This window comes from Herbaspirillum sp. CAH-3 (assembly GCF_009668275.1).
GTDB lineage: Bacteria > Pseudomonadota > Gammaproteobacteria > Burkholderiales > Burkholderiaceae_D > Herbaspirillum > Herbaspirillum aquaticum.
This window is the reverse complement of record NZ_VSWE01000006.1, coordinates 114,848-230,190: the sequence shown is the minus strand read 5'-3', so window position 1 is coordinate 230,190 and position 115,343 is coordinate 114,848. Positions and strand designations below refer to the sequence as shown.

General features: G+C 63.7%; 99 protein-coding genes and 1 pseudogene (2 of these 100 running past the window's edge). 52 read left to right on the top strand and 48 right to left on the bottom strand.

All coding sequences use genetic code 11. From position 1 onward, the window contains the following. Positions 1–70, bottom strand: the 5' portion of a protein-coding gene (locus tag FYB76_RS09850) for a DUF4148 domain-containing protein (protein ID WP_088753825.1). Its footprint begins 209 nt before the window's first position; 70 of the gene's 279 nt are visible here — the first part of the coding sequence; its start codon is at positions 68–70; its stop codon lies off the left edge, out of view. A gap of 249 nt (positions 71–319) precedes the next feature. Here FYB76_RS09850 and FYB76_RS09845 point away from each other — a divergent pair, with 249 nt between their 5' ends. Beyond that, positions 320–1,231 carry a LysR family transcriptional regulator gene (locus FYB76_RS09845; protein ID WP_088753826.1) on the top strand — a complete coding sequence of 304 codons (912 nt, stop codon included), beginning with the start codon at positions 320–322 and terminating at the stop codon, positions 1,229–1,231. A 36-nt stretch (positions 1,232–1,267) separates the two neighbouring features. Here FYB76_RS09845 and FYB76_RS09840 read toward each other — a convergent pair whose 3' ends face one another. Then, entirely contained in the window at positions 1,268–1,696 is a 429-nt protein-coding gene (locus tag FYB76_RS09840) for a thioredoxin family protein (protein ID WP_088753827.1), read from the bottom strand. Positions 1,697–1,807: 111 nt separating this feature from the next. Between FYB76_RS09840 and tsaB the strand changes: the two genes are divergently transcribed. Genes tsaB through FYB76_RS09820 form a run of 4 tightly spaced genes read left to right on the top strand, consistent with a single transcriptional unit; the run spans position 1,808 to position 5,064 of the window. Beyond that, positions 1,808–2,527: a tRNA (adenosine(37)-N6)-threonylcarbamoyltransferase complex dimerization subunit type 1 TsaB gene (gene tsaB / locus FYB76_RS09835; protein WP_154133534.1), complete on the top strand. Its 720-nt coding sequence runs from the start codon at positions 1,808–1,810 to the stop codon at positions 2,525–2,527. 2 nt (positions 2,528–2,529) lie between these two features. Continuing rightward, on the top strand, positions 2,530–3,024 hold the full coding sequence (gene rimI, locus FYB76_RS09830; RefSeq protein WP_154133580.1) for a ribosomal protein S18-alanine N-acetyltransferase: 495 nt from the start codon (positions 2,530–2,532) through the stop codon (positions 3,022–3,024). After that, a complete protein-coding gene (locus tag FYB76_RS09825) occupies positions 3,021–4,040 on the top strand; it encodes a uracil-DNA glycosylase family protein (protein WP_154133533.1) in 1,020 nt (339 codons plus the stop codon). Before rimI ends, FYB76_RS09825 begins: the two co-directional genes overlap by 4 nt. 13 nt (positions 4,041–4,053) lie before the next feature. Then, positions 4,054–5,064 (top strand): DUF1853 family protein, encoded by a 1,011-nt coding sequence (locus tag FYB76_RS09820; protein ID WP_154133579.1) that lies wholly within the window; start codon positions 4,054–4,056, stop codon positions 5,062–5,064. Positions 5,065–5,097: 33 nt separating this feature from the next. On the opposite strand, the gene lplT is transcribed toward FYB76_RS09820, so the two are convergent. Beyond that, complete coding sequence (gene lplT / locus FYB76_RS09815; RefSeq protein ID WP_088753831.1) at positions 5,098–6,369, bottom strand: lysophospholipid transporter LplT; 1,272 nt, start codon at positions 6,367–6,369, stop codon at positions 5,098–5,100. Between the two features lie 266 nt (positions 6,370–6,635). On the opposite strand from lplT, the gene alr reads away from it, so the two are divergent. Further along, on the top strand, positions 6,636–7,715 hold the full coding sequence (gene alr / locus FYB76_RS09810) for an alanine racemase (RefSeq protein WP_154133532.1): 1,080 nt from the start codon (positions 6,636–6,638) through the stop codon (positions 7,713–7,715). Positions 7,716–7,803: 88 nt separating this feature from the next. Next, a complete protein-coding gene (gene radA, locus FYB76_RS09805) occupies positions 7,804–9,189 on the top strand; it encodes a DNA repair protein RadA (protein WP_154133531.1) in 1,386 nt (461 codons plus the stop codon). A gap of 30 nt (positions 9,190–9,219) precedes the next feature. Here the strand turns inward: radA and FYB76_RS09800 are convergent, their stop codons facing one another. The 3 genes from FYB76_RS09800 to ompR are packed head-to-tail and all read right to left on the bottom strand — an operon-like array spanning position 9,220 to position 11,942. Then, positions 9,220–9,789, bottom strand: coding sequence for a flagellar protein FlhE (locus FYB76_RS09800; RefSeq protein ID WP_154133530.1), 570 nt, complete (start codon positions 9,787–9,789; stop codon positions 9,220–9,222). Beyond that, entirely contained in the window at positions 9,782–11,143 is a 1,362-nt protein-coding gene (locus FYB76_RS09795) for a sensor histidine kinase (RefSeq protein WP_195724610.1), read from the bottom strand. The genes FYB76_RS09800 and FYB76_RS09795 overlap by 8 nt, the downstream gene beginning before the upstream one ends. A 37-nt stretch (positions 11,144–11,180) precedes the next feature. Further along, positions 11,181–11,942 (bottom strand): two-component system response regulator OmpR, encoded by a 762-nt coding sequence (ompR, locus tag FYB76_RS09790; RefSeq protein ID WP_088753836.1) that lies wholly within the window; start codon positions 11,940–11,942, stop codon positions 11,181–11,183. Between the two features lie 189 nt (positions 11,943–12,131). Here ompR and FYB76_RS09785 point away from each other — a divergent pair, with 189 nt between their 5' ends. Further along, positions 12,132–12,413, top strand: a complete 282-nt coding sequence (locus FYB76_RS09785) for a hypothetical protein (protein ID WP_088753837.1) — start codon at positions 12,132–12,134, stop codon at positions 12,411–12,413. Between the two features lie 111 nt (positions 12,414–12,524). Here the strand turns inward: FYB76_RS09785 and FYB76_RS09780 are convergent, their stop codons facing one another. The 8 genes from FYB76_RS09780 to dapC form a co-directional block, all read right to left on the bottom strand. After that, positions 12,525–13,184: an amino acid ABC transporter permease gene (locus tag FYB76_RS09780; RefSeq protein ID WP_195724609.1), complete on the bottom strand. Its 660-nt coding sequence runs from the start codon at positions 13,182–13,184 to the stop codon at positions 12,525–12,527. A gap of 95 nt (positions 13,185–13,279) precedes the next feature. Then, positions 13,280–14,083, bottom strand: a complete 804-nt coding sequence (locus tag FYB76_RS09775; protein ID WP_034338781.1) for a cystine ABC transporter substrate-binding protein — start codon at positions 14,081–14,083, stop codon at positions 13,280–13,282. A 137-nt stretch (positions 14,084–14,220) separates the two neighbouring features. After that, positions 14,221–16,203 carry an ATP-binding cassette domain-containing protein gene (locus FYB76_RS09770; RefSeq protein WP_088753839.1) on the bottom strand — a complete coding sequence of 661 codons (1,983 nt, stop codon included), beginning with the start codon at positions 16,201–16,203 and terminating at the stop codon, positions 14,221–14,223. 51 nt (positions 16,204–16,254) lie between these two features. Then, positions 16,255–17,145, bottom strand: a complete 891-nt coding sequence (gene prmB / locus FYB76_RS09765; RefSeq protein ID WP_088753840.1) for a 50S ribosomal protein L3 N(5)-glutamine methyltransferase — start codon at positions 17,143–17,145, stop codon at positions 16,255–16,257. Positions 17,146–17,174: 29 nt separating this feature from the next. Then, positions 17,175–18,302, bottom strand: coding sequence for a succinyl-diaminopimelate desuccinylase (gene dapE / locus FYB76_RS09760; protein WP_154133527.1), 1,128 nt, complete (start codon positions 18,300–18,302; stop codon positions 17,175–17,177). A gap of 2 nt (positions 18,303–18,304) precedes the next feature. After that, complete coding sequence (locus FYB76_RS09755) at positions 18,305–18,664, bottom strand: ArsC family reductase (protein WP_044531779.1); 360 nt, start codon at positions 18,662–18,664, stop codon at positions 18,305–18,307. A 106-nt stretch (positions 18,665–18,770) separates the two neighbouring features. After that, positions 18,771–19,604 carry a 2,3,4,5-tetrahydropyridine-2,6-dicarboxylate N-succinyltransferase gene (gene dapD, locus FYB76_RS09750; protein WP_154133526.1) on the bottom strand — a complete coding sequence of 278 codons (834 nt, stop codon included), beginning with the start codon at positions 19,602–19,604 and terminating at the stop codon, positions 18,771–18,773. A gap of 58 nt (positions 19,605–19,662) precedes the next feature. Then, positions 19,663–20,874, bottom strand: coding sequence for a succinyldiaminopimelate transaminase (gene dapC, locus FYB76_RS09745; RefSeq protein ID WP_088753842.1), 1,212 nt, complete (start codon positions 20,872–20,874; stop codon positions 19,663–19,665). Positions 20,875–21,239: 365 nt separating this feature from the next. On the opposite strand from dapC, the gene FYB76_RS09740 reads away from it, so the two are divergent. The 6 genes from FYB76_RS09740 to def all read left to right on the top strand — a co-directional run bounded on the left by FYB76_RS09740 (position 21,240) and on the right by def (position 32,229). Beyond that, the gene (locus tag FYB76_RS09740) at positions 21,240–23,018 is read left to right on the top strand and encodes a methyl-accepting chemotaxis protein (protein WP_154133524.1); all 1,779 of its coding nucleotides are present in this window, start codon (positions 21,240–21,242) and stop codon (positions 23,016–23,018) included. Positions 23,019–23,225: 207 nt separating this feature from the next. Further along, positions 23,226–26,756: a chromosome segregation protein SMC gene (gene smc / locus FYB76_RS09735; RefSeq protein WP_370516336.1), complete on the top strand. Its 3,531-nt coding sequence runs from the start codon at positions 23,226–23,228 to the stop codon at positions 26,754–26,756. 401 nt (positions 26,757–27,157) lie between these two features. Next, a complete protein-coding gene (locus FYB76_RS09730; RefSeq protein ID WP_154133522.1) occupies positions 27,158–28,486 on the top strand; it encodes a cell division protein ZipA C-terminal FtsZ-binding domain-containing protein in 1,329 nt (442 codons plus the stop codon). 24 nt (positions 28,487–28,510) lie between these two features. After that, complete coding sequence (gene ligA, locus FYB76_RS09725; RefSeq protein ID WP_088753846.1) at positions 28,511–30,583, top strand: NAD-dependent DNA ligase LigA; 2,073 nt, start codon at positions 28,511–28,513, stop codon at positions 30,581–30,583. A gap of 125 nt (positions 30,584–30,708) precedes the next feature. Then, positions 30,709–31,599 (top strand): UTP--glucose-1-phosphate uridylyltransferase GalU, encoded by an 891-nt coding sequence (gene galU / locus FYB76_RS09720; RefSeq protein WP_088754030.1) that lies wholly within the window; start codon positions 30,709–30,711, stop codon positions 31,597–31,599. Positions 31,600–31,692: 93 nt separating this feature from the next. Beyond that, a complete protein-coding gene (gene def / locus FYB76_RS09715; RefSeq protein WP_154133521.1) occupies positions 31,693–32,229 on the top strand; it encodes a peptide deformylase in 537 nt (178 codons plus the stop codon). 79 nt (positions 32,230–32,308) lie between these two features. On the opposite strand, the gene cphA (FYB76_RS09710) is transcribed toward def, so the two are convergent. Both cphA (FYB76_RS09710) and cphA (FYB76_RS09705) read right to left on the bottom strand, forming a co-directional pair. Then, entirely contained in the window at positions 32,309–34,882 is a 2,574-nt protein-coding gene (gene cphA / locus FYB76_RS09710; protein WP_154133520.1) for a cyanophycin synthetase, read from the bottom strand. A gap of 64 nt (positions 34,883–34,946) precedes the next feature. Next, entirely contained in the window at positions 34,947–37,145 is a 2,199-nt protein-coding gene (cphA, locus tag FYB76_RS09705) for a cyanophycin synthetase (RefSeq protein ID WP_154133519.1), read from the bottom strand. 643 nt (positions 37,146–37,788) lie between these two features. Here cphA (FYB76_RS09705) and FYB76_RS09700 point away from each other — a divergent pair. Together FYB76_RS09700 and FYB76_RS09695 are read left to right on the top strand one after the other, a co-directional pair. Then, the gene (locus tag FYB76_RS09700) at positions 37,789–40,065 is read left to right on the top strand and encodes an ABC transporter ATP-binding protein (RefSeq protein ID WP_088753850.1); all 2,277 of its coding nucleotides are present in this window, start codon (positions 37,789–37,791) and stop codon (positions 40,063–40,065) included. A 3-nt stretch (positions 40,066–40,068) separates the two neighbouring features. Then, positions 40,069–40,554, top strand: a complete 486-nt coding sequence (locus FYB76_RS09695; protein WP_088753851.1) for a DUF1854 domain-containing protein — start codon at positions 40,069–40,071, stop codon at positions 40,552–40,554. An 80-nt stretch (positions 40,555–40,634) separates the two neighbouring features. On the opposite strand, the gene FYB76_RS09690 is transcribed toward FYB76_RS09695, so the two are convergent. The 3 genes from FYB76_RS09690 to map all read right to left on the bottom strand — a co-directional run bounded on the left by FYB76_RS09690 (position 40,635) and on the right by map (position 45,015). Continuing rightward, a complete protein-coding gene (locus FYB76_RS09690; RefSeq protein WP_154133518.1) occupies positions 40,635–41,381 on the bottom strand; it encodes a pseudouridine synthase in 747 nt (248 codons plus the stop codon). Positions 41,382–41,492: 111 nt separating this feature from the next. Next, the gene (locus tag FYB76_RS09685) at positions 41,493–44,045 is read right to left on the bottom strand and encodes a [protein-PII] uridylyltransferase (RefSeq protein ID WP_088753852.1); all 2,553 of its coding nucleotides are present in this window, start codon (positions 44,043–44,045) and stop codon (positions 41,493–41,495) included. Positions 44,046–44,190: 145 nt separating this feature from the next. After that, positions 44,191–45,015 (bottom strand): type I methionyl aminopeptidase, encoded by an 825-nt coding sequence (map, locus tag FYB76_RS09680; protein WP_088753853.1) that lies wholly within the window; start codon positions 45,013–45,015, stop codon positions 44,191–44,193. Positions 45,016–45,356: 341 nt separating this feature from the next. Between map and rpsB the strand changes: the two genes are divergently transcribed. From rpsB to FYB76_RS09595, 17 genes are all read left to right on the top strand, one after another. Continuing rightward, a complete protein-coding gene (gene rpsB, locus FYB76_RS09675; RefSeq protein ID WP_088753854.1) occupies positions 45,357–46,097 on the top strand; it encodes a 30S ribosomal protein S2 in 741 nt (246 codons plus the stop codon). A gap of 136 nt (positions 46,098–46,233) precedes the next feature. Continuing rightward, entirely contained in the window at positions 46,234–47,121 is an 888-nt protein-coding gene (gene tsf / locus FYB76_RS09670; RefSeq protein ID WP_088753855.1) for a translation elongation factor Ts, read from the top strand. 315 nt (positions 47,122–47,436) lie between these two features. Beyond that, a complete protein-coding gene (gene pyrH / locus FYB76_RS09665) occupies positions 47,437–48,153 on the top strand; it encodes a UMP kinase (protein ID WP_088753856.1) in 717 nt (238 codons plus the stop codon). Between the two features lie 127 nt (positions 48,154–48,280). After that, positions 48,281–48,841 carry a ribosome recycling factor gene (gene frr, locus FYB76_RS09660; RefSeq protein ID WP_088753857.1) on the top strand — a complete coding sequence of 187 codons (561 nt, stop codon included), beginning with the start codon at positions 48,281–48,283 and terminating at the stop codon, positions 48,839–48,841. A 191-nt stretch (positions 48,842–49,032) separates the two neighbouring features. Next, positions 49,033–49,791 carry a polyprenyl diphosphate synthase gene (gene uppS / locus FYB76_RS09655; RefSeq protein ID WP_154133517.1) on the top strand — a complete coding sequence of 253 codons (759 nt, stop codon included), beginning with the start codon at positions 49,033–49,035 and terminating at the stop codon, positions 49,789–49,791. Then, the gene (locus tag FYB76_RS09650; RefSeq protein ID WP_088753859.1) at positions 49,791–50,618 is read left to right on the top strand and encodes a phosphatidate cytidylyltransferase; all 828 of its coding nucleotides are present in this window, start codon (positions 49,791–49,793) and stop codon (positions 50,616–50,618) included. The genes uppS and FYB76_RS09650 overlap by 1 nt, the downstream gene beginning before the upstream one ends. Before the next feature lie 26 nt (positions 50,619–50,644). Then, entirely contained in the window at positions 50,645–51,817 is a 1,173-nt protein-coding gene (gene ispC, locus FYB76_RS09645; protein ID WP_088753860.1) for a 1-deoxy-D-xylulose-5-phosphate reductoisomerase, read from the top strand. Continuing rightward, positions 51,814–53,187, top strand: coding sequence for an RIP metalloprotease RseP (rseP, locus tag FYB76_RS09640; protein WP_154133516.1), 1,374 nt, complete (start codon positions 51,814–51,816; stop codon positions 53,185–53,187). The genes ispC and rseP overlap by 4 nt, the downstream gene beginning before the upstream one ends. A gap of 195 nt (positions 53,188–53,382) precedes the next feature. Then, positions 53,383–55,764 (top strand): outer membrane protein assembly factor BamA, encoded by a 2,382-nt coding sequence (gene bamA, locus FYB76_RS09635; protein ID WP_154133515.1) that lies wholly within the window; start codon positions 53,383–53,385, stop codon positions 55,762–55,764. 45 nt (positions 55,765–55,809) lie between these two features. Next, a complete protein-coding gene (locus FYB76_RS09630; RefSeq protein WP_229296936.1) occupies positions 55,810–56,319 on the top strand; it encodes an OmpH family outer membrane protein in 510 nt (169 codons plus the stop codon). Between the two features lie 129 nt (positions 56,320–56,448). Further along, positions 56,449–57,537 carry a UDP-3-O-(3-hydroxymyristoyl)glucosamine N-acyltransferase gene (lpxD, locus tag FYB76_RS09625; protein WP_154133514.1) on the top strand — a complete coding sequence of 363 codons (1,089 nt, stop codon included), beginning with the start codon at positions 56,449–56,451 and terminating at the stop codon, positions 57,535–57,537. Beyond that, positions 57,530–57,994, top strand: a complete 465-nt coding sequence (gene fabZ / locus FYB76_RS09620; RefSeq protein ID WP_006462531.1) for a 3-hydroxyacyl-ACP dehydratase FabZ — start codon at positions 57,530–57,532, stop codon at positions 57,992–57,994. The genes lpxD and fabZ overlap by 8 nt, the downstream gene beginning before the upstream one ends. A 135-nt stretch (positions 57,995–58,129) precedes the next feature. Next, a complete protein-coding gene (lpxA, locus tag FYB76_RS09615) occupies positions 58,130–58,918 on the top strand; it encodes an acyl-ACP--UDP-N-acetylglucosamine O-acyltransferase (RefSeq protein ID WP_154133513.1) in 789 nt (262 codons plus the stop codon). After that, positions 58,902–60,077 (top strand): lipid-A-disaccharide synthase, encoded by a 1,176-nt coding sequence (gene lpxB / locus FYB76_RS09610; protein WP_370516335.1) that lies wholly within the window; start codon positions 58,902–58,904, stop codon positions 60,075–60,077. Before lpxA ends, lpxB begins: the two co-directional genes overlap by 17 nt. 59 nt (positions 60,078–60,136) lie before the next feature. Further along, positions 60,137–60,769: a ribonuclease HII gene (gene rnhB / locus FYB76_RS09605; protein WP_034332593.1), complete on the top strand. Its 633-nt coding sequence runs from the start codon at positions 60,137–60,139 to the stop codon at positions 60,767–60,769. An 11-nt stretch (positions 60,770–60,780) separates the two neighbouring features. Then, entirely contained in the window at positions 60,781–61,572 is a 792-nt protein-coding gene (locus FYB76_RS09600) for an RNA methyltransferase (RefSeq protein WP_154133511.1), read from the top strand. A gap of 14 nt (positions 61,573–61,586) precedes the next feature. Beyond that, entirely contained in the window at positions 61,587–62,081 is a 495-nt protein-coding gene (locus tag FYB76_RS09595; RefSeq protein ID WP_154133510.1) for a DUF6314 family protein, read from the top strand. Here FYB76_RS09595 and FYB76_RS09590 read toward each other — a convergent pair. Beyond that, on the bottom strand, positions 62,062–62,916 hold the full coding sequence (locus FYB76_RS09590) for a pyruvate, water dikinase regulatory protein (RefSeq protein WP_039788257.1): 855 nt from the start codon (positions 62,914–62,916) through the stop codon (positions 62,062–62,064). The two genes, FYB76_RS09595 and FYB76_RS09590, sit on opposite strands and share 20 nt — an antisense overlap. A gap of 49 nt (positions 62,917–62,965) precedes the next feature. Here FYB76_RS09590 and FYB76_RS09585 point away from each other — a divergent pair, with 49 nt between their 5' ends. The 5 genes from FYB76_RS09585 to FYB76_RS09565 all read left to right on the top strand — a co-directional run bounded on the left by FYB76_RS09585 (position 62,966) and on the right by FYB76_RS09565 (position 68,460). Then, positions 62,966–63,271 (top strand): hypothetical protein, encoded by a 306-nt coding sequence (locus FYB76_RS09585; RefSeq protein WP_088753870.1) that lies wholly within the window; start codon positions 62,966–62,968, stop codon positions 63,269–63,271. 10 nt (positions 63,272–63,281) lie between these two features. Beyond that, complete coding sequence (gene ppsA, locus FYB76_RS09580; RefSeq protein ID WP_229296935.1) at positions 63,282–65,636, top strand: phosphoenolpyruvate synthase; 2,355 nt, start codon at positions 63,282–63,284, stop codon at positions 65,634–65,636. A gap of 142 nt (positions 65,637–65,778) precedes the next feature. Beyond that, a complete protein-coding gene (locus tag FYB76_RS09575) occupies positions 65,779–66,213 on the top strand; it encodes an NfeD family protein (protein WP_154133509.1) in 435 nt (144 codons plus the stop codon). 45 nt (positions 66,214–66,258) lie between these two features. Further along, positions 66,259–67,170, top strand: a complete 912-nt coding sequence (locus tag FYB76_RS09570) for an SPFH domain-containing protein (protein ID WP_034336986.1) — start codon at positions 66,259–66,261, stop codon at positions 67,168–67,170. 3 nt (positions 67,171–67,173) lie between these two features. After that, positions 67,174–68,460, top strand: a complete 1,287-nt coding sequence (locus FYB76_RS09565; protein ID WP_154133508.1) for a serine hydrolase — start codon at positions 67,174–67,176, stop codon at positions 68,458–68,460. Between the two features lie 131 nt (positions 68,461–68,591). Here the strand turns inward: FYB76_RS09565 and FYB76_RS09560 are convergent, their stop codons facing one another. Then, positions 68,592–70,016 (bottom strand): ATP-binding protein, encoded by a 1,425-nt coding sequence (locus tag FYB76_RS09560; protein ID WP_088753873.1) that lies wholly within the window; start codon positions 70,014–70,016, stop codon positions 68,592–68,594. Between the two features lies 1 nt (position 70,017). Continuing rightward, positions 70,018–70,707 (bottom strand): response regulator transcription factor, encoded by a 690-nt coding sequence (locus tag FYB76_RS09555; protein ID WP_039788247.1) that lies wholly within the window; start codon positions 70,705–70,707, stop codon positions 70,018–70,020. 371 nt (positions 70,708–71,078) lie between these two features. Here FYB76_RS09555 and FYB76_RS09550 point away from each other — a divergent pair, with 371 nt between their 5' ends. After that, positions 71,079–71,813, top strand: coding sequence for a hypothetical protein (locus FYB76_RS09550; protein ID WP_154133507.1), 735 nt, complete (start codon positions 71,079–71,081; stop codon positions 71,811–71,813). Positions 71,814–71,859: 46 nt separating this feature from the next. Then, positions 71,860–73,422 (top strand): tetratricopeptide repeat protein, encoded by a 1,563-nt coding sequence (locus FYB76_RS09545; RefSeq protein WP_154133506.1) that lies wholly within the window; start codon positions 71,860–71,862, stop codon positions 73,420–73,422. Positions 73,423–73,494: 72 nt separating this feature from the next. Here the strand turns inward: FYB76_RS09545 and smpB are convergent, their stop codons facing one another. Continuing rightward, a complete protein-coding gene (gene smpB / locus FYB76_RS09540) occupies positions 73,495–73,944 on the bottom strand; it encodes an SsrA-binding protein SmpB (RefSeq protein ID WP_088753876.1) in 450 nt (149 codons plus the stop codon). 67 nt (positions 73,945–74,011) lie between these two features. Here smpB and FYB76_RS09535 point away from each other — a divergent pair, with 67 nt between their 5' ends. The 4 genes from FYB76_RS09535 to guaA all read left to right on the top strand — a co-directional run bounded on the left by FYB76_RS09535 (position 74,012) and on the right by guaA (position 78,041). Beyond that, positions 74,012–74,443: a type II toxin-antitoxin system RatA family toxin gene (locus FYB76_RS09535; protein ID WP_013234181.1), complete on the top strand. Its 432-nt coding sequence runs from the start codon at positions 74,012–74,014 to the stop codon at positions 74,441–74,443. Next, on the top strand, positions 74,436–74,741 hold the full coding sequence (locus FYB76_RS09530) for an RnfH family protein (protein WP_154133505.1): 306 nt from the start codon (positions 74,436–74,438) through the stop codon (positions 74,739–74,741). Before FYB76_RS09535 ends, FYB76_RS09530 begins: the two co-directional genes overlap by 8 nt. A gap of 132 nt (positions 74,742–74,873) precedes the next feature. After that, positions 74,874–76,343 carry an IMP dehydrogenase gene (guaB, locus tag FYB76_RS09525; protein WP_088753878.1) on the top strand — a complete coding sequence of 490 codons (1,470 nt, stop codon included), beginning with the start codon at positions 74,874–74,876 and terminating at the stop codon, positions 76,341–76,343. Between the two features lie 105 nt (positions 76,344–76,448). Then, positions 76,449–78,041 (top strand): glutamine-hydrolyzing GMP synthase, encoded by a 1,593-nt coding sequence (gene guaA, locus FYB76_RS09520; RefSeq protein WP_154133504.1) that lies wholly within the window; start codon positions 76,449–76,451, stop codon positions 78,039–78,041. 351 nt (positions 78,042–78,392) lie between these two features. On the opposite strand, the gene nadB is transcribed toward guaA, so the two are convergent. Both nadB and purT read right to left on the bottom strand, forming a co-directional pair. Continuing rightward, on the bottom strand, positions 78,393–79,997 hold the full coding sequence (gene nadB, locus FYB76_RS09515) for an L-aspartate oxidase (RefSeq protein WP_088753881.1): 1,605 nt from the start codon (positions 79,995–79,997) through the stop codon (positions 78,393–78,395). Between the two features lie 170 nt (positions 79,998–80,167). Beyond that, positions 80,168–81,379, bottom strand: a complete 1,212-nt coding sequence (gene purT / locus FYB76_RS09510) for a formate-dependent phosphoribosylglycinamide formyltransferase (RefSeq protein WP_088753882.1) — start codon at positions 81,377–81,379, stop codon at positions 80,168–80,170. A 369-nt stretch (positions 81,380–81,748) separates the two neighbouring features. Between purT and FYB76_RS09505 the strand changes: the two genes are divergently transcribed. After that, positions 81,749–82,003, top strand: coding sequence for an Arc family DNA-binding protein (locus FYB76_RS09505; protein ID WP_088754032.1), 255 nt, complete (start codon positions 81,749–81,751; stop codon positions 82,001–82,003). After that, positions 82,000–82,167: pseudogene (locus FYB76_RS26780) on the top strand (PIN domain-containing protein); the annotation flags it as partial. The gene FYB76_RS09505 and the pseudogene FYB76_RS26780, both read left to right, overlap by 4 nt. Here the strand turns inward: FYB76_RS26780 and FYB76_RS09500 are convergent. Genes FYB76_RS09500 through FYB76_RS09490 form a run of 3 tightly spaced genes read right to left on the bottom strand, consistent with a single transcriptional unit; the run spans position 82,164 to position 85,171 of the window. Next, positions 82,164–82,469: a hypothetical protein gene (locus FYB76_RS09500; RefSeq protein WP_088753883.1), complete on the bottom strand. Its 306-nt coding sequence runs from the start codon at positions 82,467–82,469 to the stop codon at positions 82,164–82,166. The pseudogene FYB76_RS26780 and the gene FYB76_RS09500 sit on opposite strands and share 4 nt — an antisense overlap. A 1-nt stretch (position 82,470) precedes the next feature. Then, the gene (locus FYB76_RS09495) at positions 82,471–83,826 is read right to left on the bottom strand and encodes an acyclic terpene utilization AtuA family protein (protein WP_154133503.1); all 1,356 of its coding nucleotides are present in this window, start codon (positions 83,824–83,826) and stop codon (positions 82,471–82,473) included. Between the two features lie 43 nt (positions 83,827–83,869). After that, positions 83,870–85,171, bottom strand: coding sequence for a CitMHS family transporter (locus FYB76_RS09490; RefSeq protein ID WP_154133502.1), 1,302 nt, complete (start codon positions 85,169–85,171; stop codon positions 83,870–83,872). 214 nt (positions 85,172–85,385) lie between these two features. Here FYB76_RS09490 and FYB76_RS09485 point away from each other — a divergent pair, with 214 nt between their 5' ends. Beyond that, a complete protein-coding gene (locus tag FYB76_RS09485; protein WP_154133501.1) occupies positions 85,386–86,324 on the top strand; it encodes a LysR family transcriptional regulator in 939 nt (312 codons plus the stop codon). Here FYB76_RS09485 and FYB76_RS09480 read toward each other — a convergent pair. From FYB76_RS09480 to FYB76_RS09430, 11 genes are all read right to left on the bottom strand, one after another. Continuing rightward, positions 86,321–87,310, bottom strand: a complete 990-nt coding sequence (locus FYB76_RS09480; RefSeq protein ID WP_195724608.1) for a methyl-accepting chemotaxis protein — start codon at positions 87,308–87,310, stop codon at positions 86,321–86,323. The genes FYB76_RS09485 and FYB76_RS09480 overlap by 4 nt on opposite strands. A gap of 1 nt (position 87,311) precedes the next feature. Then, positions 87,312–87,686 (bottom strand): response regulator, encoded by a 375-nt coding sequence (locus tag FYB76_RS09475; protein ID WP_088753887.1) that lies wholly within the window; start codon positions 87,684–87,686, stop codon positions 87,312–87,314. 94 nt (positions 87,687–87,780) lie between these two features. Continuing rightward, positions 87,781–88,020, bottom strand: a complete 240-nt coding sequence (locus FYB76_RS09470; RefSeq protein ID WP_088753888.1) for a hypothetical protein — start codon at positions 88,018–88,020, stop codon at positions 87,781–87,783. Then, positions 88,017–90,431 carry a chemotaxis protein CheA gene (locus FYB76_RS09465; RefSeq protein ID WP_154133499.1) on the bottom strand — a complete coding sequence of 805 codons (2,415 nt, stop codon included), beginning with the start codon at positions 90,429–90,431 and terminating at the stop codon, positions 88,017–88,019. Before FYB76_RS09465 ends, FYB76_RS09470 begins: the two co-directional genes overlap by 4 nt. Continuing rightward, entirely contained in the window at positions 90,428–90,814 is a 387-nt protein-coding gene (locus tag FYB76_RS09460) for a response regulator (RefSeq protein WP_088753890.1), read from the bottom strand. Before FYB76_RS09460 ends, FYB76_RS09465 begins: the two co-directional genes overlap by 4 nt. Beyond that, positions 90,811–91,671: a protein-glutamate O-methyltransferase CheR gene (locus FYB76_RS09455; protein ID WP_154133498.1), complete on the bottom strand. Its 861-nt coding sequence runs from the start codon at positions 91,669–91,671 to the stop codon at positions 90,811–90,813. Before FYB76_RS09455 ends, FYB76_RS09460 begins: the two co-directional genes overlap by 4 nt. Then, positions 91,671–92,285 (bottom strand): HEAT repeat domain-containing protein, encoded by a 615-nt coding sequence (locus FYB76_RS09450; RefSeq protein WP_154133497.1) that lies wholly within the window; start codon positions 92,283–92,285, stop codon positions 91,671–91,673. Before FYB76_RS09450 ends, FYB76_RS09455 begins: the two co-directional genes overlap by 1 nt. A 28-nt stretch (positions 92,286–92,313) precedes the next feature. Then, on the bottom strand, positions 92,314–93,405 hold the full coding sequence (gene cheB / locus FYB76_RS09445) for a chemotaxis-specific protein-glutamate methyltransferase CheB (RefSeq protein ID WP_154133496.1): 1,092 nt from the start codon (positions 93,403–93,405) through the stop codon (positions 92,314–92,316). A 33-nt stretch (positions 93,406–93,438) separates the two neighbouring features. Further along, a complete protein-coding gene (locus FYB76_RS09440; protein ID WP_154133495.1) occupies positions 93,439–95,052 on the bottom strand; it encodes a chemotaxis protein CheW in 1,614 nt (537 codons plus the stop codon). A gap of 46 nt (positions 95,053–95,098) precedes the next feature. Beyond that, on the bottom strand, positions 95,099–97,015 hold the full coding sequence (locus tag FYB76_RS09435; protein WP_154133494.1) for a methyl-accepting chemotaxis protein: 1,917 nt from the start codon (positions 97,013–97,015) through the stop codon (positions 95,099–95,101). 366 nt (positions 97,016–97,381) lie between these two features. Continuing rightward, positions 97,382–98,026, bottom strand: coding sequence for a response regulator transcription factor (locus tag FYB76_RS09430; protein ID WP_154133493.1), 645 nt, complete (start codon positions 98,024–98,026; stop codon positions 97,382–97,384). A 74-nt stretch (positions 98,027–98,100) separates the two neighbouring features. Here FYB76_RS09430 and FYB76_RS09425 point away from each other — a divergent pair, with 74 nt between their 5' ends. Next, the gene (locus FYB76_RS09425) at positions 98,101–98,274 is read left to right on the top strand and encodes a hypothetical protein (RefSeq protein WP_154133492.1); all 174 of its coding nucleotides are present in this window, start codon (positions 98,101–98,103) and stop codon (positions 98,272–98,274) included. Positions 98,275–98,372: 98 nt separating this feature from the next. On the opposite strand, the gene FYB76_RS09420 is transcribed toward FYB76_RS09425, so the two are convergent. The 5 genes from FYB76_RS09420 to FYB76_RS09400 form a co-directional block, all read right to left on the bottom strand. Then, on the bottom strand, positions 98,373–100,034 hold the full coding sequence (locus tag FYB76_RS09420; protein WP_088753897.1) for an MFS transporter: 1,662 nt from the start codon (positions 100,032–100,034) through the stop codon (positions 98,373–98,375). Between the two features lie 559 nt (positions 100,035–100,593). Beyond that, a complete protein-coding gene (locus tag FYB76_RS09415) occupies positions 100,594–101,796 on the bottom strand; it encodes a TIGR03364 family FAD-dependent oxidoreductase (protein WP_154133491.1) in 1,203 nt (400 codons plus the stop codon). A gap of 155 nt (positions 101,797–101,951) precedes the next feature. Further along, positions 101,952–102,932, bottom strand: coding sequence for a putative 2-aminoethylphosphonate ABC transporter substrate-binding protein (locus FYB76_RS09410; protein ID WP_088754034.1), 981 nt, complete (start codon positions 102,930–102,932; stop codon positions 101,952–101,954). 132 nt (positions 102,933–103,064) lie between these two features. Further along, complete coding sequence (locus FYB76_RS09405; protein ID WP_154133490.1) at positions 103,065–104,822, bottom strand: putative 2-aminoethylphosphonate ABC transporter permease subunit; 1,758 nt, start codon at positions 104,820–104,822, stop codon at positions 103,065–103,067. A 12-nt stretch (positions 104,823–104,834) separates the two neighbouring features. Further along, the gene (locus FYB76_RS09400; RefSeq protein ID WP_088753900.1) at positions 104,835–105,923 is read right to left on the bottom strand and encodes a putative 2-aminoethylphosphonate ABC transporter ATP-binding protein; all 1,089 of its coding nucleotides are present in this window, start codon (positions 105,921–105,923) and stop codon (positions 104,835–104,837) included. A gap of 338 nt (positions 105,924–106,261) precedes the next feature. Between FYB76_RS09400 and FYB76_RS09395 the strand changes: the two genes are divergently transcribed. The 3 genes from FYB76_RS09395 (at position 106,262) to FYB76_RS09385 (ending at position 110,102) form a co-directional block, all read left to right on the top strand. Then, the gene (locus FYB76_RS09395; RefSeq protein WP_088753901.1) at positions 106,262–106,786 is read left to right on the top strand and encodes a TonB C-terminal domain-containing protein; all 525 of its coding nucleotides are present in this window, start codon (positions 106,262–106,264) and stop codon (positions 106,784–106,786) included. Positions 106,787–106,999: 213 nt separating this feature from the next. Beyond that, positions 107,000–108,919, top strand: coding sequence for a SurA N-terminal domain-containing protein (locus FYB76_RS09390; RefSeq protein WP_154133489.1), 1,920 nt, complete (start codon positions 107,000–107,002; stop codon positions 108,917–108,919). Positions 108,920–109,382: 463 nt separating this feature from the next. Then, a complete protein-coding gene (locus FYB76_RS09385) occupies positions 109,383–110,102 on the top strand; it encodes a glutamine amidotransferase (protein ID WP_154133488.1) in 720 nt (239 codons plus the stop codon). 80 nt (positions 110,103–110,182) lie between these two features. Here the strand turns inward: FYB76_RS09385 and FYB76_RS09380 are convergent, their stop codons facing one another. Next, complete coding sequence (locus FYB76_RS09380; RefSeq protein WP_195724607.1) at positions 110,183–110,860, bottom strand: arylesterase; 678 nt, start codon at positions 110,858–110,860, stop codon at positions 110,183–110,185. On the opposite strand from FYB76_RS09380, the gene FYB76_RS09375 reads away from it, so the two are divergent. Further along, entirely contained in the window at positions 110,859–111,563 is a 705-nt protein-coding gene (locus FYB76_RS09375) for an ABC transporter ATP-binding protein (RefSeq protein ID WP_154133487.1), read from the top strand. The genes FYB76_RS09380 and FYB76_RS09375 overlap by 2 nt on opposite strands. 6 nt (positions 111,564–111,569) lie before the next feature. Here FYB76_RS09375 and FYB76_RS09370 read toward each other — a convergent pair whose 3' ends face one another. The 3 genes from FYB76_RS09370 to FYB76_RS09360 all read right to left on the bottom strand — a co-directional run. Next, positions 111,570–112,514, bottom strand: coding sequence for a DMT family transporter (locus FYB76_RS09370; protein WP_154133486.1), 945 nt, complete (start codon positions 112,512–112,514; stop codon positions 111,570–111,572). Next, complete coding sequence (locus FYB76_RS09365; RefSeq protein ID WP_154133485.1) at positions 112,468–114,036, bottom strand: NAD(P)H-hydrate dehydratase; 1,569 nt, start codon at positions 114,034–114,036, stop codon at positions 112,468–112,470. The genes FYB76_RS09370 and FYB76_RS09365 overlap by 47 nt, the downstream gene beginning before the upstream one ends. A gap of 221 nt (positions 114,037–114,257) precedes the next feature. Then, on the bottom strand, positions 114,258–115,343 hold the 3' portion of the coding sequence (locus tag FYB76_RS09360; RefSeq protein ID WP_370516334.1) for an FAD-dependent oxidoreductase. It continues 186 nt past the right edge of the window; 1,086 of the gene's 1,272 nt are visible here — the last part of the coding sequence; its start codon lies off the right edge, out of view; it ends in the stop codon at positions 114,258–114,260.

The window sequence follows — 115,343 nt, the reverse complement described above, 5'->3', positions numbered from 1 at the left end:
GGGCTTCAGCCATGGCGGCACCGGCAGCGGCGAGCAGGGAGGCGGCAACGATGATGTTCTTGATGTTCATGATAATGTCCTTCGTTTGGGTTGATGGGGTCTTCTTCTCCAGGGGCCGGCGAGTCGTGGGACTGATCCATGCTCTCCTTGTGGGAAAGCCCACTCGTGGGCGCCCTGGCGAAGCCGGTGGGTGCATTGCTTGTTGCTTTGTTGCATTGCGCCAACCGATGACTGAAGTGTAAATATTGCGAAGACAAAGAAAAATAGGTTTAATCGGAATTGACTATTTCTCTTTCTGGAACAATCGAGGGCTTGAAAAATGGATCGGCTGCAATCAATGCGGGTGTTTGCCAAGGTGGTGGAGCAGGGCAGTTTCGTGCGCGCCGCCGAGTTGCTCGACATTTCCAACGCCGTGGCGACCCGGTTCATTGCCGACCTGGAGGCCCATCTCGGTACGCGCCTGCTCAATCGCTCGACCCGGCGTCTTTCGCTCACCGAGGCCGGGCAGGCTTATCTGGAGCGGGTCCACATGATCCTGGCCGAGGTCGACGATGCCGAAGCCCTGGTGTCGCTGGAGACCAAGCGCCCGGCGGGAACGCTGGCGATCTATTCGAACGCCGGATTTGGCCAGTCGCAACTGGGCGAGATGCTGGCTGCCTATACCCAGGCTTATCCCGAAGTGGGGCTGGACATCCACCTCTCGGACCGTTCCATCGACCTGGTGGAAGAGGGCATCGATATCGGATTCTTCAGCAGCATGCAAAAGTTCGATGCCAGCATGATCGTGCGGCAGCTGGGGGTGGCCCGGGTGATCCTTTGTGCTTCACCTGCCTACCTGGAGCGTGCCGGTGCGCCCGAACAGCCCGAGGACCTGTCGCGCCACAGCTGCCTTAACTTCTCGCATGAATATTTGCGCCATCACTGGCATGTCAATACCGAGTCCGGCGTGATGGATGTGCCCATCGTCAGCAAGGTGGTCTCCAACAGCGGCGTGCTGCTGCGCGACCTGGCCCTGGCCGGCATGGGCATCGTGCTGCGGCCTTCCTATTCGCTCGGGGACGATCTGCGATGCGGCAAGCTGGTGCAGGTCCTGCCGGGCTTTGACATGGGCCAGGTGGTCATTTCAATGGTGTATCCGAGCCGTCGGCTCTTGTCGGCCAAGGTGCGCAGCTTTGCCGATTTCATCAGTGCGCGCTTCCCGCACCCGGAAACCGATCCCTGGCTGACCTGACGCCGCAACCTGTAGCCCCGCGCGTTGAGGGAAGCCTCAGCCGATCACATCGGCCAGCTTGTCCAGCAGGCTGCATTCTTCCTGCCAGGTGCGGCGTTCGGCGGAACTGGCGGCTTCGCGCTGCAGGTCGGCGTCACTTTTCTCAACCTGGGCCAGCAGGATGCGCTCAGCCAGGCGGGTGTCCGGTTCCATGGGGCCGAAGAAGGCCACGGTGGCGCCCCGTTCGATCAGCAGGGTGGGGAAGTTGTCGATGTCGAGATCGCCGACCAGGTCAGCCTGGTCTTCGATATCGATCCACACGAAGTGATGCTGAGGATAGCGGGCCGCCCAGGCCTGGAAGGCAGCTTCATATTCGCGGCAGCTGCCGCACCAGTTCGCACACAGGCAAGCCACGACCCAGGTGTCGTTGCGAAGCGCCTCGGCGAGCGTGCGGCGGTTGGTTTGGTCTAATTTCTGGTAGGACATGGCGGGTGTATTTTACCCCCTTCGGCGCGAAGGGTTTTGCGCTGCCGCACAAAGGATCACGATAGACGCGAACGCACCGAACAATTGCGCGCCGCACGGTAAAATAGCGGGATGTCCACGATTCTTGCCATTGAAACCTCCACCGAGCTGGCCTCGGCGGCCTTGCTCCACCGGGGCGAACTGATTGCGCGCCAGTCTGCAGGCGCCCAGACCCACTCCGACGCCATTCTCCCCATGATCCAGCAATTGCTGGCCGATGCCGGCCTGGCGCTGTCGCAGTGCGATGCGCTGGCCTTTGGCGTGGGCCCGGGCTCCTTCACCGGCGTGCGCACCGCCTGCGGCGTGGTGCAGGGACTGGCCTTTGGCTGCGACCGTCCGGTAGTTCCTGTGGTGACGCTGGAAGCGGCAGCCCAGGCCTGCCGCGATGACAATGCCCAGGCCAGCGATGTGCTGGCCGTCCTCGATGCCCGCATGGGTGAAGTCTATTGGGCGCGCTACCGCGCCCGCACCGGTGGTGGTTGGGAGGTGCTGGCCGAGCCGGCCTTGTCGTCGGCCGCCCAGGTGCCGGTCGAAGGCAGGCCGCATGCCTGTGGCAACGGCTTGTCGGTGTATGCCGAGCATTTCAATGCAGACTTCTGCACCGCTGCCTTCGCCAGCGTGCATCCGCAGGCCATGCCCCACGCGCGCCAGGTGGCGGCGTTGGGCCAGGTTCATTTCGGCGCAGGCCTGGCGCTGCCGGCACAGCAGGCGCAGCCGCTTTACCTGCGCAACAAGGTAGCACTGACCACGGCCGAGCGCGAAGTGCGTGATGCCGCCAAGGGTGCGGCATGAGCATGGACGAACTGGCGCTGCCCTTGCCAGCCGTGCATCCGCGCTATGGACGGCTGCACTTTGCTGCCATGGGTGCGGCCGACCTGGATGCGGTGCTCAGCATCGAAGAGGCCGTCTATTCCCATCCCTGGACCCGCGGCAACTTCCAGGACTCGCTCTACAGTGGTTACCAGGCGCAGACCCTGCGTGACGCCCACGGCGAATTGCTGGGCTATTTCCTGGTGATGCTGGCCGTGGATGAAGCCCACCTGCTCAATATCAGCGTGGCCGCCCTGCATCAGCACCAGGGGCTGGGCCGCATGCTGCTGGACCGTGCGACCTCGCTGGCGCGCCAGCACCGCATGCACACCATGCTGCTGGAAGTGCGTGAATCCAACGTGCATGCGGCGAAGGTGTACCGCCAGTATGGTTTTGCCGAAATCGGGCGGCGCAAGAATTACTATCCCGCCGCCAACCAGGCCCGAGAAGGGGCTATCGTCATGAGCCTGCCCTTATGAGTGAAGAATTGAAACAAGATCCGGGCTTCGGCTCCTCCCTGGCCCTGCTGGATGCGCTGGGCATCGGCCCGGTCTGGGTGCGGCGTGAACTGGCGGTGGAGGAAGTCCAGGCCGCACATGCGCAAGTGCCTGCCCAGGACTCGGTTGCGGCCGTGCCCGCTGCAGCCGTCGAAGCGCCCCAAGTCATCGCCCCCGAGCCCCTCGTGGCCGAAGCCAAGCTGCCCGTCGCTGCGCCGGTCGCACGACCGTCCATTCCTGCTGCACGCCCGGCTCCCGCCGCGCCCGCCCGTACGCGAGCACCGTCCGAGGAAGAGGGCGGCCCGCCGTCCTGGCTGGATGAGATGGACTTCGGTACCGCGCTCGAACCCATGCTGATTCCGGACGGCGATGACGAGGAAGACGCCCCCGCCGTCGACCCCCTGATCGCCCGCATCAAGAGCATGGACTGGCCGCAGCTCAAGCAGCAGGTTTCCGAGTGTCGCCGCTGCGGGCTGTGCGCAGGCCGCAAGAATACCGTCTTCGGCGTAGGTGACGAAAAGGCCAAATGGCTCTTCATCGGCGAAGGCCCCGGCCGCAATGAAGATCAACAGGGTGAACCTTTCGTCGGTCCTGCCGGCAAGCTGCTGGACAACATGCTGCTGTCCATGGGGGTCAAACGCGGTGAGAACGCCTACATCGCCAACATCGTCAAATGCCGACCTACCGATGACAACGGCCGCGACCGTCCGCCCTCGCCGCAGGAAGTGGCCTCCTGCCTGCCTTACCTGCAGCGCCAGATCGAACTGATCCAGCCAACCGTACTGGTGGCGCTGGGCAAGACGGCGGCCATTTCGCTCCTGGGCATGGAACCGGCCACGCCGGTTTCGCGCCTGCGCGGCACGGTGCATCGCTACCAGGACTTGCCGCTGGTGGTGACCTACCACCCGGCCTATCTGCTGCGCACGCTCACCGACAAGAGCAAGGCCTGGGCAGACCTGTGCCTGGCCATGAGCACTTACGCTTCGCAAGCCCGCTGACCCCATGCCCGGCATGGACCTGACCACGCATCAGGCGCGCTTCCACCAGCGCTGGCCCGACCTGCGCGACCCGCACGTGCGGGCATTGGCCTGGCTGCTGTATGCCCCCGATCTGCTGGCCCCGGAGGCTGCCTGCTGGGATGGACGGGTCGCCACGCTGGGCCAGCTGTCGCCCGAAGTGGCCGGCTGGCTGCATGACCTGCAATACGATCCGGCCATGAATGCGGCCTTGCACGCCCATCTGGCGCAACAGCCGTCAGGGCGCCTCGGTCGCTACGCTGAAAAGCTGCTCGGTTTCTACCTGCGCCAGCAGGACTGCCTGGTCGCTGCCAATTTGCAGGTGCGCAACCAGGGAGCGACCCGGGAGACGCTGGGCGAATTCGATTTCCTGGTCCGATCCCCCGAGGCGGAAAGCGATGCCGGCGTGGTGCATTGGGAGTTCGCCACCAAGTTCTATCTCTTGCAGGCGCGGCAGCTCGCCGCGACGGCGCAGGCGGATGCCTTCGTCGGACCCAATCTGGCCGACTCGCTGGGCCGCAAGATGCGCAAGATCATGGATCAGCAGTTGAAGCTTTCCGAACATCCGGCCGCGCAGGCGGTCCTGCCGGCGCCCGTGGTCGCGGCGCGCGCGCTGGTCAAGGGATGGCTGTTCTATCCGCTGGATGCGGCGCTGAGCCTGCCGCCGGCCATGGGCATCGCCGCCGAACATTGCCGGGGCTTCTGGTGCGATGCAGCCGCGCTGCCGGGCGTCGACGATGGCACCACAGGCTACGCCGTCTTGCCGCGCCTGTCCTGGTTGGCGCCGGCTCACCTGCCAGCAGGGCAGTGCATGTCGCTGGCGCAGCTGCTGGTCCGGTTGGAAGAAATGTTCACGGCTGACGACAGCCCCGTCATGGTGGCGCAATGCCGCTTGAAGGAAAGTTCAGAGCCGCATTGGCTGGAAGTCATGCGCGGTTTCGTGGTGCCGCCGCAGTGGCAAGCGCGTGCTGCGGCCACGGTGCAGCACGCCATCGTGCCGGTCTGAACCGCCTGTCCAGACCTTCGATCCATCGAAAAATCAGTGGTGGGGATGCTTGTCCTCGCCGATCAGCGCCAGCGAGTCATGCTCGCGCTGGTTGGCAGCATGGCGGCGCATGATGAGATACATGATGCCGGCCACGAAGGAGCCGAAGATGATGATGACGGTATTCACATCGAGATTCATGCGCACCATGAAGGCATACAGCACCAGCATGGTCAGCACCGAGAGGTTCTCATTGAAGTTCTGGACGGCAATCGAATGGCCCGCGCTCATGAGCACGTGGCCGCGGTGTTGCAGCAGGGCATTCATCGGTACCACGAAGTAACCGGAAAGCGCTCCCACGATCACCAGCAGCGGATAGGCCACCCACACCGAGGTGGTGGTGGTCATCAGCATCACCACAATCCCCATGATGATGCCCAGCGGCATCACCGTCAGCGATTTCTTCAGCGGCACGAAGCGGGCGGCGGCGACCGCGCCCAGGGCCACGCCCACGGCGACGATGCCCTGCAGGATGGCAGCCTTGTCCAGGGGCATGTGCAGTGACTTTTCCGCCCATTTGAGGACGATGAACTGCAGCGTCGCGCCCGCGCCCCAGAAGAGCGTGGTCACGGCCAGCGAGATCTGGCCCAGCTTGTCCTTCCACAGGGTGGTGAAGCAGCCGGCGAAATCGACGATGAGGCGGATGGGGTTGCGTTCCTGGTGCTCGTAGCGGGCACCGGTATCAGGAATGTAGAAATTGAAGAGGGCGGCGACGATGTAGATGCAGGAGATGATGCACAGCGCCGCTTCGGTAGGGGTATCGATGGGCAGGTCGATCATCGGGAAATCGAAGCTGAGGATCACCGCTGAAATCTTGGGATTGACCAGCGCTCCGCCCAGGACTGTACCCATGATGATGGAACCCACCGTGAGCCCCTCAATCCAGCCGTTGGCAGCCACCAGTTTTTCCGGCGGCAGGAGTTCGGTGAGGATCCCGTACTTGGCCGGCGAATAGGCGGCCGCACCGAAACCGACCACCGCATACGCCAGCAAGGGATGCACGGTAAAGAACATGAGAGAGCAGCCAACGATCTTGATCATGTTGGTGATCAACATGACCTTGCCCTTGGGGAAGGCGTCGGCGAAGGCGCCCACGAAGGCCGCCAGCAGCACATAGGAAAGCACGAAAAACAGCTTCAGCAGCGGGGTCATCCACGCTGGCGAATGCATTTCGGCAAGTAGGGCGATGGCGGCGATCAGCAGCGCGTTATCGGCGAGCGACGAAAAGAACTGCGCCGCCATGATGGTATAGAAACCGCGATTCATCCCTGTCCAAGATGTATAACAAATGATGTCCGGGTAGCTTTATACCATGAAACCATGCACGCTCCGTCATAAGTCAAACCATAAAGATGTTCGTCCGGTAAAATGCTTGCTTGTTCCCCGCTGGACAAAACTTCCGGGCGAACCGCGACAGGCAGGTCCATGGCGGCCTTGCCGCTCGCCGTGCGCATTGCCAGCCGAGATCGGCCGTTCGCCTGCCCGCGAACGCCCCCGTGAGCCATCTGCCCTCGTTACCGCCACTGCATATCATGCCAAGACCGATCGTCGCTTCCATCAGCATTTCCGCACTTCAACACAATCTTGCCGTCGCCCGCGCCCATGCGCCCAACGCCCGCGTCTGGGGCGTGCTCAAGGCCAACGGCTATGGCCACGGGCTGGAACGTGCCATGCGCGGCTTTGCCGCCGCCGACGGGTTGGCGCTGGTCGAGCCGGATTACGCGGTACGCCTGCGCGAGCTGGGGTGGACCAAGCCCATCCTGCTGCTGGAGGGTTTCTTTGATGCCGATGACCTGCCGGTGCTGGCCCGCCACGACATCCAGTTCGCCGTGCATTGCGATGAACAGATAGTGATGCTGGAACGATTCGTCACCGATGCCGGCTTTCATGTGCACTTGAAAATGAACAGCGGCATGAACCGCCTGGGTTTCAAGCCCGAGGCCTTTCACGCTGCCCATGCGCGCGTGAGCAAGATCGCCAGCGTACGCAGCATCACCATGATGACCCACTTCGCCAATGCCGACGATGCGCTCAACCCGTCCTTGCCGCTGTCCGAGCAGGTGCGCCGCTTCCAGGCCGGCACCGAAGGCCTGCCCGGTCCCCGCAGTCTTTGCAATTCCGCTGCCGACCTGATGCATGGCGAGCTGGCCCATGACTGGGTGCGTCCCGGCATCATGCTGTACGGCGGCACCCCGGGCGGTGGCAGTGCCGCCGATTTCGGCCTGCGCGCGGCGATGACGCTGGAAAGCCAGATCATCGGCGTGCAGGACATCCCCCCCGGCGAAGCCATCGGCTACGGCAGCCGCTTCGTGGCCGACAAGCCGATGCGTGTCGGAGTGGTCGCCTGCGGCTATGCCGACGGTTATCCGCGCCATGCACCGACCGGCACGCCCGTGCTGGTGGATGGCGTCAAGACCGGTACCGTGGGGCGGGTATCGATGGACATGCTGTGCGTGGACCTGACCGAGCTTGCCGGCGCCGGTGTGGGCAGCCGCGTCGAGCTGTGGGGCCAGCAGTTGCCCATCGATGAGGTCGCCTTTGCGGCGGGTACGATCGGATATGAATTGATGTGCGCGCTGGCCCCACGGGTGGCGGTGCGTGAAGTGGACTGAGCGAAAAAAGATGAACTTCCCGGCAGATTTCCGGGAAGTGTCAGCAGGCATACCCAGGTAGAGTAGAGCAGAGAGCGGCAAGGCGACGATGGCGAAGGTCAAGACCAATTACACCTGCACCGAATGCGGCGGGGTCAGCAACAAATGGGCCGGCCAGTGTCCGGCCTGCGGCCAGTGGAATACCCTGGTCGAGACGCTGGTGGAGACGGGTGGCGGCAATCGCTATTCGTCGACCCCGCAAAGCCTGGCGCAGACCGCACCGGTGTTGAGCCTGGCTGATATCGAAGCGATCGACGTGCCGCGCTTTGGCACCGGCATCGAGGAATTCGACCGCGTGCTGGGCGGTGGCCTGGTGCCGGGCGGCGTGGCGCTGATCGGGGGCGACCCTGGCATCGGCAAGTCCACGCTGCTGCTGCAGGCGCTGGCCAATATCTCCAAACTGAAGAAGGTGCTCTACGTGAGCGGGGAAGAGTCCGGCTCGCAGATCGCCTTGCGCGCCAAGCGCCTGGCGGTGGATGCCCGTGAACTGCAACTGCAGGCCGAGATCCAGCTGGAAAAGATCCTGGCCACCCTGGCCGAGCACAAACCTGAAGTGGCCGTGATCGACTCGATCCAGACCGTCTACTCGGATGCCCTGACTTCGGCTCCCGGGTCGGTGGCGCAGGTGCGCGAGTGCGCGGCGCAATTGACGCGGGTCGCCAAGACCTCCGGCATCACCATCATCATGGTCGGCCACGTGACCAAGGAAGGCGCGCTGGCCGGGCCACGCGTGCTGGAACACATCGTCGATACCGTGCTGTACTTCGAGGGCGACACCCATTCCAGCTTCCGCCTGGTCCGGGCCTTCAAGAACCGCTTCGGGGCAGTGAACGAACTGGGCGTGTTTGCGATGACCGAGAAGGGTCTCAAAGGGGTCTCCAACCCTTCGGCCCTGTTCCTTTCCCAGCACGAAAATCAGGTGCCCGGCTCCTGTGTCATGGTGACCCAGGAGGGCACGCGTCCGCTGCTGGTGGAAATCCAGGCGCTGGTGGACAGCTCGCACGTTCCCAACGCGCGCCGCCTGTCGGTGGGCCTGGAGCAGAATCGGTTGGCCATGCTGCTGGCGGTGCTGCACCGTCATGCGGGGGTCGCCGCTTTCGACCAGGATGTCTTCATCAACGCAGTCGGCGGTGTGAAGATTACTGAACCGGCCGCCGACCTGGCAGTGCTGCTGGCGATCAATTCTTCGATGCGCAACAAACCCCTGCCGCGTGGTTTGGTGGTCTTCGGGGAAGTCGGGCTGGCCGGCGAGATCCGTCCGGCACCGCGCGGCCAGGAGCGCTTGCGCGAGGCCGCCAAGCTGGGCTTCTCCATTGCCGTGATTCCCAAAGCGAATGCGCCCAAGCAGGCCATCGAAGGCTTGAAGGTGATTGCGGTGGAACGTATCGACGACGCCTTGCAGAAGGCGCGCGAGATCGACGAATACGCGGCCTGAACCCCAAGCTGAGCCTGTGCTGGCACCGGATCAGCCGGGCGTGTCGAAGGTGACGATGACCTGGTTGACCTCGCCCTTGATGGGCGGCTCGCCTGTGCGGGCCGTACCACGCACGCTGTAGTGCAGCTGGAAAGGCTGGCCTGCATCGCGGCCATTGAAGAATTCGGTACTGCCGGCATTGGCCTGGCTCACGTCCCAGCATACCCCCGCATCTTTCCAGCATAGCCTGGCCTCGAAGCCAGGCGGCTTGCTGGCCAGCGTATAGCGCCAGCTGACCCTGCGGATGATCGCGCCGGCCGGTATCTGTCCCACCACCTTGAATTGCGTGATGTAGTCGGCATTGCGGGCACGGATGTCCGGGCCGGGCTCGTCGGAAGCATAGGCGCCCGTCGGGCCGCCTTGTGGCGGCGCGATGCTGAGCGGCGAGGGGCTATTGGGAATGACCGGCGAAACGATCACGATGGGACGCTTGCTGCCGTCGCTTCCTGCTGCGGGGATGCTCAGGTTGCGGTCTGCGTGGGTCTGTGCGCACGCCAAAGCGGGTAGGGTGGCGCACAGCAGCCAGGGCAGCAGGCGCCAGCCGGATGCCCGCTCACGCATGGCGGCGATGGCCCTTCAAGGGCAGGGAAATCTGTACCAGCAATCCGCCGTGGGTTTCTTCATGGCCCTTCAGGAGCAGCTTGCCATTGTGCTTGAGTACGATGCGGTTGACGATGGCCAGGCCCAGGCCGGAGCCGTTGGCCTGGCCGCGCGCCGTGTCCAGACGGGTGAAGGGGCGCAGCAGGCGTTCGCATTCGCTCTCCGGCACGCCCGGGCCATGGTCAAAGACGTCCACCACCACCTGATGGCCCTCGATACGGCTGCGTACGTGGATTTCCGCGCAATCGGTGCCGGGCGTCTTGCCGTAGCGGCGTGCGTTCTCGATCAGGTTGCTGAAGACGCGCGCCAGCTCCGTGCCATTGCCCGCGACCTCGGTGGCGGGCGTAATTTCGGTAGTGAGCTTGACGTCCGACAGACGGGCAGACTTGGCCGCCACGTCTTCCAGTACCCCTGCCAGGTCGATGCTTTCCAGGCTGTTGGCATCGAAGGGTTTAGCATAGTCGAGGAACTGGCCGATGATGCTGTCCATCTGCGCCAGGTCCGAATGCATGCCATCACGCGATTCATCGGACAGGTTGGCCATCTCCACTTCCAGCTGCATGCGCGCCAGGGGGGTGCGCAGGTCGTGCGAGATGCCGGCCAGGATCAGGGCGCGGTCCGATTCGATACGATTGAGGTCGGCCACCATCTGGTTGAAGCTGCGGTTGGCTTCCTCGATCTCGGTCGGGCCGGATTCAGGCAGCGGTTCAGGCTGCCGTCCCTTGGCGATGGCCCGGGCCGCCGCTGTCAGGCGGGCCAGGGGCTGGTTGATGAGGGTGGAGATGAAGACAGCGCCGATCAGCGACAGGAACAGCGCAATCGAACCCCAGCCCAGCCATTGCAGGCCGGAGGTGCGGTCCAGTCTTCCCCGGTCCAGCATCAGCCAGTATTGGTCGTCGTCGATGTTGAAACTGATCCAGAAGCCTTCCACTTCATTCACGCTGGAGGCAAAGATGGTGTTCTCATCCAGCGACTGGCGCACGTAGTACTCCAATTCCGGGACGATGGGCGAATCCTCAGGCGGTACGATGCGGTCGCTCTTTTCCAGCGGGTAGATGCGGATGCCTTCATTGCTGGCCAGGTCGAACAGCAGCTCCCGGCGCATCTCAGGGGCCGAGTGCGTCAGCGCCGCGCGGGTAATGGTGACCACCGAGACGATCTGGGCGGCCAGCTGCTCCGCACGCGGTCCGCGTTCGACCATGCGAAAGCTGGCCACCCAGGCCACCATGCTGGCGGTGATCAGGAAGGTCAGGAGGAAGAAGGTGCGCCAGAACAGGCCGTTGCTGAACCATCCGGATTGAGGGCGGGTTTTCATCGGCAAACGGCCTGCAGGTCAGGGGTGAAGCGGGAGATCAGCGCGGTTTCCCTTCCGGGATGAAGACATAGCCCAGGCCCCACACGGTCTGGATGTACAGAGGGTTGGCCGGATCGGGTTCGATCAATTTGCGCAGGCGCGAAATCTGCACGTCCAGGCTGCGGTCGAAGACTTCATATTCGCGGCCGCGTGCCATTTCCATCAGCTTCTCACGCGACAGCGGCTGGCGGGCGTTGCGTGCAAATACCTTCAATACAGAAAATTCGCCCGTGGTCAGGGAAATGGTTTCGCCGTTCTTTTTCAGGGTACGGGTGCCCAGGTCAAGGATGAAATCGCCGAATTCAAAGGTCTCCGGGGTTTCCGAAGGCGCGCCCGGCAGTTCATCCGGACCCTTGCGGCGCAGCACCGCGTTGATGCGGGCCACCAGTTCACGCGGGTTGAAGGGCTTGGGGAGATAGTCATCGGCGCCCATTTCCAGGCCGATGATGCGGTCCACGTCCTCGCCCTTGGCGGTGAGCATGATGATGGGTGTCTGGTCGCCGGCACCGCGCAGGCGGCGGCAGATGGCCAGGCCGTCTTCGCCGGGCAGCATCAGGTCCAACACCAGCAGGTCGTAGCGCTCGCGGATCCAGAGCTTGTTCATGGCCTGGGCGTTTTCGGCCGTGACCACATTGAAACCTTGCTCGGTCAGGTAGCGGCGCAGCAGGTCGCGCAAGCGGATGTCGTCATCCACCACCAACACTTTGAATTGATTGGCGGATGTTGTCGTATTAGTATTGTTGCCGTGGGTCGTATTCATGGTGCCTATGGTAGCGTCTTGGCGATTTTGAGCAAGTCGGGGCTGTTGATCCATTACAAACTGTTACATACCTTACCTTAATCATCTTATACCATCGCGGCCTGCGGCCTAAACTGGAATCACGTCGGGAAAGCAACGTCGTCACCGCTTTCTCTTCCCTGATTCTCTGTCTCCGGAAAAAATCGCATTATGAAGATTGCAGTCGTCAACAAGCTATGTCTGGCAGCGATGCTGGCGCTCGGTGTGGGAGCGGCCGCGCTGGCTGGTCCCCCGCAGGGCGGCCGGCCGATGCCTGGGCAGCCGGGCGACTTCAGGCAGCATGCCGGTGATTTCAACCCGCAGGATCATCGCAACCAGATCGCCAGCGATCAGGAGCAGCGCCGCAACGGCAAGCTCAGTGCTGATGAGCGCCGCGAATTGCGCCGCCAGATCAACGAAGTCGGCCAGGATATCTATCGCGTCAAACGTTGAGTTCGCAGCGAGGGGAAAATTCCCGTTCAAGTGAACAAAAAGCTAAGGAAAAAGCCCGAGTGCAACGCATTCGGGCTTTTTCTTTGGCAAGGACTGGCGATGACGCAGCAGTCAGTGCTGATGCGCCTTGCCCAGCCGTTTCTCCAGCCGGTGCTGCAGGGCCTCGAAGCACAGGCTCAACATCCAGTAAATGGCTGCAGCAGCCAGGTAGAGCGGCAGCGGACGGAAGGTCACGGCGATGACTTCCTTGGTGGCCAGCATCAGTTCGGTCACGGTGATGACCGACACCAGCGAGGTATCCTTGATGAGGCTGATGAGCGTATTGCTCATCGACGGCACCGCGATGCGCACCGCCTGCGGCACGATGATGTAGCGCAGGGTCTGGAAGTAGGTCAGCCCGACGCTGTATGAAGCATTCCACTGTCCGTGCGTCACGCCCAGGATGGCACCGCGCAGGCTTTCCGAGAGGTAAGCCCCGGCGTTGAGACTCAAGGTCAGGACGCCTGCCGTCAGCGGCGAGAACTCGATGCCGATCCCCGGCAAGCCGTAATACACCACAAAGATCTGCACCAGCAGGGGCGTGCCACGCATCATGCTGACATAGACCGCGGCCGGCCAGTGGATAGGTCGCCAAGGAACGATGCGCGCCACCGCCAGCACGAAGCCCAGCAACAGTCCGCCGACCATCGAGGCCAGCGCAAAGAGCAGGGTGTAGCCCACGCCCTTGGCCAGGGTCGGGGCGGCTTGCTGCAGCAGTTCGAGGATTTCCATAAGCATTCGAATAAAAAAATTATCCCCGCGATGCGGGGATAAGTCGGTCCGCCCGGATCGTCCCGGGCGGGGTGCAGCGCGGGCTTGGGCGCGCCTTATTGTGCTTTCGGCGGCTGGCTCACGTCAATGCCGAACCACTTTTCGGAGGCGGCCTTGAAGCTGCCGTCGGCCTTGATGTCGGCCAAGGCCTTGTTCAGCGCGGCCTTGAACTCCGGGTTGCCCTTGCGGAAGGGGATGCCGATCTTGTCGACGGTGCCGATGGGGCTACCGGCCTTCAGCGGCAGGTTGGTCGATTTCAGGATATAGCCGACCAGCAGGCTGTCGTTGAGGGCCGCATCGATACGGCCGGCGGCCAGGTCAGCCAGGTACTCCGGCGAACCCGGATAGGTACGCACGTCGATGCCCGCCACGGCCTTGGCCTTCTGTTCGAAGTTGGTGCCCTGGCCCAGGCCCAGCTTCTTGCCCTTCAGGTCGTCCAGGCTCTTGAACTCGCGCTTTTCGTCCTTGCGCACGATCAGCTGGGCGCTGGAGAGGGTGTACGGCTCGGAGAAATCAAAAGCCTTCTGGCGCTCGTCGGTGATGCCGACCTGGTTGATGATGACGTCATACTTGCCGGCGCCCAGGCCGGCCAGGATGCCGCTCCACTCGGTGGTGGTGAACACCGGCTTGACGCCCAGCTTGGCTGCCAGCAGCTTGGCTACGTCGACTTCGAAGCCGGTCAGTTCGCCCGTCTTGGCATCCTTGAAGTTGAACGGGGGATAGTTGCCTTCCAGAGCCACCTTCAGGGTGCCGCTGCTCTTGACCGATTCCAGCAGGTCGGCCGCCGACACGCTCAGGCTGGACGCCAGCAGGGTCGCGCCGACACCGGCCAGCAGCCATTGCTTGATATTTTTCTTCATAATTTGATGTCCTTATAAAAACTTTCGCCACAAAACCTGCAGCCAGGCGGCAATGATGCCCTCGTTTTGCCGAACTGCAAGGGCTGGCTTAAGACTTTGATGTAGAAAGCTTATGCCCGACGCGGTTCCCGGTCGCCTCAGGCCTGCAATTGCTCCAGCGCCTCCTGCTGCTCCAGCCATTCATTTTCGAGCTGCTCCAGTTCCTTGCTGCAATAGGCTTGGTCGGTGATGAGGGTCTTCAGTTCTTCCTTGTTGGCGGCGTCGTAAATGTCGGGGCTGGCCAGGCGCGCGTCGATATCGCCCTTGCGTGCATTGAGCTTGGCGATCTGCTCATCGAGGCGCTTGATGCGGGCTTCAATGGGCTTCTTCAGGGCCGACATCTTCTGGCGCTGCTCAGCCTCCAGGCGCTTCTGTTCCTTGCGGTCCACCAGCGCTGCCGGGGCCTCAGCCACCGGCTGGCTGGCCGCGGGCAAAGGCGCGGCAGCGGCCGCATCGTTGCGGGCGGCCAGCTTGGTCTTGAAGAGCCAGTCCTTGTAGTCGTCCAGGTCGCCATCAAAGGGTTGCAGCTTGCCCTCGGCCACGATAAGGAACTGGTCGGTCGTCGCGCGCAGCAGGTGGCGATCGTGCGAGACCAGTACCAGCGTGCCTTCAAACTGTGCCAGCGCCATCGTCAGCGCTTCACGGGTTTCCAGATCCAGGTGGTTGGTCGGTTCATCCAGCAGCAGCAGGTTGGGGCGCTGCCAGACGATCAGGGCCAGCGCCAGGCGTGCCTTTTCACCGCCCGAGAAGGGAGCGATGGAGGAGGTTGCCATGGTGCCGTTGAAGTTGAAGCTGCCCAGGAAGTTGCGCAATTCCTGCTCGCGCACATCCGGGGCCAGCCGCGTGAGATGCCACAGGGGCGATTCGTCATGGCGCAGCATTTCCACCTGATGCTGGGCGAAGTAGCCGATCACCAGCCCCTTGCCCAGGCGGGCCGTGCCGGACAGGGGATCGATCTCGCCGGCCACGGTCTTGATGAGCGTGGACTTGCCCGCCCCGTTGACGCCCAAGAGACCAATGCGCTGGCCGTTCTGCAGCGAGAAATCGATGCCATGGACGATGATCTTGTCCTGGTCCGGCGCACCGTTCTTGCCTTCGATGTGATAGCCGGCGTTGACCTTTTCCATCACCAGCAAGGGATTCGGTGCCGACAAGGGCTCACGGAATTCGAAGGAGAATTCGGCCGCTGCCCGCAGCGGCGCCAGCTCTTCCATCTTGGACAGGGCTTTCATGCGGCTCTGCGCCTGCCTGGCCTTGGTCGCCTTGGCCTTGAAGCGGTCGATGAAGGATTGCAGGTGCGCGCGCTGGCGCTGCTGCTTCTCGATCATGCCCGCCATCAGCTCCAGCTGGGCCGAGCGCTGGCGCTCGAAGCTGCTGTAGTTGCCGGAATATCGCTTCAGTTTGCGATCGTCGATATGAACGATCACGTTCACCACGCCATCCAGGAAATCGCGGTCGTGGGAAATGATGAGCAGGGTGCCTTCGTAGCGCTTCAGCCAGTCTTCCAGCCAGATGATGGCATCCAGGTCCAGGTGGTTGGTCGGTTCGTCCAGCAGCAGCAGGTCGGACGGGCACATCAGCGCCTGTGCCAGGTTCAGGCGCATGCGCCAGCCACCGGAGAAGCTGGCCACCGGCCGTTCCATCTGTTCCAGCGAAAACCCCAGGCCCAGCAGCAACTGCTCGGCGCGCGAGCGCACGGTGTAGGCATCGGCATCGGCCAGGGCGGTATGCAGCTCGGCGATGTGGTTGCCGTCGTGCTTGTCGTCCGGTTGTGCCTCGGCGCGGGCCAGGTCGGCTTCCAGCTGGCGCAGGTGGGCATCGCCGTCGATGGCATATTCGATGGCCGGACGATCCAGCGCCGGGGTTTCCTGCGCCACGTAGGCCATGCGCCAGCGTGCCGGGAAATCGACATTGCCCTGGTCGGCATGCAGCTCGCCACGCAGCATCGCGAACAGGCTGGACTTGCCGGCGCCATTGGCGCCGATCAGGCCGATCTTGTCGCCCGGATTGAGCGTCAGGTCGACATTTTCCAGCAGCGGCTTGACGCCGCGCTGGAGGGAAACTTGCTGGAAACGGATCATCGGTGATTCACAATCGTTGGAGCGCGCTAACGCGGATGCTGACGCTCAGGTTCAGGCCAGTTGCAGTTGTTCGGCCGTGACCAGGAACACCATGTCGTCGCCGGCGCTGGTGGTCAGCCAGGTCAGTTCCAGTTCCGGGAAGGCGGCTTCGGCGAAGGCGCGTTCATTGCCGATCTCGACGACCAGTACACCCTCGGGCGTCAAGCGCTCGGCAGCACCGGCCACGATCTTGCGTACCAGGTCCATGCCGTCCTCGCCACCGGCCAGGGCCAGTTGCGGTTCGCGCAGGTATTCCTGGGGCAGCTTGCTCATGGAGCCGGAATTCACATAGGGCGGATTGCTGATGATCAGATCGTACTTGCGCAGCGGCAGTTGCGTGTACAGGTCGGACTCGACCAGGTTGATGCGTTCCTGCAGCTGGTAGTCGTCCACGTTCTTGCGGGCCACGGCCAGCGCATCGGCGGAGATGTCGACCGCATCGATCTGCGCGTTCGGGAAGGCATCGGCCAGCAGGATCGGCAGGCAGCCGGAACCGGTACACAGGTCCAGCGCGTTGACGATGGCTTCCGGATCCTGGATCCAGGGCGAGAAATGCTGCGGAATCAGTTCGGCGATGAAGGAACGTGGCACGATCACGCGTTCATCCACGTAGAAGCGATAGGCGCCCAGCCAGGCCTCATTGGTGATGTAGGCAGCCGGGACGCGGTCCTTGCTGCGGCGTTCGATCACGCGCATGACGGAGGCGATTTCCTCGGGCAGCAGACGCGCATCGAGGAAGGGGTCGAGCTGGTCCAGCGGCAGCTTCAGGGTATGCAGGATCAGGTAGGCCGCTTCATCCAGCGCATTGCTGCTGCCGTGGCCGAAGAACAGCTGCTCGGTGTTGAAGCGGGTCACGGCGTAGCGCAGCAGGTCGCGCACGGTGGAGAAATTGTTGGGAGTCATGATGTTCTCTTCAATGCAAGGCTGCCCGCTCAGGCGAGCAGGTTTTCCAGCGTCTTGCGGTAGATGTTCTTGAGCGGATCGATATAGCGCACTTCGATGTGCTCATCGATCTTGTGGATGCTGTCGTTGGGCGGGCCGAACTCGATCACCTGCGGGCAGATCTGGGCGATGAAGCGGCCATCCGACGTGCCACCGGTGGTCGACAGTTCAGTATCCAGGCCGGTCTCGTCCTTGATCGCCTTGGACAGCGCATCCGACAGGTCGCCGCGCGGGGTCAGGAAGGGCAGGCCGCCGACGGTCCATTTCAGGTCATATTCCAGGCCGTGCTTGTCGAGGATGGCATGCACGCGCTGCTGCAAACCTTCCACGGTGCTGGCGGTGGAGAAACGGAAGTTGAAGTCGATCACCACTTCGCCGGGGATCACGTTGGAGGCACCGGTACCGCCGTGGATATTGGAGATCTGCCAGGAGGTCGGCAGGTAGTATTCATTGCCCGCATCCCACTGTTCGGCCACCAGTTCGGCCAGCGCCGGTGCGGCCTGGTGGATGGGGTTGCGCGCCAGTTGCGGGTAGGCGATATGGCCCTGGATGCCCTTGACGGTCAGCTTGCCCGACATGGTGCCGCGGCGGCCGTTCTTGATCATGTCGCCCAGGGTCTTGGCCGAGGTTGGTTCACCGACGATGCAGTAATCGAGCTGTTCGCCACGTGCCTTCAGGGCATTGCAGACCACCACGGTACCGTCGATGGCCGGGCCTTCTTCATCGCTGGTGATGAGGAACCCGATCGAACCCTTGTGCTCCGGATGGGCCGCCGTGAACTCTTCGCACGCCACCACCATGGCGGCAATCGAAGTCTTCATGTCGGAGGCGCCACGGCCATACAGGCGGCCATCGCGCAGGGTCGGCTGGAAGGGATGCGACTGCCACTTCTCCAGCGGGCCGGTGGGCACCACGTCGGTGTGGCCGGCGAAGACCACCAGCGGCTGTGCCGTGCCCTTGCGCGCCCACAGGTTGGTGACATCGCCCGACTGGATGGTCTCGCAGACGAAGCCCAGCGGTGTGAGCAATTCCGCCAGCCTGGCCTGGCAGCCTTTGTCTTCGGGGGTGACGGAAGAAAGGGACATCAATTCCTGGGTCAGGGCCAGCGTCTTGCTCATGATCATTTCTCGAAAATGTGTTGATACTGATCGGCCTTGAAGCCGACGTGATACTGCTTGCCATCGAAGAGCACCGGGCGCTTCACCACCGAGGGGTTTTCCACCATCAGGGCCACGGCAGCGGCGTCATCGGTGATGGCGGCCTTGCGTTCGTCCGGCAGGGCGCGCCAGGTCGTTCCCTTGCGGTTGACCAGCACATCGCGCTCCACGTCCTTGAGCCAGGCTTGTGCCTGTTCGGCGGTGAGGCCGGCCTTCTTGAAATCGTGGAAGTCAAAGGCGATCCCTTGCTCATCGAGCCACACGCGGGCTTTCTTGACGGTGTCGCAGTTGGGGATGCCAAAAAGGGTGATCTTGTCGCTCATGCTCATTCTTACAAAACAGGCCGCTAGAATACGACGCCGCGCCGGACAGGACGACCGGCGCGGCGCATGGGTGCTTCAGGACTTCAGGCAAGCCGCCGGTGCGAAATTATTCGCCGCGCAGCAGTTCGTTGATGGAAGTCTTGGAGCGGGTCTGGGCATCGACCTTCTTGACGATGATGGCGGCATACAGGCTGTACTTGCCATCCTTGGAGGGCAGGTTGCCCGGCACCACCACCGAGCCCGCCGGCACGCGGCCGTAGTGCACTTCGCCGGTTTCGCGGTCATAGATCTTGGTCGATTGGCCGATGTAGACGCCCATGGACAGCACCGAGTTTTCTTCGATGATGACGCCTTCGACCACTTCAGAACGGGCACCGATGAAGCAGTTGTCTTCGATAATGACGGGGCCGGCCTGGACCGGTTCCAGCACGCCGCCGATGCCGACGCCGCCGGACAAGTGAACATTCTTGCCGATCTGGGCAGCCGAACCGACGGTGGCCCAGGTATCGACCATCGTGCCTTCATCGACATAGGCGCCGATGTTGACGTAGGAGGGCATCAGCACCACGTTGCGGCCGATGAAGGAACCATGGCGAGCCACGGCAGGCGGCACCACGCGGAAGCCACCCTTGGCGAAATCTTCAGCGGTGTAGTTGGCGAACTTGGTGGGGACCTTGTCGTAGAACTGCGGGTAGCCGGTACCAGCCGACATCGGCACGTTGTCTTCCAGGCGGAAGGACAGCAGGATGGCTTTCTTCACCCATTGGTTGACTTCCCACTGGCCGACGCCTTGACGGTTGGCGACGCGCAGGGTGCCATCGTTCAGGCCTGCGATCACTTCGGCCACCGCATTGCGGATGTCGGCCGGAGCGCTCTTGGGGGACAGGCTGGCGCGGTCTTCCCACGTCTGATCGATGATTTGCTGAATGGACTGTGTCATGTTGATATCTATGAACGGTTGGGTGAAAGGGGAGCGAATCTGGCTTGCTTGACCAGGCTTATGCCTGGCTGGCCAGTTTCTTGGTGAAGGCGACGATGCGTTGCGCCGCCTCCAGGCATTCTTCGACTTCGGCCACCAGCGCCATGCGGATGCGGCCGGCACCCGGATTGACGCCATGCGCCTCGCGCGCCAGGTAGCTGCCGGGCAGTACCGTGACATTATATTCGGCGTACAGGCGTTGGGCGAATTCGGTGTCGCTGATATTGACCAGCTTGTCGACCTTGGCCCACAGGTAGAACGCCGCATCGGGCAAAGCGACCTCCATCACTTCCTGCAGCAGCGGTGTGACCTGCGAGAACTTGGTGACGTACTTGGCGATGTTGTCCTGGACGTGGGTTTCGTCCTGCCAGGCCAGCACGGAGGCGGCCTGGATCACCGGGCTCATGGCCGCGCCATGGTAGGTGCGGTAGAGCAGGAATTTCTTGAGGATCGATGCATCGCCGGCCACGAAGCCCGAGCGCATGCCCGGCACGTTGGAGCGCTTGGACAGGCTGGAGAAGGACACCAGGTTGCGATAGTCGCGGCCCAGCAGGCGCGCAGCCTGCATGCCGCCCAGCGGCGGATCCTGCTTGAAGTAGATCTCGGAATAGCACTCGTCGGAGGCGATCACGAAGCCATAGCGGTCCGACAGGGCGAACAGTTCCTTCCAGTCCTCCAGCGTCAGCACGGCACCGGTGGGGTTGCCGGGCGAGCAGACGAACAGCAGCTGTACGCGCTCCCACACGTCTTGCGGCACCTGGCTGAAGTCCGGCGCGAAGTTGCGGGCCGGGTCCGAGTTGACGAAGTAGGGCTCGGCACCGGCCAGGTAGGCCGAGCCTTCATAGATCTGGTAGAACGGGTTGGGGCACATCACCAGCGCGCCCGGCCGGGTCGGATCGACCACGGTCTGGGTGAGCGAGAACAGCGCCTCGCGCGAACCGATCACCGGCAGGATCTCGGTGGCCGGGTCCGGGCGCGGGATGTCGTAACGCTTTTGCAGCCAGTCGGCGATTGCGCCGCGCAGGGCGTCGCTGCCCAGGGTGGCCGGATACGAGGCCAGGCCGGACAGGTTGTCCGTCAGTGCCTGCTGGATGAATGCGGGCGTCGGGTGCTTGGGCTCGCCGATGCCCAGGCTGATCGGGCGATAGGCCGGGTCGGGCGTGATGCCGGCGAAGAGCTTCTTGAGCTTTTCGAAGGGATAGGGCTGCAGTTTGTCGAGTAGGGGATTCACGTCGCTGGACTGGAGTAAAGCTTTCCGGGCCAGCGTCTCGCGAGGGCGTCAGCGAGATCGGGCGGCCACGGCAAAGGGCTGGGAAAGCTTGCGATTATACCGTCATTTGATGGCATTGCCGCGCTCCGGGTCGGCCTGATGTTGAGTCCGTGACATGCCTGGCTGACAAGAAAACGGCTGCGGCAATCCTGGCCGGGCGCGTGTTCACCTTCTTGCAGCCTGGCAAAGAAAAGGTGCAATCCGGAAAATCAGGGACACTTACGCGGTGTATTCAGCGGATTGTCAGGGAGAGTCAGGGAGTATTGTGGGCGCTCGCCAAAACGGGACCGTTCACAAGGCGGCCCACCCATTCCCGGAGAACAAGAATGAAAAGCCTCAGGGCGCAGCTATTGTCTGCGCTGGTCGTGATGTGGATCGGTTTGCTGGCGCTGGCCGCCTGGTCCGCCTTCAGCGCCCGTGAAAACATGATGGATGAACGCAAGGACGGCCTGCGCCGCGTAGTGGAAGCGGCCAATGGCGTGGTCAACAGCTATGTGGCCGATGTCGCGGCCGGCAGGATCTCCAAGGAAGAGGCCCAGAAGAACGCCCTGGAGCGCATCGCCGCCATGCGCTATGACGGCGACAACTACCTCTTCATCTTCGACTCCCGCCCGGTGGTGCTGATGCTGCCGTCCAACAAGGCGATGATCGGCAAGAACGTGGCCGACCGCAAGGACTCCGAGGGCAAGGCCTATTACGTCGAGATGATGAAGGTCGGCCAGGAAAAGGGGCATGGCTTCGTGCAATACATGGGTCGCCTGCCCGGCACCGACGACAGCAACCGCACCCCCAAGATGAGCTACGTGGTGCACAACAAGACCTGGGACTGGTTCATCGTCACGGGCGTGTTCCTCTCCGATGTGCAGGCCCAGTTCCGGTCTGACCTCGTCAAGCTGCTCGGCATCCTGGTCGCGGTCGGCGTGCTGGTCTCGGTGATGATGCTGGCCATCATCCGCCGCATCACCGGCAGCCTCGGTGGCGAGCCGGCCTATGCGGTGGCCATCGCTACGCGCATTGCCAACGGCGACCTCACGGTGCGGGTCGATACCCGTGCCGGTGACAATCGCAGCCTGCTCTTCGAGATGGCCACCATGCGCGAGCGGCTGGGCGGTGTCATCAAGGGCATCCGCCAGGGTACCGATGCCATCGATATCGGCGCGCGCGAGATTGCGGCGGGCAACCTGGACCTGTCTTCGCGCACCGAAGAGCAGGCCGGTTCGCTTGCTACTACAGCCTCCAACATGGATACCCTGACTGCCACCGTCAAGCAGAACGCCGACAACGCCCGCCAGGCCGGCCAGCTGGCCAACAACGCTTCGGAAATCGCCAAGCGCGGCGGCGAGGTGGTGGGGCAGGTGGTGCAGACGATGGAGGGCATCACGGAAAGCTCGCGCAAGATCTCCGACATCATCGGTGTGATCGATGGCATTGCCTTCCAGACCAATATCCTGGCCCTGAATGCGGCAGTGGAAGCCGCCCGCGCCGGCGAGCAGGGCCGCGGCTTTGCAGTGGTGGCCTCCGAGGTGCGTTCGCTGGCCCAGCGCAGCGCCCAGGCGGCCAAGGAAATCAAGGCCTTGATCGAGGATTCGGTGCAGCGTGTGGGCGATGGCTCGGACCAGGTGGCCCGCGCCGGCGAGACCATGGGCGAGGTGGTGTCGGCGGTGCAGCGCCTGACCGACATCGTCAGCGAGATCTCGGCTGCCTCCGAAGAGCAGCGTCGTGGCATCGAACAGGTCAACCTGGCCATTGGCGAGATGGATCAGGTCACCCAGCAGAACGCCGCCCTGGTCGAAGAGGCAGCGGCGGCGGCCGGTTCACTGGAAGAGCAGGCAAGGCGCCTGAAGGCGGCAGTGGCGACTTTCCGCGTCGACGGCGAGGAAGCCGCAGCCGCACCCGTCCCCGCACCGGTGACTGCTCCCAAGGCGGTGCCTGTCGCCGCCAAGGCGCCGGGCCCGGTCAAACCGCTGCCCAAGCCGGCGGCCAAGCCCCTGGGCAATGCAGCAGCGCCGCTGCCACCACCAGGCAAGCCTGCAGCCCCCGCCAAGCCGGCCTCTGCGGGCAGGTCATCGCCCGCAAACGATGACGGGGATTGGGAAACCTTCTGATTCGCTCTTGTCAGAATGAAGAAATGGACGCCGTACCGGGTGCGCTCGGTGCGGCGTTTTTCATGGCGCGGGTGCGTGGGCCAAAAGGGCGGAAGCAGGCATGCTGGCGCGCTTTTTGGTCTTTCCGGGGCCGTGCGATGTTATGATACCGGCCGTTCCGGAAGCAAAAATCCCGCTTCCTCTTAACTGATTCAATTTGTCGATAACGTGCGTCTAACTTCCATCAAATTATCTGGATTCAAGTCCTTCGTCGAGCCTACGCACTTCCAGGTTCCGGGGCAGCTGGTGGGTGTGGTCGGGCCCAATGGCTGCGGCAAATCCAATATCATCGACGCCGTGCGCTGGGTCCTGGGCGAATCCAAGGCCTCCGAGCTGCGCGGCGAGTCGATGCAGGACGTCATCTTCAACGGCTCCACCCATCGCAAGCCGGCCGGGCGCGCCTCGGTCGAACTGGTGTTCGACAACTCCGCCGGCAAAGCGGCCGGCCAGTGGGGCCAGTACGCTGAAATCGCCGTCAAGCGCACGCTCACGCGCGACGGCACGTCCTCCTACTACATCAACAACCAGTCGGTGCGCCGCCGCGACATCCAGGACATCTTCCTCGGTACCGGCCTGGGCCCGCGCGCCTACGCCATCATCGGCCAGGGCATGATCTCGCGCATCATCGAGGCGCGTCCTGAGGAGCTGCGCATCTTCCTGGAGGAAGCCGCGGGCGTATCGAAGTACAAGGAACGCCGCCGCGAGACCGAGAACCGCCTGCACGACACCACCGAGAACCTGACGCGCCTGGAAGACATCCTGCGCGAACTCAACGCCAACCTGGAAAAGCTGGAAGCCCAGGCCGCCGTGGCCAAGAAATTCCACGAGCTGCAGAACGACCAGGAAGAAAAGCAGAAGCTGCTCTGGCTGCTGCGCAAGAATGAAGCCAAGGCCGAGCAGGAGCGCTTCTTCAAGGAAATCGAGCGCGCCCAGATCGACCTGGAAGAGCAGACCGCCAAGCTGCGCCACGTCGAAACCGAACTGGAGCACATGCGCCAGGCGCACTACGCCGCCGGCGACCGGCTGCACCAGGCGCAGGGCCACCTGTACCAGACCAACTCCGAGATCGGCAGCCTGGAAGCGCAGATCAAGTTCGTCATCGAATCGCGCAATCGCCTGCAGGCCCAGCTCAATTCGCTGGGCGCGCAGCGTGACCAATGGCAGCGCCAGGGCACGCAGCAGCAGGAAGAACTGGCCGAAGCGGAAATCCAGCTGGAAGAATTCGGCATGCGTGTGGAGCAATCCCAGCACGCCGTGCAGGACGCCAGCGACCGCCTGCCCTCGCTGGAATCGGCCTGGCGCGAGTCCCAGGTCAAGACGACCGAGTCGCGCGGCAAGATCATGCAGGTGCAGCAGCAGATCGAACTGCAATCCACGCACCAGCGCAATGCCTCCAACATCCTCTCGGGCCTGGCCGCGCGCCGTGAACGCCTGATGCAGGAAAAGAACGGCATGGCCCTGCCCGACGAGACGCACCTGTCCAACCTGCGCATGCAGCTGGAAGAAAAACAGGCCTCGCTGGAAGAGGCCAACATGTATCTGGAAGAGGCCCAGGAGCAGTTGCCGCGCCTGGAGGAAGAGCGCCGCACCGCCCAGGAACTGGTCAGCAAGGAAACCTCGGCCAACGCCCAGCTGGAAGCCCGTCTCACCGCCCTGAAGCAATTGCAGGAAAGCGTGCAGGCCCAAGGCAAGGTGCAACCCTGGCTGGAAAAGCACGGCCTGGCCGAGCTGCCGCGCCTGTGGCAGAAATTGCACATCGAATCCGGCTGGGAAACCGCGCTGGAAGCGGTGCTGCGCGAGCGCATGTCGGCCCTGGAAATGTCCAACCTGGACTGGGCCAAGGCCTTCTTCAGCGACGCCCCGCCGGCCAAGCTGGCGCTGTACGCGCCCAACGCCGGCCTGGCCCAGCCTGAAGCCCAGCCGGTGGCTGGCCTGAAGCCCTTCGTGACCTTGCTGCAGCTCAACGATCCGGGCCTGCGTGCCCTGATGAACGACTGGCTCAACCACATCTACATCGCCGACGACACGGCCACCGCCTTTGCCGAGCGCTCCAAGCTGCCGCTGGGCGGCTTGTTCGTGACCCGCCAGGGCCATGTGGTGAGCAATGCCAGCGTACGGTTCTATGCCTCCGATTCGGAGCAGGATGGCATGCTGGCGCGCCAGCAGGAAATCGAGAACATCACCAAGCAGCAACGCGCCCAGGCTATGCTGGCCGAGGAAGCCAAGGGCCGCGCCGTGCGCGCCGAAGCCGCCCTGTCGGGGGCATCGCAGCGCCTGCAGGAATTGCGCCAGCGCGTCAATTCGCTCACGCAATCGGCCCACAGCCTGCAGATCGAGGTCATGAAGCTGGCCGAGGTGCAGGAGCGCTTCAACCAGCGCAGCACCCAGATCGCCACCGACCTGGAAGAAATCTCGATGCAGGAAGCCGAGCAGCAGCAAGTGCAGGCCGAATCCGAGGCCCGCTTCGAAGAGCTGGACATCGAACTGGCCGAGCTGCAGGAGCAGCACGAGAACGGCCAGACCGATTACCTGAACAAGGAACAGCAGCTCAACGATGCCCGTACCCGCCTGCGCGAGCTGGAGCGTGCTGCCCAGGAAACCGAATTCGCCGAGAAGTCGCATCGCAACAAGATCGAGGAATTGAAGCGCGGCATCGCCACCGCCCTGGAACAGGCAGCGCAACTGTTTGCCAGCATGCAGCAAGGCTCGCTGGAACTGGAAAGCCTGGATGACCAGGCTGCCCAGGCCGGCCTGCAGGAATTGCTGGACCGCCGCAGCGAGCAGGAACGTGCGCTGGCCGATGCGCGCCACGAGCTGGATCAGCTGTCGCAGCAACTTCGTTCGCATGAAGAATCGCGCATGCAGGCTGAGCGCAGCCTGCAGCCCCAGCGTGACCGCATCACCGAACTGCAACTGAAGGAACAGGCCGCGCGCCTGAACCAGGAGCAATTCTCCGAAGCGCTGGCGCAGACCCAGGCCGACGAGGCCGCGCTGTCGGAAAAGCTGACCAGCGACATGCGCCCGTCCTACCTGCAAGGCGAAGTGACGCGACTGACCAATGTCATCGCAGCGCTGGGCGCGGTCAACCTGGCCGCACTGGACGAACTGGCCACCGCCTCCGAGCGCAAGCACTTCCTCGATGCCCAGCACGCCGACCTGAACGAAGCCATCACCACGCTGCAGGATGCGATCCACAAGATCGACATGGAAACCCGGGATCTGCTGCAGGACACCTTCGACAAGGTGAACCACCACTTCTCGGAACTGTTCCCGGTGCTCTTCGGCGGTGGCCAGGCCAAGCTCATCATGACCGGCGACGAGATCCTCGATTCCGGCGTGCAGGTCATGGCCCAGCCGCCAGGCAAGAAGAACGCCACGATTCACCTGCTCTCCGGTGGCGAAAAGGCGCTCACTGCAACGGCGCTGGTGTTCTCGATGTTCCAGCTGAACCCGGCCCCGTTCTGTTTGCTCGACGAAGTGGATGCGCCGCTGGACGACGCCAACACCGAGCGCTTCGCCAACATGGTCAAGCGCATGTCGGAGTACACCCAGTTCCTCTTCATCTCCCACAACAAGATCGCCATGGAAATGGCGCAGCAGTTGATCGGGGTGACCATGCAGGAACAGGGCGTGTCGCGGATCGTGGCGGTGGACATGGAGTCGGCCGCCAACTTCTCCAGCGCCGAGCAGGCTGCCTGATGATTTGTGCTGCACGGGGCTGGAGCTTTGTCGGCTTGACAAGCAAGGGGTGTGACCGTACCCTGAAAGCCTTGCCGGCCAGCCCGCAGCGGGCGCAAGCCCCAGCTGGAACCGTTCTGATTTGGCCCCCACGGGCCATGGAAAAATAACAATATCTTGACCGCGCACTTGCCGTACCCGATCCGTTCGATTTCCCTGCATGGCTCCGTTGAGCCGGTGCAGGTGGCTGCCAGCGCTGCGGCAGCGTCGACGGAATCGCCGTGTGAGCGGCCCGCGCGGTCCAGGCCTTCTTGGATTGATAGGAATCGGATTTCTTCGATGAGCAGCTTTTCCCAGCCGACCATGCCACGCGGCGCCCATGATGGCGCCCTCCAGCCCGCCAGCCTGAAAGGTCGTGCAGCATGATGATGGATCTCCAGACCAGCCTGATCATCTTGGGCGGCGTCTTCGTCGCCGGGGTCATCACTTACAACAAGTGGCAGGAGCACAAGGCGCGCAAGACCGTGGAGCGCGCCTTTTCTTCGTCCCACGATGACGTATTGATGTCGCCGGACGAGCCCGCCGCCGAACCCGTCTTCGTGCCACCCACCGAACGCAGCGCGCCGGTGCCGCGCTCAGCCGAGCCCGTGCTCGACCCCGGTGCCGAGCGCGCCGAGCCGTCCCTGTACGAGCTGCCCGAGCGCAAGCCGGTACCGGCCCCGGTGAAGGCCTACCAGGAGCAGGCCGAGTTCGAACCGCGTGAACCCTTCCTGGGCGAGCCGCCGGTCTCCGCAGCCCCTGCCACTGCGGCAGCCGATGAGGCCGTGCTGGGCGAGGCCGTGGCACAAGCGCCGCAATCGACGGTGGCCCAGGTCATCGCCGGTGCGCAAGAGCAGGGCGATGCCGTCCCGGCCTTCACCCCGCCGCCCGAAATGCAGGCCCGCCTGGCGCCCAAGCGCGAACTGCCGGTCGATGAACTGATCGACTGCAATATTCCCATCGCTCTGGACAATCCGCTGCGCGGCGAAAAGCTGCTGCCCATGCTGCAAGGCCTGCGCCATGTCGGCAACAAGCCGGTGCACTTCATCGGCCGCACCACCGACGGCGCCTGGGAAGCCATCGCCCACGGCAGCATCTACGACGCCTTGCTGGCCGGTGCGCAGTTGGCCAACCGCAGCAATGCCATCAACGAGATCGAGTATTCGGAACTGGTCATGCGCCTGCGCGACCTGACCGATGCGCTCTCGGGCGAGCCCGAATTGCCGGACATGCCCGATGTCATCCGCACCGCCCAGGCGCTGCACCAGTTCATCATCGACCATGATGCGCAACTGTCGGTGAACGTGCGCTCGCAAGGCGCACCCTGGAGCCTGGCGACCCTGCTGGCGGCATTGACGCGCCAGGGCTTCGACCGCCGTACCGAAGGCTACCTGGTGATGCAGGATGGCGAAGGTGAAGTGCTCTTCGCGCTCTCCACCAATGCCACCCCGACCGATGAAACCACCGATCGCCTCACGCTCTTGCTGGACGTGCCGCGCGTGGCTCCTTCGCGTGATGGATATGGCGCTTTGGTGGCCTGCGCCAAGTCGCTGTCGGCGCGCCTGGGTGGCGTCATCGTCGATGACAGCGACCAGCCGCTGACCGATGAAGCCCTCTCCGATATCGCCGAACAGGTGGCCGCGTTCTACAGCGCCATGGAATCGGCCGAGATTCCTGCCGGCTCCACCCGTGCCTTGCGCTTGTTCAGCTAAGGCCGCGTTTTTACTCCCCCTACGATGCAAGACGACTTGTTTTCCGCCGGACGGCCCCCGCAAGGGGAGCCGGACTGGCTGTCGCGCGCCCGTGTGCTGCGCGACGAACTGAACCGCCACAACCACAGCTATTACGTCCTCGACCAGCCCAGCATCCCGGACGCCGAATACGACCGCCTGTTCCAGGAACTGCAGGCACTGGAAACCGCCCATCCCGAACTGCTCACGCCCGATTCGCCGACGCAACGCGTCGGGGCCGGTCCGCTGCCGCAGTTTGAGCCGGTGCGCCATGACATCCCCATGCTCTCGCTGGGCAACGGTTTCGCCGACGAAGACATCGAAGCCTTCGACAGGCGCGTACGCGATGGCCTGGAGACGCTGCAGGAAGTGCGCTACGCCACGGAGTTGAAGTTCGACGGCCTGGCCATCAGCCTGCGCTACGAGAAGGGCGTCCTGGTGCAGGCTGCCACGCGCGGCGACGGTACCACGGGCGAAAACGTCACGGCCAACATCCGCACCGTGCGCGCCATTCCCCTGCGCCTGCATGGGGAAAACCTGCCGCAGGTGATTGACGTGCGCGGTGAGGTGCTGATGTACAAGGATGATTTTGCGCGGCTGAACCAGCGTCAGCGTGACGCCGGCCAGAAGGAATTCGCCAATCCCCGCAACGCCGCCGCCGGCAGCTTGCGCCAGCTGGATTCGCGCATCACCGCGCAACGCACGCTGCGCTTCTTCGCCTATGGCATCGGCGTGCTGGAAGGTGCCGAGATGCCGGCTTCGCATTCGGCCCTGCTGGACTGGTACCAGCAACTCGGCCTGCCGGTGTGCAAGGAGCGCGCCGTGGTGACGGGGGCAGCCGGTCTGCTGGACTTCTTCCGCAGCATCGGTGCCAAGCGCGAAAGCCTGCCTTACGAGATCGATGGCGTGGTCTACAAGGTCGACCGCCTGGACCAGCAGAAGCACCTGGGCTTCGTCTCGCGCGCCCCGCGTTTCGCGCTGGCCCACAAGTTCCCGGCGCAGGAAGCCCTGACCGTGGTGCAGGACATCGAAGTGCAGGTCGGCCGCACCGGAGCCATCACCCCGGTGGCGCGCCTGAATCCCGTCTTCGTCGGCGGGGTCACGGTCACCAACGCCACCCTGCACAACGAAGATGAAGTCCGCCGCAAGGATATCCAGATCGGCGACACCGTCATCGTGCGCCGCGCCGGTGACGTGATTCCGGAGGTGGTGGCCTTCGTGCCCGAGAAGCGTCCGGCCGACGCCCGCGCCTTCGTCATGCCGGCCAACTGCCCCGTGTGCGGCTCGCCGATTGTGCGGGCGGAAGATGAAGCGGTGGCGCGCTGCTCGGGCGGCTGGCTGAAATGTTCAGCGCAGCGCAAGGGTGGCCTGCAGCATTTTGCGTCACGTCGCGCCATGGACATTGAAGGTCTGGGCGAGCAACTGGTCGAGCAACTGGTGGACCGCCAAGTGGTCAACACGCCGGCTGATCTTTATCGCCTCGGCTTGTCGGCCCTGGCCGAACTGGACCGCATGGCCGAGAAATCCGCACAGAACGTGCTGGATGCCCTGCAGAAGTCCAAGACCACCACGCTGGCACGGTTCATCTACGCGCTGGGCATCCGCCACGTGGGGGAGGCCACGGCCAAGGAGCTGGCACGTCATTTCGGCGGCATCGACAAGCTGCTCGCCGCCAGCGAAGAACAACTGCTGGAAGTGGCCGATATTGGTCCGGTGGTCGCCTCCTCGATCCGTGCCTTCTTCAATGATCCGATCAATGTCGAGCTGGTAGAGCAGTTGCGCGCGGTCGGCGTGCACTGGCCCGAGAGCGAAGGTGTCGATGCCGGTGCCAAGCATCTGGCCGGGAAGACTTTCGTGTTGACCGGCACCTTGCCCAACTTGTCGCGCGATGATGCCTCGCAGTTGATCGAAGCGGCCGGCGGGAAAGTCTCCGGTTCGGTCTCGAAGAAGACCAGTTACGTGGTCGCCGGGGCCGAAGCTGGCAGCAAGCTGGCCAAGGCAGAGGAGCTGGGCATCGCCATCCTCGATGAGGACGCCCTGAAGGCGCTTTGCGCGGGTCAGGATGCGTCAGAAACGTAATCACCTTGTCTTTTTATTCATATAGAATGCCGCGCATAAGCAGTTCCGTTCCCGGAACTGCGGTGCAGGACTCACCGCATAACGACGTAACCACATAACAAGACCATCCTTACCTCGGAGTCATGATGATCAAGAAGATCAAGAAAGCCGTTTTTCCTGTCGCCGGTCTCGGTAGCCGCTTCCTGCCTGCCACCAAGGCCCAGCCCAAGGAAATGCTGCCCATCGTCGACAAGCCGCTGATTCACTATGCAGTGGAAGAGGCGGTCGCCGCCGGCATCACGGAAATGGTGTTCATTACCGGCCGCAACAAGCGCGCCATCGAAGACCACTTCGACAAGGCCTACGAGCTGGAATCCGAACTGGAAGCTGCCGGCAAGAAGAAGCTGCTGGAGATCGTGCAGAACGTGGTGCCCAAGAACGTCAATTGCATCTTCATCCGCCAGTCCGAGCCGCTGGGCCTGGGCCACGCCGTGCTGTGCGCGCGTCCGGTGGTGGGTGAAGAACCCTTCGCCATCCTGCTGGCCGATGACTTCATGGATACCGACGAGGGCGTCAAGCCGGTGCTGGCACAGATGACCGACATCTATGCACGTGAAGGCATGAGCATGCTGGCCGTGCAGGAAGTACCGAAGAGCGATACCCGCCAATACGGCATCGTCAGCGCCACCCCGTACCAGCCGGACCTCGAACGCATCAACGCCATCGTCGAAAAGCCGGCCCCGGAAGAAGCGCCGTCCACGCTGGCCGTGGTGGGGCGCTACGTGTTGAACAGCCGCATCTTCCACTACCTGGAAAACATCCCGCGCGGCGCCGGTGGCGAGATCCAGCTCACCGACGGCATCGCCAAGCTGATGCAGGCCGAATCCGTGCTGGCTTACCGTTACCAGGGCCAGCGTTATGATTGCGGTTCCAAGCTGGGTTACCTCAAGGCCATGGTGGCCATGGGCCTGAAGCACCCGGAAACCGGTCCGGCCTTCTCGGAATACCTGCAGGAAGTGGCCAGCAAGGCGCGCTGATCGCTGCTGCTGTCCGGCGCCCGCATCTTGCGCGGCGCCTTGCTTGCACAATGACGCCCGGTTCCTGCCGGGCGTCTTTCATGGAGAGCTTCAATGGCAATACGCGAGATCCTCAAAATGGGCGACCCGCGCCTGCTGCGCCAGGCGCAGCCGGTCACGCAATTCGGGTCGCCTGAATTGGCGCAGCTGGTGGACGACATGTTCGAGACCATGCGCGCCGTCAACGGTGCCGGGCTGGCCGCGGCCCAGATCGGGGTGGACCTGCAACTGGTGATCTTCGGCTTCGGCCACAACCAGCGCTATCCGGAGGCACCGGCAGTGCCGGAGACGGTGCTCATCAATCCGGTGCTGACGCCCTTGTCGGAGCAGGAAGAAGAGGGCTGGGAAGGCTGCCTGTCGGTACCCGGCATGCGCGGCGTGGTGCCACGCTGGAGCCGCTTGCGTTACCAGGGCGTGGACTTGCACGGCAACGGGATCGACCGCACCGTCGACGGTTTCCATGCCCGCGTGGTGCAGCACGAGTGCGATCACCTGCAGGGCATCCTGTATCCGATGCGCATCCGCGACTTCCGCCAGTTCGGCTTCACGGAAGTACTGTTCCCGGACCTGGATCCCAACCAGGACGACTGAACGACGACACTGCAAAAAAAACATCCCGGCACCAGGCCGGGATGTTCGTTTCAGGAGCGATGAAACCGCGTTTGGGGAATCAGGCGCTTTCCTTCACGCGCTGGTCGATGTGGGCCAGCGCCTCTTCCACCTGGTCGATCAGGATCAGGCACAGGTCGCCGGGTTGCAGCGTAGCGAGGGCGGTATCGATGGCGACGAATTCGCCGTTGATTTCCTTCACATCCTTCGTACGCTTGGCGCCTCCGAGTCCCTGGCGCAACAGCGCGATCACTTCGCCGTCTTCGCGGCCGCGCTGGCACTGGTCCTGGTACAGCACCACTTCATCGAAGGCATCGCCCAGCAGTTCGGTCTGGCGGGTGATGTCGACGTCGCGGCGGTCACCGGCGCCGCTGATGACCACCGAGCGGCGCTTGGCGGGCATGCTGTCGACAGCCTTGATGAGGGCCTGGATGGCGTCCGGGTTGTGGCCGTAGTCGGCGATCAGGGTGGCACCCTTGTAGTCGAACAGGTTGAAGCGGCCAGGTGCGGTGCCGCTGTCGCTGATGAAGCTGGCCAGGGCGCCGGTGATCTGTTCCCAGTCCAGGTTCAGCGCCCAGGCGGCACCCACGGAAGCCATCACGTTCTCGACCTGGAAGCCGATGGCGCCGCTGCGGGTCAGCGGAATGCCGGAGAGCTTCAGGCGTTTTTCGAACGTACCCTGCGCGGCCACGATGGCGTCGCCGTCTTGATAGACGATGCGATGGCCCTGTGCGCGGTGGGTGGCCATGATGGGGTGGGTCGGATCCAGCGCGAAGAAGGTTACCGAGCCGGGGCAGGAAGCGGCCATTTTGGAAACCATCGGGTCCGCTGCATTCAACACGGCAGTCCCGGTCGGTGCCACGTTCTCGACGATGACGCGCTTGACCACGGCCAGGTCTTCCACGGTGCTGATGTAGGACAGGCCCAGGTGGTCGCCCATGCCGATGTTGGTGACCACGGCCACGGCGCAGCGGTCAAAGCCCAGGCCTTCGCGCAGCACGCCGCCACGGGCGGTTTCCAGTACGGCGGCATCCACATCGGGGTGGAACAGCACATTGCGCGCGCTGCGCGGGCCGCTGCAGTCGCCGGTGTCGGTGCGCTGGCCATCGATGTAGACGCCATCGGTATTGGTCATGCCCACGCGCAGGCCGGTCTTGGCCAGCAGGTGCGTGATCAGGCGCACGGTCGTGGTCTTGCCGTTGGTGCCGGCCACCGCTACCACGGGGATGCGGCCATCGTCGCCATCGTCATACATGGTCGAGATGATGGCTTCGCCCACATCGCGCGCCTTGCCGTACGAGGGCGACAGGTGCATGCGCAGGCCGGGGGCGGCGTTGACTTCGACGATGCCGCCGCCTTGTTCTTCCAGCGACATGTGCACCGAATTGCAGACCACGTCCACACCGCAGATATCGAGCCCGACCATTTGCGCGGCGGCGATGGCGCGCGCGGCCACATCCGGATGGACGTCGTCGGTGACATCGGTGGCGGTGCCGCCGGTGGAGAGGTTGGCGTTGTTGCGCAGGACCACGCGCACGCCCTGGGCGGGAATGGCTTCCGGGTCCAGGTTCTGGCCGGACAGCACCGACAGGGCGATGTCGTCCAGGCGGATCTTGGTCAGCGAAGTGGCGTGGCCGTCGCCGCGCAGCGGGTCGGCGTTGACCTGGTCGATCAACTGGCGGATGGTGTGCACGCCGTCGCCGATGACTTGCGGCGGATCGCGGCGGGCCGCAGCCACCAGGGTCTTGCCGATCACCAGCAGGCGGAAGTCGTGGCCCGGCAGGTAGCGCTCGACGATGACTTCATCGCTGATCAGGGCAGCGTTGTTGAAGGCGCGGGTGATCTGTTCCGGGGTGCTGATGTTGACGGCCACCCCCTTGCCCTGGTTGCCGTCCAGGGGCTTGATGACCACGGCCGAGCCGATTTCCTCGGCGGCCTTGAGGGCATCTTCCACGGTCTCGACCACGCGGCCGTTGGGGACCGGCACGCCAGCGGCGTGCAGCAGCATCTTGGTCAGGTCCTTGTCTTGCGCAATCGATTCGGCAATCGCGCTGGTGTTGCTGGTTTCTGCAGCCTGGATACGCTTCTGGCGGCTGCCCCATCCGAACTGCACCATGCTGCCCTGGGTTAGGCGGCGATAGGGGATGCCACGCTTGATGGCGGCATTGACGATGGAGCCGGTGGAGGGACCGAGGCGCACATCTTCATCCAGTTCGCGGATGCGGGCCAACGCGCCGGTGAGGTCGAAGGGGGTGTCGGCCTGGGCGGCGCGTACCAGTTCCAGCGCGAGGTCGAAGGCCAGACGGCCGACTTCTTCTTCGCTGTATTCCACCACCACCTGGTAGATGCCGGTCTCGACGGTGGAGACGGTACGGCTGAAGGTTACCGGGCAGCCGGCCTGGCTTTGCAGCGCCAGGGCGGCAGCGGCCAGGGCGTGCGCCATGGAGACGACCTGCTTGCCGCCATCGGGTTCGAGGAAGCCGATCTGCGGGAAGCGGGCGCGCAGGCGCAGTTCGAAGCCGGGCATGTCATCGATGACGCGCTCGTTTTCCGGGCAGGAAACGATGGCCTCGATGGCAGTGTGTCTGCTCCAGAGATTGGGGCCGCGCAGGGCGCGAATGCGGGATACGTCCATGGACTCGTTTTCCTAGATGTCTCTTGATCTTGATTCAGTCAGTCTTGCAGCAGGGCGCGCCGGTTCAGGCGGCCTGGCTCTTGAACTTCAGGCCTTGCTCTTCGGCGCGCTCGGTGCCGAACAGCTCGATGCCGGCACGGATCACCTCAGGGCCGATGCCCAAGGCCCAGGCGGCACCGACGGCCGCCAGCACGTTTTCCACCTGGTAGGCCACCGCGCCGTTTTCGGTCAGCGGAATGGCATCGACCGAGCTGACCTTGCATTGGCGCTCGCCCTCGGCCTGGATCAGGTCGCCATCGCGCAGGAACACGGCACGGCCGCCTTCCTTCAGGTGGCTGGCCAGCAGTTCGGAGGCCGGGTCGGTGCTGAAGAAGATGACTTCGCCATCGCACAGCTGGGCCATGTCGGCCACCAGCGGATCGTCGGCATTGAGCACGGCGGCGCCTTCGGGCAGCACCAGGTCGACCTGGGTGCGCTTGACCTTGGTAGCGATCTGCTCGGCGTTTTCGATGTAGAACTCGGGCAGGCTGTCGGTGGGATCGATGTTGGCCACCACGCCGACCAGGCAGCGGTCGTAGGCCAGGCCTTCGGCCAGGATGGCGGCGCTGCCGTTCTCGAACACGGCGGCTTCCACCGCACGGTTCAGCAGCACGCGATGGGCGGCGTCCCAGGTGGCGCGGTTGCCGCGCTCGATCTGGCGTTCGCCGAAGTACAGGCCTTCACCGCAGGCCAGGCCCACGTGCTTGCCCGACAGGTGCACGATGCGGGCGATCAGGCGCGAAATGGTGGTCTTGCCATGGGTGCCGGTGACGCCGACGATGGGAATGCGGCCGTTTTCTTCCGGGCCGAACAGGTTGTCGATGATGGCTTCGCCGACCGGACGCGGCTTGCCGTCGGAGGGTTTCAGGTGCATCAGCAGGCCGGGGCCGGCATTGACCTCGACGATGGCACCGCCCTGGTCCTGCAGCGGACGCGAAATGTCTTCCGCCACGATGTCCACGCCGGCAATGTCCAGGCCCACGATGCGCGCGGCCAGGGAAGCGGCGGCCGCCACGCTGGGGTGGACCAGGTCGGTGATGTCAGAGGAGACGTTGCCATTGCGCAGCAGCAGGATGCGGCGGCCGGCGGCGGGGACCGATTCGGTGGTCAGGTTCTGGCGCTGCAGTTCCAGCACGGCAGCTGGTTCGCGGTCCAGCAGCACCGGGTCCAGCAGGTGTTCTTCCAGCAGGCCGCGGCGCGGGTCGCGGTTCAGTTCGTCCAGCAGGTCCTGCACGGTGGACTTGCCGTCGCCGACGATGAAGATCGGTTCACCACGGGCGGCGGCGGCCAGCTTGCCGCCGACGATCAGCAGGCGGTGTTCCAGGCCCGGCACGAAGCGCTCGACCAGCACGCCGCTGCCTTCTTCCAGGGCGACCTTGTAGGCGGTTTCGATTTCTTCCTGGGTGTTCAGGTCGATGAAAACGCCCCGGCCATGATTGGCATCGCAGGGCTTGACCACCACCGGCAGGCCGATGTCCTGGGCTGCATCCCAGGCGTCTGCGGGACTATCCACCAGGCGGCCTTCGGGCACCGGCACGCCACAGGTTTCCAGCAGGGACTTGGTCAGATCCTTGTCACGCGAGATGCCTTCGGCAATCGCGCCGGTCTGGTCGGATTCGGCAGTCCAGATGCGGCGCGACTTGCAGCCGTGGCCCAGCTGCACCAGGTTGCCTTCGGAGAGGCGGATGGTGGGGATGCGGCGCTCGTCGGCGGCGTCCACGATGCATGCGGTGCTGGGACCCAGGCACAGGCGGTCCACCATGCGGCGCAGCTTGCGCAGGGTGCCGTCGAGGTCGTAAGGGCGGTCTTCGATGGCGGCCATCACGAGGTCACGGGCGGCGAAGAGCGCTGCGCGGGTGACTGTTTCATGGCGGGCACGCACCACCACCTTGTAGACGCCGCGCACATTGGTTTCGCGCGCCTTGCCGAAGCCGCCGGGCAGGCCGGCCAGGTTCTGCAGTTCCAGGGTGACGTGTTCCAGGATGTGGCCGGGCCAGGTACCTTCGTGCAGGCGGCGCACGAAGCCGCCGCGCTCTTCGTAGCTGCAGCGGTGTTCGATCAGGGTGGGCAGCCAGGTGGTGAGGCGGTCGACGAAGCCGGGAATGGTATTGGAGGGAAAATCTTCCAGTTCGCCGATATCGATCCACACTTCGAGGGCGGAGCGGTAGGTCCAGATGTTGGGACCCTTGAGGTTCAGAAAACGGAGGAATTCGATGTTTTTCATGTGTGGTGGATAGTCCGCTGTAATTGCCCAAGCCAGGATAACGATGCTGGCTGCATCGCACGTGCCACCCTGCGCACGCCGGTCAGCGCTCTGTCAGAATAACGCATGGTTCACTAACGCGCAGGACGGCTTTTGGTTTACTGCATTTGCCAGATGGCAGAACTGAATGAAAATTGATATTGCCCGGAAGAAATCAAATGAAGGTTTTGTATCGTCAAAGGCGGGCAGGGTACAACGGTTGGAGCGACGGGGTGCATGCGGGCAGGGTGCTATGGAGATGAACGATATTGTCGCAGACTGTCCCGCTGCCGTGGCAATGCCGCCGAAAAATCCGCCAGGCTGCGCCCGAGATGAAGAGCTTGGCAGATCAGCCATTCGCATCATGCGGGAAAGATCATGCCGATGTGTCATCGGGTGAAGCCTCAGGTGCACCATTTGACGACCTCTCGCGTTATCGAAAGGCTGCCGCAGGATGGGTGGGCAGATCGTGGATTGGCAGCGGGGGACGCTGCGCTATAATCGCGCGCTGCCCGCTGGCACATCCTTGCAGGCATCAAGACAACAAGACAACAGGTCCGGCGAGACCTGCACCTCCCAAAACAATAGCCAAACTGCTCACTTCGGGCCTCAACGCTGCCGTTACATGACTACTGACTCAATTCCTTCCGCGACCGCCAGCCTGCCCGAGCGCTGGCAAACGGAAACTGCTGCCCGCCTGGCCCAGGGGGAAACCGTGCTGGCCTGGCTGGAACTGGACCTGGACGCCCAGCTGCACTTCAAGCCCTCGCTGGTGCTGGCGACTGACCAGCGTCTGCTGGCCCTGGCCCCGGACGGCCAGCAATGGCAGGAGTGGGCCTACCGCCCGGACCTGCAACTCAAGCATGTCGACCATGCCGGTGTCGGTACCCTGGAGCTGTGCGACGGCGCCGGCCGCCTAGCGGCCTGGCGTTACACCCTGGCCCAGAATCCGCAGGCGCTGCGCCTGATCAAGCTCTTCGAGCAGCAGCGCGATCTGCTGGCCTCGGGCGTGACGGCCGAGGAAGAGGGCGACGTCTGCCCGACCTGCAAGGCCGTGCTACCGGAAGGCCAGGAAACCTGTGCCATCTGTCCGGAGACCAAGGAAGCGCCACCGTCGACCTGGGCGCTGTTCCGCCTGTCGCGCTTCGCCAAGCCCTACAAGGGCTCGCTGCTGCTGGGCTTCCTCCTGACGCTGGCTTCCACCGCCGCCACGCTGGTGCCGCCCTACATGACCATGCCCCTGATGGACAATGTGCTGATCCCGTTCCAGAACGGCACGCCCATCGATACCCACCTGGCCACGCTTTACCTGTCGGGCCTGCTGGGCGCGGCGGTGCTGGCCTGGGGCCTGGGCTGGGCGCGCACCTACATCCTGGCGCTGGTGTCCGAGCGCATCGGCGCGGACCTGCGCACGACTACCTACGCGCACCTGCTGCGGCTGTCGCAGGAGTATTTCGGCGGCAAGCGTACCGGTGACCTGATGGCGCGCATCGGCTCGGAAACCGACCGCATCTGCGTGTTCCTGTCGCTGCACCTGCTGGATTTCGCCATTGATGTGCTGATGATCATCATGACGGCCGCCATCCTGATCTCGATCAATCCCTGGCTGGCGCTGGTGACCTTGCTGCCGCTGCCGTTCATCGCCTGGATGATTCACGTGGTGCGGGATCGCCTGCGCCACGGTTTCGAGAAGATCGACCGCATCTGGTCGGAAGTGACCAATGTGCTGGCCGATACGATTCCCGGCATCCGCGTAGTGAAGGCGTTTGCGCAGGAAAAGCGTGAAGTGGCGCGATTCCGTGAAGCCAACCGCCACAACCTGATGGTCAATGACCGGGTCAACAAGATCTGGTCGCTCTTTACGCCCACGGTCACTTTCCTGACCGAGGTAGGCTTGCTGGTGGTATGGGTGTTCGGTATCTGGCAGGTCTCCAGCAACCAGATCACGGTCGGTGTGCTGACCGCCTTCCTGGCCTACATCAGCCGCTTCTATACCCGCCTGGACTCGATGAGCCGCATCGTGTCGGTCACGCAGAAGGCTGCGGCCGGCGCCAAGCGCATCTTCGACATCCTGGACCACGTCTCCAGCGTGCCGGAGCCGGCCAATCCGGTGCACCTGGAAAACGTCAAGGGTGCCATCGAAGTGCGCAACATCGGCTTCCGCTACGGCAACCGCGCGGTGATCCGCAACATGAGCCTGTCCATTGCGCCGGGCGAGATGATCGGCCTGGTTGGCCACAGCGGCTCGGGCAAGTCCACCATGGTGAACCTGATCTGCCGCTTCTACGATGTCTCCGAAGGGGCGATCCGCATCGATGGCGTGGACATCCGTTCGTTGCCCATCTCCGAATATCGCCGCAACATCGGCCTGGTGCTGCAGGAACCCTTCCTGTTCTTTGGCACCATTGCCGAGAACATCGCCTACGGCAAGCCGGAAGCCACCCGTGAGGAAATCATCGCGGCGGCTCGTGCGGCCCACGCGCATGAATTCATCCTGCGCCTGCCGCAGGGATATGACTCGCTGGTGGGCGAGCGCGGACAGGCGTTGTCAGGCGGTGAACGCCAGCGCATCTCGATTGCGCGCGCGCTGCTGATCGACCCGCGCATCCTGATCCTGGACGAGGCGACCTCCTCGGTCGATACCACGACCGAAAAGGAAATCCAGAAGGCGCTGGACAACCTGGTCCAGGGCCGTACCACGATTGCCATCGCCCACCGCCTGTCGACCCTGCGCAAGGCCGATCGCCTGGTGGTGCTGGATCGCGGGCAGGTGGTCGAGGTCGGCAACCACGAAGAACTGATGGCCCGTGAAGGGCATTACTACAAGCTCTACCAGGCCCAGGCGCGCAATCCTGATGGGGATGCCGAGGTGTCGGTGAGCGAAGAAGAGAAGGGCGAATAAGCCATGAGCACCACGATCAATTCTGCCCAAACCTTCACCCTGGAGCGCAACGCTTTTGGACGCCTGGTGTTGACCGATGCCCAGGGCGGGCTGCATGAGCACGTGATTCCGGTGCGTGCATTTCCGATCACCTCGCCTGAACGCGGCCTGTCCTTGGTCAGCAGCGACGGTCACGAACTGGCCTGGATCGATACCCTGGATGAAGTGGATGCGCCGACGCGCCGCCTGATCGAGGAAGAGCTGGCCAGCCGCGAGTTCATGCCGGAGATCCAGCGCATCGTCAGCGTGTCGACCTTCGCCACGCCCAGTGACTGGACCGTGCAGACCACGCGCGGCACCACCACCTTTACGCTCAAGGGCGAGGAAGATATCCGCCGCCTGGCCGCACCGGCGCTGCTGATCGCCGACAGCCACGGCATCCAGTTCCTGATCCGCGACCAGAAGGCGCTGGACAAGCACAGCCGCAAGATCCTGGATCGTTTCCTCTGATCCTTTTTGCCTGCCGCAAAGGAGAACGGCCCTGATGGTGAATCAGGGCCGTTTTTTCATTTTCATTCAGGGGATCGCGTTCAGAACTTCTCGTCCGGTCGTAGATAACGCCACTGGCCCGTGGGCAGCTCGCCCAGCTTCACCCCACCGATACGCACGCGCTTCAAGCCGATCACCTTCAGTCCGACCATGTCGCACATGCGGCGGATCTGGCGCTTCTTGCCTTCGCGCAGGGTAAAGCGCAGCTGATCCTCGTTCTGCCATACCACTTTGGCCGGACGCAGCGGCTTGCCGTCCATGATCAGGCCGTGGTTCAGGCGCTTGAGGTCCGATTCGGGCAGCTTGCCGGGACGGGTGTATTGCACGCGCACCAGGTATTCCTTGTCGACCGCCGAATCCTCGCCGATCAGCTGCTTGGCAATGCGGCCATCCTGGGTCAGCACCAGCAGGCCCACCGAATCGATGTCCAGCCGTCCGGCCGGTACCAGGCTCTTCAACTGGCGCGGGTGGAAGCGTATCTCGGTCTGGTCTTCGGCCCAGCGCGACTGTTCGTTGACCAGCACCATGGCCGGCTTGTAGCCATCCTCGGCCTGGCCGCTGACGTAGCCCATGGGCTTGTTGATCAGGATGGTCACGCGCTGGGCCTGCTCGGCGCTGGCCTGGCGTTCCACGGTCACCTTCTGGTGCGGCAGCACCTTGCTGCCCAGCACCGACACCACCTGGCCATCCACGCGCACCCAGCCCTTTTCTATCCATTCGTCGGCTTCGCGGCGCGAGCACAGGCCGAGTTCGGACATGCGTTTGGAAAGTCGTACAGGTTCAGTCATGGGGATTGCCTTGCGAAAAACGGAGGGCCGGCCAGCGGCGAGGGTGAGATTGTACGGCCAGCCGCGCCGCCGCGCCAGACTTGGGCGACAGCGCGGACAAGGTGAGGCGGGTCAGATGCGCAGGGTCTGCAGCAGTTCGGTTTCCAGCATGATCTGGTTGCGCGGCTGGGACAGGCCGGGACCGTCGATGAGGAACACGTCTTCCACGCGCTCGCCCAGGGTCATCACCTTGGCGGTGTGCAGGTTGATGCGGTACTTGGCCAGCACGTTGGAGATCGAATACAGCAACCCGGCGCGGTCATTGGCCGAGACCGACAGCAGGTAGTACTGGCCGCGCTCATCGGGGCGCAGGTCCACCGAGGGATTGACCGGGAAGGTGCGCGACAGGCGCGACAGGCGGGCCTTGGAAGGCGCCGGCAGCGGAGCGTCGGACTGCAGCAGGGCGCCCAGTTCGTGTTCGATCAGGTTGATGATGTCGCGGTAGTTCTTGGCGAAGACCGGGGCATTGATCAGGAAGGCGTCCAGCGCGTAATCGTTGCGGGTCGTGTGGATCTTGGCGTCGAAGATGCTGAAGCTCTTTTCGTCGAAGTAGCTGCAGATGCGCGCAAACAGGTCAGGGCGGTCGGGCGTGTAGACCGCCACCTGAACGCCTTCGCCAATCGGTGCCAGGCGGCAGCGCACCAGCGGAACCCCGGTGTCGACCTTGTCGTAGAAGCAGCGCGTCTGCCAGGCGATGTCGGAGGCGTCGTGACGCAGGAAGTAGGCCACGTCGAGCTGCTTCCACAGCGCCTCGTGGGCGTCGGCCGGCAGGCCGTACAGGCGCAGGGTCTTGATGGCTTCCTGCTGGGTGTTCTTCAGTTCGCGGTCGGCCGAGGGTGCCTCGCCGCCCAGCACGCGCAGGGTCATGCGGTACAGGTCTTCCAGCAGCTTGCCCTTCCAGGCGTTCCAGACCTTGGGGCTGGTGCCGCGGATATCGGCCACCGTCAGCAGGTAGAGCGCGGTCAGGTGGCGCTCGTCCTTGACCAGCTGCGCGAAGGCGGTGATGACATCGGGGTCCGACATGTCCTGCTTCTGCGCCACGTGCGACATGGCCAGATGCTGCTCCACCAGGAACACGATCAGCTCGGTATTGTCCGGCGAGATGCCATGCTGCTCGCAGAAGGCCCGCGCGTCGGCCATGCCCAGCTTGGAGTGGTCGCCGCCACGGCCCTTGGCGATGTCGTGGAACAGGGCCGCGATGTAGAGCACCCAGGGCTGGCCAAAGTTGGCCATGAGCTGGCTGCAGAAGGGATATTCATGCGCATGTTCGCTCATCGTGAAGCGGCGCACATTGCGCACCACCATCAGGATGTGCTGGTCCACCGTGTAGACGTGGAACAGGTCATGCTGCATTTGGCCGACGATCTGGCGGAAGTTCGGCAGGTAGCGTCCCAGCACGCTGGTGCTGTTCATCCCGCGCAGGGCGTGGGTGATACCGCGCTTGCTCTGGATGATCTGCATGAACAGGCGGTGATTTTCCGGATTGGCACGGAAGGCATTGTCGATCTTGAAACGCGCATGCCATAGCGCCCGCAGGGTACGTGCCGACATATCCTTCAGTTCCGGATGCTCGGAAAGCACCAGGAAGACTTCCAGCATGGCCGAAGGTGTCTCCTCGAAGACCTTGTCATGGGCGATGTCGACGAAGCCGTTGACCTCGTTGAAGCGCTCGTTGAGCGGACGCGGTACTGCCTGCTGCGGGAACAGGTGCGCTTCGATGTTCTGCAGCAGGATGGTGTTGAGCTGCGTGACCGCCTTGGCTGCCCAGTAATAGCGCTGCATCAGGTATTCGCTGGCGCGGCGGGTATCGGTGGTCTTGAAGCCGAAGGTCTCGGCGATCTGGGTCTGGATGTCGAAGACCAGCCGGTCTTCGCGGCGGTCGGTGAGGATGTGCAGGCGGATGCGGATGTCCTTGAAGGCGCGTTCCTTCTGGCGCAACTGGCGCGCCTCGGTGGAGGTCAGCATGCCGTGTTCGGCCAGCTCGCCCCAGGAGTTGCCCAGGCCCGCCGCCTTGGCCACCCACAGGATCACCTGCAGGTCGCGCAGGCCGCCGGGGCTTTCCTTGCAGTTGGGTTCGAGGCTGTAGGGCGTGTCTTCATATTTGATGTGGCGCTGGCGCATTTCCAGGGTCTTGGCCTGGAAGAAGGCCAGCGGGTCCAGCGCCGCATGGTAGCGCTCCTGCAATTTCTTGAAGAGCGCGCGGTTGCCGGTCACCAGGCGGGCTTCCAGGAGGCTGGTCTGCACCGTGATGTCGGCGGCAGATTCATCCAGGCACTCGTCGATGGTGCGGATGCTGTGGCCGATTTCCAGTCCGATGTCCCAGAACAGCTGCACCAGGGATTCCAGCTTTTCCTTCTTGGCCGCATCCGGGGCCTGGTCCAGCAGGATCAGCACATCCACATCCGAGTGCGGGAACAGCTCGCCGCGGCCATATCCACCCACGGCCACCAGGGCCGCATTGCCGGACATGCCCAGTTCTTCCCAGGCAGTGGTGAGGGCTTCGTCCACGTTGCGGCGCAACTGGGCCAGCAACTGCTCGGTCTTGTGGTTGGACTGGAACACCTCGATGGCTTGCTGGCGCGCGGCCTTGAGCTGTTTCTTGAGCGTGATGGCGAGTGTGGGCATCGTGGTAGGCAATCAGGGCAAGCAGGGCGGCGGGGCGGCGCCTATATGAACAAAGCCGCATCCCCATGCGGCTTTGCGCCCCAAGCAGGTTTCGTGCCGGAAACTGTGTGCAGGCGGGATGGGCACATGGTTCCGGCGGCCAGGATCACGCCGGGGAGGCGACCTGGTTCTGGATGAAGGCCGGCGGTGCCGGCATGCCGGGCGAGACCGTCAGCACTTCGAAGCCGGTCTCGGTCACCAGCACGGTGTGTTCCCATTGGGCCGAGAGGCTGCGGTCCTTGGTCTTGATGGTCCAGCCGTCGCCCATTTCGCGGATTTCGCGGCGGCCGGCGTTGATCATCGGTTCCACCGTGAAGATCATGCCGGCTTCCAGCTTCTCCAGCGTGCCGGGGCGGCCGTAGTGCAGGACCTGCGGTTCTTCATGGAAGACCTTGCCGATGCCGTGGCCGCAGAACTCGCGCACCACGCTGTAACCGGCCTTTTCGGCGTGCTGCTGGATCACGTGGCCGATATCGCCCAGGTGTGCGCCCGGCTTGATCTTGGAGATGCCCAGCCACATGCATTCGTAAGTGATCTCGGTCAGGCGGCGCGCCAGGATGGACGGTTCGCCCAGGAAGAACATGCGGCTGGTGTCGCCGTGGTAGCCATTCTTGATGATGGTGACGTCGATGTTGAGGACGTCGCCGTTCTTCATCACCTTGTCGCCGGGGATGCCGTGGCAGATCACGTCGTTGAGGGAGGTGCAGATGGCCTTGGGGTAGGGCGTGTAACCCGGCGGGCAGTAGTTCAGCGGGGCCGGGATGCTGCCTTGTACGTTGGTCATGTACTCGTGGCAGAGGCGGTCGATCTCGCCGGTGCTTACGCCCGGTTTCACGAAGGGGGTGATGTAGTCCAGCACCTCGGCGGCCAGGCGGCCGGCCACGCGCATGCCTTCGATGTCTTCGGCGGTCTTGATGGTGATGTTGCCCATGATGAATCGCAATTCGCTAGAAAATCGTCAAGACGGGATTATAGACGACAGGGGTGGTTTCTGTTTTGCCCGCTCCGGGCGGGATGGCGCGGCCCGGAGATGACTGTGCGGTCCGGCTTGATGTGCTACTTGAACAAAAGTGTAGGGTCGAGTAGAATGCCGGGCTGATCTGAAAACCACAGATTGGTTGTCGAATGCGGTGTGCGGAATGATTCTTCATGTCTGTTTGGCAATAAGTGTTCTAATTTATTTTTTGAAACGCGAATCCGTTCGCTAAAAGGGTGTCCGGCTGCATGAGCCGGATGACCGAGCGGATTCCAGACCTAACCCTGGAGAAATTCATGTCCGTTACCATGCGCGAAATGCTGGAAGCCGGTGTCCATTTCGGTCACCAAACCCGCTTCTGGAACCCCAAGATGGCCCCCTTCATTTTCGGCCATCGCAACAAGATTCACATCGTCAACCTGGAAAAGACCCTGGGCATGTACCAGGAAGCCGTCAAGTACGTGCGCCAGCTGTCGGCCAACCGCGGCACCATCCTGTTCGTCGGTACCAAGCGTCAAGCCCGCGAAATCCTGGCCACCGAAGCGCAGCGCGCTGGCGTGCCCTACGTTGACCAGCGCTGGCTGGGCGGCATGCTGACCAACTTCAAGACCATCAAGACCTCCATCAAGCGCCTGAAGGACATGGAAGCTGCCCTGGAAGACGGTTCGGTCGAGAAGCTGTCCAAGAAGGAAGCCCTGCTGTTCAGCCGCGAGCAAGAAAAGCTGCAGAAGGCCATCGGCGGCATCAAGGACATGGGCGGCATTCCTGACGCCATCTTCGTCATCGACGTCGGCTACCACAAGGGCGCCATCACCGAAGCTGCCAAGCTGGGCATCCCGGTCATCGGCGTGGTCGATACCAACCACTCGCCCGAAGGCGTCACCTACGTGATCCCGGGTAACGACGACTCCGCCAAGGCGATCGCGCTGTACGCTCGCGGCATGGCTGACGCCGTGCTGGAAGGCCGCGCCAACGCCGTCAACGACGTCGTCGAAGCAGTCAAGGGCGATGAATTCGTCGAGGTCGAGCAGGCTTGATTCTGCTCTTCCGGTAGTACGGTAGTCCAAAAAGGGGTGACAGCGGGTAGTGACGCAGTGGCCCCTTTTTTTTGATTCAATTTTCGAGTTTCAGGCATGCCGCATGCGCGGGATGCCTCCAAGTCAGGAGAAAAGTATGGCGGCAATTACCGCAGCAATGGTGGGCGATCTGCGCGCGAAGACCGACGCGCCGATGATGGAATGCAAGAAGGCGCTGACCGAAGCCGATGGCGACATGGCCAAGGCCGAAGAAATCCTGCGCGTCAAGCTGGGCAGCAAGGCTTCCAAGGCCTCTTCCCGCATCACCGCAGAAGGCGTCATCTCGACCTACATCGCTGGCAACGTCGGCGCCCTGGTCGAAGTGAACTGCGAAACCGACTTCGTGACCAAGAACGACGAGTTCATCGGTCTGGTCGAAGCCGCTGCCAAGCTGGTGGTCGAACAGAACCCGGCTGACGTGGCTGCCCTGGGCGCCTGCAAGCTGCCCGACGGCAAGACCCTGGAAGAACTGCGCACCGAACTGATCGGCCGCATCGGCGAGAACATGTCGTTCCGTCGCTTCCAGCGCTTCGAAACCACCGGCAAGCTGGCTTCCTACCTGCACGGCACCCGCATCGGCGTGATCGTCGAGTTCGACGGCGCCGAAGAGCAAGTCGGCAAGGATGTGGCCATGCACATCGCCGCCATGAAGCCGGTCGCCCTGTCGGCAGAGCAAGTGCCGGCCGACCTGATCGAGAAGGAACGCTCGGTTGCGGCCCTGAAGGCTGCTGAATCCGGCAAGCCGGCTGAGATCGTCGCCAAGATGGTCGACGGTTCGGTGCAGAAGTACCTGAAGGAAGTGTCCCTGTTCAACCAGGCTTTCGTGAAGAACGACAAGCAAAGCGTCGAACAGATGCTCAAGGCGGCCAATACCACCGTCAAGTCGTTCGCCATGTACGTGGTTGGCGAAGGCATCGAGAAGAAGCAGGACGACTTCGCAGCTGAAGTCGCAGCGCAAGTGGCTGCAGCGAAACAAGCTCAGTAAGCGTCGCAGGAAAAACGGGCCGAGAGGCCCGTTTTTTTAAGCCGGGCTCCGGAACTTTCGGGGCCGCCTGCATCTACAGTCAGGATCATCCGTCGGATGAATGCTGACATGCAGCGGCAGGCCCGGCAGCAGTAGCCGGCAGGCAGCAAGCAGCAAAGCGTGCAGTAGCAGCAAGACGAAACAGGGCGCAGCAGCACAATCCCCTCATGCGTTCGGACGCCTCCTGATGACGAAACAGCGCCATTTCGTCGGGTGATGGCCAGTGCCGGCGCGTCAATACGTAATTCAACCTCGGACAGAACACGGAGCCCTGCAATGACAACACCAGCTTACAAGCGCGTACTCCTCAAACTCTCCGGCGAAGCACTGATGGGCGACGACGCCTACGGTATCAATCGCGCGACCATCGAACGCATGGTCGCGGATGTAGCAGAAATCAGCAAACTGGGTGTGGAGCTGGCCATCGTGATCGGTGGCGGCAACATTTTCCGCGGCGTGGCGCCGGGTGCCCAGGGCATGGATCGTGCGACCGCCGACTACATGGGCATGCTGGCCACCGTCATGAACTCGCTGGCCCTGGCCGATGCCATGCGCCAGGCTGGCCTGACGGCCCGCGTGATGTCGGCCATCGGCATCGAGCAGGTGGTCGAGCCCTATGTGCGCCCCAAGGCGCTGCAATACCTGGAAGAAGGCAAGATCGTGGTCTTCGCTGCCGGTACCGGCAATCCCTTCTTCACCACCGACACCGCCGCCGCCCTGCGTGGCTCGGAAATCGGTGCGCAGATCGTGTTGAAGGCGACCAAGGTCGACGGCGTCTACACGGCTGACCCGAAGAAGGACCCGGCGGCCACCCGCTACCAGTCGATTTCCTTCGATGAAGCCATCGCCAAGCACCTGCAGGTGATGGATGCAACCGCCTTTGCCCTGTGCCGCGACCAGAAACTGCCGATCAAGGTGTTTTCCATCGTCAAGCCGGGCGCATTGAAGAGCGTGGTCATGGGTGCCGACGAGGGGACCCTGGTCCACGTCTGAAGCACCGCGCAACGATATTGCAGATCAGAAACCGGCCGCAGGCCGGGATTCCCGTTTACAATGCCCGTCTTTCAGGCATTTGCCATCAAGACAAGCCAAGTTATTGCACCAAAGTTAGGAGAGCAGCATGAGTGTCGCTGACGTCAAGAAAAATACCGAACAGAAGATGGCCAAGTCCATCGAAACCCTGAAGGCCAACCTGGCCAAGGTCCGTACCGGCCGTGCCCACACCGGCCTGCTGGACCAGGTCATGGTCGAATACTATGGTTCGCCCACCGGCCTGTCGCAGGTCGCCAACCTGACCCTGATCGACGCCCGCACCATCGGTGTGCAGCCTTTCGAGAAGAAAATGGCGGCCGTCATCGAAAAGGCCATTCGTGAAGCCGACCTGGGCCTGAACCCGGCCACCCACGGCGACCTGATCCGCGTGCCGATGCCCGCGCTGACCGAAGAACGCCGCAAGGAAATGGTCAAGCTGGTCAAGAGCGAAGCCGAAGATGCCAAGATCGCCGTGCGCAACATCCGCCGCGAAGGCAATGAAGGCCTCAAGAAGCTGGTCAAGGACAAGATCGCCTCGGAAGACGAAGAGCGCCGTGGCCAGGACGAGATCCAGAAGCTGACCGACAAGTTCGTGGCCGACATCGACAAGATGGTCACGGAGAAGGAAAAGGAAGTGATGACGGTGTAAGCCGTCCTGCAGGGCCCAAGCGCGGCGGCCATGGCGGCCGCGCTGCACGAACAAGTCCGAGACAGCAAAAGTGCAGGCGGGGAGCGGGAGAGACGATGGAGATGAAGGCGGGCCGGTTTGTCAAAGCGGCTGCGGCCCGTTACCATGTTGCGCTTCGCTGTCCGTGCACGGAAAAGTAATAAATCATTTACATGAAGCACCAAAGCTCAACTCTGGCGGTTCCGGAGACTTCCGCGGTTCCGCGCCATGTTGCCATCATCATGGACGGCAATGGTCGTTGGGCGACCAAACGTTTCCTGCCGCGCGTGGCGGGGCATGCCAAGGGCGTGGATGCGGTGCGCTCCATCGTCGAGGCCAGCGCTGAACGCGGCATCGAATTCCTGACGCTGTTTGCCTTCAGTTCCGAGAACTGGCGCCGGCCGGCCGACGAGGTGTCGGTCCTGATGCGCCTGTTCATGACGGTGCTCGAACGCGAAGTTGGCAAGATGGCCAATAACGGCATCCGCCTGCGCATCGTCGGCGACATGAGCCGCTTCGATCCCAAGCTGCAGGAAATGGCCGCCAAGGCCGAAGAGCAGACTGCCGGCAACAGCCGCCTGACGCTGACCGTCTGCGCCAACTATGGCGGCCGCTGGGATGTCATGCAGGCCGTCTCCCGGATGGTCAAGGACAAGCCGGGCGCTACCGACTACAGCGAAGAAGAGCTGGCCCCGTACCTGGCCATGGCCTATGCCCCCGAGCCTGACCTCTTCATCCGCACCGGCGGCGAGCAACGCATCTCCAATTTCCTGTTGTGGCAGCTGGCTTACAGCGAGCTGTATTTCACCGAGACCTTCTGGCCTGATTTCGACGCCAAGGCGCTGGACCAGGCCATCGGCTCCTACCAACAACGCGAGCGCCGCTTCGGGCGCACCAGCGCCCAGGTGCTGGACCAGAAAAAGGCTTCCTGATGCTCAAGACGCGTGTCATCACGGCGTTGATCCTCCTGGCAATCCTGCTGCCCATCCTGTATTTCGGTTATTTCCCTGCCTTCGCCATGGCGGTGCTGGTGTTCTTTGCAGCTGGTGCGTGGGAATGCTTCCGCCTCTTCAAGAGCCCGCGTCCTACGGTGTGGGCGCTGGTTTGGACGCTGGTGTTCAGTGTGATCCTGTTCTTCTCCGGCCTGCCCAGCGTGCGTGCGCTGTACGTGCTGTGCGTGCTGCTGTGGGCGCTGCGCTTCGTGCCGGCGCTCGGGCTGGGCCTGCCCAGGATCGAGGCCTTTGGCAATCGCCTGCTCAACGGCACCTACATGCTCTCCATCCTCGGTTGCTTCGTGGCCATCGTGGACCTGTTCCAGCATTCGCCGCTGTACCTGCTCTCGGTGATGGCCGTGGTGTGGGTGGCTGATATCGGTGCCTACTTCTCCGGCAAGGGTTTCGGCCGCCACAAGCTGGCGCCGACCATTTCCCCGGGCAAGTCCTGGGAGGGCGCCATTGGCGGCTGGCTGGCCGTGCTGGTGATTTCGGCGGCGGTCGCCATGTCGATGAGCGGCGGCGAGACCTTCCAGTATCACCTGTTCAATCGCTGGGGCTGGGGCGGCTTTGTCGGTATCCTCAGCCTGATGGTGGTAGCCAGCGTCGTCGGCGACCTCTTCGAGTCGCAACTGAAGCGCCGCGCCGGCATGAAGGACAGCAGCAACCTCTTGCCCGGCCATGGCGGCGTGCTCGATCGTATCGATGCGCTCATCCCGGTGCTGCCGCTGGCAGCACTGGTCGACCTCTGGCTGGCGGCTTCCTGAGCCGCCGCTTTCGTCCTGGAAATTCCATGCAGTCCATCAGCATTCTTGGCTCCACCGGCTCCATCGGCGTGTCCACGCTGGATGTGGTGGCCCGCCACCCCGATCGTTATCGCGTTTTCGCGTTGAGCGCCCATGCCCGGGTGGCTGAACTGGCCGAGCAATGCCAGCGTTTCCGCCCGCAAGTGGCGGTGGTGGGCTCGGCCGACGCGGCGGCGCAATTGCAGGCCCTGCTGCGCGCAGCCAAGCTGTCCACCGAAGTGGCCTATGGCCCGCAAGCCTTGTGCGACATCGCCTCGGCCGACGGCTGCGACATGGTCATGGCGGCCATCGTCGGTGCCGCCGGGCTGGCCTCCACCCTGGCCGCAGCCCGTGCCGGCAAGAAGATCCTGCTGGCCAACAAGGAAGCACTGGTCATCTCCGGCCAGTTGCTGATGGATGCGGTGCAGGCGCACGGCGCCAGCCTGCTGCCCATCGACAGCGAACACAACGCCATCTTCCAGTGCCTGCCGGCCGGCTATAGCCGCTCGATGGCGGCCCATGGTGTCGAAAAGATCCTGCTGACGGCTTCGGGTGGCCCGTTCCTCAACCGCGATGTGAATACCCTTGAGGAGGTCACGGTGGAAGAGGCCGTGGCCCATCCCAAGTGGGTGATGGGGCGCAAGATCTCGGTGGATTCGGCCACCATGATGAACAAGGGCCTGGAAGTGATCGAGGCCCACTGGCTCTTCGGTGCCCCGGCCGACAAGATCGAGGTGGTGATCCATCCGCAGAGCGTGATCCACTCCATGGTCTCCTATGCCGATGGCTCGGTGCTGGCGCAGCTGGGCAACCCTGACATGCGTACGCCCATTGCCAATGCGCTGGCCTATCCGGAGCGCATCGCCTCGGGCGTGGCGCCGCTGGACCTGGCGCAGATTGCCCAGCTGTCCTTCTTCCCGCCCGATTACCAGCGCTTCCCCTGCCTGAAACTGGCGTATGATGCCCTGCGAGCCGGCGGGACGCTGGCGGCCATCCTCAATGCCGCCAATGAAGTCGCCGTGCAAGCCTTCCTGGATCGCCGCATCGGCTTCGGGAAGATCGCTCCCCTGATCCAAGCGGTCATGTCCGCCATCCCCAACCGGCAAGCCGATGACATCACGGCCCTGCTGGAGCAGGACCGGCAGGCGCGTGATCATGCCGAGGCCCTGATTTCACGATGAACCTGCTGCATACCCTGATCGCTTTCTTCGTCGCCCTGGGCAGCCTGGTGGTTGTCCATGAGCTGGGGCATTACCTGGTGGCGCGCTGGTGCGGCGTGAAGGTATTGCGTTTCTCGGTCGGCATGGGCCGGGTGATCTGGTCGCGCCGTTTCGGCCGGGATCAGACCGAATGGGCGCTTTCGGTCTTGCCGCTGGGCGGCTACGTGAAGATGCTGGACGCCCGCGAACAGCCTCTGGAAGACATCCCGGAAGCGGATCTCAAGCGCGAATTCACCCGTCAATCCGTCTGGCGTCGCATCGCCATCGTGGCCGCCGGCCCGATCGCCAATTTCCTGCTGGCCATTGTGCTGTTTGCCGGTCTCTACATGCACGGCGTGCCCGAGCCGGTGCCCGTACTGCGCGCCGCGGCCGAACAGACGGCCGCCTACCAGGCCGGCCTGCGGCCGGGCGACCGCATCACGGCCATCAATGGCGCACCGGTGCAGGTCTGGTCGGAAGTGCGCTGGAAGCTGATGCAGCTGGTGCTGGAAAAGGCGGACGCCCGCATCGATGTCGAGCGTCCCAATCCCAATGGCAGCGGCAAGCTGCTCAATACCGTCACCTTGCGCCTGGGCAGCATCGACAGCAATGAACTGGAAGGCGACTTCCTGGCCAAGCTGGGCTTGTCCCTGGCGCGTCCGCCGGCCGTGCTGGGCAAGATCATGGACGGCCCGGCCAAGACCGCGGGCCTGCAGAGCGGCGACCGCATCACCGCCATTGATGGCGTGCCGGTGCAGGATGGCCTGGCCTTTGTCGAGAAGGTGCGGGAGTCGGCTGGCAAGCCCTTGTTGCTGCAAGCCGTACGCGGCAGCACGCCGCTGGAAGTGCGCGTGACGCCCGATACGGTGGAAGAGGGCGAGAGTGGCAAACGCATCGGCCGCATCAAGGTCGAAGTGCCGCTGGCACCCGAGATGGCCACCGTCAGCGACGATCCCCTGACGGCCGTGGCCAAGGGCGCGCAGCGCACCTGGGATACCAGCGTGATGACCATCAAGATGATCGGCAAGATGATCGTCGGGCAGGTCTCGTTGAAGAACATCACCGGTCCCATCACCATCGCCGACTATGCCGGACAGACTGCCCGCGTGGGCCTGGTGAGCTACCTCAGCTTCCTGGCCTTCATCAGTATCAGCTTGGGTGTGATGAATCTGTTGCCAATCCCGGTTTTAGACGGCGGTCATTTGCTGTATTATGCGCTGGAGATTTTGACAGGACGGCCCGTTTCCGAGCGGTTTGGGGAAATCGCGCAGCGTGCCGGCCTGGGTTTACTGATGGCGCTGATGCTCGTTGCTGCATTCAACGATATCGTGCGACTGATGTTCCAAGGATGAATCCGGCCTGATGCCATCCCCGTCTTGCACGCGAGCAGCGGCGAGGATGGCGAGAAAGACCGGATTTTTTACATTTGCCGGCCACCCCCGATGGCAGTTGTTAAGCAATTGGCAATGGATCAGGAATCCGTTTTCAATTGCTTACCAGCATCATGTCAGGCAGTGCCGCAGCGAAAAACTGTTGATGAACGATAGATGAAATTACACCCTGCGCAACATCCCATTCCGACTCTCTCCCGTCGCCTGATTGCCGCTGCCGCCTTTGCCCTGTGCTCCAGCCAGGCCATGGCGATCACGCCGTTCGTGGTCAAGGACATCCGCGTCGAAGGCATCCAGCGTACTGAAGCCGGTACCGTCTTCAGCTACCTGCCGGTGCGCGTGGGCGACACCTTCAACGACGAAAAGGCGACCGCCGCGATCAAGGCGCTGTATGCCACCGGTTTCTTCCGTGACGTGCGCATCGAAGCCGAAGGCGACGTGCTGGTGGTGCAGGTGGTCGAGCGCCCGGCCATTGCCAGCGTCGACTTCTCCGGCATCAAGGAGTTCGACAAGGAACAGCTGACCAAGGCCTTGAAGGAAATCGGCGTGGCCGAGTCGCGCATCTTCGACCGTTCGCAGGTCGATCGTGCCGAACAGGAATTGAAGCGCCAATACCTCTCGCGCGGCCTCTATGGCGCCAAGGTGACCACCACCGTCACCCCGGTGGAGCGCAATCGCGTGGCCATTACCTTTGGCGTGGATGAAGGTGAAGTCTCGCGCATCAAGCAGATCAACTTCGTCGGCAACAAGGTCTTCTCCGACAGCACCCTGCGTGACCAGATCAAGCTGACCACCCCGGGCTGGTTCACCTGGTACACCAAGGCCGACCAGTATTCCAAGGAAAAGCTGCAGGGCGACATCGAAACCCTGCGTTCCTACTACCTGGATCGCGGCTACCTGGAAATGCAGGTCGAGTCGACCCAGGTATCGATCACGCCCGACAAGAAAGACATCTACATCACCGTCAACATCAAGGAAGGTGAGAAGTACACCGTCTCCGACATCAAGCTGGAAGGCGAGATGTTCGGCATGGAGCCGGAACTGGCCAAACTGGTGCAACTGAAGAAGGGCGACGTCTATTCCGGCGCCAAACTGACCGACAGCACCAAGAAGATCGGCGAACGCCTGGGCAACTTCGGCTACGCCTTCGCCAACGTCAACGCCAACCCCAACGTGGACCGCGAGAAGAAGGAAGTCGCCTTCACCATCATGGTCGACCCGGGCAAGCGCGTCTACGTGCGTCACGTCAACATCGCCGGCAATACCAAGACCCGCGATGAGGTGATCCGCCGCGAATTCCGCCAGTTCGAGGATTCCTGGTACGACGGCGAAAAGATCAAGCTCTCGCGCGACCGCGTGGACCGCCTGGGCTACTTCAAGGAAGTCACGATCGATACCCCCGAGGTGCCGGGCACCAGCGACCAGGTCGACGTGAACATGAAGGTCGAAGAAAAGCCGACCGGCAACATCATGGTCGGTGCCGGCTTCTCGCAGTCGGACAAGCTCAGCCTGACCGGCTCGATCTCGCAGGAAAACGCCTTCGGCAGCGGTAACACGGTTGGTATCGACATCAACACCAGCTCGCGCTATCGCACGATTTCGGTCTCGACCACCAACCCGTACTTCACCGATGACGGCATCAGCCGCACCTATGAAGTCTACCTGCGCACCGTTCGTCCCTCGGTCTACACGACCGGTGACTACCGCGTCAAGACGCTGGGCGGCAGCATCAAGTTCGGCGTGCCGTTCTCGGAACTGGACCGCGTGTTCTTCGGTATCGGGGTGGAAAATACCGATGTCAGCACCGATAACACCAGCCCCACGCTGTACCGTCAATACGTGCGCGACTTCGGTGGCGCCGGCGGTGCCGGTTGTGATGTGACGGACGTTTCCTCGACCGCGACTTGCGGCATCGGCAGCGCCCGTACCACCAGCATCCCGCTGACCATCGCGTGGCAGCGTGACGGCCGTGACTCGGCCCTGGTGCCGACCACCGGCCGCTACCAGCGCGCCAACTTCGAGGTCTCCTACGTGGGTACCCTGAAGTACTACCGTGCCAGCTACCAGCACCAGTATTTCCAGCCCTTCTTCAGCAAGGCCGTGACCCTGGCCCTGAATGGTGAAGTGGATTATGGCCGCGGCATCGGCAGCAAGCCCTATCCGGTGTTCAAGAACTACTATGCCGGCGGTATCGGCACCGTGCGTGGCTATGAAGCCTCCTCGCTGGGCAGCCTGAAGGACCAGTACGGCGACTCCATGGGCGGCGCTTCGCGTCTGTACGGCAATGCCGAACTGCAGTTCCCGTTCCCGGGTTCGGGCCAGGACCGCACGCTGCGCTGGTTCACCTTCTTTGACGGCGGCAACGTCTTCGCCGATGGCCAGAACATCAAGTTGAACGACCTGCGCTATTCAGCCGGTGTGGGTATCAGCTGGGTGTCGCCGATTGGCCCGTTGAAGCTCAGCTTCGGCAAGCCATTGAACCTGAAGACGGGTGACAAGTCTCAAACCTTCCAGTTCCAACTGGGTACCGGCTTCTAAAGCGGTCATCATTGATTCGTAATACGGAGAGTAATCTTGAAGTTCATGACCAAATCGTTCCTGTCCCTGCAGACCGTCGTGATGGCTGCCTGCCTGTTGAGCTTTGCCCCTGCCCATGCGCAGGAAAGCTCGAAAATCGCCTTCGTGAGCACCGAGCGCATCTTCCGCGAAGCGGCGCCTGCCAAGGCTGCCCAAACCAAGCTGGAAGCCGAGTTCGCCAAGCGTGACCGTGACCTGCAAGACATGGCTGCACGCCTGAAGGCCCAGTCCGACAAGCTGGACAAGGATGCCGCCGTGCTGTCGGATTCCGACCGCGCCAAGCGCCAGCGTGACCTGTCCGACCTGGACAAGGAATTCCAGCGCAAGCAGCGCGAATTCCGTGAAGACCTGAACCAGCGCCGCAACGAGGAACTGTCCGTGGTCCTGGAACGCACCAACAAGGTGATCCGCCAGATCGCCGAAGCCGAGAAATACGACATCGTCTTCCAGGAAGCCGTCTACGCTTCCAAGCGCATCGACATCACCGACAAGGTGTTGAAGGAACTGGCCAAGTAATTGCTGCCTCAACCATGCGGGCGCAGGGCGGAAACGTCCCTGCGCCCGCATGTCGCTTCAGGGGCTGCCGTCAGGGCAGCCTTTGTTCTACCGTAAGCCAAGCAACGCCTATCATTCGGAAAAGCCAAGATGAGTATTCGACTGCAGCAACTGGTCGAGCGCCTGGGCGGACAGTTGAAGGGTGATGCGACCATCGCCGTCCAGGGCATCGCCCCGCTGGATGCCGCAGGTGCCAGCCACATCACCTTCCTCTCCAACCCCAAGTTCCGTGCGCAAGCCGACCAGACCCAGGCGGCCGCATTGATCCTGTCCGAGGCGGACGACGCCCAGGTGCAAGGCTATGCCGGAGCCCGCATCGTCACGCGCAACCCCTACGCCTATTTCGCCCGGGCGGCCCAGCTGTTCCAGGCCGAAGCCGAGGTGCGCCCGGCCGCCGGCATCCACGCCAGCGCCGTAGTCGATCCGTCGGCCCAGGTCGCGCCGGACGCCGTGATCGGCCCGCTGGTGGTGATCGAAGCCGGTGCCGTCATCGGCGCGCGTGCGCGTATCGATGCCGGCAGCTTCATCGGCCATCACGCCAAGGTCGGGGCAGACACCCATTTCCATGCCCGCGCCACCTTGCATCACGCCTGCGAGATCGGCGCGCGCGGCATCGTCCATTCGGGTGCCGTGATCGGGGCCGATGGCTTCGGTTTCGCCAATGAAGCCGGACAATGGATCAAGATCCCGCAAGTCGGCCGCGTCATGATCGGTGATGACGTCGAAATCGGCGCCAATACCACCATCGACCGTGGTGCCCTGGCCGATACCGTGATCGAGGAGGGCGTCAAGCTCGACAACCAGATCCAGATCGCCCACAACTGCCACATTGGCGCCCATACTGCCATTGCCGCCTGTGCCGGCATCGCCGGCAGCGCCAAGATCGGCAAATACTGCTCCATCGGCGGCGCGGCCATGATCCACGGCCACATCACCATCGTGGACAAGGTGCACGTCTCGGCCGGTACGCTGGCCCTGCGCTCCATCCTTGAGCCAGGGCAATACACCGGCTTCTATCCCATCACCGAACACCGCGACTGGGAAAAATCCGCTGCATTGGTGCGCAATCTGGGCACGATGCGTGAGAAAATCCGGGCGTTGGAAAAATCGCTTAAAACGTTGACACAAGAACAAGCAGGCCAAGCCCCGCTTTCAGAGAATCAAGAAGAGAATGAATAGCCTCGACATCAATCAAATCAAACAGTACCTGCCGCACCGTTATCCGCTGCTGCTGGTTGATCGCGTGCTGAACTGGGAGAGCGGCAAGACCATCACCGCGATCAAGAACGTGACCGTGAATGAAGAATTCTTCAACGGCCACTTCCCGCACAAGCCGGTGATGCCGGGCGTGCTGATGATCGAGGCGCTGGCCCAGACGGCGGCCCTGCTGTCCTTCCTGACCGAAGGCCGCAAGCCCGATGAAAACACCGTGGTCTACTTCGTCGGCATCGACAATGCCCGCTTCAAGCGTCCGGTGGAACCGGGTGACCAGCTGAAGATGGAAGTGGAAATCACCCGCCGCGCCCGTGGCATCTGGAAGTACCGCGCCGTGGCCACCGTGGATGGCCAGGTGGCCGTGGAAGGCGACCTGATGTGCACCATGCGCAGCGCCGCCGACGCCAGCCAGAGCGCCTGAGTCCAGGCCTGCCTGCAGGCTTGACGCATCAAGCCAGGCCCGGCGGTGATCGGCAAGATCGCGCCGGGCCTGATTCATTGTGCAGATTGCTTCATTGCAAAATGCGCAACAAGTGAACCCATCGAAGCACAGGACATGTCCAAGATCCATCCCAGCGCAGTGATCGCCTCCGGCGCGCAGATCGACGAATCGGTCGAGATCGGTGCCTACGCCGTCATCGGTCCTGACGTGCGCATCGGCGCGGGCACCCGCATCGGTCCCCACGTGGTGATCGAAGGCCACACCACCATTGGCCGTGACAACGAGATTTTCCAGTTCGCCTCCATTGGCGCGGCGCCGCAGGACAAGAAGTACGCGGGCGAGCCGACCACCATGGAGATCGGCGACCGCAACACCATCCGCGAATTCGTCACCTTCAACCGGGGCACCGTCCAGGACGGCGGCGCGACCCGCATCGGCAACGACAACTGGATCATGGCCTACGTCCACCTGGCGCACGACTGCCAGCTGGGCAGCCACATCATCCTGGCCAACAATGCCACGCTGGCCGGCCACGTGCACCTGGGTGACCACGTGTTCCTGGGCGGTTTCACCACGGTGCACCAGTTCTGCCATATCGGCGCCCATGCCATGACCGCCTTTACGGCGGCCGTGAGCCAGGACGTGCCGCCCTTCGTGACGGCCGCCGGCAACCGTGCGGTGCCGGCCGGCATCAACAGCGAGGGCCTGAAGCGCCGTGGCTTCACCAGCGAGCAGATCATGGAGATCAAGCGCGCCTACAAGGTGATCTACCGCGCCGGGCTGCCGCTGGAGGAAGCCAAGCAGCAACTGGCGGACATGGAAGCCAAGTCGGCCCACAGCGCTGAACATATCCGCCTGCTGCGCGAATTCATCGAGGCTTCGGCCCGTGGCATCATCCGCTGACATCACGCGCCGCCAGTCGATTGCACTGGTGGCCGGCGAAAGCTCGGGCGACCTGCTGGGCAGCCGCCTGCTGGCCGGCGTGCGCGAGCGCCTGCCAGAAGTACGTTTGTACGGCATTGGCGGCGAGCACATGATGGCCCAGGGTTTTGCCAGCGACTGGCCGATGGACAAGCTGACCGTGCGGGGCCTGTTCGAAGTGATTCCGCGTTACCGCGAGATCAAGGGCATCCAGGAGGCGCTGCGCGACAAACTGCTGGCGGACCGGCCGGATGTCTTCGTGGGCGTGGACTATCCCGGCTTCAACCTGGGCCTGGAAGAACAGCTCAAGAAGGCCGGTATCCCGACCATCCACTTCATCGGCCCGCAGATCTGGGCCTGGCGCGGCTGGCGCATCAAGAAGATCCAGCGTGCGGTGTCGCACATGCTGGTGATCTTTCCCTTCGAGGAAAACTTGTATCGCCAGGCGGGCGTGCCGGTGACCTACGTCGGCCATCCGCTGGCGGAGGTGATCCCGCTGCAGCCGGATACCGCAGGCGCACGCCAGCGCCTCGGACTGACCGGGCCGGGCAGGGTGGTGGCTATCCTGCCGGGCAGCCGCATGAGCGAGCTGAAGCAGAATGGCGAAGGCTTCCTCGCCGCGGCACGGCTGTTGCGGCAGCGCGATCCCCAATTGCAGTTCGTCACGCCCATGGCGGGTGACCGGCAGATGGCCTTTTTTGAAGAGCAGATTCGCCAGGGCGGATATGAAGATCTTGGCATCAGCGTCATCCGTGGCCAGTCGCACAGTGCGATGGAAGCCTCGGATGCGGTGCTTGTAGCTTCGGGCACGGCCTCGCTGGAAGTGGCTTTGTACAAGAAGCCGATGGTGATCTCGTACAAGATCAACTGGGCCTCCTACCAGATCATGCGGCACATGGCCTACCAGCCCTGGGTGGGCCTGCCCAATATCCTGGCGCGCGACTTCCTGGTGCCGGAACTGCTGCAGCACCAGGCCACGCCCCAGGCCCTGGCCGATGCCATGTGGCACCAACTGGAAGACCACGCGCACCAGCAGCGTCTGGTGCGGCGCTTTGCCGACATGCACCAGTCCCTGCTGCGCGATACCAGCCGGGAGAGCGCCAACGCGGTTTGTGAAGTCATTGGCGCGCGCCGTCGCTGACGGGCCGAAAGAAGGATCGCTGTGGCGATTCGTTTGAGAGTTTGATGAAGGAAATTGCTATGCCCAAGGCGGCCCCCCAGACCCTGGCGTTGTTTGACGACCATACCGGCGAGATCATCTGCGGCGTCGATGAGGCCGGCCGTGGTCCGCTGGCCGGTCCGGTGTTCGCCGCCGCCGTGATCCTTGACCCGGCGCGTCCGGTCAAGGGCCTGCGCGACTCCAAGAAGCTCTCCGAAGCCGCGCGCGACAGCCTGGCGCTGGAGATCAAGGAATCGGCCCTGGCCTGGGCCATTGCGTCCTGCAACGAGCAGGAGATCGACGAACTCAACATCCTGCACGCCAGCATGCTGGCCATGCGCCGCGCGGTGGAAGCGCTCTCGACGCTGCCCACCCTGGCCTTGATCGATGGCAACCGCTGCCCGGTCATGAGCATCCGCTCCGAAGCCATCGTCAAGGGCGACGACAAGGTGCCCGCGATCTCGGCCGCCTCCATCCTCGCCAAGACCGCGCGCGATGCGGCGCTGCTGGTTTTGCATGACACCTATCCGCACTACGGTTTCGACCGCCACAAGGGCTATCCGACCCCGTTGCACCTGGAAATGCTGCGACTGCATGGCGTCTCGCCGGTGCATCGGCGCTCCTATGCGCCGGTCAAGGCCTTGCTGTCCGGCCAGACGGTGGTGATGGCATGAGCGAGACAGGCATGAAACTGATCACCTCCAAGGACAACCCGGTCTTCAAGGACCTGAAGCAACTGGCCACCAGCAGCCAGGCCCGCCGCCGCGCCGGCCAGAGCCTGCTGGATGGCGTGCACCTGGCGCAGGCCTGGCTGCAGCATCGCGGCGCGCCGCAGGTGTGCGTGGTGGCGGAAAGTGCCCAGTATCACCCTGAAGTAGCGCCCATCCTGGCGCAATGTGAAGCTTTGCACGCGCAATGCCTGGTGCTGGCCGACAAGCTGTATGACGCCATCAGCACCGTGGAAAACGGCGTAGGCCTGCTGTTGCTGGTGAGTACGCCCGCGCCGGTGGCCCCGGCGGCGTTGAAGGAATCGGCCGTGCTGCTCGATGGCCTGCAGGACCCTGGCAATCTCGGTTCCATCCTGCGCAGCGCCGCAGCGGCAGGCGTGAAGCAGGTGTTCTGTTCGCCCGGCACGGCGGCGGCCTGGTCGCCCAAGGTGCTGCGGGCCGGCATGGGCGCGCATTTCGTACTGGACATCTTCGAGAACGCCGACCTGGTCGCCCTGTGCGCCGCCAGCCGCATCCCCTTGCTGGCCACCAGTTCGCACGCGGCCCAGACCATTTATGATTGCGACCTCTCCGGTCCGGTGGCCTGGCTGCTGGGGCATGAAGGGCAGGGCGTGTCGCCGGCCTTGCAGGATGCGGCCACCCATGAAGTGGTGATTCCGCACCTGGGTGAGATGGAGTCGCTCAACGTGGCGGCCGCAGCGGCAGTCTGCCTGTTCGAACAACTGCGCCAGCGTACCGTCGGGCGCTGAGGACGGCGCGCATCATGGCTGCCTTTGTTCCCGCCGATCTGGCCGCCATGGCCGATTGCTTCCTCGGGGAATGGACCTTCAGCCGCACGATATGGGAAGGCAGCGCAAGCCCGCAAGCTACGGCGTCAGGTGAACTAAGTTTCACTACAGGCCAGATACCGGGTCAGCTGGTCTACCGCGAGCAGGGCCAACTGCGCATGGCCGCCGCGCCTGCGCGCTTGATTCCGTTTTCCCGTGTCTTCGACTATCGCTTTGGCGCGGATCGCCTGTGCGTGCTGTTCGCCGACGGCGAGCGCGTCGGCCAGCCTTATCAGGACTATCTGTTGCGTGGGCATGAACTGATACCGGCCGCCGATCACCTGTGCGGCCCGGACTGCTACAGCGCAGTGTATGAAGTCCATAGTGAAGACTCCTTCACGATGGAAACCACCATCAACGGCCCGAAGAAGCGCACTCGCGTGCGCACTGAATTCACACGCCGACAGTCGGTCAGCGCGTCTCCAGCTTGATCTCCTGCAGGATGGTGGCGGCGATCTCTTCGATGGACTTGGTGGTCGACGACATCCAGCGGATTCCTTCGCGCCGCATCATCTTCTCGGCCTCATTGATTTCATAGCGGCAATTTTCCAGCGCGGCGTACTTGCTGCCGGGACGGCGTTCGTTGCGCACTTCCGAGAGGCGTTCGGCGGCGATGGTCAGTCCGAAGATCTTCTTCTTGTGCAGCACCAGCCCGCTGGGCAGCTTTTCGCGTTCGAAATCCTCGGGGATCAGCGGATAGTTGGCGCACTTGATCCCGAACTGCATGGCCAGGTACAGGCTGGTCGGGGTCTTGCCCGAGCGCGACACGCCCACCAGGATCACATCGGCTTCCGACAGGTTCTTGTTGGACTGGCCGTCATCGTGCGCCAGCGAGAAATTGATGGCCTCGATGCGGTTGCGGTATTCCTCGGAATCGGTGGTGTTGTGGCTGCGGCCGATGGTGTGGGTGGACTTCATCTCCAGTTCCTGCTCCAGCGGCTCCACGAAGGTCTGGAACAGGTCCATGTGCATGGCCTTGGCGCGGCGGATCACCGAAGACAGTTCCGACTTCACCAGCGTGGAGAAGACGATGGGCAGCTTGCCATCCACCGCATAGGCCTCATTGATCTTGCGGGTGGCATCGTGGGCCTTTTCCAGGGTATCGATGAAGGGCAGGCGGATCTGCTTGAAACGCAGCTCGAACTGGCTCAGCACCGAATGCCCGAAGGTCTCCGCAGTGATGCCGGTACCGTCGGAGACGAAGAACACGGTGCGGTTGGCGGCCACGACGGGGGAAGGGTGCGGGATCGGCATGGGGTCGAGCATTTAGTTGTCTTTTGGAAAATAGAAAAAGTATTAGGTGCTACGAACAAAAATGATTTCACGCGGTACAATGCTTGGCAACAATTTCGAGAAGCCCATCTTGATGACCGTCATGTCGCTGCGCAATTTGCCCGAATTCCTGATGATGTTTGCACTGGCAAACGTCCTCGGTGTGGCTGCGCGCCTGATGCTGTCCCTGGGCTGGTCCTCGAAGCCGCACCTGCTGCCGCAACCGTCGCAGAATAACAAAAATAAACCGACCCATGCCGCGCCCGCGAAGATTTCTTATCATCAAGCTAGGGGTTGTCATGTCCAACGCAGTAAACACCCAGGGGGCAGTATACGTAGCCTCCTTTGAAACTCTTCGCATGACGGACGTTGAGTCCGTCGGTGGCAAAAACGCATCGCTGGGAGAAATGATTTCCCAGTTGGCCGGCGCCGGTGTCCGCGTGCCGGGCGGTTTCGCCACGACTGCGCAAGCTTTCCGTGATTTCCTGGAGCACTCCGCCGATGGCGGCCCGACCCTGGCCGCCCGCATTGCCCAGCGCCTCGAAGGCCTGGACATCGATGACGTGCGTTCGCTGGCGCAAGCCGGTGCGGAGATCCGTCAATGGATCATCGAGACCCCGTTCCAGCCCCGCCTGGACCAGGAGATCCGTGCCTTCTACGACAAGCTGGTGGCCGATTCGACCGCCGAGATGTCCTTCGCCGTGCGTTCGTCCGCCACCGCAGAAGACCTGCCTGACGCGTCCTTCGCCGGCCAGCAGGAAACCTTCCTGAACGTGGTCGGTATCGATAACGTGCTCGAAGCCATGAAGCACGTCTTCGCCTCGCTCTACAACGACCGCGCGATCTCTTATCGCGTCCACAAGGGCTTCACCCACGCGGAAGTGGCCCTGTCGGCCGGCGTGCAGCGCATGGTCCGTTCGGACGTGGGCGCGGCTGGCGTGATGTTCACCATCGACACCGAATCCGGCTTCAAGGATGTGGTCTTCATCACCTCCAGCTATGGCCTGGGTGAAACCGTGGTGCAGGGCGCCGTCAACCCGGACGAATACTACGTCCACAAGCCCATGCTGGAACTGGGCAAGCAGCCGGTGATCCGCCGCAACCTGGGTTCCAAGCTGATCAAGATGGAATTCACCGGTGAAGCCAAGGCTGGCCGTTCGGTCAAGACCGTGGATGTGCCGGTGGAGCTGCGCAACCGCTATTCCCTGACCGACGCCGAAGTGGTGGAGCTGGCCAAGTACGCCACCATCATCGAGAAGCACTACCAGCGTCCGATGGACATCGAATGGGGCAAGGACGGCCGCGACGGCAAGCTCTACATCCTGCAGGCCCGTCCGGAAACGGTGAAGTCGCAGCAGAAGGCCACCGATGCGCAGCAGCGCTTCAAGCTCAAGAGCTCGGGCACCGTGCTGGCCACCGGCCGTGCGATCGGCCAGAAGATCGGCGCCGGTCCGGTGCGCGTCATCAACGATCCGGCTGAAATGGAACGCGTGCAGCCCGGCGACGTGCTGGTGGCCGACATGACCGACCCCAACTGGGAACCGGTCATGAAGCGTGCCTCGGCCATCGTCACCAACCGTGGCGGCCGTACCTGCCACGCCGCCATCATCGCCCGTGAACTGGGTGTGCCGGCCGTGGTCGGCTGTGGCGACGCCACCGACGTGTTGAAGGATGGCACCCTGGTGACGGTCTCCTGCGCCGAAGGCGACGAAGGCAAGATCTATGACGGCCTGCTGGAAACCGAAGTGACCGAAGTGGCCCGTGGCGAACTGCCCCCGATCCCGCTGAAGGTGATGATGAACGTGGGCAATCCGCAGCTGGCCTTCGACTTCCAGTCGATCCCCAACGGCGGTGTCGGCCTGGCGCGTCTGGAATTCATCATCAACAACAACATCGGTGTGCACCCCAAGGCCATCCTGGAATACCCGAACATCGACGCCGACCTGAAGAAGGCCGTCGAATCGGTAGCCCGCGGCCATGCTTCGCCCAAGGCCTTCTACGTCGACAAGCTGGCTGAAGGCATCGCCACCATCGCTGCGGCCTTCTGGCCCAAGCCGGTGATCGTGCGTCTGTCGGACTTCAAGTCCAACGAGTACAAGAAGCTGATCGGCGGTTCGCGCTACGAGCCGGACGAAGAAAATCCGATGCTGGGCTTCCGTGGCGCCGCGCGTTACCTGGCCGACGACTTTGCCGAAGCCTTCCAGATGGAATGCCAGGCCATGAAGCGCGTGCGTGAAGACATGGGCCTGACCAACGTCGAGGTGATGGTGCCCTTCGTGCGTACCCTGGGCCAGGCCGAGAAGGTCATTGGTCTGTTGGGCAAGTATGGCCTCAAGCGTGGCGAGAACGGCCTGCGCGTCATCATGATGTGCGAAGTCCCGTCCAATGCCATCCTGGCCGAGCAGTTCCTGGAGCACTTCGACGGCTTCTCCATCGGTTCCAACGACCTGACCCAGCTGACCCTGGGCCTGGACCGCGATTCCGGTATGGAATTGCTGGCCGCCGACTTCGACGAGCGCGATCCGGCCGTGCAGGCCCTGCTGACCAAGGTCATCGCCACCTGCCGTGCAAAGGGCAAGTACGTCGGTATCTGCGGCCAGGGTCCTTCGGACCATCCGGACTTCGCCGAATGGCTGATGGACCAGGGCATCGAGTCCATCTCGCTGAACCCGGATACCGTCATCGACACCTGGCAGCAACTGGCCAAGAAGTGAAAGTGATGAAGCTTTAAGCGTCACTCACGACGGACTTCGAAAGAAGTGAAAGGCGCGGGCAGAAATGTCCGCGCCTTTGTTTTATTTTCTCAAGCTGCAGTAGACTGCCGGTGTTTGCAGTTTTCTTCAAGGGGATTCGACGATGACTGACTGGTCACTCTGGCTGGTGCTGGCCGGCGCGCTGCTGGGTGCAGAACTCTTCACAGGCACCTTTTACCTGCTCATGATCGCGCTGGGCCTGGTGGCCGGTGCCGTGGCCGCCTGGTGCGGCTTGATGCTGGAGTGGCAATTGCTGGTGGCCGCCGTGGTCGGCGTGGCGGCGGTGCTCGGTCTGCGCCGCAGTCCTTATGGCCGTCTGCGCCGCAGCAGCGCCAACGATGATCCCAACCTGCTGCTGGATATCGGGCAGAGCGTCGAGGTTGCGGCCTGGCAGGTGCACGGCAACCAGTTCATGGCGCGCGTGCCTTATCGCGGCGCGCAGTGGGATGTGGAGCTGCTGCCCGGCCATCATGCCAGCCCCGGCAGCTTCGTCATCCGCGAAATCCGTGGCAGCCGCTTGCTGGTGGCGCCGCGTTGATCGGCATCTTCATTTCTTCCCCCCTCTCGTTTTCAGGAGAATTCCATGCTGGGTAGCGTTACTCTGGTCATTTTCTTCCTTGCCATCGTCTTCGTCGTACAGACGGTCAAGGTGGTCCCGCAGCAGCACGCCTGGGTGGTCGAACGTCTTGGCAAATACCACGCCACGCTGGCCCCGGGCCTGAACATCGTGGTGCCCTTCATCGATCGCGTGGCCTACAAGCACATCCTCAAGGAAATCCCGCTGGATGTGCCGCCGCAGGTCTGCATCACCAAGGACAACACCCAATTGCAGGTCGACGGCATCCTGTATTTCCAGATCACCGATCCGATGCGCGCCTCCTATGGTTCCTCCAACTACATCGCCGCCATCACGCAGCTGGCGCAGACCACGCTGCGCTCGGTGATCGGCAAGATGGAACTGGATAAAACCTTCGAGGAACGCGACCACATCAACACCGCCATCGTCAGCGCCATCGATGAATCGGCCGAAAACTGGGGCGTGAAGGTGCTGCGCTATGAGATCAAGGACCTGACCCCGCCCAAGGAAATCCTCCACGCCATGCAGGCCCAGATCACGGCTGAACGCGAGAAGCGCGCCCTGATCGCCGCCTCCGAAGGTCGCAAGCAGGAACAGATCAACATTGCCACCGGTGAGCGCGAAGCCGCGATTGCCCGTTCCGAAGGCGAGAAGCAGGCGTCGATCAATCGCGCCGAAGGCCAGGCCGCCGCCATTCTCGCCATCGCCGAGGCCAGCGCCGAAGCGATCCGCAAGACCGCCGCCGCCATCGAGCAGCCGGGTGGTTCGGATGCGGTCAACCTGAAGGTCGCGGAGCAGTACGTGGATGCCTTCGGCAAGCTGGCCAAGACCAATAACTCCATCATCGTGCCAGCCAACCTGGCGGACATGAGCGGGCTGATCGCCTCGGCCCTGCAAGTCGTCAAGCAGCAGAAGTAAGCCATGCGTCCACGTTTTGTTTCGCTTTTGTCTTCCAAGCCGTGGGCGGCGCTGATGGTGGCCGGCTTGCTGTCGGCTTGCATTTCCACGCAGGCCCAGGAAACCGCCGACACCGCCGCTCTGGCCGAACGGGTCGATCAGCAGATGACGCAATTGCTGGGTCGATATCCGGTGCCCGGCGCCAGCATCGCCATCGCCTACCAGGGCAAGCTGGTTTACCAGCGTGGCTACGGCATGGCGGTGACGGAATCCAATACGCCGGTCACGCCGCTGACGCGTTTTCGTATCGGCAGCGTCTCCAAGCCGGTGACGGCGGTGGCGGTGCTCAAGCTCTTCGAGAAGGAGTTGCCGCAGGTGCTGGATCGGCACGTGTTCGGCCCGGATGGTTTGTTGCCCGATGCTGCCTATCCGGACTTTGCCGGTCCACTGGACCGCCGTGTGCTCAAGATCACCTTGCGTGATCTCCTGCAGCACACCAGCGGCTGGGGAGGCAGTGACTACGATCCGCAATATGACCTGGTCAATATTGCCAAGGCGCGCCAGGTGGCCGCACCGGCCTCGGCCCGCGACGTGATCGCCTACGTGCTCAAGCAGCGCCTGCTGGATGCGGCGCCTGGCACGGAGTACTTCTACAGCAATTTCGCCTACAACGTCCTCGGACGCCTGGTCGAACAGAAGTCCGGCATGTCCTATGAAGCGGCCGTGCAGGCGCTGGTGTTCAAACCTGCTGCCGTGGAGGATGCCGTCATTGCCGGAGACCGCCGCATCGAGCGCGCCGCCAACGAGACCGTCTACTACGATGACCCGCGCTGGCCCGCCGTGGCCGATCGCGATGGCAGTGGCGCCACCGGTCCGGAGTCCTATTCGGCCCTGCATTTCAAGTCCATGGATGCGACCGCCGGCTGGATCGCCACGGCCGCCGACCTGGTGCACTTTGCCGATGCGACCCAGGGGCGCGGTGGCCCCGCCTTGCTGCAGCCGCAGGCGCTGGCGCTGATGAAACAACGCAATCCCGCGCAGGCCGAGAACAACTATGGCCTGGGCTGGGTGGTGACCCGCAGCAATGGCGTGGAGATACTCTCCCACAGCGGCGCGCTCACCACCGGCACTTACGCCTACCTGCAATCGCGCGCTGATGGCTGGACCTGGGCCGTGCTGATGAACCGCCTGCCGATTCCTTATCCGCCGGAGCAGGGCGTGGGCGAGTTGCAGGCCTTCCAGGTGGCGGTGCAGCGCGGACTGATGAATGCCATCGTCAATCCGGCGGCTGTGCCTTCTCCTGCACAATGATTCACTGAGCAAACATGCATTGAAAAGCCCCGTCCGGCGCGAAACCGGACGGGGCTTTGTTCTGGTGTATCTCCTTCATATCCTTCATATCGTGCGTATCGCGCACATCTCCATCGCCAGCGAGGCGGCAATCAGATCGCGGCAGTCGCTCCCCGCGCCGGCTCATCGGCCATGAAGGGCAGGGTGATGTCCACGCGCAGTCCGCCATCGGGCCGGTTGGCGGCGCGGATGAAGCCTTGATGCGCCTCCACGATGCGCCTGGCGATCGACAGCCCCAGGCCATGTCCGGCACTGTTGCTCTTGGTGCGGCTGCTGCGGAAGAACAGTTCGAAGATGCTGTCCATCTCCTCCTCCGGCACGCCTGGTCCGCGATCGAGGATGGACAGGTGCAACAGCTTGTTGACCTCGTCGAGTTCGGCCACGAACTGCACCGCCGTGTCGGGCGCGGTGTGCTTGATGGCATTGCGCAGCACGTTTTCGATGGCGCGATACAGCAGCTCCGGATTGCCCTTGACCTGCACCCGGCCTTCGATGCGGCTTTCCACCCGCTTGCCCAAGGCTTCGGCTTCGAAGCTGGCGTCATTGGTCATGTCGGCCAGCATGGCCTCGATGGCGATGGCTTCTTCCATCGAACCGGGGACGTTGGCTTCCAGCCGCGAGAGGGTCAGCAATTCGCCCACCAGCTTGTCCATGCGCACACTTTCGCGTTCGATGCGTTCCAGGGTCAGTTCCAGCTTGTCCTTGTCCTGCACGCGCGCCAGGCCGATAGCCATCTGCAGGCGCGCAATGGGCGAGCGCAGCTCGTGCGAGACGTCGTGCAGCAGGCGGCGCTGGCTTTCCATCAAGGTGCGCAGCTTGGCCGTCATGGCGTCGAAATCGCGGCCCAGGTCGGCCAGCTCATCGTTGCGCGCACTCATGACCGGTTCCAGCTCCTGGTCCAGGTTGCCGTTGGCAGCCTGGTTGAAGGCATTCTTGAGGTGCCGGATCGGGTGCGAGAAATACCAGGCCAGCAGCAGCGCAAACACCAGGCTGGCCACCAGTGCCACGGCAATGGGCATGGTGGGGAAGAACAGCGGCTTGGGTCCGCCGCGATCCTTCATGTAGCGCGGTTCGCGGCCCGGCATGCCGCCCGGGGGCGGGCCGAACTCGTCATTGGGCGTGGGGATGAACATCAGGTAGCTGTGGCCGTTGGCCGCCTTGACCAGTTCCACCACGCGGCGCTCGCGTTCGCTGGCCAGTACGCGGCGCGCTTGCTCCACCAGGTGCGGCGAGACCTCACGGCCCATCAGGTCCTGGTTGTCTTCGTCCACCGCGTAGAGCTGCAGGCGATGCGGCCGGCCCTCGTTGATCAGACTGCGCAAGGCTTCCGGGCCACCGAACTGCAGGGTGGCGGCGGCCGCGCGAATCATGAAGGAGGCCGGCGGACTGAGGTCGATCTCCGAATTGCGGTTGCTGCGTTCCAGGTTCTCGATCCAGAACAGCACGCCCACGCCGAAGGTGGCGGTGATCTGGGCGATCGCGATGAAGAAGAAGAACTTCCAGAAAAGCCGGCCCACTTTATTCCTTGATGAACTGGTAGCCCAGGCGGTAGACGGTCTGGATGCAGCTCTTGTCGCTGCCCAGCGCGGCGATCTTCTGGCGGATGCTGGAGAGGTGCACGTCGATGTTGCGGTCGAAGCGCGCCAGCGGACGACCCAGGCCCTGTTCGGACAAGGTTTGCTTGCTGACCGGCTTGCCGGCATTGCGGGCCAGCACTTCGAGCAGGTTGAATTCGCTGCTGGTCAGTTCCAGCGGACGGCCGTTCCAGGTGGCGCGGCGCTGTTCCGGCCACATCGACAGGGCGCCCACGGCCAGCGGCGAATAGGGCGCCTGCTCACTGCTCTCGGCCGAGGCGCGGCGCAGGATGGCGCGGATGCGCGCGGCAATCTCGCGCGGCGTGCAGGGCTTGGGGACGTAGTCGTCGGCGCCCAGCTCCAGGCCGATGATGCGGTCGGTGTCATCGCCTTTGGCAGTCAGCATCACGACGGGCATGTTGCTCTTGGCGCGGATGCGGCGCAGGGTATCGACGCCGTTCAGGCGCGGCATCATCACGTCCAGCACGGCGATGGCGTATTGGCCGGTGAGCGCCTCGGCGGCGCCGGCTTCACCATCGTGGGCGACGTTGACTTCGAATTTTTCCTGCTCCAGGTATTCCTTGAGCATTTCGACGAGCTCCACGTCATCGTCGATCAAAAGCACTTTAGACATTGCTGCATTCCATTCTCGAATTGCCCTGCCTCCAGGCCGCAGGGCGTCGGCAGCCCGTAATATGCCGTAAAAGGTTTTGCAGAAGTGTTTCCAGCCTTCTTTACAATTGCATCTTTACATTCATTTACCGTGCTTGGCGGTGTGTCCGGACGCCGCCTGAACTCGCATTCCGCGGCCGGGAAGTTCACAAGTGCCTGCCGGCAACCCGCGCCCGGCCTGGCCCGCGCCGCAGTGGTGCCCACGCGGGCTTAACAAGACTTTACCCGGCTTTACGCAGCAGGCGTGAACTTAACACGCCTTGATGACCGATACTTTTGGCATGTACAAGGGAGCGATGCATGGGGCATCGCGCACAATAAAAGGAGTCCGTCATGGCCATCAGCAGCGTGTCGTCCAGCAATTTCAGTCTTGCCGATCTGTCGGGGTTGTCCGGGACCAGCGGTTTTTCCACCAGCGCCAGCCCGCGTATGGATGCGCCGCCACCGCCGCCGCGCGGTGACAAGGGCGGGGGCCTGATCGGTGCGCTCAAGGATATCCTGGCTTCGCTGGGCGTGGATCTCGACAGTTCCGCCACCAGTGCCACCTCGGTCACGTCGGCAACCAGCACGTCCTCCAGCAGCAGCATCTCCTCAGCCAACGTCGATTCCAAGCTCGATGCCTTCCTGCAGGAATTGATGGCCGCCCTGAAGGGGCAGAACAATCCGCCACCGGGGCCGCCGCCGGCCAGCTCCACGTCTTCCTCGGACAGCAGCTCCAGCAGCGTGTCGGCCACCAGTGATACGAGCAGCACGAGCAGTACTGCCAGTTCAACCAGTACCGACACCACCGCACGCGCCTACACGCCGGGCGGTCGTCCGCCGCCACCGGGAGGCGGACTGGAGGCGGATCTCCAGAGTCTCATCTCCAGCCTCTCCGGCGACAGCAATGGCACTGACTCAGGTTCCGGTGACGGTACGGTGTCTTCGCTGCAAAGTGCGTTCAGCAACCTCCTCGGTTCATTGGGGGCGTCGTCGTCCACGACCTCGCTCTCCAGCTTCCTGCAAAGCCTGCAGAGCAAGCTGGCCGCAGGCAAGACCACGGGCAACCTGATCGACACCACGGCGTAACGGCAAGGGCAGTGCCGGGTCCGCAGGCCATGCTAAGCTGCCGGCCATGAATGTTCCCGACCCTGCCGTCCTGGCTGGCATCATGGGCCTGATGTGCGAGGCCATCGCGCTGCGCGGCGCCGGGCAGCCCGAGGCTGCCATCGACGCGCTGGATCAGGCCTTGAGGCTCGATGCCAGTTTCCTCCCGGTGCTCATGCAGCGGGCCAGCCTGTTGCATGAGACTGGCGATCTGGCGGGCGCCGCCGCAGCCTACGAACGCTGCCTCGACCTGGTGCCCGACTATGATGAAGCCCGCGCAGCCCATCGTGCCGTGCTGCAGCAGTGGGCCAGTGCACTTGCAGATACTCCTCGGCCCGATGAGCGGGTCTTGCTGGCCCGACTGTATTACCAACTCGATCAACCGCTGCTCGCCCTGGCCGCCATCGAAGCTGCGTGCCCGCTGCCCGCGCTGGAGGACCAGGCCCTGCATGCCGACATCCTGCTGCGGCTCAATCGCCATGAAGAGGCCTTGGCCTGCTATCGCGACGATGCCACCGACAGTGAAACGTGCGCCCTGATCGTCTTCAATCGTGCCGACATCCAGCGCCGCATGGGCCGCATCGACGCTGCGCAGGCCGGATATGAAGAAGCTTTACGCTGGCATACCGACTTCCCTCAAGCCCGCGTGGGGCGTGCTCATATGCTGCTCACGCGCGGTGACTATGCCGAGGGCTGGCGCGAACATGAAGCGCGCTTCCAGATTCCGGAATTGGCCCGGCGCGCCATCGCCACGCCCAGCCCGCGCTGGCAGCCTGGCGAATCGCTCACCGGCAAACACGTCCTCATCTGGTCTGAACAAGGGCAGGGGGATTGCCTGCAATTTGCGCGTTACCTGCAGCTGGTGGCAGCGCAGGCGGGGCAGGTCACCCTGTGCGCACCGTCGGGCTTGCTGGCAGTGCTGGCGCCGTCTTTTCCGCAGGTGCGCTGCGTGGCCCATGTCAGCGAGGCTGGCCCGCACGATTGTCACGCTTCTCTGTTCAGTCTTCCGTATTTGCTGGATTTGCCGCATCCGGGCCAGGCACCGACCGCGCCTTACCTGACAGTGGATTCGGCGAGGCTGCAACAATGGCAGCAGCATCTCGCCGAGGGTGCGGATGCGGCGCCGCGCCGTCCGCGCATCGGGCTGGCCTGGGCCGGGCGTCAGTACGCCACCCCGCACCCCAGCCGCGATGTGCCGCTGGCCGAGTGGCTGCCTCTGTTTGAATTACCGGTGGAGGTGGTCAGCCTGCAGGTCGAGATCCCGTTAGCCGACCAGCGCGTGCATCAGCAATTGGCCGGTCGGCTCCGCAGCTTCCCGCTGGCGGACTGGGCCGATTCGGCAGCGCTGGCCTGCGCGCTGGAGTTGGTCATCAGCGTCGATACCGCCGTGGTGCACCTGGTAGGTGCACTGGGCTTGCCGTGCTTCCTGCCGCAGCGGCTGGAAGGCGAGTGGCGCTGGGGTGTGCAGGGCGAGCACAGTCTCTGGTATCCCTCGGTGAGACTGTTCCGCCAGCAGCAGCGAGGGCAGTGGGGCAGTGTGGTCGAAGGGATCGTGGCCGCCTGCCGCGAACGCTTCGCCGGGTGGGACTGAACGCGCTGCAAGCGGACAGGAAAACGGCTGCACAAGGCAGCCGTGGTCGCAGTCAGGGGATGCAGGAAGGGATCAGCGGCGATGCTGCTTCATCGCCGTCTGGATTTCGCGCTGGGTGTCGCGCTGCTTTTCGGTCTCGCGCTTGTCGTGCTGCTTCTTGCCCTTGGCCAGGCCGATGTCGCATTTGACGCGGCCTTTGCTGTAGTGCAAGTTCAGCGGCACCAGCGTGTAGCCGGAGCGCTCCACCTTGCCGATCAGCTTGCTGATCTCGGCGGCATTCAAGAGCAGCTTGCGGGTCCGGGTGGTTTCCGGATGCACGTGCGTGGAGGTGCTGGTCAGCGCACTGATGTGGCAGCCGAACAGGTAGACCTCGCCATTGCGCACGATCACGTAGGCTTCCTTGAGTTGCACGCGGCCGGCGCGGATCGATTTGACTTCCCAACCTTGCAAGACGAGGCCTGCTTCGAATCGCTCTTCGATGAAGTAATCGAAAAAGGCCTTTTTGTTATCAATAATGCTCATCTAAATAAAAATTCGTCTCGTCGGTTAAAATTGTGCCTTTGCGATTTTATCAAACGGATCACCCTCGATGGCAGTCGTACACAAAACCGTCCTGATCAACTATAGCGCGGAGCAGATGTTCAACCTGGTCGACAAGGTTGAGGATTACCCTGAATTCCTGCCCTGGTGTGGCGGTGTCGAGGTTTCCGAGCGCAGTGACGAGAGCCTCACGGCCAAGATCAAGATCAATTATCACGGCCTCAAGCAATCCTTCAGCACCCAGAACACCAACGTGCGCCCGACCAGCATGACCATGCGCCTGGTGGAAGGCCCGTTCAAGCATTTCGAAGGCCGCTGGACCTTCAAGCCGCTGCGCGAGGATGCCTGCAAGATCGAATTCGACATGGAATATGAATTTTCCAGCCGCATCCTGGAAGGGGTGATCGGGCCGGTCTTCAGCATGATCGCCAACAGCTTCGTCGATTCCTTCTGCAAACGCGCTGAACAGATATATGGCTGACGATGCCTTTTTGCAAGTCCAGCTCTGCTACGCCGCGCCCGGCCTGCAGATCCTGCAGGACCTGCAGGTAGCGCCCGGCAGTTCCATCCAGCAGGCCATTTTGGATAGCGGCCTGCTGCGCGAGCAGCCGGCCATCGACCTGTCGGTATGCAAGGTCGGCATCTTCGGCAAGATCAAGACCCTGGACACGGTGCTGCGCGCACGCGACCGCATCGAGATCTACCGGCCGCTGATTGCGGACCCCAAGCAGTCGCGCCGCCGCCGTGCCGCGCACCGGGAGCAAGCGGACCGCCCTTGAGCGGCGCTGCTGCCCGGCCCAGCATCCCAGCCTTCCGGCATTTTTACGACGCCCGGAGGGAGAAACGCAAGTAGAGCAAGACGCGCGTTCAGCTTTTCTGTATAATTCGCTTTTGCGCCTATAGGAAATACTATGCGTCTTCTCCAAAAAGCACTCACGTTCGATGATGTGCTGCTCGTTCCGGCCTTCTCGGACATCCTCCCCAAAGACACTTCCCTGACCACGCGCCTGACGCGCAACATCTCGCTGAACATTCCGCTGGTCTCGGCCGCGATGGACACCGTGACTGAAGCCCGCCTGGCCATTGCCATGGCGCAAGAGGGTGGCATCGGCATCATCCACAAGAACCTGACGCCCAAGGAGCAGGCGCGCGAGGTTTCCAAGGTCAAGCGTTTCGAGTCCGGCGTGGTCCGTGACCCGATCACCATTCCCCCCACCATGAAGATCCGTGACGTCATCGCGCTGTCCAAGCAGCATGGCATCTCCGGCTTCCCGGTCGTGGAAGGCAAGGCACTGGTCGGCATCATCACCAACCGCGACCTGCGTTTCGAAGAAGAACTGGACGCAGAAGTCCGCGCCAAGATGACCCCGCGCGAGAAGCTGGTCTACGTCAAGGAAAACGGCTCCAGCGCCGATCCGGAAGAAGCCAAGCGCCTGATGAACAAGCACCGCCTGGAGCGTGTGATGGTCGTCAACGATGCGTTTGAGCTGCGCGGCCTGATCACCGTCAAGGACATCGAAAAATCCACCGAACACCCCTTCGCCTGCAAGGACGAACACGGCAAGCTGCGCGTAGGTGCGGCCGTCGGCGTCGGCCCGGACAATGACGAGCGCATCGAGCTGCTGGTCGCCGCCGGTGTGGACGTGATCGTGGTCGATACTGCCCACGGCCACTCCGCAGGCGTGCTCAACCGCGTCAAGTGGGTCAAGACCCGTTACCCGCACGTGGAAGTCATCGGCGGCAACATCGCCACCGCCGCTGCCGCCAAGGCACTGGTCGAGCATGGCGCTGACGCCGTGAAGGTTGGTATCGGCCCCGGCTCCATCTGCACCACCCGCATCGTCGCCGGTGTCGGCGTGCCGCAGATCTCGGCCATCGCCAACGTCGCTGAAGCCTTGAAGGGTACCGGTGTTCCGGTCATCGCCGACGGCGGTATCCGTTTCTCGGGCGACGTCGCCAAGGCGCTGGCCGCCGGCGCTTCGGCCGTGATGATGGGCAGCATGTTCGCCGGTACCGAAGAAGCGCCGGGCGAAGTGATCCTGTACCAGGGCCGCAGCTACAAGTCGTACCGCGGCATGGGTTCGCTGGGTGCGATGGCTGACGGTTCGGCCGACCGCTACTTCCAGGATGGCGACAACACCGCCGACAAGTTCGTGCCGGAAGGTATCGAAGGCCGCGTTGCCTACAAGGGTTCCGTCGTTGCGATCCTGTACCAGCTGGTGGGCGGCGTGCGCTCCTCCATGGGTTACTGCGGTTGCGCCTCCATCGACGACTTCCGCGAGCGCGCCGAGTTCGTCGAGATCACGTCGGCCGGCATGCGTGAATCGCATGTCCACGACGTGCAGATCACCAAGGAAGCCCCGAACTACCGCGCCGAGTAATTTTCGATGCGGCCACAGCCCGACAGTCCACCGGCCCCGTGCCAGGCTGTCGGGCTGTTGATCTTTTCAGAAGTCCATTTTTAACGTAGCCAGACCTCACTGCCCATGTCCACGCATTCGCATTCGAAAATCCTGATCCTCGACTTCGGTTCCCAGGTGACCCAGCTCATCGCTCGCCGCGTGCGCGAAGCCGGTGTGTTTTCCGAGGTATTCCCGCATGACGTGACCGACGAGTTCGTGCGCAATTACGGCGCGGCCGGCGTCATCCTTTCCGGCGGCCCCAACAGCGTCACCGAAGGCGACACCCCGCGTGCCCCGCAAGCGGTCTTCGAACTGGGCGTGCCGGTACTGGGCATCTGCTACGGCATGCAGACCATGGCCGAGCAACTCGGCGGCAAGGTCGAGAACGGCCACCTGCGCGAATTCGGCTACGCCGAAGTGCGCGCCCATGGCCACACCAAGCTGCTGGAGAGCATCAGCGACTTCACCAATGCGCAAGGCCACGGCATGCTGAAGGTCTGGATGAGCCACGGCGACAAGGTCAACGAAATGCCCGCCGGCTTCAAGCTCATGGCCTCCACCGGCAACTGCCCGATCGCCGGCATGGCTGACGAGGAGCGTCGTTTCTACGGCGTGCAGTTCCACCCGGAAGTGACCCACACGGTGCAAGGCAAGGCCATGCTGGGCCGCTTCGTGCATGAGATCTGCGGCTGCCAGTCGGACTGGAACATGCCGGACTACATCGCCGAAGCCGTCGAGATGATCCGCCAGCAAGTGGGCAGCGATGAAGTCATCCTGGGCCTGTCGGGCGGTGTCGACAGCAGCGTGGCGGCAGCGCTGATCCATCGCGCCATCGGCGACCAGCTAACCTGTGTGTTCGTCGACCACGGCCTGCTGCGCCTGGACGAAGGCAAGATGGTCATGGAAATGTTTGCCAAGAACCTGGGTGTGAAGGTGATCCATGTGGACGCCACTGCGCAGTTCATGGGCCACCTGGCGGGCGTGACCGATCCGGAAGCCAAGCGCAAGATCATCGGCCGCGAGTTCGTGGAAGTGTTCCAGGCCGAATCGGCCAAGCTGACCAGCGCCAAGTGGCTGGCCCAGGGCACCATCTACCCGGACGTGATCGAAAGCGCCGGCAAGGGCAAGAAGACCGCCCACACCATCAAGAGCCACCACAACGTCGGCGGCCTGCCGGAAACGCTGAACCTGAAGCTTTTGGAGCCGCTGCGCGAACTGTTCAAGGATGAAGTGCGCGAACTGGGCGTGGCGCTGGGCCTGCCGCCGGAGATGGTGTATCGCCATCCGTTCCCGGGTCCTGGCCTGGGTGTGCGTATCCTGGGTGAAGTGAAGAAAGAGTACGCGGACCTGCTGCGCCGTGCGGATGCGATCTTCATCGAAGAGCTGCGAAATACGAAGGATGAAGACGGCCAGACCTGGTACGAAAAGACCAGCCAGGCGTTTGCCGTGTTCCTGCCGGTGAAGTCGGTGGGTGTCATGGGCGATGGCCGCACCTACGAATACGTGGTGGCCTTGCGTGCGGTGCAGACGCAGGACTTCATGACGGCGCACTGGGCGCATCTGCCGCATGAGCTGCTGGGCCGCGTCTCCAACCGTATCATCAATGAGGTGCGAGGCTTGAACCGGGTGGTGTATGACATTTCCGGGAAGCCGCCGGCGACGATTGAGTGGGAGTGATTGCAGGGGCGCTCCGCCCCGGCATTACGAAAAGTGTCTGCCTCGAAAAACCCGCTTTTTAGCGGGTTTTTTCACATCAAGATGGGGACATTACGCCGATATCGTTGGTGACATACCCGTGAATTGGCATTGTTGGGCAAAGTCACGATCTCAATCCTTCATACCGCCCTCTAGCGCGGATGTCTTCACGCCAAATCCACTTCCGCTGCGACCCCGCGGTGGCCCGCGAACTGGCAATGTACTTCGATACCATGGAAGGGGCGGAGAGCACCTGCTAAAGCCAGACCATCACCAATGTGCTGGCCGCCCCCAAGGTCTGTCGCAAGGAGTATCGCCAGCGAAAATAAGCGCTCACTGACGTCCCGGCAGGATGGTCGGCGTAGCACGCGGCAAGGTCCGCGGATAGTCCTGGCTGAAATGCAGTCCACGGCTTTCCTTGCGCATCAGGGCGCTGGAGACGATCAGCTGCGCCACATCCACCAGGTTGCGCAGCTCCAGCAGATCGCGTGAAATGCGGAAGTTGGCGTAGTACTCGTCAATCTCTTCCTTGAGCAGCCGGATGCGGTGCTGGGCGCGTTCCAGCCGCTTGTCAGTGCGCACGATACTGACGTAATTCCACATGAAGCGGCGCAGTTCGTCCCAGTTGTGGGCGATCACCACTTCCTCGTCGGCATCGCTGACGCGGCTCTCATCCCATTGCGGTACTTCGGCGATGCGCCAGGTTCCCGCTGACAATTCCCGTTCAATATCCTCGGCGGCCGAGCGGCCCAGCACCAGGCACTCCAGCAGCGAATTGCTGGCCAGGCGATTGGCACCGTGCAGCCCGGTATAGGCCGTCTCGCCGACCGCATACAGGCCCGGCAGGTCGGTGCGGCCGGCCATGTCGGTCACCACGCCGCCGCAGGTGTAGTGCGCGGCCGGCACCACCGGGATGGGCTGGCGCGTAATGTCGATGCCGAACTCCAGGCAGCGCGCCTGGATGGTCGGGAAGTGTTCGGCGATGAAGGCGGGGCTTTGATGGCTGATGTCCAGGTCCACATGGTCCAGCCCGCGCTTCTTCATCTCGAAATCGATGGCGCGCGCCACGATGTCGCGCGGGGCCAGTTCGGCGCGCTCGTCATGCTCCGGCATGAAGCGCTGGCCCGCCAGCGCGCCCGCCGACGCCGGCAGCTTGAGCAAGGCTCCTTCACCGCGCAAAGCCTCGCTGATGAGGAAGGATTTGGCATACGGGTGATACAGGCAGGTCGGGTGGAACTGGATGAACTCCATGTTGGCCACCCGGCAGCCTGCGCGCCAGGCCATGGCGATGCCGTCGCCGGTGGCCGAATCGGGGTTGGAGGTGTACAGGTAGACCTTGCCGGCCCCACCCGTGGCCAGCACCGTGCGCCCGGCCGCAATGGCCAGCACCCGGCCGCTGGCGGTGTCCTGCACGTGCACGCCCAGGCAGCGCGGCTCGGCCTTGGGGTCGAGCTTGCGGGCGTGGATCAGGTCGATGGCGCAGTGATGTTCCAGCAGGGTGATGTTGGGATGGGCGCGTACGCGCTGTTCCAGCGTCACCTGAACCGCGTGGCCGGTGGCATCGGCGGCGTGGATGATGCGGCGTTGGCTGTGGCCGCCTTCGCGGGTGAGGTGATAGCCCAGCTCGGCGCTGTCGTCACGGGTGAAGGGCACGCCTTGGGAGATCAGCCATTCGATGGCCTCGCGGCCATGTTCGACGATATAGCGCGTGGCGCTCTCATCGCACAGGCCGGCACCGGCGACCAGGGTGTCGCCGATATGCTGGGCGTGGCTGTCGCCGGAATCGAGCACGGCAGCAATGCCGCCTTGCGCCCAGTTGCTGGCCCCGTCCAGCAGCTCGCCCTTGGAAACGACCACCACCTGGTACTTCTCTGCCAGATGGAGGGCCACGGAAAGACCGGCCAGACCGCTGCCGAGGATGGCGACATCACACTTCATGATCGTGAGCAAAGCTGCTGTTGTGGAGGGAGACGGTGATTATAGCGGCATGCCGTGGGCATATTGTTTATATCGTTTCCGGCATCAGGGTCAAGTTTCTGTCCCCTCGAAAAAAAACGGGCCCCGATCTGCATCGGGGCCCGTTCACGTCATGCGAGTGCGCGCAACGATTACTGCGGAATCACCGGTTTGACCTTGGCCGCAGCCTGCTTGGCGCGGATGCGTGCGGTTTCGACGCTGTCGCCGGAGGCCAGGGCTACACCCATGCGGCGGCGGGCGAAGGATTCCGGCTTGCCGAACAGGCGAATGTCGGCACCAGGGATACGCAGCGCCTCAGCCACGCCATCGAAGGCGATGCCACGGGCGTCATGCTGGCCGTAGATCACGGCAGAGGCACCGGGGCTCCTGAGGGCGGTATTGACCGGCAGGCCGAGGATGGCCTTGGCGTGCAGTTCGAATTCGCTCTGCACCTGGCTGACCATGGTGACCATGCCGGTGTCATGCGGACGCGGGCTGACTTCGGAGAACCAGACCATGTCGCCCTTGACGAACAGCTCCACGCCGAACAGGCCCAGGCCGCCGAGGTTCTCCGTGACCTTGCGGGCGATGTCGCGGGCCTTTTCCAGCGCGGCGCTGGGCATGGGGTGCGGCTGCCAGGACTCGACATAGTCACCCTTGACCTGCACGTGGCCGATCGGGTCGCAGAAGCTGGTGATGGTGTCGCCGTTTTCGTTCAAGGAGCGCACCGTCAGCAGGGTGATTTCATAGTCGAAGTCGATGAAGCCTTCGACGATCACGCGGCCGGAATCGACGCGGCCACCTGCTGCGGCGTAGTTCCAGGCGGCTTCGATTTCGTCGGGGCCGTCGATCTTGGATTGGCCCTTGCCGGAAGATGACATGACCGGCTTGATCACGCAGGGGAAACCGATCTGGTCGATGGCAGCCTTGAGTTCTTCCAGGCTGTCGGCGAAGCGGTAGGGAGAAGTCGCCAGGCCCAGGGTTTCACCGGCCAGGCGGCGGATGCCTTCGCGGTTCATGGTCAGCCAGGCAGCGCGCGCGGTCGGAATCACGCGGGCGCGGCCGGCTTCTTCCAGCTTGACCAGGGTCTCGGTGGCAATGGCCTCGATCTCGGGCACGATCAGGTCGGGCTGCTCCTGCTCGATCAATGCGGCCAGGGCGGCACCGTCGGTCATGTTGATCACGTGGGCGCGATGGGCGACCTGCTGGCCAGGTGCGTTCTCATAACGGTCAACGGCAATGACTTCCACGCCCAGGCGTTGCAGGGCGATGATGACTTCCTTGCCGAGTTCGCCGGAGCCCAGCAGCATGACTTTGGTGGCGGAAGGAGACAGCGGAGTGCCGAGTCGGATTGGTTTTTTCATATCGGGGGGAGTGTGTCAGCGGGGGGGCGCTGATGCAGTGCGAGAATCAATCACGGGCGGACGATACCAAATCTTGCGGGGTTTGGACAGTCGCAATATACCTAGTTCAGGCAAGAAGTATCGGCGAAAAATTGCTTATTTTTCCTTGGGGAAATGAATTTTGGTGGCGGTCCCGAAATGGATCGAATAACGTCGGTCTTTTCCCTCTTTTTTGCATCTAATAAACGCAAATGATGTTTACTCCTGCGAGATGAGAACTTGAGGCTGTACTCGGCTCGAAGGTCAGGTCACAGTCGCTCTTATCGATGGAAAGGAGAGAATCAAATGCCTAAAATGAATGCATTGATGTCACTTCGGGGTAATGCTGTCATGGCCAACCTGACTGTCCGGAATCTTCCTGATGAAATCCACCGCGCATTGCGCGTGCGCGCTGCTCGGCACGGACGCAGTACGGAGGCGGAGATCCGCGAAATATTGACCATGGCCGTCAAGCCCGAGGGACATTTGCGACTTGGCGACGCGCTTGCCCAAATGAATCGCGAGCTTGGCCTCACGAATGAAGATGTGGCAGCGTTGGAGGAGCTTCTTGACCGCAGTCCTGCAGAGCCGATGAGGTTCGAATGATCGTGCTCGACACCAATGTCGTCTCGGAGGCCATGAAGCTTCAGATGAACCCGGCCGTGCAAGCTTGGCTCAATGCACAGGCCCCAGACACGCTCTACCTCACCAGCATCATTATCGCCGAATTGAGATTTGGTATTGCCAGCATGCCTGCCGGACGACGTCAGCCTTCAAGCTCCAAGTCCAGCATCACCCCCGACAACGCCTTCCCATGCGCATCCAGCGCCAGTGAGCGGGTAACCCCGCCGCCCAGCGCCTGCTGCATCACGAAGTTCAGCGCGCCCAGATGCGGCAGCGCGTGGCGCACCACCTCTCCATGGACCACCCCGGCAAAATGCGCGCGCACGCGTTCGGCCGTCAGGGTGCGCTCCAGCAGTGCATAGTCCTCCTGCCGATAGGCGATCACGGAGATATTCGACATGTCGCCCTTGTCCCCGGCACGTGAATGAGCAATCTCTCTGAGCAGCATCTCAGGCCTCCTCGATGAAAACGGATGGATGTACCAGCGTGCGCGGCAGCAGCAGCGACAGCACGGCAATGACTTCGCGGGCCGACTTGGTGGCACCGCCGCCACCGGCCGGGCCGTTGGTATAAAGCGTCTCGACTTCGTTGCCGATGCGGATCGCCTCTTTCATGCTGGCCGTGCGGCCGGTCACGCGCAGGCGGACTTCCTGTGGCTCGGGTGCATGCGCCGACATCTGCTCACCGGCGATGGCATTGATGCCGATCAGGTCCACGCGCAGCTCTTCGGTCTGCACGCCCGTGAGCGCCAGCCGCTCGCGCACAATCTCGCCGGCCAGTTGCGCACGTGCTTGTGCGCCAGGCCCGGCATACGAAATCTGGCCTTCGCCGATGAAGCTGTCGCGGTAGCCCAGCGTGGTCTTGAGCGTCTGCGGTCGCGCACGACCACGGCCGCCGGTGACGGCCACGCGGTCCGGCCCGACCTCTTCGATGCGCACTTGCGAGAAATCGGCAATCACGTCCGGCGTGAAGTAAGCGCTCGGATCATGGATTTCATAGAGCAATTGCTCCTTGCAGGTGCGTGCCGTGACCTGGCCACCGGAACCCGCCACCTTGGTGATGACGGCACTGCCATCGGCCTTCACTTCGCCGATGGGGAAGCCCAGCCTTGCCAGGCCGGCCACATCCTTCTTGCCGGGATCGGCAAAGTAGCCGCCGGTCACCTGTCCGGCGCACTCCAGCAGGTGGCCGATGAGGGTGCCCTGGCCGAGCTTGTCCCAATCATCGGCGGCCCAGCCGAATTCGTGCACCAGCGGTGCCAGCACCAGCGCGGGATCGGCCACGCGGCCGGTGATGATGACCTGGGCACCGGCCTGCAGTGCTTCGACGATGGGGGCGATACCCAGATAGGCATTGGCCGAGATGAGGCGGCTACCCAGCGAAGCGACCGGCTGGCCATTGTCCTCGATGCGCCATTGGCCCTGCTGCACGGCTTCCAGCACGTCGTCTCCGGCCACGGCCGCCACCTTCAGCCCGCGCAAGCCCAGTTCGCGCGCGATCTCGCGCACGCGTTGCGCCGCCGCCAGCGGATTGGCCGCGCCCATATTGGTGATGATGCGGATGCCTTGCGCGGCGCAGGTCTTGAGCACCGCATGCATGCGCTCGGCCAGCAACGGGTCATACCCTTTGCTGGGGTCTGCCAGCCGGGCTTGCTGGCCGATGGCGATGGTACGCTCGGCCAGGCATTCAAAGATCAGGTAATCCAGCTGGCCATGTTCGGCCAGTTCGGCGGCCGGCTCGATACGGTCGCCCGAGTAGCCGGCACCGGCGCCGATGCGCACGGTGCGCTGTGGATCTTGGGTCATGCGCTTCTCCAAAACAGGGTGTTGCACTTCCAGTGGTCCGCGCTCAGAACAGCGGGAACAGCCCCAGTACCACGCAGGCGATGGTCATCACCACGGAAGCACCGAAGAGGAAGGGGATGGTGTATTTCTGGTGGTCCGCCAGTTCGATCCCGGCCAGGCCGCACACCAGGAAGGTGGCCGGCGTGAGCGGGCTGACCGGGAAGCCGGTCGTCATCTGGCCCAGCAGCGCGGCCTGGGCCACCTGGATGGTCGGAACGCCCAGCATGTGGCTGACCTCGGCGATCACCGGCAGCACACCGAAGTAGAAGGAATCCGGATCGAACAGCAACGACAGCGGCATCGACAGCACCCCCAGCACTACCGGGATATGGCCAGCCATCTCGGGCGGAACGACACCGACGGCGGTCTTGGCCATGGCCGAGAGCATGCCCGACTTGGTCATGATGCCGGTGAACACACCTGCTGCAAAGAGGATGCTGGCCATCAGCAGCGCCGCCTTGGCATGGGCGTCGATGCGCTCGCGCTGCATGGCCACATCGCGGTAATTGATCATCAGCGCCAGCACCACGCCGATCATGAACATCACCACCGGATCGACCTTGCCGCTGATCATCACGCCCAGCACAAAGACCGTCAGCACGATGTTGGCCCAGAAATTCTGCGGGCGACGGATCTTCAGTTGCGCTTCGCTCAGCTCATGCTGCTGCACGAAATCGACGGTCGATCCCTTGCCCAGCCCGAGCCGGCGCTCTTCCTTCAGGCCCAGCAGATACGAGGCGATGAACACGAAGGCCAACCCCACCAGTTGCACCGGCACCAGCGGCGTGAAGATGTCCGAGACCGGGATATGCAGCGCTGCCGAGGCACGAATCATCGGCCCGGTCCACGGCAGGAAGTTCACGCCCGCCGCCATCGAGGCCACGCAGGCGAGGATGCGCTTGTCGATGCCCAGCCGCGTGTACAGCGGCAGCATGGCCGGGATGGTGATCAGGAAGGTCACCGCGCCCGAGCCATCCAGGTGGATCAGCAGCGCCAGCAGCGCCGTGCCCGGCACGATGCGGGTGGGGCGGCTGCCCACGGTCTTGAGAATACGGCTGATGATCGGGTCCAGCATGCCGGCGTCAGTCACGATGCCGAAGAACAGGATCGCAAAGACGAACATCCCTGCCACCGGCGCAATGGCGGTCACGCCCTGGACGATGAACTTGGAGGTCTGCAAGCCGAAACCGCCGACCAGCGCGGCAATGATGGGGATGGCGATCAGCGCCACCAGGGGCGACATCCTCTTGGTGAGGATGGCCGTGAACAAGGATACGATCGTGACAAAGCCGAGCAGGGCCAACATGCGTGTCTCCGGTTTTTTTGATGTGATGTTCTTGTCGTGTCAGCACATCCGGCGCCGGTTTGTCCGTTTTTCTGCTTCAGCTTCTGTACATGATTGCGTACAGGGGGCGCGGATGTGAGCAGGGCGAGTGTAGGTGGCGGCCGATTTTGTTGTAAAGTCGCTTTTTTCGATTGATTGACCGGTTTTTCAGCATAAACCAATCCCATCTTCCGCCATGCACGCCAACCTCTCCACGCGCCTGTTGCACGCCTTCCTGGCCCTGGCCGACTGTCGCCATTTCGGCCATGCGGCCGAACGCTGCCATGTGTCGCAGTCCGCCTTCAGCGCCATGATCCAGAAGCTGGAAACCGCCACCGGCGCGCGCCTGTTCGAGCGCGATACCCGCAACGTGAGCCTGACGCCCGAAGGTGAAGTATTTGTCGAGGTGGCGCGCCAGCTGGTCGCGGACATGGAGGCGGCGCTGGCGGACATGAATGATTACGTCGCGCGGCGCAAGGGCAGGGTGGCCATCGCGGCCTTGCCATCGCTGGCGGCGGGCTGGCTGCCACCGGTGCTGGCGGCTTACCGGCAGCGCCATCCGGGGGTGGCGGTGGAGCTGTTCGATGCCATATCGGACCAATGCCTGGACCTGCTGCGCCAGGGCAAGGCCGATATCGCCCTCACCGCACCGGGCCCCAACCTGATGGAGTTCACGACCCAGCCGCTGTGCGCCGACCCGTTCTACCTGGTCTGCCGCAAGGACCATGCGCTGGCCGGCAAGCGCCGCATCAAGGTGGCCCAGCTGGCCGGGTGCGAAATGATCCACCTGGCGCGCTCGACCAGCGTGCGCCAGCATCTGGATGCCGTGCTGCGGCCGGGCACGGTGATCCACACCGGGCTGGAGGTCGAACACCTGGCCACGCTGGCGGCCTTGATCGAAAGCGGCCTGGGCGTGAGCGTGGTCCCGGAGCTGACGCTGTTCCAGTTCCGCCTGCCCAATCTGGTGGCCATTCCGGTGGACGCGCCGGAGCTGGTGCGGCCGCTGCTGATCGTCACGCCCAAGGAGCGCAGCCTGTCCATCGCCGCGCAAGGCCTTCTGGACCTGGTCCAGGCCAAGGCGCGCGCTGAAAGCGCAACCCCCGCGCGGCGCGGCCGCAAACCACAGGCTTCCTAAAACAATTCCATGGCCGGCAAGTCCGGCTCGCGCACCAGGTGGCGGTGCTCCTGTTCCACGTAATCGATGACTACCTGCGCGATCACCGTGGCCGCCTCATGGGCCGGCAAGATGATCGACGTCTCGCCCGCCATCTGCGCCAGGGCCGCATTGCGCCGGTCCACGGCAAACTGGACCCGCTCCACGCATTGCCGGACCACGTCCTGAAACTGCAGATGGCCCAGCATGTTGCCGGTGGTGGCGACCAGCTCCTCGCCATGCGCCATCATCTGCGCGTATTGCTGCTCACCGGTATCGCGCACATGCTCGAAGCTGCTACGCAGCCTGCCCACGGCCTCGGCGGTGGCGGCGATGCGGTCGAGGTCGGCGGCCGATTGTGCGGTATTGCCGCCCAGTTCGTCGTGCAAGGTCTTGCGTACTTCCGAGAGCGTGGTGCGGATCCTTGCTGCCGCCGTATGTGAATTGGCCGCCAGGTTGCGCACCTCCGAGGCGATCACCTTGAAGGCCGCGCCTTGCGGGCCGGCACGGCTGGCCTCGATGGCGGTGTTGATCGACAACAGGTGCGACTGCGTGCTGATGCCTTGTACGCTCTGTGCCAAGTCCGATAGGTTGTCGATCTCCTCGGCGATGCGGCCGATGCTCTCGACGTCGCGGCGCATGCGCTCAGGCAGGCTCTTGAGGAATTCCGTCATGGCGACCAGGGCATCGACCGTTTCCAGCATCTCGTCACGTACGCGCTCGTTTTCCTGGCTGGCACGCTGCATGCGCTCCAGCAGTTGCGCAGAGCGGTCGCACAGGGCCCGCGCTTCGCTCATGATGGCCAGCGATGAGTTTTCCGTCTGTTCGACTGCGCCCTTGAGGCGCACGGCGATTTCTTCATCGAGCTGCATGCTGGCCACCAGCGCGGCTTGGCAGTTCGGTCCCGGTTCTGCCGGCTGCTCCGGCATGGCGCGTCCCCGGGTGCGCCAGGCATGGATGATTCCCACATCAGGCTCCCGGCAAGACCTGCTTGACGATCTTGAGCAGCTCCGCGCCCGGCACCGGCTTGACCATCCAGCCGCTGGCGCCGGCACTGCGGGCTTCATCGCGCTTGGCCTGCTGGCTCTCGGTACTGAGCACCAGGATGGGCGTGAAGCGGAAGCCCGGCAGGGCGCGCGCCTTGCCGATGAATTCGATGCCGCCCATGTTGGGCATGTTGATGTCGGTGATGATGAGGTCCGGCTTGGGCGCCTGGCCCAGTCGGGTGAGGGCGGCCGCACCGTCGTTGGCGGTGATGACCTTGAAGCCGGAAATTTCGAGATTGTTTTTCAGGCTCAGGATCATGGTGCCTGAATCGTCCACTACCAGGATGGTCTTGCTCATGTGGGTACTCCTTGCGGGTTGATGCTGCTTGTCTGGTTCGTCTGGTTCGTCTTGTTCGCCTTCTGTGTACGCGGCGTAGGCGGCACAGGTGGGCTCAATGCTGCGGCAAGGCCGCCCGCAGCCATTCACCGAGTTCCGGCGCGGCCGGCCAGGCGCTGATGCTGGCGGTGCCCGCCATCAAGACCTGCAGGCAGGCCGTATGCATATGCTCGCAGGCGGAAAGATCTACCGGGGCCGCCGGATGGCCGGCCACCAGGGCCAGCAGGCCCTCGGCATCCTCCACGGCCAGTACGCCCGCACAGTGCAGGGTGTCATCCTTGAATTCGATCGTCATTTCAGCAGCTCCTTGGGGTTGATGACCATCAGCACCGAGCCGTCGCCCAGGAGGGCCGAACCGGCGTAGGCCGTGAGGCCGGCGAGTACCCCCGAGAGGGGCTTGAGGATCACTTCCACGACCTCCCTGAAGTCATCGATCACCAGCCCCAGGTATTGCCCGTGCACGCGCAGGATCAGGGTGGCCCATTCGTCGTGCTCGTTGCAGCACTGCGGTGTGTCCAGCCCGAGCAGGCTGTTCAGTTCCAGTAGTGGCACGATGCGTCCGCGCAGGACGGCCGCATTGTGCTGCTTGATGCGATGCACGTCGGCGGCCGGCACGCGCACCGTTTCCACCACGGCGTCCATCGGCAATCCGTACTGCACACCGCCGGACTGCACGATCATCACGTTGGTTACCGCCATCGACAGCGGCAGCGACAGTTGCAGGCGAGTGCCCTGGCCGGCTTGGCTCTCCAGCTGCACACTGCCGTGCAGGCGTTCAATGGCGGTGCGGACCGCATCCATGCCCACGCCCCGTCCGGAGAGATCGGTGACGGCCTCAGCCGTGGAGAAGCCCGGCAGGAACACCAGGTTCACGGCCTCGCGGTCGCTCATCCTTTCCAGTGCCGCTTCATCCACCAGGCCGCGTGCATAGGCTTTGCGGCGGATCACGGCGGGGTCGATGCCGCGCCCGTCGTCGGCGATCTCGATGACCACGCAATCGGCTTCCTGGCGTGCGCTCATGACCAGCTTGCCGGTGGCCGGCTTGCCGGCGGCGCGGCGTTCTTCGGGCGTTTCCATGCCGTGGTCCAGCGCATTGCGCACCAGGTGGACCAACGGATCGGCCAGGGCCTCGATGACGTTCTTGTCGGCCTCGGTGGTCTCGCCTTCGAGCAGCAGTTGCACCTCCTTGCCCAGCTTGCGTGCGATGTCGCGGACCAGGCGCGGGAAGCGCTGGAACACGAAGGACACCGGCATCATGCGCACCTGCATGATGGCATCCTGCATCTCCTCGACGATGCGGTTGATGACCGCATGCTGGGCCCGGATATCGCGCCCCAATTCGCGTTCGCCGTACTGGTTCTCGGCACGGGAGGCCAGGTAGGGCAGGCCGTTGCGGGCCACCACCATCTCGCCGATCAGGTTCATCAGGCGGTCCACTTTTTCCTGTTCCACTTTCAGGACCCGCGCGCCATTGCTGTCCTCGGCGCGACGTCCGAAGTTGGCCGGAACATCGGCGTCGACCGCAGCCGGCGGCAATGCTGCAGCCGCCGGGGCAGCGGCCACCGCGACGGGTGCAGCGGTCCCAGTTGCGGTGATGTCTTCCTGCAGATCAGCCTTTCCGATCACATCGGCCACCTCGGCGACCGCCTGCACTTGCGCATGGCGCTCGATCCAGGCCACCACCGGCGCCACGCTCGATTGCGCCAGGGCTTCCTCGGCGCAGGCCTCCAGTGCCGGCAAGACATCCATGCGTCCGACGGCGCGCATGCAGTTGGCGATGGTCGTCACGGCAGCCTTCAGATGGCCCGGGACCCAGGGCGCTCCTTCGAGCGCCCACAGTGCATCGTTCTGGGTCTGCACGATCATGAGTGCATCGTTGGCCCGGGTCTGGTCCTTGACCTCGATGGCGGCCGCCGGCAGGGCGGTAATCCAGAACTGCCCCGGTACGTAGCGGAAATGTTCATCCAGCAGGCCGCGGTCGGCCGTGGCGACTGCCTGGAACACCAGGTTGGCACGATAGGCATCCAGCTCGGCCAAGGCCGGCCAGGCGCTGCCGGGCAAAACGCAGCGCCACAGCACGCCCGGCATCTGCGTAGCAAGGCGCAGTGGATCCTCGCCCTTGAAGAAGCATTCAGGTTCCGGCGTGTATTCCACCCACAGCAAGGTCTCGCCGTTGCGGGCGGCGTCGGCCCAGGCCATGCGCAGGCTGGCCGGCACCCGCGCCAGTGACTCGGCCATGCGGCTGCGGGCCGCCTCTTCAGCCGCGCGCCGGGTTGCCTGGTGCGCATCCTGGCCGGCTTGGGCCAGCTGCATCCCGCAGCGCTGACGCAGGCGCGCCACCAGCTCTGCACACGGGGCCGCCTGGGCCGGGTCCGGCTGGCCGGCCAGCTCGATGTCGTCGAACTGGCGCGCCACGAAGTCCATCGCCTCCAGCAGCAGGTCGGCCATCTCGCGGTGATAGGCGGCCTGGCCGTCGCGTACCGCGCTCATCAGGTCTTCGGCCGCGTGCAGCACCCGGAACATCTCGGGAAACTCGAACAGTCCGCAGTTGCCCTTGAGCGTATGCACCACGCGGAACAGGGACTCCATCAGTTCAGGGTCGTCTGGTTGCCGCTCCAGGGCCAGCAGGCGGCTGGCGATCTCCTGCAGGCCGTCGCGCGACTCCTGCATGAATTGCAGCAGCAGGGGAGAGAAGGCGGTCGTCATTGCGTTTCTCCCAGCATCAGTTTTACGTTGCGCAGCAGCGGCACGGGACGCGCCGGCTTGACGATGTAGAGGTTGGCACCCGCCTCGAAGGCCTTGCGGCGATCGCATTCCTGGGCTTCGGTGCTGACCATGATGGCCGGCGCCTGGGGGATGTCGTGCTGGCGCAGGGCGCGCAGGAAGGAGTAGCCATCCATTTGCGGCATGTTGACGTCGACCACGTACAGGTCGAAGGGATGCTGGCCTTCTGCGCAGGCGGCCAGCGCCGTCTCCAGCGCCTCCAGCCCGTTGCTGGCTTCGCGCACGGTATAGCCGGCGTCCTCGAAGATGGCCCGTTCATACAGACGGACGGTGGCAGCATCGTCCACGATGAGGATATGTTTCATGCTTGCTCCAATGGCTTCTGGTAGACGATCGCTTGTGCAAATTTGCGGATCGCAAACAGCGATGAGATGCGGCTCATCGACTCCGAGTGGCCCAGGCAGATGAAACCGCCCGGGCGTAATACGTCATAGAAGGCTTCAGCGGCACGGCGGCGCGAGGCGTCGTCGAAATAGATCAGCAGGTTGCGGCAGAACACCAGGTCGTAGTTGCGGTAGGCCGCGACTTCATTGCGTTCGTTCAGGTTGACGCGGGTGAAGGCCACCACTTCGCGCAGGCTGCGGTTGATGCGCCAGTTTTCGCCCTCGCGGGTGAAATACTTCTGCAGCCAGGCTGCCGGCAGCTGGTGCACGGCGCGCGGCGAATACAGGCCGGCCTCGGCCTGGGCCAGGATGCGGGTGTCGATGTCCGAGGAGACGATCTCCACGTCCCAGCGCGCCAGTTCCGGCCAGCGTTCCAGCAGGTACATGGCCACCGTATAGGCTTCCTCGCCGGAAGACGACGGCATGATCCAGATGCGCATCGGTTCGCCGCGCGGCTTGCGCGCCACCAGCTCGGGCAGCATCGACTGCACCATGCAGTCGAACTGGTAGTGCTCGCGCATGAAGTAGGTCTCATTGACCGTCATCTCGTTGACCAGGCGCTGCCATTCGCGGCCCGAGGTCTCGAAGCGCAGCAGCGAGAAGTACTCGCGGAAATCGGCACAGCCGGCGGCCTGGATGCGGTCGATGAGGCGTTTGTCGACGAAGTAGCGTTTGGTCGATTCGAAGTGGATGCCGCTGCGGCGGTAAAAATATTCACGGAAGCGCTCGAAGTCTTCGGCGCTGATGCTGCTGGCGGGGGCTTCTGCAGAAACGTTCATTACGCGCCCCGTCCAAGCCGATTCAGCAGCAGGCGCCCGGCAAAGGTGATGTAGGGCTCGTCGGCAAAGCGGCGCATGAGCGTGGTCACCGGGCCGATGGCCGCCGACGTGCCGATGGTGGTGAGCACTTCCAGTGCCGCGCCACAGACGTTGACATCGGTCTCGGCATCGATCAGTTGCAGCAGCCAGTCTTCCACCCGCGCATGGCGCAGCGTGTCGAGGATGCCCACGGCCAGGATGCGGATATCGGTCTCGGGATCGATCAGCATGTGGGCGATCACCGGTGCCACCTGTTCGGGCATGCCGCGCAGCAGGTCGATGGCGGCGTTGCGCAGCCAGGCGTCTTCGCTGCGCAGGCAGCCGGCCAGGGCTTGCACGGCCTCGTCGCCGGGCGTGGCCGCCAGCGAATCGAGCAGGGCGGTGCGCACGGCCAGGCTCGATTCGCGTTCCAGGGCATCAAGGATGACCGGCACTGCCTCCGGCTGTCCGGCCAGGGTCTGGGCCGCACTGCGGCGCAGCGCCGGGTCGGCCGCCTGCAGGCTGGCCAGGGCCGTGGCGCGGGCCACCTCCGGGATACCGGCGCTGGACATTCCAGTGGACTTGTTCAAGGGCATGATGGGTTCCGTATCGACGTGATTCGTATCAGGTGAGGGGGCACAGCCACTGGATCAGCTGGCCGGCAATGCGGTCAGCCGGCAGGACGCTGCTGGCGCCGCCACGGCGGATCAGTTCGGCCGGCATGCCGAAGACCACCGCGGATTGTTCGCTTTCGGCGATGGTGCGGCCGCCGGCTTGCCGGATGTCTGCAAAGGCCTCGGCACCATCGCTGCCCATGCCGGTCAGCATGACGCCCACGATGGCCTGGGGCGCATACAGCTGCAGGGCACTGGCGCCCAGCAGCGAGACCGAGGGATGCCACAGCTGGGTCGCGTCAGGCGGGCGGCTGACCAGGGTGGGACGGCCGTTGCGGGTGGTGAAGATGCTGTCGGCGCCGCCCTTGCAGACATAGACCGTGCCCGCTGCCAGCGGCATGGGTTGCGCCGCCTCGACCACGCGCAGGGCGCAAAGCCGCCCCAGGCGCTCGGCGAAGGGGGCTGTAAAACTGGTTGGCATGTGCTGCGCCACCACCACCGGCCAGGGGAAGTGCGCCGGCAGTTGCGGCAAGATGCGCTCCAGCGTACGCGGGCCGCCGGTGGACACACCGATCACCACCACGCCTGGCTGGCGGGCATCCAGCGGCACGGTGGAGGCGCAAGCCGGTTCGGCAGGTTCGGGGGGCCGGGCGACGGTGCGCCCAGCGGTGCGCGTCGAAGTGGCCGTTGGCGCCCCATCGGGTCCCCGCACCTTGGCCTTGGCGGCGCCCCGTACTTTGGCCACCAGTTCGGCACGCAGAGCGTCGATGCCCAGGCTGATGGTGCCGCCCGGCTTGGCCACGTAATCCACCGCCCCCAGGGCCAGGGCCTCGAACGTCGCCAGCGCACCCTGGGCAGTCAGCGAAGAGAGCATGATCACCGGGACCGGACGTTGCAGCATCATCTCCGCCAGCGCCGAGAGACCATCGAGTTCGGGCATGTTGATGTCGAGGGTGACGACATCGGGCGCGAATTCCAGGTTCATGCTGACGGCTTCGCGGCCGTTGCGGGCAAAGGCCACCGCAAAGCCACCGGCCTGCTCGAAGAGCTCGCCCAGCTGCTTGCGCATGAGGGCTGAATCGTCGACGATGAGCAGCTTCATCCTTCTCTCTCCTGTCCTTTCCCGTGCGTAGATTTACGCGTCCTGTCCCATGCCGGCCAGCAGGGCCAGCTCTTCGCCTTCCACCAGGTAGCGGGGTTCCACCAGCTGGATCATGCGTTTCTGTTTCTCGATGTTGGCCATGCGCGAGAGCAGGCGCACCTGCTGGCTCGACAGCGAAGGCGCGGGCCCGATGGCGCGGCGTTCAATTTTGAGGACCTCGGCCACCGAATCGACGATGAAGCCGGTGCACACCTGGTCGATCAGGAACACCATGATGCGCTGGCGATCACTGCGCGCCACCCGCGGCAAGCCCAGCCGCATGCGCAGGTCGATCACCGGCAGCACGGCACCGCGCAGGTTGATGACGCCTTCGACGAACGCCGGGGCGTGCGGCACATGGGTCAGTTGCTCGGGCACGCGCACGATCTCCTGCACGCTGTCGATGGGCACGCCGAATTCCTCGTCACCGAAGCGGAACACCACCACCTGTTCCTCATCGTCACTGCGGGTCTCGGGCTGCTTGTCCTGGTTCATCTCGTTGTCCTCCAGCAGGGTTTCGATGGCCGGCTGGCGCAGCAGGCTCACGGCATCGATTACCGATACCAGCCGCTTTCCGTTGTCCAGCCGGCAGATGCGGGCGATGTCGGCCATTCCCTTGTCGCGCGCCAGCAGCGTGGGTACCGCTTCCACCGTGCCAAGCGCCACCCGCAGCACTTCGTTGACGGTATCGATGACCACGCCGACGGCACCGGTCGACTCCCCGGCCGCAGGAGCGACCACGGCGATACGGCTGCTGTGGTCCTGCTGGCGCGGCGGCAAGCCGAACAGGTGGCGCAGCGACACCAGGGGGAGCAGGCGGTTGCGCAGGGTCATGATGCCCAGCACGTGGGGTTCCGCATGCGGCACCTGCACGATGCTCTGCGGCATTTGCACAATCTCCTGCACGTCCTCGATGGCCACCGCATATTCCTGGCCGGCCACCATGAAGCTGACCAGTTGGAGTTCGTCGCCAGCCTGTGCCTGTACGTCTTCGGCGTTGCCGCCGTCGATGGGTGCCTGGCCGTTGCGGCTGCCGGCAGCGGCCTCGGCAAATTCGGCCGCCACCAGCCGGGCAAAATCCAGCACCATGATCATGGGGTGGCCGCCGACGTCCTTGATCAGCCCGGACAGCAACTCGGTGCGCACCGAGGACGCGATGCAGGCCACGTCTTCGATCTGGCGCAGGTCCACACCGACCACGCTGGCCACGTGATCCACCACGAAGCCCAGCGGCTGGCCCAGGTCGATCACCACGGCACGGCTGGCGTCGTCGGCCGGGCGGTCCGGCAGTCCGAAGATGCGGCTCAGGCTGACGATGGGCAGCACCTTGCCGCGCAGGTTGGCCAGGCCAAGGAGAGCCTGCGGGGCCAGCGGCACGTGCACCACTTCCGGCACGCGGATGATTTCCTGTACCGGCGCCATGTCTACGCCAAAGACCTCGTCGCCGACCGTGAAGGTGACGAACTGGCGCAGTTCGGTGTCGGCGGCGGCGGGCGGGGGCAGGTCGTCGTCGGCTGCACCGCTGCAGGCCTGCGGTATCACCGCTCCGGGCGCGGGCGCGATGGCGGCCGGGGCCGCCTCGGGCTCGATGAGGGATGCGTCATTCATGGTGTGTGTGCCTTTCTCGGGTCCACGGGTTCAATGGGGCAGCGAGTCAGGTGCTTTGCAGCTCATCGGCCAGCGAGGCCACTTCCTCGACGGCGGCAGCCAGTTGCTCGGCACCCTGGGACTGCTGGCGCGCGGCGGCGGCGGCTTCGGTGGCGGCACGGTCGGCTTCCTGGGCGGCGGCGGCAATCTGCTCGGTGCCGGTGCGCACTTGCAGGATGGCTGCGGCCACCTCGGTGGCGGCTGACAGGATTTCCTGGGTACCTTGTTCGACGCTGGCGACATCGCTCTCAATGCTGACCAAAGCGCTGGTGATCGCCTTGGCTTTTTCGGCCTCGCTGATGGCGGCATCGGCAATCTCTTCCAGATCGCGCTCGACCACGGCGATCTGGTCCTGCACTGCCTTGACCAGGTCCTTGATGTTGTCGGCATTGCCGGCCGAGTCGTGGGCCAGGTTGCGGATGTCGGTGGCCACCACCACGAAGCCCTTGCCGAACTCGCCGGCGCGGGCTGCTTCGATGGAGCCGTTCACGGCCAGCATGTTGGTCTGGATGGACACCGTGGTGATGGCATCGACGATCTTGTCGATGCGGCGCGAGACCAGAGCCAGGTCCTTGATCTGGCGGATCGAGGCGCGTGAGGCGTCGACCGAACTGGCGATGCCGGCGATGAGCGAGTCGACCGCCTTCTTGTTTTCCCCCAGCAGCGCCCGGATTGCGGTGGCACGTTCGCCGCTGGTACCGGCGCGCGCCTGCGCCACCTGCAGGCCGCGCGAGATCTGTTCGATGGCCGTGGCCGATTCTTCTGTAGCCACCGATTGCACCTGCGTACCTTTGCGGATCTGCTCGATGGCCGACATGATCTGGGCGCTGGCGCGGCTGATTTCCTGTACGGCCGCCGAGAGTTCTTCGGCACTGGCGGCGACTTCCTCGGCGCTCTTGGCCACATCGGTGGAATTCTTGAGGTCTTCAGACAGTTCCGAGAGCGCTTGCGAAGTGGTCTCAGCCTCCGACAAGGCCTGGCCTTGCTCGGCCACGGTCTTGGCGGATTCGACGGCGGCGGCCGATTGCTCCTCGGCGGCAGCGGCAATTTCCTGGGCGCCGTCGAGCGCCTGTTTGGTCGCGGCCACTGACTGCTGCGCGCCCACGGCGATTTCCTGCACGCCGGTGACGATGACCTGGGCATCCCGGCGGATGTTCTCCAGCTGGGTGCTGATCATCTTGCCGCTCTCGACCTCGCCCAGGACGGTGGTGGCAGCCGCACCGATGCCTTCGACCACGGCCTTGACCTCGCGCTGGATCTGGCCGACCAGCTCCTGGATCTGCTTGGCGCTTTTCTCCGAGGTCTCGGCCAGGGTGCGCACTTCATCGGCGACGACTGCAAAGCCCTTGCCGTGTTGCCCGGCGCGGGCCGCTTCGATGGCCGCGTTCAGGGCCAGCAGGTTGGTCTGGTCGGCGATACGGGCCACCGCCTTGACGATGTCGCCGATGTTGGCGGCCTGCTTTTCCAGTTCGGCCACCATGGTCACCGAGCTGGACTGGCGCTGGGCAGCGATGCCCACATTGGCGACCAAGGTCGCGATATCGCCGCTGGTGCGGGTGACCTGGTTCTGCACGGCCAGCATGCGAGCCTGGCTTTGATCGGCATTCTGCAACTGGCGGCTGATCGCCTGCTCGACCTGGCGGAAGGCGGCCAGCGACTCCTGGGCGGCGCTGGAGGCCTGCTCGGCGCCGCGCGCGATCTGGTCGGAGGCACTCTTCAGTTCTTCGGTGGCAGCCGAGGCCTCCGAGATACCAGCGCTGAGTTCAGCCGTGGCGGCGGCGATGCGCTCGGCAGCCTGCTGCTGCTTGGCCAGGGTGCGGGCCTTCTTGCGCAGGGCATCGGCCTGGCGCGATGTCGAGGCGCCGGCACGGTGGTCGCTTGCGCCCTCATAGTTGGAGTTCTGGATAGTCTTGACGAGCGCCATGTGCGCCTCCTCGAAAAAATTGTGCTCAAACGAACGGTCTTGCAGGTGAAATGGTAGGGCTGCCTGTTGCCGTGTGGAATCGGTTCTGGTCCTAGGAGATACATAGGAAATGTCCTAGGCAAACCGCGCAGCCCGGTTGCGCTTGCCTAGGACGTGTTGACGCCTTGTTCATGCGTGCAGGACGTCCCTTTGCGCAGGGGCGGCGCAAAGGGACGTGCGCCGCAGTCAGCGGGTGCTGCTCTGGACAGGGCAATGAAGTGCGGATTGGCCGGGGTGGCGTGCCGGGGGCGGGAGCGAGGACGGACAGGACGCGCGAAGCCGCGCACAGGGATCAGGGAAAAATGACTGCGGCTGCCGGAGAAAGCCTCAGGTCTGCCGTTCCACCAGGTTGTGCTTGACGGCCCACAGGACCAGTCCTACCACGTCGCGCACGCCGATGCGGTCCATGATCTGGGCGCGGTGGGCGGCGATGGTCTTTTCGCTCAGGTCCAGCTCGTAGGCGATTTCCTTGGTGGTCTTGCGATGCGCAATCATGGCCAGGATCTGGTGCTGGCGCGGCGTGAGCGGGTCTGGCTGGGCCTGCCGGGCGGCCCCCGTGTAGAGGCAGTGGCTGATCATGGACTTGGCCACGGCCGGGGTCAGGTAGCACTCGTTGCGCGCCACCGCCTGCAGGGCGATATCGAGTTCGGCGGGACTGGATTGCTTGAGCAGGTAGGCGGCCACACCCATGCGCATTACCTCGGCCAGCAGTTCGGCATCGGGCTGGTTGCCGATGATGACCACCCGGCTGGCAGGGCATTTGCTGCAGATCTCAGCCAGCAGGGCCAGGCCCTGGCGGGTATCAGAGGAGAGATCAATGATGACCGCGTCGGGCGCTACGCTCTGGATCACATGCAGGGCCACTGGTCCGGCTTCCACTTCGCCGATCACCTGCTGGCCCGCCATTTTTTCGATCAGGCAACGCAGCCCGGCGCGCATCATGATCTGGTCGTCCACCAGGACTATGTTCATGTTCTGGATCCCCGCTTTGGAAGCTATCGTGCGGCATTCCTTGAAGCGGCTTGCAGCGGTGCAGGAGCACGTGCATGAACCTGGAGATGCCTGTTCTCAGCAGTGAATTTACTGGATTGCGGGCAACATTTCAATCAAATATAACGAATATACGACATTTAATCAAAAATATGATTTTTGATGAAAATGATCTGGTCAATGTAATCACATTCCTCCGCAGACAGGTTCAAGCGGGCGCGTCTGCATGAAAAAAACCGGGCGCAATCAAGATTGCGCCCGGTCTGGAAAGGCTTCGTGCTGCGCCGTCCTGCCTGGGGGCCGGACGGCGGGCACGCCACTGCGGATGTCAGTCGTGGATGTTGTTGTGAACGGTTTCCTTCACGAACAGCAGGCCGATCACCACCGTGATCACCGAGATCACGATCGGATACCACAAGCCGTAGTAGATGTCGCCCTTGAAGGCCACCAGCGCGAAGGAGGTGGTGGGCAGCAGGCCGCCGAACCAGCCGTTGCCGATGTGGTAGGGCATGGACATGGAGGTGTAGCGGATACGGGTCGGGAACATTTCGACCAGGCAGGCGGCGATCGGGCCGTACACCATGGTCACGTAGATCACCAGGATGAACAGCAGCAGCAGGACCATGGGCTTGTTGATCTGCTCCGGATCAGCCTTGGCCGGGTAGCCGGCAGCCTTGATGTCGTCAGCCAGGGCCTTGGACAGTTCCTTGTCCTTGGCGGCGGCCTCTTCCTTGGACAGGCCGGCGGCATCATACGAGGTGATGACGCGGTCGCCGATCTTGACGGTAGCCACCGAGCCCGGGGCACCGGCCACGTTCTGGTAGTTCACCGACGCGGCCGACAGCTTGGCCTTGACGATGTCGCAGGACGAGGTGAACTTCTTGGTGCCGGTCGGGTTGAACTGGAACTGGCAGCTGGCCGGGTCGGCGGTGACGATCACCGGGGACTTTTGCAGTGCGGCTTCCAGCGCCGGGTTGGCGAAGTGGGTCAGGCCGTTGAAGATCGGGAAGTAGGTCACCGCGGCAATCAGGCAACCACCCAGGATGATGGGCTTGCGGCCGATCTTGTCCGACAGCGAACCGAAGAACAGGAAGAAGGGCGTGGCCAGCAGCAGGGCGGCAGCGATGAGCAGGTTGGCGGTCGGGCCATCCACCTTCAGGGTCTGGGTCAGGAAGAACAGGGCGTAGAACTGGCCGGTGTACCACACCACGGCCTGGCCGGCGGTCAGGCCGACCAGCGCCAGGATGACCAGCTTCAGGTTCTTCCACTGGCCGAAAGCTTCGGTCAGCGGTGCCTTGGAGGTCTTGCCCTCAGCCTTCATCTTCAGGAAGGCCGGCGACTCGTTCATGGACATGCGGATCCACACCGAGATGGCCAGCAGCAGGATGGAGACCAGGAAGGGAATGCGCCAGCCCCAGTCGGCGAAGGCAGCTTCACCCACCGCGGTACGCACGCCCAGGATCACCAGCAGCGACAGGAACAGGCCCATCGTGGCCGTGGTCTGGATCCAGGCGGTAAAGGCGCCGCGGCGGCCTTCCGGCGCGTGCTCGGCCACGTAGGTGGCAGCACCGCCGTATTCGCCACCCAGCGCGAGGCCCTGCAGGATGCGCAGGATGATCAGGATGATCGGGGCGGTGATGCCGATGGAGTTGTAGTTGGGCAGCACGCCGACGATGAAGGTCGAGGCACCCATGATGAGGATGGTCACCAGGAAGGTGTACTTGCGGCCAACCAGGTCACCCAGGCGGCCGAACACCAGCGCACCGAAGGGACGCACGATGAAACCGGCAGCAAAGGCCAGCAGGGCGAAGATGAACGCGGTATTGGGGTCGGTGCCGGCAAAGAACTGCTTGGCGATGATCGCCGCCAGCGAGCCGTACAGGTAGAAGTCATACCATTCGAAAACGGTGCCTAGCGAAGAGGCGAAGATGACTTTCTTCTCCTCCGGGGTAATGCCGCGCGCAGTCGTGTTGACTGATGCTGTGGTCATGTTTGTCTCCTTGGTTTTAATGAATGTGCTACTGCATGGACTGCAACCAGGTACTCAGGGCAACAATGCAACAGATGGCCGAATGGGGCGTTATGCAAGAACGCACCGGAGAACAGAGCATGAAGAATCGACTCCCCTCGCTTCCCCGTCTGACACAAACCGCGATATTGGCTTCGCATTGCTTGCGTAAGGACCCACTTGTCCATGCGGCGAGTGTGCGACGCCAAACTTACGCAGGACTTGCTCCAAACTTACACAAGCTTACAGCGCAGCAAGCCCTTTCCTGGTTGCGACGCAGCAGGCAAAGACGCATCTGCCAAGGCTTTGCGGGGCATTCGTGCTTATTGCGCCGCAGCGACCGGACGCGGCAGATCGCCTCTTTGGGAGGGCAGCCAAAAAGTTTTTTCTGTCAGGAATCAGGAAAGGCAAGTGAAGCATCTTGCCTGGCATGCGCCGCAGCGGCATGCACATCGGGGCGGGAAGGCAGGGGGGACGGCGGTGACAGGGCTGCAGACTGCCCTGTCACCGGACAAGCTCGGTACCTCAGTAGATCAGTGCATCAGGCCAGGGCAGTGGCCGGTGCCGGCTGCGCGGTCGGGGTCGGCAGGCTGTCGCCTTCCAGCAGTGCCTTGACGACGCGCTCGCCCAGGCCGAGTCCGACGCTCATGCCGATGCCGGTATGCATCAGCACCACCGAGGTATGGTCGTCGATGGCCAGGGCCGAGAACGGGCCCGGGCCTTTGCTGCCATAGACGCCTTGCCAGCGCTCGATCACCTGCACGCGGGAAGCCAGGGTGTGCTCGACCAGGCCGATCAGCAGTTCATCGACTTCCTCGCTGTTGAAAGGAGGTGAATCGGTACCGTAGTGGTGCGAATCGCCGACGATGAGTTCCTGATACGGGGTCGGGCTGACCAGCAGGTGAATGCCATGCTTGTTGAGCAGCGGGGCCGTGGCCTCGATCTCGGCGTGCACCGCGCGGGCGGTCGGCAGGTCCGAGAAGGCGCCGTAGTGGGTGCAGGACAGGCCGGTGAGCACGGCATGGGTCAGCGGTACGGCTTCTTCGGTCTTCAGGCGCAGCATCTGCAGGCGGCACTGCTTCAGGTTCATCGGCTGCAGGCGGTCGGCGAAGAGCGTCAGGTAATCGTGGCCGGAGCACACCACCACGCGCTCGGCGCGGAATTCACCGGCGGTGGTCGAGAGGCGTCCGCCGGCGGTGCCATGCACCAGCGTATTGAAGCGGAAATGCACGCCCTGCGAATGCAGGTAGGCCACCAGGGCCGGCATGGCTTCGCGCGAATACAGCTGCAGGTCTTCGGTGCCGTGCAGGGCCGAGCGGTGATGGCTGAAACGGCCGTTGTAGAGCGCGTTGAGCTTGTCGCCTTCGAGCAGGGAGGCGCGATAGTCGTACTGGCGCGCACGTACGGTCATGAATTCCAGCAGCACGTCGTGTTCGGCCTCGCTGCGGGTAAACAGGAGGGTACCGGCTTCGCGGGCACTGAAGTGCGCGCGCGCGGCCAGGTGCAGCCAGAGGGCGCGGCTTTCGCGGGCCAGGTCCAGCATGATGCCGGGCGGCTGGCCGGTCACCAGGCCCATGCCGAAGTTGCGCACGGAGGCGCCCAGGGGCGTACCGGTGCGTTCGAAGACGGCCACCTTGAGGCCGCGCTTGACGGCCGCGTAGGCGTGGGCCAGGCCGAGGATGCCCGAGCCGACCACGGCCAGGTCAAAGTGCTGCGGATCGTTTTCTGTAGGGGAATTGCTCATGGGAAGTGCTCCGTCGGAGTCAGTTGCGAGATGTCGTGGGGCGTCTTGTGCGGGGACGCTCTGGCGGCGTCCTGCGGTCCTCTCCGTGCGCCGTCACGCTGCGGCCCGAAGCTATCGGACCCGTGACGGCGCGGTACTGCGGGCAAGTGCTGGAATTACTGCTTCTTCTCCGACTTGCTTTCGTAACGCTTGCTCCACTCGGTCAGGATGCGGTCACGGCTGGTGCTGGCCCAGGTGAAGTCGTTCTTGATCAGGCGCTTTTCATAGTCGGCCGGCAGCAGCTCGTCCGGCTTGGCCACGCCAGGAATGGCGACTACGGCGAAGTTCTTTTCATACAGGGCCATGGCTTCCTTGCTGGCGGAGAAATCGGCCAGCTTCTTGGCGGCTTCCAGGTTCTTGCTGCCCTTGACGATGGCGGTGGCTTCGATGTCCCAGCCCAGGCCTTCCGACGGCAGGATCACGTCAATGGGGGCGCCTTCCTTCTTGGTCTTGACGGCACGGTATTCGAAGGCGATACCAATGGGGAATTCACCGGTGGCGGCCTGCTTGCAGGGCTTGGAGCCGGAGTGGGTGTACTGGCCGATGTTCTTGTGCAGGGCGTCCATGTAGGCCCAGCCTTTTTCTTCACCCATCATTTGCAGCCAGGCCGAGACATCCAGGTAGCCGGTGCCGGAAGAAGCCGGATTGGGCATGACGATCTTGCCGGCATAGACCGGCTTGGTCAGGTCGGCCCAGGAGGTCGGCTTGGGCAGCCCCTGCTTTTGCGCTTCCACGGTGTTGAAGCAGATGGCCGAGGCCCACACGTCCATGCCCACCCAGGCCGGCGGATTGGCGGCGCTGCGGTACTTGGCGTCGATGGCCGACAAGCCTTGCGGAGCGTAGGGCGTCAACATGCCTTCCTTGTCCAGCAGCGCCAGGCTGGTGGCGGCCAGGCCCCAGATCACGTCCGCTTGCGGATTGGCCTTTTCGGCCAGCAGCTTGGCGGTGACGATGCCGGTGGAGTCGCGCACCCACTTGATCTCGATGTCCGGGTTGGCCTTCTGGAACGCGGCCTGGTAAGCCTTGATCTGGTCGGCTTCGAGGGCGGTGTAGACGGTCAGCGTGGTAGCGGCGTGGGCCTGGGCCGAGAACAGCATGCCGGCACCGATCACCGATGCGAACAGGGAAAACAGCTTGGTTTTTTTCATGATGGCCTTCGTCTGTGAATGGCTGGGTTGAAAACGCGTCGGGGACGCAAGGTGGAGAAATCGTAGTGCTGCCGGCCTGGCTCAATGCGCGCGTCCACGGCGCCAGGCCTGGGCCCGCGCCAGCCAGCGGCTGCCAGCCAGGTGCATGAGCAGCGAGGCCGCCGCCGACGTCAGCAGGATCAGCGTGGACATCGCTGCGGCAGGGCCGACGTCGCCGGCATCGTCCATATTGAGCACCGCCACCGAGGCCAGCACCGTATCGGGGCGATACAGGAAGATCACCGCCGACACCGTGGTCATCGAGGACACGAACAGGTAGCGGAAAATCTCCAGCATCTGTGGCAGGCACAGCGGCACCGTCACGCGCAGGAAGGTCTGCAGCAGCGGCACCTTCAGCGACAGCGAGGCGGCTTCGAATTCCGGATCGAGCTGCTTGAGCGCGGTGACGGCGGTGAGATGGGCGGTCGTGTAGAAGTGCACGATGGAGCAGAGCACCAGCAGCGTCATGGTCCCGTAGAGGAAATTGAACGGGTTGGACGGATGGTTGAAGAACAGCAGGCTTCCCAGTCCCAGCACCAGGCCGGGCACCGCCATGGGCAGGAAGCTCAGCATGCGCAGCAGGGTCGAGAGCCAGGCCTGGCCACGCGTCTTTTCCATCAGCCAGGCACCGGTAAAGATGACCAGGGTCCCGGCCACGCTGGTGCCGCAGGCCAGTTTCAGGCTGTTCCAGTAGGCCAGCCAGCCGCCGCCATCCATGTTGTCGAAGTCGTAGTGCTGCAGCGTCAGTTGCAGGTTGTAGGGCCACAGCTTGACCAGGGATGCCCCCATGGCCACCACGATCATCATCAGGATGGCCGCCGCAATCAGGGCCACCGCCAGCAGGTTGATGCCATCACGGCGCCAGTCGGGGCGGGGAACGTAAGCTTCGGAGCGGCTGCTCATGGTGGCGCGCTGGCGGCGCTGCAGCCAGGCATCCAGGGCAAAGGTCAGCAGGGCCGGCACCAGCAGCAGCAAGCCGATCAGGGCACCGCGTCCGAACTGCTGCTGGCCGACCACGGCCTTGTAGGCTTCCACGGCCAGCACGCTGTAGGCGCCGCCGGTGATCTTGGGTACGCCGAAGTCGGTAATGGTGAGCGTGAACACCAGGCACAAGGCACCGAAGATGCCGTAGCGCGTGGCCGGCAGGGTGACGGTGTTGAAGATGCGCCAGCGCGAGGCGCCCATGGCATGTGCTGCGTCGTACAGGCGGCCATCGGCCTGCGACAGGGCCGACAGCAGGATCATCATGGCGTGCGGGAAGGTGTAGAACACTTCACCCAGCAGGATGCCCCAGAAGCCGTAGATGCTGCCGTCCATCCACTCCTTGAACAGGCCCTGGTTGCCGAACAGGTAGATCAGCGCGATCCCCGGCAACAGCGACGGCGCCAGCAGCGGCAGCAGGCCGATACCGCGCCACAGGCCCTTGAAGGGAATGCAGGTGCGCTGCAGGGCGTAGGCAAACACATAGGCCAGCGGTACCGTCACCACGGCGGTGACCAGCGATACCCACAGGCTGCGCCCCAGCATGGGCAGGAAATTGATGTTGGCAAAGAGCGTCACGAAAGGCTGGCTGCCCGCCCAGTTGCCCTCGGGCGTCAGCACGGCTTGCGCCAGGATGAACAGCAGCGGTCCACCCAGGCCCAGCAGGAGCAGCGCCAGCAGCAGCCATTTCATCGCGCCGGGCAGCCATAGACTGCGGTCGGTCACGCTGTGTCGCGCCGGTGCGGCGCTGGTTGGGGTGTGGTCGCGAGCCAGGGCGGGCATGGGAGCGGTCGGCGGCAAGGAAGATTGCATCGTCATGAACGGCCCGGCTCAGGCAAAGACCTGCAGGGCCTGGCGCGGCAGGGCTACCCACAGGCCGTCGTGAGCCGGCAGGGCGGCCAGGCGCTCGTGCGACTGGTCGCTGACATCGGCCAGCAGGGTCTGGCCCGGCAGGGCATCGGCCGCCAAGGCCAGGCGATAGCGGTTGCCGAGATAGATGCGATCAACCACACGGGCCTGGAAGCGGTTGGTGCAGCTCTCGGTAGCGAACAGTTCCACCGCTTCCGGGCGGCAGAACAGGCGCCCGGTTTGCAGCTCCGCTTCTTCCGGACGGACTTCCAGACGCAAGGCACCGACCGTGACCTGTGAACCAGAGACGCGGGAAAACGGCAGCCAATTGGCTTGGCCGATGAAATCGGCCACGAAGGGCGTGGCCGGACGGCGGTAGATCTCGGCGGGCGTGCCGAATTGTTCGATGCGGCCGTGCTGCATGACGGCGATGCGGTCGGCCATGACCATGGCCTCTTCCTGATCGTGCGTGACCATCAGGGTGGTGATGCGGAACTGCTTCTGCAGCCGGCGGATTTCCAGTTGCAGGTGCTCGCGTACCTGCGCATCCAGGGCCGAGAGCGGTTCGTCGAGCAAGAGCAGCGAAGGCGAGGGGGCCAGCGCACGCGCCAGGGCCACCCGTTGCTGCTGGCCGCCGGACAGCTGGCCGGGATACTTGGCTTGGCTGCCGGCCAGGCCCACCATGGACAACATCTCGGTCACGCGTTCCTGGCGTGCCTGGCGCTTCATGTTGCGCAGGCCATAGGCGACGTTGTCGGCCACGGTCAGGTTGGGGAAGAGGGCGTAAGACTGGAACAGGATGCCGTAATCGCGCGATTGCGGCGGCAGGTCGGAAATATCGCGGCCGGCGGCGAAGAGTTGCCCGGCATCCTGGCGCTCCAGTCCGGCGATGGTGCGCAGCAAGGTCGTCTTGCCGCAGCCCGAGGGACCCAGCAGGCAGACCATCTCGCCCTGGCGCACTTCCAGCGAAACGCTGTCCAGCGCGGTGAAGGCACCGAAGCGCTTGTCGATGCTGCGCACCGACAGGAAGCGCTCGCCGGCGTCGGCTGCATCAGGCGGGCAAACCGGCATCGCGAGGGCGGCGGCGGAGGAGGATATCTGCATCATTTCGGCGGGTTTCTGGGTGGTTCGCGATGTTGCCCAAAGGCAGTCCCCACGCGGGCTTTCGCCGGATGGGCCGGCCTGTTCAGAGGCAAGCGGATGGTACGGGCCAAATATGACTGCTGGATGACACCCCCAGCTGTGATAGCAGGCCGGAATCCTTGCTATAGATTGAAGCTATGGATCGCCATCGGGGGCTCCCGCTGCAAGGGAATCCGGGCGCCGCAATGCTGTCCAAACTTGCACTTATCCTTCATTGACGCCTTGCGGCCAGTGAAGCAAGATCGCTCAGTAATGAGGAGGAGAAAATGAATAAATACGGTAGGCCCGCCCGCCGGCCGGGTGTCCGCCTGGCGATGTCGGGCGTGGGCATTGCCGCCATGCTGGCGGCCTGCTCGGCACCGGAGAGCACCCAGCAGGAGCGCGATGCCCTGGCGCGCTCTCTGATCGAGCAGAAAAAGACCACCGAGGACGCCACCTCCACCGCGACCACCGTGGACGGCTACAAGGTCGACCTGGCCAAGCGCATTTCCCAGGTCAACTTCACCAGTGTCTACGTGGAGCGCCCGCAGGCCTTGCTGCGCTCGGTCATCGTCATCAAGTACGTGGTCGATGGCGACGGCAACCTGGTCAAGAGCGAGATCCTGCGCAGCAACCGCGACAAGCATGCCGAGGCCAGCGCCCTGGGCAGCCTCAAATCGGCCGCACCCTTTCCCAAGCCGCCACCGGCGCTGCTCAAGCAGGGCCACATCGAACTGTCGGAGAGCTGGCTGTTCAACAATGACGGCCGCTTCCAGCTGCGCAGCGTGGCCCTGGCCCAGATGGACCGTTAGCGGCAAGCCCTGCCAAAGATGCCGCCCGGCATTGGCATGTGTATAATGTCGCGCGAGCACGACGGTGTGCGTTGTGTCTCCCGGGCCTGACGGGCCTGCGCCGGATCAGGGCGAACGCGAGTTCGCCTTTTTTCTTATGGGCGCGCACCAGCGGCAGTCTGCGCTGAACCCCGCTGTCCTTCATTGACCAGATCGTTTATTGATTGGCTATACATGTTTGATTTCATTCGTACTCACCAGCGCCTGATGCAGTTCCTGCTGCTGCTGTTCATCTTCCCGTCGTTCGCCTTTTTCGGCCTGGAAGGCTATAGCCGCCTGACCGACGACAACGGCGTGGCCAAGGTGGCCGGCCAGACCATCACCAAGGAAGAGTGGGACGCCGCGCATCGCCAGCAGCTGGAACGCATGCGCCAGGTGTATGGCAATCAGTTCGACAGCAAGATCTTCGATAGCCCGCAGGCGCGCCGCGCCATCCTCGACAACCTGATCGCCCAGCGCGCCCTGGGTGCCGAAGTGGTGGCCAGCAAGCTGGTGGTGCCGGACCAGGCGCTGCAGCAGAGCATCCTGCAAATCCCCGGCCTGACCAAGCCGGACGGCAGCTTCGACAATGAGCAGTACCGCGTGCTGCTGGCCGCCCAAGGCATGACCCAGAAGTCCTATGAAGCCGGCCTGCGCCGCGAGATGGCGGTGCAACAGTTGAATGCCGCCATCCAAAGCACCGCCTTCGCGCCCAAGACCGTGGCGGAAAACCTGTCCAACCTGAACGATCAGGAACGCACGGTCCAGATGCTCAACTTCAAACCGGACAGCTACGCCGGCCAGGCCAAGGTGACCGATGAACTGCTCAAGGCCTACTACGACAAGAACGGTGCCCGTTTCGAGACGCCGGAACAGGCCGACATCGAGTACGTGGTGCTGGATGCTGCCGCCGTGGCCGCCCAGGCCAGCGTCACCGATGACGACATCAAGGCTTACTACGAGCAGAACCAGAAGCAGTACGCTACCGAAGAACAGCGCCGCGCCAGCCACATCCTGATCACCGTCAAGAAGGATGCGTCGGCCGCCGACAAGGCTGCCGCCAAGGCCAAGGCCGAAGGGCTGGTGGCGCAGCTGCGCAAGAACCCGGGCGACTTCGCCAAGCTGGCCAAGGCCAATTCGCAGGACCCTGGTTCGGCCGACAATGGCGGCGACCTCGGTTACTTCAACAAGGGTGCCATGGTCAAACCCTTCGCCGATGCTGCCTTCAGCCTGAAGCAGGGCGAGATCAGCGATCCGGTCGAATCCGACTTCGGTTATCACGTCATCGAAGTGACCGGCATCAAGCCGGCGTCGGTCAAGCCGCTGGAGTCGGTCAAGGCCGAGATCGGTGGCGAGATCAAGAAGCAGATCGCCGCCAAGAAGTATTCCGAGATGGCCGACCAGTTCAACAACCTGGTCTATGAAAACGGCGACAGCCTCAAGGCCGTCTCCGACAAGCTCAAGCTGAAGATCCAGACCGCCTCGGGCGTGACCCGCAACCCGAATCCGGCCGCCGGCGCTGCGCCGTACAACAACGGCAAGTTCCTGGCCGCCCTGTTCACCGACGACGTGATCAAGGCCAAGCACAATACCGAGGCCGTGCAGACCGCCCCCAACACCCTGGTGGCTGGCCGCATGACCAGCTACAAGCCGGTGGCCAAGCGTCCGTTCGAAGAGGTCAAGGCAGACGTGCAGAAGGCCGTGCTGTTGGCCGAAGAGCAGTCCCTGGCGGTCAAGGCCGGCCAGGAACGCCTGGCCCAGCTGCAAGCCAAGGATGATGCGACCGGCTTCAGCGAGGCCAAGGTGGTCTCGCGCGTGAAATCCGATGGCTGGACCCAGGAGGCCTTCAACGCCGTCATGAAGGCCGATACCGCCAAGCTGCCGGCCTATGTCGGCGCCGAGACCGCAGGCATGGGCTACCAGATCTACCGCATCACCAAGGTGGAACAGCCCAAGACCGTCGATGCCGCGCGCCGCAAGGCCGAACAGGAACAGATCACGGCTGCCTTGTCGCAGCAGGAAGCCCTGGGCTACCTGGACTACCTGCGCGAGAAGGCCAAGACCAAGCTGTTGAAGGGGGCCGCCGCCGTCAGCGCGGATGACGCCGCCAAGTAAGGGCAGGGCATGGCCCGCCTTTGGGGCGATACGTTCATATGGCGCACCGGGATCGTGAATCGGCGCGCAATGGCGCCCCAAGGCGGGGAATTGTCGGCATGACTGCCACAATTTACTAAAAAATTTACACGGGCCGCTTTTCCAGCGGCCCTTTTTGTTTCATCATGGACACCGGCGCTGCATTCGAGCGGGATGCACAAGGGAGCCGGCACCGGGGAATCCGCTTCATTTCTTCCATCGTCGTTGGCGTTTCGTCAGCTTTCCACCCAGTGGGAACAGGCAGTTTTTGTGCTGCCGAGATGAAATTCCTGTCATCCGCACGTCATGTTGCGCCGTTTCGGAAACAAACGGCTGCCGTACTTGTTGTCGCTTTCTCCAGTCGACATTCGAAAAGCATCGCAGGGGGTATTTCCACGAGGAGTGCTTCCGATGCGAGTCTTGCCCTGAATACGACCACGTTTTTATGCCTGCCCCAGTCCTGATCATACAAACCGGCGATGCCAATCCCGCACTCAAGACCAACTACGGTGGTTACGCCGACCAGATAGGCTGCGCTGCCGGCCTGTGCCACACCGAGATCGAAGTGGTGACCGTCTATGAAGGCCAGCGCCCGTCCTGCCCGCGCAGCTACCGGGCGGTGTTCATCACCGGTTCACCGGCCATGGTGACCGACAAGGAAGACTGGAGCGAGCGCACCGCCGAATGGATCCGCGACGCCGCCGAGCTCGACACCCCCATGTTCGGCATCTGCTACGGCCACCAGCTGCTCACCCACGCCTTTGGCGGCGAAGTCGGCTACAACCCGGCTGGCCGCGCCGCCGGTACCATGCATGTGAAGACGCTGGACTGCTGCCGCCAGGATGAATTGCTGGGTGTGCTTCCCCCGGAATTCCCGGCCCACATGCTGCACATGCAGTCGGTGCTGCGCCCGGCCAAGGATGCCATCGTCATGGCGCGCTCGCCGATGGACCCGCACCACGTCATCAAGCACAAGCACAACGTCTATTCGACCCAGTTCCATCCCGAGTTTTCGCCGGAGTTCGTGCGCGCGCACCTGCATTACTACACCGATATCTATCGCGGCTGCGGCATCGATGCCCAGGCGCTGTGCGAGAAGGTCTGCGAGACGCCGCAATCGACCGGACTGCTGCGGCGCTTCCTGGAGTTGTACGCGCGGCATTGAAGCGCCTGCGCCCAATGGAAAAGCCCCTGTCGCCAGCGATGGCACAGGGGCTTTGCTTTGCGTTGACGCGGGGAGGGCGCTTACTTCACCCCGACCAGCGGTTTCAGATGCGGCCAGACATTGTCCAGCAGCTTGGGCTGGGCCTGTTCATTGGGGTGGATGCGATCCGCCTGGAACAGCGAAAGATCGGCGGCAATCCCCTCGAAGAAGAACGGTACCAGCGCCACCTTGTTGCCCTTGGCCAGGTCCTGGTACATCGCGGCGAAGCGGCGCGTGTAGTCCGGGCCGTAATTGGGCGGAATCTGCATGCCCACCAGCAGGACCTTGGCCTTCTGCTGGCGCGCCAGGTCGATCATGGCTTGCAGGTTGTCCTGGCTGGTCTTCAGGGGCAGGCCGCGCAGGGCATCGTTGGCCCCCAGTTCGATCACCAGGACCTCCGGCTTGTGCTGGGTCATCAGCGCCGGCAGGCGGTTGCGCCCGCCGATGGTGGTGTCGCCGCTGATGCTGGCGTTGACCACCTGGTAATCCGCCTTGCTCTGTTGCAGCCGCTGCTGCAGCAGGCCGGTCCAGCCGCTGCCGCGCTGCAGGCCGTACTCGGCCGAGAGACTGTCGCCGAGCACGAGCAGGTTTTTTGGGGCAGAATAAGCGCTCGTCGTCGCTACCACCAGCGCGACGCCCGCCAGCAGGCGCACCGCCGCACCAAGCAGCGTCGTGCGCTTCGCCCCTGTCCCGGACCCACTTGCCCGATTGCCCTGCATGCCTGCTTCCGCTCCTGCCAGTCCCGCCGTCATTGCCGCCATTGAAGTCCTTCAGTTATCCAAACACGTTGCCGATGTCTCCGCGCCTGCCGGCCGGCTGACCATCCTCAGCGACATCGATTTTACCGTGGCCGCCGGGACCACGGTGGCCATCGTCGGCGCCTCCGGCTCCGGCAAGTCGACCTTGCTGGGCCTGCTGGCTGGACTCGATACGCCCAGCGAAGGTTCCGTGCGGCTCGATGGCGAAGACATCTATGCCCTCGACGAAGACGGTCGGGCCCTGCTGAGAAAGCGCAAGCTGGGTTTCGTGTTCCAGTCCTTCCAGTTGCTCGGGCACCTCAATGCCCTGGAAAACGTGATGCTGCCGCTGGAACTGCGCGGGGACAGCCAGGCGCGGGCCAAGGCCGAACAGATGCTGGGCCGCGTGGGCCTGGGCAGCCGCCTGAAGCACTATCCCAAATATCTTTCCGGGGGCGAGCAGCAGCGTGTGGCGCTGGCACGCGCCTTTGTGACCGAGCCGCCGCTGCTGTTTGCCGATGAACCGACCGGCAGCCTCGATGCGGCCACCGGTGAATCGGTCATCCAGCTGATGTTCGAACTGAACCGCGAACGCGGCTCCACGCTGGTCCTGGTGACCCATGACCCCGGCATTGCGGCGCGCTGCGAGCGCACCCTGACCATTGCTGCCGGGCGTCTGGTCTAGACCGATCTAGACCGATTCCATCGGATCGGCCGGCGGCAGCGGATGCGCCCGCTTGTGCTCGATGTAAGCGATGCCGATGCCGCTGGCGCAGATGATGGCAATGCCCAGCACCGTGACCTGGTCCGGGAACTGCCCGAAGACCAGCCAGCCCATGGCGCAGGCCGAGATGATCTGGGCGTAGAAGAAGGGCGTGAGCACCGAGGCTTCCGCGTGCCGGTAGGCCGAGTTCTGCAGGAAATGGCCGATGGTGCTGGTGATGCCGGTCGACACCAGGATCGCCAGTTCGACCACCGTCGGCGTGTGGCTGGTCCAGAAGAAGGGCACCAGCAGCGTAGAGACGATACTGCCCACCAGGGCGCCATAGAAGAGCGTCACCATCGGATTGTCCGCCTGGCTGGCCTTGCGGTTGAGGATGGACAGCAAGGCTTGGGTGAAGGCCGAGACCAGGCCCAGCGCCACGCCCACCGGCGGGATGTCGCCGCTGGGGCGGATCACGATCAGCATGCCCGTAAAACCGATCAGCACCGCAATCCAGCGTGACAGATAGCTGCGCTCGCCCAGCAGCCAGGGAGAAATCGCCAGCACGATCATGGGCGCGCAGAAGTTCATGGCCGTGCCTTCGGCCAGCGGCACGATCTTCAACACCGAGAAGAAAATCAGCGTCGAGGCCAGCAGCAGTGCGCCGCGCCCCAACTGCAGTCCCAGCCGGTTCGACTTCAGGATGCTGCGCCCGTGACGCCGCCGGTAGAGCGGTGCCAGCGTGGCCGCCATGAAGAACAGGTTGATGGTGTAGCGCATCCACGCAATCATCACCACGTGATACCCGGCCAGCGCCAGCAGCTTGCCGGCCGTATCGAGCAAGGATAGCGTCCACAGGCCCGCGATGAGGAAAATGATGCCCAGCTTATGGTTGTGGGCGATGCGGGTGTACGGCAGGACGGCGCTGGACATGGTCTCGGAGGATCTGGTTGAACACGGCACGGATGGCCGGGATGAATTCGCTGGCGGTCAGCCCCACCGGCCCCTGGCCGGCAGCCACCAGCTGGTCGGCGGCGGCGCCATGGATCCAGGTGGCCGCCAGTGCCGCTGCCCGGGTCGGCCAGCCCTGCGCCAGCAGCGCGCCGCACAGGCCGGAGAGCACGTCGCCGGTGCCGGCGGTGGACAGTGCAGGATTGCCGCTGGGGTTGATGGCGATCTCGCCATCGGGGAAGGCGATGACGGTCCCCGCACCCTTGAGTACGGTGATCGCATTGAACTGGCGCGCCAGCAAACGCGCTGCCTGCGGACGATCCTGCTGGATCTGCTGGGTGGTGCTGTCGAGCAGGCGCGCCGCCTCCAGCGGATGGGGCGTGATGATGCTGCAGGCCTCCTTGCTGCGCTGGCTGCGGCGATGCAGCTTGTGCTGCAGCGTGGGCTCGGCCGAGATCAGGTTCAGGGCATCGGCATCGACCACGATATCGGCTTCGCTGTCGAGCGCGCGCGCCAGGATGTCATGCGCATGGCGCGAGGTGCCCAGGCCGGGACCGACCACCAGGGCGGCGCTGGCGCCGAATTCGACGCGGTCGGCCAGGCGGAACATCAGTTCGGGGTGCTTGTCGTCATAGGCCGGGCCATCGTCGACGAAGGCCACATACACCCGTCCGGCCCCACCGAAGGCGGCGGTACGCGCCGCCAGCACGGGCGCGCCGGCCATGCCGCGCGCACCGCCGACCACGATGACGTCGCCGTAGCTGCCCTTGTGGCTGTTGTTGGCCCGTGGCTTGAGGGCGGTGGCAAAACTCTGCGGGCCATTCAGGAAAGCACGCGCCGGCGGCAGCAGGGTGGGGTCGATCTCCAGCGCATCGACCACGATCAGGCCGCTGTGGTCGCTGCCGTCACAGGTATGCAGTCCGGGCTTGTCGCCGATGAAGCTCAGCGTATGGGTGGCCTGCACCGCCACGCCCTCGCGTCCGCCCACGATGCTGCCGGTGTCGGCATTGAGGCCACTGGGCACATCGATGGACAGCACCGGGCAACGCAGGCTGTTGACGTATTCGATGATCGCCCGCAAGGCCGGGCCGGGCGGGCGCGTCAGGCCGATGCCGAACAGTCCGTCGATCACCAGCGCCCACGACCTTGCCCGCAGCGGTGCATCCCCCGTCCCCTCGATGAACTCCAGCTCGGCCTCGCGCGCCCGCGCCAGGGCACGGCGCGCATCGGCAGGCTGGCGGTCTTCATCGGCGTGCAGCTGCACGCTCACTTCGATGCCGGCTTCTTCCAGCAGGCAGGCCGCTTCCAGCGCATCACCACCATTGTTGCCGGGGCCGGCCAGGATCAGTACCGAGGGCGAAGAGGCAGTGGCCGAGCACAGCAATTGCTGGGCCTGCTCGGCGATGGCGGCACCGGCGCGCTGCATGAGGGTGTAAGGGGGCAGGGCCGATAGCGCCTGTTGTTCGACGTGGCGGATCTCGGCAACGGAATGGAGCGCGCTCATGATCGTGATCGCTGTAGCCTTGGATGAGGGTGGCGGAAAGGCGGCGTGCTGCGGCGCTGGGCGGCCAGGTGCAGGAATGTTCACCTGCGCAGGCGGCGGCAAAGCGCGTGTGTGATTTTAAGTGAATTGTCTTGCCAGCGCAGGCACATCATTGATGAAAAATCAGCGATGAAAAAAATGCGCGCGGCCAAGGCCGCGCTGCATCCCGGCGCTGCGGCCGCTCAGGCCAGCACGTCGCGCGGCTGCAAGCCGTCGATCGGGATTTCGGTGTCCTCGCCGCTGACCATGTCCGCCAGCAGGCGCGCCGAGCCCACGCTGGCCGCCCAGCCGGTGGCGCCGTGGCCGACGTTGACGAAGACGTTGCCTTGCCGGGTTGGCCCCACAACGGGCAGGCCGTGCGGCAGCAGGGCGAGGGTATTGCTCCAGAAATGCGCCTGGTTGTAATTGGCGGCATTGGGATAGTAGTCGCCGGCAATCTTGAGCAGGTTGCGCAGGGCCTTGGGCGGCAAGGTCTGGCTGGGCGGGACGAAACCCAGCAGTCCGCTGATGCGGATGCGGCTGCCCAGGCGTGTCATGGCCACCTTGTAGCTGTCGTCATAGAGCGCCATGTTGGGCGCATCGTCCGGATTCTTGACCGGCACCAGTGCCGAATAGCTCTGCAGCGCCCGCAGCGGCAGGTCCGTGTCCAGCGGTCGCAGCAGTTCGGCGCTGGCCATGCCGGCGGCGACCACCACGGCGTCCACCCGCATCTGCGGGGCCAGGTGCGGCGAGTCGACCTGCAGGGCAACGCGGCCGCCGAATTCGGTGCTGACGCTCCTGACGTGGCTCTCGAAATGAAAGCTCACCCCCAGCGCCTGGGCAGCATTGCGCATCTGCTTGGCAAAGAGCACGCAGTTGCCGGCCTGGTCATCGGGATAGTAGAGCGCCCCCGAGAGCTTGGCTTCGGAGGAGAAGGCGGGCTCCAGCGTACGGATGGCCGCCGCGTCCAGCACCTGGTGCTTGAACTCGCATTGGCGGGCGGCTTCCTGCATGGCCTCCATGCGCGCGGCCTCGGCCGGCTGGCGGAAGAGGTGGAAGACGCCGCTGCCGTTTTCGTTGTCGAGGTTGTAATGCGCCTGCAGTTGCTGGGTCAGGGACTGGCCATAGGCCGACAGGCGCGACAGGCGCAACTTGTTTTCGGCAAAGTGGTGTTGCTGGGCCTGGCGCGTGGCGCCCATCCAGCGCCGGCGGCTGAAATCGGTCCCGGAGGCCAGGAGCACGCGCGGCTCGTCCTCAAAGCGGCAGGCGAAGGTCGCCATGGCGCCCGG

Coding starts and splice junctions, on each gene's coding strand:
- FYB76_RS09455 (WP_154133498.1), bottom strand. CDS start 91,671: ATGAACGTTTCTGCAGAAGCCCCCGCCAGCAGCATCAGCGCCGAAGAC.
- alr (WP_154133532.1), top strand. CDS start 6,636: ATGCCAAGACCGATCGTCGCTTCCATCAGCATTTCCGCACTTCAACAC.
- rpsB (WP_088753854.1), top strand. CDS start 45,357: ATGTCCGTTACCATGCGCGAAATGCTGGAAGCCGGTGTCCATTTCGGT.
- FYB76_RS09740 (WP_154133524.1), top strand. CDS start 21,240: ATGAAAAGCCTCAGGGCGCAGCTATTGTCTGCGCTGGTCGTGATGTGG.
- FYB76_RS09495 (WP_154133503.1), bottom strand. CDS start 83,826: ATGACCCAAGATCCACAGCGCACCGTGCGCATCGGCGCCGGTGCCGGC.
- FYB76_RS09550 (WP_154133507.1), top strand. CDS start 71,079: ATGGCCATCAGCAGCGTGTCGTCCAGCAATTTCAGTCTTGCCGATCTG.
- FYB76_RS09435 (WP_154133494.1), bottom strand. CDS start 97,015: ATGGCGCTCGTCAAGACTATCCAGAACTCCAACTATGAGGGCGCAAGC.
- FYB76_RS09415 (WP_154133491.1), bottom strand. CDS start 101,796: ATGAGCAATTCCCCTACAGAAAACGATCCGCAGCACTTTGACCTGGCC.
- nadB (WP_088753881.1), bottom strand. CDS start 79,997: ATGAAGTGTGATGTCGCCATCCTCGGCAGCGGTCTGGCCGGTCTTTCC.
- FYB76_RS09410 (WP_088754034.1), bottom strand. CDS start 102,932: ATGCTGTTCTCGGCCCAGGCCCACGCCGCTACCACGCTGACCGTCTAC.
- FYB76_RS09700 (WP_088753850.1), top strand. CDS start 37,789: ATGACTACTGACTCAATTCCTTCCGCGACCGCCAGCCTGCCCGAGCGC.
- FYB76_RS09630 (WP_229296936.1), top strand. CDS start 55,810: ATGACCAAATCGTTCCTGTCCCTGCAGACCGTCGTGATGGCTGCCTGC.
- FYB76_RS09840 (WP_088753827.1), bottom strand. CDS start 1,696: ATGTCCTACCAGAAATTAGACCAAACCAACCGCCGCACGCTCGCCGAG.
- map (WP_088753853.1), bottom strand. CDS start 45,015: ATGGGCAACATCACCATCAAGACCGCCGAAGACATCGAAGGCATGCGC.
- FYB76_RS09380 (WP_195724607.1), bottom strand. CDS start 110,860: ATGCAGGGCAATCGGGCAAGTGGGTCCGGGACAGGGGCGAAGCGCACG.
- FYB76_RS09795 (WP_195724610.1), bottom strand. CDS start 11,143: ATGAAAACCCGCCCTCAATCCGGATGGTTCAGCAACGGCCTGTTCTGG.
- FYB76_RS09730 (WP_154133522.1), top strand. CDS start 27,158: ATGATGATGGATCTCCAGACCAGCCTGATCATCTTGGGCGGCGTCTTC.
- FYB76_RS09785 (WP_088753837.1), top strand. CDS start 12,132: ATGAAGATTGCAGTCGTCAACAAGCTATGTCTGGCAGCGATGCTGGCG.
- FYB76_RS09595 (WP_154133510.1), top strand. CDS start 61,587: ATGGCTGCCTTTGTTCCCGCCGATCTGGCCGCCATGGCCGATTGCTTC.
- FYB76_RS09420 (WP_088753897.1), bottom strand. CDS start 100,034: ATGACCACAGCATCAGTCAACACGACTGCGCGCGGCATTACCCCGGAG.
- FYB76_RS09470 (WP_088753888.1), bottom strand. CDS start 88,020: ATGACGATCGAATTCAAGGATGACACCCTGCACTGTGCGGGCGTACTG.
- FYB76_RS09545 (WP_154133506.1), top strand. CDS start 71,860: ATGAATGTTCCCGACCCTGCCGTCCTGGCTGGCATCATGGGCCTGATG.
- tsf (WP_088753855.1), top strand. CDS start 46,234: ATGGCGGCAATTACCGCAGCAATGGTGGGCGATCTGCGCGCGAAGACC.
- FYB76_RS09460 (WP_088753890.1), bottom strand. CDS start 90,814: ATGAAACATATCCTCATCGTGGACGATGCTGCCACCGTCCGTCTGTAT.
- pyrH (WP_088753856.1), top strand. CDS start 47,437: ATGACAACACCAGCTTACAAGCGCGTACTCCTCAAACTCTCCGGCGAA.
- FYB76_RS09475 (WP_088753887.1), bottom strand. CDS start 87,686: ATGAGCAAGACCATCCTGGTAGTGGACGATTCAGGCACCATGATCCTG.
- FYB76_RS09390 (WP_154133489.1), top strand. CDS start 107,000: ATGTTTGATTTCATTCGTACTCACCAGCGCCTGATGCAGTTCCTGCTG.
- FYB76_RS09395 (WP_088753901.1), top strand. CDS start 106,262: ATGAATAAATACGGTAGGCCCGCCCGCCGGCCGGGTGTCCGCCTGGCG.
- FYB76_RS09775 (WP_034338781.1), bottom strand. CDS start 14,083: ATGAAGAAAAATATCAAGCAATGGCTGCTGGCCGGTGTCGGCGCGACC.
- FYB76_RS09450 (WP_154133497.1), bottom strand. CDS start 92,285: ATGCCCTTGAACAAGTCCACTGGAATGTCCAGCGCCGGTATCCCGGAG.
- FYB76_RS09535 (WP_013234181.1), top strand. CDS start 74,012: ATGGCAGTCGTACACAAAACCGTCCTGATCAACTATAGCGCGGAGCAG.
- FYB76_RS09770 (WP_088753839.1), bottom strand. CDS start 16,203: ATGATCCGTTTCCAGCAAGTTTCCCTCCAGCGCGGCGTCAAGCCGCTG.
- ispC (WP_088753860.1), top strand. CDS start 50,645: ATGCAGTCCATCAGCATTCTTGGCTCCACCGGCTCCATCGGCGTGTCC.
- FYB76_RS09385 (WP_154133488.1), top strand. CDS start 109,383: ATGCCTGCCCCAGTCCTGATCATACAAACCGGCGATGCCAATCCCGCA.
- FYB76_RS09585 (WP_088753870.1), top strand. CDS start 62,966: ATGATTTCACGCGGTACAATGCTTGGCAACAATTTCGAGAAGCCCATC.
- rimI (WP_154133580.1), top strand. CDS start 2,530: ATGGACGAACTGGCGCTGCCCTTGCCAGCCGTGCATCCGCGCTATGGA.
- FYB76_RS09685 (WP_088753852.1), bottom strand. CDS start 44,045: ATGCCCACACTCGCCATCACGCTCAAGAAACAGCTCAAGGCCGCGCGC.
- FYB76_RS09430 (WP_154133493.1), bottom strand. CDS start 98,026: ATGAACATAGTCCTGGTGGACGACCAGATCATGATGCGCGCCGGGCTG.
- lpxA (WP_154133513.1), top strand. CDS start 58,130: ATGTCCAAGATCCATCCCAGCGCAGTGATCGCCTCCGGCGCGCAGATC.
- radA (WP_154133531.1), top strand. CDS start 7,804: ATGGCGAAGGTCAAGACCAATTACACCTGCACCGAATGCGGCGGGGTC.
- FYB76_RS09490 (WP_154133502.1), bottom strand. CDS start 85,171: ATGTTGGCCCTGCTCGGCTTTGTCACGATCGTATCCTTGTTCACGGCC.
- lpxD (WP_154133514.1), top strand. CDS start 56,449: ATGAGTATTCGACTGCAGCAACTGGTCGAGCGCCTGGGCGGACAGTTG.
- cheB (WP_154133496.1), bottom strand. CDS start 93,405: ATGAAGCTGCTCATCGTCGACGATTCAGCCCTCATGCGCAAGCAGCTG.
- FYB76_RS09845 (WP_088753826.1), top strand. CDS start 320: ATGGATCGGCTGCAATCAATGCGGGTGTTTGCCAAGGTGGTGGAGCAG.
- FYB76_RS09555 (WP_039788247.1), bottom strand. CDS start 70,707: ATGTCTAAAGTGCTTTTGATCGACGATGACGTGGAGCTCGTCGAAATG.
- FYB76_RS09500 (WP_088753883.1), bottom strand. CDS start 82,469: ATGCTGCTCAGAGAGATTGCTCATTCACGTGCCGGGGACAAGGGCGAC.
- FYB76_RS09565 (WP_154133508.1), top strand. CDS start 67,174: ATGCGTCCACGTTTTGTTTCGCTTTTGTCTTCCAAGCCGTGGGCGGCG.
- bamA (WP_154133515.1), top strand. CDS start 53,383: ATGAAATTACACCCTGCGCAACATCCCATTCCGACTCTCTCCCGTCGC.
- ppsA (WP_229296935.1), top strand. CDS start 63,282: ATGACGGACGTTGAGTCCGTCGGTGGCAAAAACGCATCGCTGGGAGAA.
- FYB76_RS09425 (WP_154133492.1), top strand. CDS start 98,101: ATGAACCTGGAGATGCCTGTTCTCAGCAGTGAATTTACTGGATTGCGG.
- dapE (WP_154133527.1), bottom strand. CDS start 18,302: ATGAGCAAGACGCTGGCCCTGACCCAGGAATTGATGTCCCTTTCTTCC.
- FYB76_RS09575 (WP_154133509.1), top strand. CDS start 65,779: ATGACTGACTGGTCACTCTGGCTGGTGCTGGCCGGCGCGCTGCTGGGT.
- guaA (WP_154133504.1), top strand. CDS start 76,449: ATGTCCACGCATTCGCATTCGAAAATCCTGATCCTCGACTTCGGTTCC.
- FYB76_RS09690 (WP_154133518.1), bottom strand. CDS start 41,381: ATGACTGAACCTGTACGACTTTCCAAACGCATGTCCGAACTCGGCCTG.
- FYB76_RS09400 (WP_088753900.1), bottom strand. CDS start 105,923: ATGCCGGTTTGCCCGCCTGATGCAGCCGACGCCGGCGAGCGCTTCCTG.
- dapD (WP_154133526.1), bottom strand. CDS start 19,604: ATGACACAGTCCATTCAGCAAATCATCGATCAGACGTGGGAAGACCGC.
- FYB76_RS09600 (WP_154133511.1), top strand. CDS start 60,781: ATGAAACTGATCACCTCCAAGGACAACCCGGTCTTCAAGGACCTGAAG.
- guaB (WP_088753878.1), top strand. CDS start 74,874: ATGCGTCTTCTCCAAAAAGCACTCACGTTCGATGATGTGCTGCTCGTT.
- FYB76_RS09485 (WP_154133501.1), top strand. CDS start 85,386: ATGCACGCCAACCTCTCCACGCGCCTGTTGCACGCCTTCCTGGCCCTG.
- prmB (WP_088753840.1), bottom strand. CDS start 17,145: ATGACTCCCAACAATTTCTCCACCGTGCGCGACCTGCTGCGCTACGCC.
- fabZ (WP_006462531.1), top strand. CDS start 57,530: ATGAATAGCCTCGACATCAATCAAATCAAACAGTACCTGCCGCACCGT.
- FYB76_RS09570 (WP_034336986.1), top strand. CDS start 66,259: ATGCTGGGTAGCGTTACTCTGGTCATTTTCTTCCTTGCCATCGTCTTC.
- FYB76_RS09370 (WP_154133486.1), bottom strand. CDS start 112,514: ATGTCCAGCGCCGTCCTGCCGTACACCCGCATCGCCCACAACCATAAG.
- FYB76_RS09465 (WP_154133499.1), bottom strand. CDS start 90,431: ATGACGACCGCCTTCTCTCCCCTGCTGCTGCAATTCATGCAGGAGTCG.
- FYB76_RS09375 (WP_154133487.1), top strand. CDS start 110,859: ATGCCTGCTTCCGCTCCTGCCAGTCCCGCCGTCATTGCCGCCATTGAA.
- FYB76_RS09825 (WP_154133533.1), top strand. CDS start 3,021: ATGAGTGAAGAATTGAAACAAGATCCGGGCTTCGGCTCCTCCCTGGCC.
- FYB76_RS09365 (WP_154133485.1), bottom strand. CDS start 114,036: ATGAGCGCGCTCCATTCCGTTGCCGAGATCCGCCACGTCGAACAACAG.
- FYB76_RS09590 (WP_039788257.1), bottom strand. CDS start 62,916: ATGCTCGACCCCATGCCGATCCCGCACCCTTCCCCCGTCGTGGCCGCC.
- FYB76_RS09800 (WP_154133530.1), bottom strand. CDS start 9,789: ATGCGTGAGCGGGCATCCGGCTGGCGCCTGCTGCCCTGGCTGCTGTGC.
- cphA (WP_154133519.1), bottom strand. CDS start 37,145: ATGAAAAACATCGAATTCCTCCGTTTTCTGAACCTCAAGGGTCCCAAC.
- FYB76_RS09530 (WP_154133505.1), top strand. CDS start 74,436: ATGGCTGACGATGCCTTTTTGCAAGTCCAGCTCTGCTACGCCGCGCCC.
- FYB76_RS09440 (WP_154133495.1), bottom strand. CDS start 95,052: ATGAATGACGCATCCCTCATCGAGCCCGAGGCGGCCCCGGCCGCCATC.
- smpB (WP_088753876.1), bottom strand. CDS start 73,944: ATGAGCATTATTGATAACAAAAAGGCCTTTTTCGATTACTTCATCGAA.
- FYB76_RS09820 (WP_154133579.1), top strand. CDS start 4,054: ATGGACCTGACCACGCATCAGGCGCGCTTCCACCAGCGCTGGCCCGAC.
- def (WP_154133521.1), top strand. CDS start 31,693: ATGGCAATACGCGAGATCCTCAAAATGGGCGACCCGCGCCTGCTGCGC.
- FYB76_RS09405 (WP_154133490.1), bottom strand. CDS start 104,822: ATGACGATGCAATCTTCCTTGCCGCCGACCGCTCCCATGCCCGCCCTG.
- FYB76_RS09505 (WP_088754032.1), top strand. CDS start 81,749: ATGGCCAACCTGACTGTCCGGAATCTTCCTGATGAAATCCACCGCGCA.
- purT (WP_088753882.1), bottom strand. CDS start 81,379: ATGAAAAAACCAATCCGACTCGGCACTCCGCTGTCTCCTTCCGCCACC.
- tsaB (WP_154133534.1), top strand. CDS start 1,808: ATGTCCACGATTCTTGCCATTGAAACCTCCACCGAGCTGGCCTCGGCG.
- FYB76_RS09780 (WP_195724609.1), bottom strand. CDS start 13,184: ATGGAAATCCTCGAACTGCTGCAGCAAGCCGCCCCGACCCTGGCCAAG.
- rseP (WP_154133516.1), top strand. CDS start 51,814: ATGAACCTGCTGCATACCCTGATCGCTTTCTTCGTCGCCCTGGGCAGC.
- lplT (WP_088753831.1), bottom strand. CDS start 6,369: ATGAATCGCGGTTTCTATACCATCATGGCGGCGCAGTTCTTTTCGTCG.
- galU (WP_088754030.1), top strand. CDS start 30,709: ATGATCAAGAAGATCAAGAAAGCCGTTTTTCCTGTCGCCGGTCTCGGT.
- FYB76_RS09755 (WP_044531779.1), bottom strand. CDS start 18,664: ATGAGCGACAAGATCACCCTTTTTGGCATCCCCAACTGCGACACCGTC.
- ompR (WP_088753836.1), bottom strand. CDS start 11,942: ATGAATACGACCCACGGCAACAATACTAATACGACAACATCCGCCAAT.
- frr (WP_088753857.1), top strand. CDS start 48,281: ATGAGTGTCGCTGACGTCAAGAAAAATACCGAACAGAAGATGGCCAAG.
- ligA (WP_088753846.1), top strand. CDS start 28,511: ATGCAAGACGACTTGTTTTCCGCCGGACGGCCCCCGCAAGGGGAGCCG.
- uppS (WP_154133517.1), top strand. CDS start 49,033: ATGAAGCACCAAAGCTCAACTCTGGCGGTTCCGGAGACTTCCGCGGTT.
- rnhB (WP_034332593.1), top strand. CDS start 60,137: ATGCCCAAGGCGGCCCCCCAGACCCTGGCGTTGTTTGACGACCATACC.
- cphA (WP_154133520.1), bottom strand. CDS start 34,882: ATGGACGTATCCCGCATTCGCGCCCTGCGCGGCCCCAATCTCTGGAGC.
- FYB76_RS09650 (WP_088753859.1), top strand. CDS start 49,791: ATGCTCAAGACGCGTGTCATCACGGCGTTGATCCTCCTGGCAATCCTG.
- FYB76_RS09695 (WP_088753851.1), top strand. CDS start 40,069: ATGAGCACCACGATCAATTCTGCCCAAACCTTCACCCTGGAGCGCAAC.